Below are 115343 nucleotides of genomic sequence, written 5' to 3' on the forward strand. Positions count from 1 at the left end.
TTACCCCGTTACTTAACTCGTAGGTTTCAGCAAATAGATTCATTACTTTTTCCCCATTTCTCAATTCGGTTGCTTTAAACCTCTTGACCAGTTGGCCGAATAACCATTTCATTGACTGCCATATTAGCTGGTGTATTGATCACAAACGCGACTGCCCGGGCAATCTCATCAGCCTCTAAGACCAGCATATTCGCACCAGGCTGTTGCATTGCCGCTTCTAAACCAGTGCGTACTTCAGCATTATTGATTGAATTGAACAACTCTGTTTTGACAGAACCCGGAGCAATAACCGTCGTTTTAATATTATTTTGCCGCTCCTCTTGCCGCAATCCTTCCATGATCGCCCGCACAGCGTATTTGGTGCCAGAATAAGCCGCATAACCAGGTAAAACTTCATAGCCTAATACAGAGGATGTGGTGATAATGTGCCCACTTTTTTGTTTGCGCATTATTGGTAATACCGCATTAATGCCGTTTAAAACGCCATTAACATTGATATCTAGCATCTGTTGCCATTCTTGCTGGGCACCTTGATTCAGATTGTTGACCGGCATGATGCCAGCGTTATTGAAAAGAACATCGATACGCCCATATTCTGCCAATGTACCAGTGATTACTGCTTGAACGTCCGCTGCCTTAGTTACATCAGCTGTAAATACTTTGATCGTAGCCGTCGGATTTTGTGCTTGAATTGCCGTCAAACGATCTAAACGACGAGCAGCTAGGCTAAGTTTGGCGCCTTGACTAGCTAATAAATTGGCAGTGGCTGCACCAATGCCACTAGAAGCACCCATGATCACAACCACTTTACCTTTCATACTCATATTAATCTTGCTCCTTATCTTTAATTATTTTAATCATTCTAGCCGGCACACCTGCAACAACCCTATTAGCCGCAACATTACGTGTAACGACAGCACCGGCAGCAACGATCGCATTGACACCGATCGTCACTCCTGGCGTCACCGTGACGTTGGCACCTAACCAAGCATTGTCGTGAATATAAACTGGTTGTAACTCTAGATTACGCCGCTCGGCTGGTTCTATACGATGATTGACCGATGCAATTGTGACGTTAGGGCCAATCAGCACGTGATCACCAATATAAATACCACCGAGATCGGTAAACATTGAACCACTATTGATAAACACTTGTTTACCAATGTGTAAGTTGCGTCCAAAATCAGTCCAAAATGGCAAACGAATCTCCGTTGTGGGATCGATCCGTTCATTGGTGATTTGACTGACTAAAGCGTTAATTTCACTTTGACTATGTGCCCCAGTATTTAATGCTTGTACTAGCTGTTGATTTCGTGCATTAACAGCTTCAACTTAATCATAAGCAGCTGTGCCCAGATCCATTTTCATTTCATCATCACCTCTATAAAAATGGTACTGTCAAACGTACCTCGTTTTTGTTATTAATTTCCGAATATTAAAAAACACCCGAACGTCTTTTTCTGGTATTCTTGGTGTGCGAACAACAAGAAAATCCAGAAAGAAGGATTCGAGTGCATACACCATTAATAGCCTATTTAGTTCTAATAATCAAGCTCCAAAGACAAATTATTTTGATCCTTTTAGCTCAGTTGGCTGAGATCTTTGATCATTCACGGCTGCCAAGCGCTGATAAACCGGTATTCAAGCGTTTTAACCAATTTCAGGTCGATGAGAAAGTCCCACTACTTCAAGCTGATATCGGTTCTGAAGCCCTCGACTACCAGCAGTTGATCGCTGAGTCGCTTGAAAAGAACGGTAAGCCGATACTGCCAGTCAGGCGGCGTAAACCAATCAGCTTTGCGGCGCAAGACTGTCCGCGGTGCTCGGCACCACAGGACTATCTTTACGCCAATAACGGTGCTGGCGGTCAGCTACGGTGCAAGGTCTGTCAGTTCAAGTTTCAAGATGGTCACGCCGAGAAGAATAAGACGGTCGCTTTACGTTGTCCTTATTGCCAGAATCGCCTGAGTATTCACAACCGTCGGACCAAGTTCGACGTCTGGTGTTGTTACAACGATAAGTGCGCTTTTCGCCTTGGTGCGATCGCCGCAATGTCACCGGCTGAAGTCGCTGACTTCAACGTCCATCCAACTGCCCACAAGGTGCGCTACACTTGGCGAACCTACAACTTTGAACTTAAAGGCATTGCGCCAGAATCGCCGATCCAAGCACCGGTAGACCTCGATCGGATTCAAGCCAGCCCTGAAGTGCTGGGCTTGGTGCTGACCTATCACATCAACTATGGTCTGTCAGCGCGGCGAACCGCGGCGATCATGTACGATATCCATGGCGTTAAAATCTCACACCAGACAATCCATAACTACGAAATGGCGGTAGCCGCTGTTGTCCGGCCTTTCTGGGCGAATTATCCTTACGCACTGTCCGATCAGATTGTTGGTGACGAGACTTACGTGCGCGTGAAAGACAAGTGGCACTATATCTTCTACTTCTACGACGCCAAGTGTAAGCTCATTCTCGCCGACTACGTGACCCCTAATCGCACAACCGAATCAGCGGTCATTGCGATCAACCAAGTCCTCCAAAAGATGCCTCAGATCCCTGAGAAGCTTAACTTCGTCGTTGACGCGAATCCGATCTACCAAGTTGCCCAGATCTATTTTGCACAACAGGGCATCAAGTTTGGCATTCACCAGGTTGTTGGTCTTGAAAACAAAGATGAGATCAGTCGTGAGTACCGCTTCTTAAAGCAAACCATTGAGCGCTTGAATCGTTCCTACAAAGAAAATTATCGTTCCAGTACCGGCTTTGGCTCTGCCACAGGTTCAGCGAGTTACACGGCACTTTATTCAGCGGCCTATAACTTCTTGCGGCCTCATGAAGCACTGCATTACCGCATTCCTGTTGAGTTACCACAACTCAAACCGTTTGAACGAATGCCGGACAAATGGCTGGCGCTAATTGAACTAGCGCAGTCTCAATTACCAACAGCAGCCTAGATATTCTGAAAAATCAGACTAACTAAGGCTTAATTTGTGTACCCTAGAACACATAAAATAGGCAAGATCCAGTGAGAAGCAACACCTGAATTAAGTTCGATTCATCCGTGAACGGTGATTCCATATATTAATCGTCATCCCCCTTGAACATCCGGTTTTGAACTTGGGTTTCATGGAACTTTAGACGTTACCATAAAAATTAGTAATTAAGTCGCACTTAACAATTGACTCTAGTATAAAGACTCACTATTATAATGTTAAATACTTATTAAACACCATTATCGATAACTTTTAATTATAGTTAAATATTATTGGAGGTTTGCTATGGATATTCGCGTTTTACATTATTTTGTTGCTGTTGCACAAGAACAGAATTTTTCTCGGGCAGCACAAATAGTCCACGTCTCACAACCCGCATTATCACGCCAAATTACCGATCTAGAAACTGAATTGGGCGTACATTTATTCAACCGACGCCACCGCCAAGTTAGTCTAACTCAGGAAGGGCACTACTTGCTTGAACGCGCACAAGAGATTATCGGTCTAGTCGATAAAACAACTTATAACTTACAAAAACAAGCGGTAGTCAGTGGGACATTAGATATTGGTGCTGGCGAAAGTATTGCCATCAAAACGGTCATGCAAACCACTCAACAGATCATTCATCAATACCCTGAAATTCATGTTAATTTGCATAGTGGTGATGCTGATACGATTCAAAACAAATTAGATAGTGGCATTTTAGAATTTGGCGTCATCATGGGCCGCCGTCAACTAGATAATTACAATACACTACGTTTACCCGTTGATAATCGATGGGGCGTGATCATGCGCGCCGATGAACAGTTAGCGCTTAAGGAAACGATTCAACCTAGTGATTTAATTGGTCGCCCCTTACTCAGTTCTAAACAAGCGATCCAACGCGGTATTTTTCAAGAATGGGCAGCAGGTCTGTTTGATCAACTTAATTTCATCGGTACTTATAACCTGATTTTCAATGCCAGTTTGTTAGTTAAAACTGGTGCTTGCATTGCCTTAACTTATGAAAATATAGTCAATGTTTCTCCTGATAGCGGCTTAGTTTTCCGACCATTAACACCACAATTAATTGACCCTAATATTCTAATTTGGTCTAAAAATCGGCAATTGCCTAATGTCAGCCAGCTATTTTTAACTACCTTACAGCAAGCAATAAAATAAGCGCTGCACCTATTTTTAGCAATGTCATTAAGTTAGTGACTTGACAATTATTAGTCCCTGAGGAAATCGCTCGGCTAATTTTAAAACCACCTGATTAGTCATTTCATGATTGCTAATTGGGTGGTTTTTATAATTTAAAGCTAATTTAAAGCGCACTAAAATAAGGGCGACGCAAGATTAGGTTGTCAGTTTACGCGACTCGATAAATAAAACTAACCGCACGCTTAGGTTTTAGTCGCCGCTTATTTTTACGCCCGGGGCGAATCGGGACTAAGTAGGTGCCAAGCTGAATCAATAACGCTTGAAACTTTGCCTGCTGGTTATTGCGGTAATAATACCGCACGATCCTAGTGGCCAGTTTAAAATTAATGGTGTCCCAATGATGGTGATCGGTCTGCGCGACGTAAGCTTGATTAACGGCTGCACTAACCACATTGTACATGATTAAGTTGGCGTAAAGTTCCATTTCAATAAACTGGTCTTTTTTGGAATGAAATTGAATGGCGCCAAGATCATATTTTAGCTTAGAAAAAGCGGTTTCGATGCCCCAGCGCAAATGATATAACCGTTTCATTCGTGGTAATGGAAACTGCTTTGCCGGAAGATTAGTGATCAAGACTTCCCACGCTGGCTTACCGTCAGCTGTTGTCCCAATTTGAAATTTACAAGCCCGGAATTTAACGGTACAAAAGACGCCAAAATCCCACCGCCGATCTTTGGTATTTTTGGAACGAAATGGTTGGTACTGGTGCCAATAATGTTGAATACAATGAATGTTTTCACTACTTTTATGCGTAACGTAATAATGATTAGAAGTGGTCACGCGGCACGCGATTGCTTGATCACACTCACCATCTGGCAAATTTTGAATTTCTTTGATACTGCCGCCTAACTTGGCTCGAATAAGATAATGCAACCCCTGGTGCCGGTTTAGATTTTCAATTAGATTAAAGCTTGGGTAGCCACGGTCCATCATCACGATCGAATCGTCTGGTAGGTGATCAAGCATGGCTAAAACACTGCCGCGTTCGTCCATTGCCGTTTTGGGTTGGCTAATACAGTCTTGATAGCTTTTATTTAACAAGTCGTATAAAGTATTAACATGCATTTGACAATAAGGCTTATTTTTTGAAAAATCACAAACGTACTTTGAAGTAGGATTCCAAGGCAGATCAAAGTCCGAGCCATCGATCGCTAATACATGGTAATGGTGATCCAACAGTTGCGCGTTAGCTATTTGCTGGCTGAATTGATGAAAAATATGTTTGAAGCAGTCGGGTTTTAGCTTACCTTTTTGTTGTTCAAAGGCAGAAGCTGAAACTTGTTCATCAATACCAGGAAAAGCATTGAATAACTCAATGTTAAGGCTGTTACCCTGCATATTAAGCATCGTTTTAATCATCGTACCAGCAGTTAATTTCCGTTTACGCGTAAAATCCTGTGGTGAATGAGTGTAATCATGAATATGGCTAACTGTTTCATTGATAATTTGGTCCAGAACGCTTAAACTATTAGTTGGGTTTAACATTAGTGACACACTCCTTATCGGTATTGGATTGTTACAATTAGACCTGTGGAGGAGAAGGTTTAGTGCCTTCCCCTTTTAGTTTACCAAGTTTAAAGTAAAAAATAAGGCTTCAGCTACATAAATGATGTAGCTGAAGCCCTATTCTTTTTTGTCAATAGCTTAACTTAATGACATTGGACAAATCTCTGTTATCATTGATGTTCCAACACAAAAATGAAAGAGGTTATTGTCTTGATGCAAGAACAGAATACCACAGTCCGAGAAAAAGGTCACCACCTAACTTCATTTGAGCGCGGCAGAATCGCCACGCTACACAGCCAAGGATACTCTAACCGCGCAATTGCTAGAGTTATCGGCGTTTGTCATCAAACAATCAGTAATGAACTACGCCGTGGTGAGATCGACCAAGTTAAAAAAGTGAACGGTCAACGGCAATATCACCGCGAGTACTCGCCAGAAGCGGCACAGGCCAAATACGAAGCTAACCGAATGTCCTGTCATCGACCTTTGAAACTCGCTGGTGTCGCTGACTTTATCCACTACTTTACGGCCCATTTGCACCAAGACGGTTGGTCGCCTGATGCCGCGGTGGGCCGTGCTAAACTTGAAGGCTTATATCAACCTGAGGAGATGGTTTCGACCAAGACGTTATACCACTATATCGATGCGCAACTACTTGAAGTCCGTAATCTTGATCTGCTCGAAAAAAACCGGCGCCGCACCAAACACCACCATTCACCCAAGCATAAGCGTCTGGCCGGACGAAGTATCGAAGAGCGACCTAAAAGTATTGATCAGCGCCAAGAGTTCGGTCACTTTGAGTTGGATACCGTAGTCGGTAAACGTAACGGCCAAGAAAGTGTCATTCTAACGCTGATCGAGCGCCAATCTCGCTGTCAGATCCTGCGTTTGATTGATGGCCGTGACGCCGATTCAGTCAACTACGAACTGGCTAAGATCTGCCAAGAATATGGACACATCATGAAGTCCGTTACCGCTGACAACGGGGCAGAATTCGCAGCGGCGGGGACGGTGCTTGACGGGGTTGCCGACCTTTATTATGCCCACCCTTACCGCTCTTCAGAACGAGGCACAAATGAGGCGCATAATCGAATGATCCGTCGTGATGTGCCTAAGGGCCTGTCCATGGATACTTTAGGCCCTAGTGATATCCAAGCAGTGGAAGCCAAGCTAAACAACTTACCACGCCGGCAGTCAGGTTACCAAACCCCAAAAGAGCTTTTCTCCGCTGCCGCTGGCTAAAGATTGAATCTTTAAAATATGAATATCAATGAAAATACTGTCTTACCGGGATTTATTGCGTGGCTAATTTGTTCTTGCAATTTGGGGAAATTTAGTTACATGCTTTACAATTCAACTTTATGATTGCCAAAACAAATAGCACCAGTAAAATTAGCTTTCGCTATTTTACTGGTGCTATATTAATGAAATAGAATTAACTTGTTGCCACTTGTTTTTAAAAAACTTTTTATTACGAACCATACTTATCAATTGGAGTAAATAAACGCACAGCAAAGCTAAGTCAGGTGCTTTGTGACACTGATTTAGCCATAATCTTTACTTTTACCAAGCTATTTAAATCGCAACAAAGTTAGATATTTTATCTACCTAAATTAGTCCAATGTTAATACCGTCACTGATTCAATGTGCTGCGTTAATGGGAACATATCAACTGGCTGCGTTTTTTCAGCATGATAACCAAATTCTTGCAATAAGGCGATATCGCGGCCAAGCGTTGCTGGATTGCAGCTAACGTAGACGATCCGCTTGGGTTTCATCACGCCAACGGCTTCAACAAAGGTACTAGCTAAGCCTTTGCGTGGTGGATCAACCACCAATACATCGGCTTCGAGACCTTCTTCACGCCATTCTTGCATCACTTTTTCGGCTAGGCCTAATTGGAATTTCACATTGTGAATGCCATTGTGCTTAGCATTACGCTTAGCATCAGCGACGGCAGCTTCGGTAACTTCAACGCCATAGACGTACTTGGCATGTTTAGCTAACGACAACGAAATCGTACCAATACCAGAATAAGCATCGATCACGGTTTCTTTACCGGTTAAATGAGCAGCATCAATGGCAGTTTGATAAAGTCTTTCCGTCTGCAAAGGGTTCACTTGATAAAAAGATAACGCCGAAACATCAAACGTGTGACCTAAAATTTGGTCGTGAATATATGTTTTACCGTATAACTTTTTAACGGTGCGGCCCAGCACGACGTTAGTTGGCTTAGGCACCACACTTTGCATGATACTGACAACTTTAGGTAATTTAGTAACGATGCCGCTAATAATGTTCTGTAATTGGGGAATATCTTTGGTCCGCGTGATCAAGACGATCATCATTTCGTGAGTAAAATGACCACGGCGCACCATGATATTCCGCATGATACCGCGATTGCGCGCTTCATCGTAAGCGGGCACGTGATATTGCCGCAAAAGATCACGAACGACCACGATGGCACGATCGATTTCAGGATCTTGGATATAGAAATCTTCCAGCGGAATCAATTGGTGGCTACGTTTACGGTAAAATCCAGTTTCTAGTTGACCGTTGACTTGGCGCACTGGGATCTGCGCCTTATTACGGTAACCTTTTGGATCAGCCATACCAATGGTTGGTAAAACTTCGATATCGAGATGATTTTTTTGATAGACGTTGCGTAATTGTTGTTGTTTAAACTTCAATTGTGCAGCATAACTTAAATGACCCAACGGTGCGATACCGGACTGCATATAAGTCTTGTTAGGTAATTCCACACGGTCAGGACTGTCATTATGCCGTTTCAATACGCGCGCGTAGCCATAATTTTTGCCAACCTTAGTGACAACCAATTCTACTTCTTCACCAGGTAAGGCATCTTCGATAAACAATGGATAGTCGGATACTTTAGCAACACCCATGCCCTCATAAGTCAGGTCAATAATTGTTGCAGTGATCTCTTCATTTTTTGTTACTGGTGCGATAAATTTCATTTTGGTCTCCTCAATTAGGTGCTTTAGTGTTCCAACTGTATCTTGGGAACACAGTTACCGAACATAAAAAAATACTGCTCTCTATTCTAACGGAGAACAGTATTTTTAGCAAGTCTACACATTTAATGCTCCGCCTCAGTTTTTGGCTTTACCGGTGTTTCCGGCAAGCCAGCAGCATCTTCTGCCGCCAATGCCGTTTGCGGCATCGCATCAACATCAGCAAAAATTTCTAAATGTTGCTTGAGATTGGTGAACGTCATTGGCGCCGTACCACCAAACTCGCCATCTAAATTAATTTTCATTTCTGTGCCGTTAGTGGTTTTAGCCACTAGCTTGTGTGTTTTAACATAAATAACTCGTGGATCATTTAAATGTTTGCCATTGATAGCCAATGCGATCAAGCGTACCAACTCAGCCAAATTAGCCGTTTTGACAATGATCAATGAGAAACGACCATCGCCGAGGGTAATGTCTGGGGCTACTTTTTCAAAGCCACCGATCGAGTTAGTCAAACCGAGTAAGAACATGGAGGCATCGCCGCGGAATTCACCGTCATCATAAACCAGGTGCATTGGCACCGGCTTGATTTGCGGTAACATTTTGGCGCCTTCAAGTAAATATGCAAGGTAGCCAAAAATTGACTTCGTTTCCGACGGTACTCCGTAAGTGAGTTCAGTCAAAAAACCACCGCCGGCGATATTCATGAAGTATTCCTTATCGGCACGGCCAATATCCATCTTGATCGTTTTCCGTTTCAAAACAATTTTAGCTGCTTCAACTGGATCTTCACGAGGAATTTTTAGTGCGCGTGCATAGTCGTTAGTGGTACCAGCAGGAATGATCGCCATTTTCGGCCGATGCTTTAAACCAGCCAAACCGTTGACGACCTGGTTGATCGTGCCATCACCACCGGCGGCAACGACTAAATTAAAGCCAGCCTGTGCTGCCCGCGTAGCCTCATTCTGTGCTGAAAGTGGTTCTGGCGTGGTGGCATAGGCGCTAGTCTCATAACCAGCCTGTTCAAAAATTGCTAAAATATCGACGAGGCTTTGTTTCAGGCCCTCATGACCAGCCTTAGGATTATAAATAATACGTGCCCGCTGCTGCATGGGAACCCTCCTTTACCGTTGCTTTAATTCCTGGATCAATAATTGGTTAACGACTTTTGGATTAGCCTGGCCGCGGGTTTGCTTCATGATCTGCCCAACTAAGAAACCAATCGCACGGTCCTTACCATTTTTGAAGTCATCGATCGATTGTTGATTATTGTCCAAAATCTCAGTGATGATCGGCAATAATTTAGCTGGATCAGATAATTGAACTAATCCTTTCGCTTCGACCCATTGTTTAGGTTCAGTGCCATTAGTGATAATTTCTTTGAAGACTTTCTTGGCGATCTTCGAGGAGATCGTGCCATCAGTGATCAAGTTGATCATCGTCGCTAAATTGACGGCAGTTAATTTAGTCGCCGTTAATTCAAGCTTTTCAGCATTCAAATAAGCACTAACTTCACCTTGTAACCAGTTAGCGGCTAATTTAGCGTCAGCGCCGGCCGCAACCGTTGCTTCAAAGAAATCAGCCATTTCCAAGCTCTGCGTCAAAACAGTAGCATCAGCTGCACTCAAACCTAAGTCATTGATATAACGTTGGCGCCGTGCTGCTGGCATTTCTGGAATTGAACGCCGTACTTCTGCGATCCACTCATCGCTGATATGGATCGGTGGAATATCTGGTTCTGGGAAGTAACGATAATCATCGGAGCCTTCCTTGACCCGTTGCAAAACAGTTTCGCCTGTATTTTCATTGTAACCACGTGTTTCCTGACGAATCGTGCCACCAGATAATAGAATCTGTGCTTGGCGTTTTTCTTCGTATTCAAGACCTTTACGTAAGTAGTTAAATGAGTTGATGTTCTTCAATTCGGTTTTAACGCCGTATTCCTTTTGCCCAACTGGCCGAATTGAAATATTGGCGTCAACCCGCAAAGAACCTTCTTCCATTTTAACGTCAGATACACCGCTAAACTGGATCACTTGGCGCAAAGTTTCCAAATACTTGTAAGCTTCTTCAGGTGAAGCCATATCTGGCTTTGAGACAATTTCAATCAATGGCGTCCCTTGCCGGTTTAGATCGACGTAAGAATTTTGGCCACGGTGGGTATTTTTACCAGCATCTTCTTCCAAATGTAATTCTTCGATCCCAATTTTCTTGGTATCGCCATTGTTTAATTCAACTTCAACCCAGCCATCATGGCCGATTGGTTGTTCAAACTGTGTGATCTGATAAGCTTTTGGATTATCAGGATAGAAATAGTTTTTCCGATCAAAGTGATTTTCTGTAGCAATCGTCGCATTTAATGCCAAAGCCGCACGCATACCATACTCCAAAGCACCTTTATTAACGCTTGGCAATACACCTGGATAACCCCAGTCGATCACATTAGTGTTCATGTTAGGGGTATCACCAAATTCGTTAGCCGATGGACTAAACATTTTTGATTTTGTTTTTAATTCAACATGGACTTCAAGCCCGATAGTCGTTTCAAAGTTCACTAGTCGTTACCCCCTAACGTTGGAACTTGTTTGTGGAAATCAGTTGCCTGTTCAAATGCATATCCAGCTTGATACAAGGTAGCTTCAGCAAATGATGGGCCGATCAACTGCATGCCAATCGGTAAACCGTTAGCAAAACCAGCAGGCAGTGATAAGCCTGGAAGACCAGCAAGGTTCACTGGCACACTCAAAACGTCGCCAGCATACATGGTCAATGGATCAGTGACATCTTCGCCGATACCATAAGCAGTCGTTGGTGCAACTGGCCCTAAGATCAAATCATGATCCTTGAAAATATCAGCGAAATCTTGCCGCATCAATGTCCGTACTTGGGCAGCTTTTTTGAAGTAAGCATCGTAATAACCAGCAGATAGTGAGTACATGCCTAACATGATCCGCCGCTTAACTTCAGGACCGAAGCCTTGCGTCCGTGAGTTCACGTAAACCTCATTCAAATCCTTAGCGTCTTGCGCACGGACACCATAGCGGATACCGTCAAAACGTTGTAAATTAGATGAAGCTTCAGAACTAGAAATAATGTAGTAAGCAGCTACGCCATATTTAGAATGTGGCAAAGAAACTTCGTCCACCGTAGCACCCAATTCACGGTACTTATCAGCTGCAGCCAAAATTGCTTCCTTAACTTCCGCCTGAACGCCTTCACCTAAATATTCCTTTGGTAAGCCAATACGCAAGCCTTTGACGCCAGCATCGATTTTAGCCGTGAAATCAGCTTCGTGGCCGCTAACGGAAGTGGCATCCCGTTTGTCTTCACCAACTAAAATATTCAGCAAGGCAGCATTATCTTTAACGCCACGAGAGAATGGGCCAATTTGATCCAAACTAGAACCAAAAGCAATCAAGCCCCAGCGGGAAATACGACCGTAAGTTGGTTTCATCCCCACGACCCCAGTAAATGAAGCTGGTTGGCGAATTGAGCCACCCGTATCAGAACCTAAGGCAAAGGGTACCATACCAGCGGAAACAGCAGCTGCAGAGCCACCAGATGAGCCACCAGGAACTTTAGTTGTGTCCCATGGGTTTTTAGTGATCTTAAAGGCAGAATTTTCAGTTGAGCCACCCATGGCGAATTCGTCAAGGTTAGTTTTCCCGATCACGACCATGTCATTAGCGTGGATTTTTTCCATGACTGTTGCGTCATAAATCGGCGTAAAGTTTTCAAGAATCTTGCTGGCAGCAGTTGTCCGCAAGCCTTTCGTCATGATGTTATCCTTGATAGCGATTGGAATACCGGCTAACAGGTTAGCGGCATCAATGCCTTTTTCATCGATTGCTTTAGCTGTTGCTAAGGCATTTTCTTCATCTAACGCCAAAAAAGCATCGATTTTTTGATCGGTTGCTTTTAAAGCATCAATTGTTTGTTTAGTTAATTCATAACTGGTTAATTCTTTGTTCACTAACTGGTTATGGATCGTGGTCAAATCATTGTCAAAGAAGTTCATTCAGCCGAATCCTCCCCACGGTTAAAAATTGCTGGAACTTTGATATAGCCGTCCTCAGTATCAGGTGCGTTATTTAATAACGCCGTCCGTTCTCCTGGATCAGCGGCTGCTGGCACATCATCGCGCACAACGTTAACCAGATCAACCACGTGTGTCATTGGTTCAACACCAGTGGTATCAACTTCCTGTAACTGGTTAAACATGTCGGTGATTTTGCTCATTTGATCAGTAAATTGGCTTAATTCTTCATCATTAAAAGATAACCGGGCGAGGTTTGCAACATGGTTGACTTGCTCTTTACTAATTGCCAATTCTCTGGCCTCTCTTTCATTTTTTATTACATTATTATTTTAACGTTAACGACTTAGTGTGAAAAGTCTAAGTTTGACCGCGCACGCGGCCACAATGACATTATTATAGCACGTACCGTGATAGATAGCGATTTGTGATATGAAAAAAGCAGCACATAGGCTGCAAATTTCTGAAAAAATTAATTAACTTTCTCTGCGGTAACTTTTTTAACGTCCGCTAAATAATTTTGCTGCTTCTCTTCATCAAATTCATGCTCGGTTTTGGCAATGATCAAAGCGGCCAACGAATTACCGACCACATTGACAGCCGTGCGGCCCATATCAACTAAACGATCGATACCGGCAATAAAAGCTAAACCAGATGCCGGCACACCAATCGTGGTGATCGTCGCTAACAACACGACGAAGGACGCACCAGGCACACCTGCCATCCCTTTAGACGTGATCATCAACACAACCAATAACGTGATCTGCTGACCTAAGCTTAAATGAATATGGTAAGCCTGCGCTAAAAATAACGCGGCCAACGACTGATAAATCGCCGAACCATCCAGGTTGAACGTATAGCCAGTAGGAATAACAAAAGAGGCAATTCCCTGACTAACGCCATAACGCGGCATTTTTTCCATAATTCGTGGCAAGGCTGCTTCGGAACTGGCCGTAGAAAAAGCCAACACAAGCTCATCCTTGATCACCAACAATAGATCAAAAATATTCAGGTGGAAGAATCGTGCAACTAAGCCCATCACAACAACCACAAAAATGATCATCGTCATATAGGCGATCAATAGGAACAACGCCAACGGTTTCAGCGCACTTAAGCCGAACTGTGCAATAGTCACACCAATCAAAGCAAACACCCCAATTGGCGCTAGCTGCATGATCCAGTTAGTCATTTTGAACATCACTTCAGAGGTTGCATCAAAGAAATCAATCAAAACATGACCACGTTTACCAATGGCCGCAATTCCTAGACCAAACATAACGGTAAAGAAAATAACTGGAATCATATCGCCTTTACCTAACGCTTCAAAAAAGTTAGTCGGTACGATATTCATGATGATATCGCCTAATCCGTTATTGCCGGCAGTTTTAGCGGTTGCCGTGTATTGACTAATTGAAACTTTGCTCAGCGTTTGAATATTGATCGAATCACCCGGTTTAGTCAGATTCCCGACCAGCAACCCCAACGCAATCGCAATCGTTGTCATCAGTTCAAAGTAGATCAACGTTTTGCCACCGACACGCCCTAACTTTTTGATATCGCCCATTTTGGCAATACCAACGACTAGACAGGAAACCACGATCGGTAAAACGATCATTTTAATTAAATTAATGAAGATCGTCCCGATTGGATTCAGGATGGCGATCGCCATTTTATTTTGATAAAAAAGCGCACCAACAACTAACCCTAAGATCAGGCCAAGCACAATGCGCCAGCCTAAACTCAGGCGTAAAAAGCGTTTCTGTTGCACGTTATATCCCTCCAAAATTTTTCTTAATTAAATCTCATATTCTCAGGTTGAAAAATCAACCATTTTTCAGTTTAGCACAATTAGCTGTTGATAACGAGTTTTCATTTACTTTTCCATGAGCAAACAATGTGAATATTAATAATCTCTCTAATATAATCATAAAAAAACGTCCTCATAATTGAGGACGTTTAATGCGATTATTAGTAACTACCAAAGACATGGCTGTAGAAACTCTTTTCACCTGCTTTGCGCGCAACAAAAGCTTGTGTACCGTCAGTTGACTGCACGGTGATCTCAATTGCGGCTTCACTTGGTAGATATTTATTAGCTGCAGTCACCAAGTATTGCGTGAAACTCTTGATTTCAGTTTCACTATAAAATTGCGTATTGATCGTAATGTTCATCCCAGATAAATTACCATCTTTGTAATGGGTTTGCGCTGTGACACCAGACAAATTAGGGAAGAACGATTGCACATTATTTTTGAAGTTAGTAAACGAATCAGCATCGCTGGAATTACCTGACTTAGCACTACCAACTACCGGTAAAACGTAATTAGCTTCGTTAACATCATGCCACTCACTAATTGTTTTACCGCCGTCTTTACTGATCCCATAAGCAAAGAAAGTCCCGCCAACTAAGCTATCATTAGTGGCCTGTTCGTACAACGCAATCACGATTGGCACATTACCAACGCCTTCGGTTTTACGCATTCGTGAAACGACTTGATCAGCCATCGACTTACCTTCACTGACCATTTTATCGTGAGAAATTTTGGTCTCGTAAGTTGCACCGTATTCTTCTTTTTGATAGTAATCGACTTGATTCATTGCCAAACCGATCGTCATACCACCAAGCTTGAGATTATTACCATCTTGGGTCATATAATCTTGTTCTTCAATTGCCTGTAAATAGTCTGGATTCCGCTTATCAGCATCCGTTTGACCATTGTCTTCTGGATTCAATCCACTGGCATTACTTTTAGACTTACGATCCAACCAATTCTGTGCCGTTGCTTTCTTTAAGTATTGGCCTTCTTGGAAGATATAATCATCAGTGGCAAACTGCTTCTGTGAAATCGTCTGTAATCCATTTTCAAAGCTTTTCAGATTAGCCCCATTAGTATTCTGATCTTTCGTGAGTCCCCGTGCCTTACTGGTTTTATAACGACCATTCTGGATCACGCCTTGATACTCATCGTCAGAAGTTTGGCCGGTTGTCTGAATCGAGGTTTTAGTTTTGGTACTACTAGTCGTGCCGACACCGGACGAACCTAAGCGGCCACACGCGGTCAACAGTACGACACTAACTGCTAAAGCTAATATTGCGCTAATTCGTTTCACGATTTTTCTCCTCTATCTCACTATTAATGATAATTTATTAGCGCAGTTCGCCAATAAATTCCTGATGTTCGTGGCGATGACCATTCTTGTGGCAAAATTCACGCCGCAAGAAACATGGCTCTATCTCACTATTAATGATAATTTATTAGCACAGTTCGCCAATAAATTCCTGATGTTCGTGGCGATGACCATTCTTGTGGCAAAATTCACGCCGCAAGAAACATGGCTCTATCTCACTATTAATGATAATTTATTAGCACAGTTCGCCAATAAATTCCTGATGTTCGTGGCGATGACCATTCTTGTGGCAAAATTCGTGCCGCAAGAAACATGGCTCCATCATAGAAATCATGATACCGCTAGTCAGCCAGATCTTGCAAGTTTTGCTCCAAGGTGGCTTCGTCCCAGATCGTAATACCTAATTTTTGTGCCTTAGTATATTTACTGCCAGGATCAGTACCAGCAACCACAATATCGGTTTTCTTCGATACGCTGCCAGTCACCTTAGCGCCCAGATCAGTTAGTGTATTGGTGAGATCTGCCCGCTTATGCCGTTCTAGTGTTCCAGTTAACACGATTGTTTTACCAGTAAATGGCGTCTCATTTACACTAGCTGGCGCTGGTCCTAAATAACGCATATTTACACCGGCAGCCGCTAATTGTTCGATCAACTTAGGAACTTCCGGTGCATCAAAATAAGTCCGTACACTGTTAGCAATGATCGTCCCGGAAGTCGCAATTGCTTCAATTGCTTCAGCACTGCTAGCTTGTAAACTAGCCATGTCACCAAAATGCTCAGCCAATGAGCGAGCCATTTTAGCGCCGACATGGCGAATACCTAAGCCGGTTAACAAACGCTCTAAAGAATTAGCTTTACTACGTTCAATTGCCTGTAATAAATTATTGGCTGATTTTTCTTTAAATTTATCTAACGTTAGCAGCTGCTCCAGGGTCAACTGATACAGATCAGCAACATCAGCAACCAGTTCACGCTCAAATAATTGTTGCACGATCTGCGGACCAAGTCCATCGATATTCATCGCATTACGTGACGCAAAATGGGTCAGCTGTTCCTTGATCTGAGCCGGACACTTCGGATTGATACAGCGTAACGCGACTTCATCTTCTAAATGAACCAACGGCGAATCACAGGAAGGACAATGGGTCGGAATCACATAGGGCTGACTATCGGCTCCCCGTTTGTCAGTTAAGACGGCGGAAACTTCGGGAATAATATCGCCAGCTTTGTGAATCAAAACCGTATCGTGCAGTCGAATATCCTTTTCTTGGATCATATCACCATTATGCAGCGTTGCCCGTGCTACGGTCGTACCCGCTAATTGAACGGGATCCATTACCGCAGTTGGTGTAACTACACCCGTACGACCAACTGTCCATTCAATCTCATTGATCACGGTTTGTGCTTCTTCTGGTGGAAATTTATAAGCAATTTCCCAACGTGGTACCTTAACTGTATTACCTAGTTCAGCCTGCAGCGCTAAGGAATTAACTTTTAAAACCACACCATCGATATCATAGTCGAGTTGATTGCGTTGTGCCTGATATTCAGCAATAAAAGCCTCAATTTCGGGCAACGTTTGGCAAGTTTTTGTGGTCGGATTAACGGCAAAGCCTAATTCACTTAAACGAGCAAGTGCTTCGGCTTGTGTGGTCACATTCAATGCAGCATAATCGGTCAATGTATAGATCCACGTTGACAAATTACGTGCCGCCGTTACTCGTGAATCAAGTTGGCGCAAACTACCAGCTGCTGCATTACGCGGGTTAGCAAAAGTCGCTAAACCGTCTGCTTCACGGCGTTCATTTAATTTAGCAAATGACACCCGCGGCATATAACATTCACCGCGAACTTCGATCGACAGCGGTTCAGTCAGCTTGCGGGGAATCGATTTGATCGTTTTTAAATTTTGCGTAATATCTTCACCGATCGTCCCATTACCACGAGTGGCACCACGCACAAATACACCATCTTCGTAAACTAATGAGATCGCTAAACCATCAATTTTCAATTCAACACTATAATCAAAATCAGTCGTGACATTTTTACGCAGGCGTTGATCAAAATTAGCCAACTCAGCCAATGAGAATACATCCCCCATGGAGAGCATCGGCTGCTCATGCGTAACCTTTGTAAAACCAGGTAGCACCTGACCGCCAACTTGTTGTGTCGGTGAATCGCTGGTAACGATGGCCGGAAAAGCCTTTTCCAACGTTTCCAGATCACGATAATTTTCGTCATAAACATTATCTTCGACTAACGGTTGATCTGCTGTATAATAAGCCTGACTCCACTGGTCTAAAAGATTGCGTAACGCTAATGCAGCCGCACTAGCTTCCTGTTCTGAATACTGTTCGATTGGTTTTTCTAAAGCCATTGATTGCCTACCGGAAACTTCCAGCAGGTGTCACCTTCTTTCTATGATTAAGTGTCAAAAACGCTTTTTGTCTATTCTGTTACCTTAGTGATTGGCGCAAAGGCCGCCAATAAGCGCTTGATACCTTGTGATTTGAACGCAATATCCAATTCAGCGTCAGTGCCACTACCGCTGACCTTGACCACAGTGCCTTCGCCCCACTTTTTATGCTGCACCTTATCACCGGCCTGCCATGACTTGCTTTCGGCACCGGTACTATGTGTATTGGAAACCGACTTAGCCGCCGTTCCGCGCCGTGTGTGGTAGGTCGTCGCCGTTGCTCGTGTATAAGCGTTTTGCTGCCGGGAGTCACTGAATGGAATATTCCGTTCCGATAAACTAGCGGCCGTTTTATTTTCAAATAAAATCAAATCTTCATCAATTTCACCGACAAAGCGTGAAGCGGGATTACTCTGTGTTCGGCCGTATAACATTCGCGAGTAGGCGTTAGTCAGGTACAGCTTCTTTTTTGCTCGCGTAATACCGACGTAAGCTAAGCGTCGCTCTTCTTCTAGTTCATCGTTTTCCATCATTGCCCGTGATAATGGGAAGATTCCTTCTTCCATCCCCATCATGAAAACAACTGGGAACTCTAACCCTTTCGCAGCATGTAGTGTCATTAAAGTCACTTCACTGCTTTCTTCCTCGATATCGTCTTGGTCAGAAACCAAAGCCAAATCAGTTAAAAAGTCAACGAAACGATCGCTATCAGCATCTGCTTCATCGTCGTAACCATCATCAAATTCTTTAGTTACCGACAAAAATTCTTGAATATTTTCGATTCGCGTCTGCGCTTCTAGTGTTTTTTCCTGTTTTAAAGCGTCTAAGTAACCGGTCTGTTCTAGCATTTGGGTCGTCAATTCCGTAACGTCCCACTCAGCTCGCTTGTCACGTAAAGCCGTCATAGTCGTTGCAAAACTGCCTAATGTATGGCGTGCTCGAGTGGCAATACCGTTAGCTAGATCCACATTGCGGGCAGCTTCTAGCAAGGACCAATTATTGTAGTTAGCAAAGTCACGTAATTTATCGATCGTCCCGTTACCGATACCGCGCTTCGGGCTGTTGACGATTCGTTCAAAGTCGATCGAATCATCAGGGTTAACGATCACCCGCAAATAGGCCAGTACGTCCTTAATTTCTTTACGATCATAGAACTTATGCCCACCAACCATTTTGTAAGGAATATTAGCCTTGACTAAATTTTCTTCAATCGTCCGTGATTGTGCGTTGGTTCGGTACAAGACGGCAAAGTCGCCATAACGGAAATCATTATCAGCCATCTCTTCTTGAATTTTAGCAACGACAAAGCGAGCTTCATCATGTTCGTTTTGACCACGATAGTAAGAAATCTTAGCACCAGCATCATTTTCCGTCCATAACTTCTTCGGCTTACGGTAAACGTTGTTGTTGATCACATCATTAGCCGCCTGTAAAATCGTCTGCGTTGAGCGATAGTTTTGCTCCAACATAACGGTTTTAGCTTCTGGATAATCCTTCTCGAAGTTCATGATATTACTCATATCAGCACCCCGCCAACCATAAATACTCTGATCGGCATCACCCACGACACACAAATTATGATAACGCTGTGCCAACATATTAACTAAAGTATACTGCGCTTGGTTAGTATCCTGATATTCATCGACATGAATATAGCGAAACTTTTCTTGATAGTAATCTAGTGTTTCCGGTGATTTACGGAAGAGCTCGATCGTCAGCATGATCAAATCATCAAAATCAAGAGCTTGATTGGCTTCTAATTCATTTTGATAAGGTTCATAACATTTAGCGACGATCTCTTCAAATGGCGTACTTGCTGCAGCCGCATAATCTTTTGGCGTTTGTAATTGGTTTTTGGCGTTAGAGATCTCACCTAAAATTGAACGTGGCGTATATTTTTTGGGATCGATATTCTGTTGGGTCAGGATCCGGCGCATTAAGGTATTTTGCTCACCTGGATCAGCAATTGTAAATGACCGACTGTAACCGGTCATTTTATCAATATCGCGACGCAAAATACGCACGCACAACGCATGGAAAGTTGAGACCCAAACGGATTCAGCTCGTTCATTCAATAAACTAGCCACACGTTCACGCATTTCGCGCGCGGCTTTGTTAGTAAATGTAATTGCCAAGATCCGCCATGGCGCAACGTCTAATTCTTCAATCAAGTAGGCGATGCGGTGCGTCACGACCCGTGTTTTCCCGGAACCGGCACCGGCCATGATCAATAATGGTCCCTCTGTCTGCTTTACCGCCTCTTGCTGCTTGTCGTTCATGCCCGTTAACAAATCCGTTGTGGCCATAACTTAGTCAGTCCCCCGTTTTTAATTATTTACTGGTGCGTACTTGTAATTGCTATCTTTTTATTCGCACTAAATTGGTTAGCCAGCGGCAAAAATAATTTTGTAACGCGGCCTAACTGGAAAACGCCAAGTTAATCTAACTCGGCGTCACATCGTTCAACTCAACATTATAACAAAAATTCACTTAAACTTCTCTAAAGAATTCTAAAAATACGAATATAAGTTCGCACACTACTTACAAAAAAGCTGCGACAATAATTATGCCCCAGCTTCTTTAAATATTTTTATTCAGCTAAACCAACACGTTCAAAAATTTCATCCACGTGCCGTAAATGCCAGTGATAATCGAATGCATCGTCTAAATCTTTACTGCTAAGTGCATTGGTCACCTTAGGATCAGCTTCCAATAATGGTCGGAAAGGCTTCTTTTCATCCCAAGCCACTGCCGTTTTCGGTTGCACTAAATCATAAGCAGCCTCACGACTCATGCCGCTTTCAATTAATTTCAACATCACTCGTTGGCTATAGATCAAGCCGTAAGTGACATCCATGTTGCTGCGCATCTTTTCTGGGAAAATCGTCAACGTATCTAGAATCTTCGTGAAACGATGCAAGATATAATCCAATAACCCAGTGGTATCAGGAATAATGATCCGTTCTGCTGAACTATGTGAAATATCGCGATCATGCCACAATGGCACATCTTCGTAAGCCGTGATCATATGACCGCGGATCACACGGGCCAAGCCGGTAACATTTTCCGAACCGATCGGATTGCGTTTATGTGGCATTGCCGAGGAACCCTTTTGACCCGCAGCGAAAAATTCTTCAACTTCATGAATTTCAGTCCGTTGTAATGAACGTACTTCCGTCGCAAAACGTTCGATCGAAGTGGCAATCAATGCCATCGTTGCCACGTACTCAGCGTGAAGATCACGTGGCAAAATTTGCGTTGAAATATCTTGGGCACGAATGCCTAAATGCTCAGTCACGTACTGCTCAACAAATGGCGGGATATTAGCAAATGTTCCTACAGCACCACTAATTTTACCGGCTTCAACACCCTTAGCTGCATGTTCGAAACGTTCTTGATTGCGTTTCATTTCCGCGTACCATTGTGCCATCCGCAAACCAAAAGTCGTTGGTTCAGCATGAACACCATGGGTACGGCCCATCATAACAGTGTACTTATAAGTTTTAGCTTGCTTTGCAAGAACGTCGATCAAGTTTTGAATATCTTGGCGGATCAAATCATTGGCTTGCTTCATCAAGTAACCAAAGGCAGTATCAACCACATCGGTTGACGTCAGCCCGTAATGAACCCATTTTTTCTCAGGGCCAAGGCTTTCTGAAACATCACGAGTAAATGCCACAACGTCATGTTTCGTTTGCTTCTCTAATTCAGCGATCCGCGCAACATCAAAAGTCGCTTTCTGGCGAATTTTAACCGCATCTTCCTTAGGTACTTCGCCAATTTCAGCCCAAGCTTCATCCGCTAAAGTTTCAACTTCTAACCATGCCTGATAGCGATTCTGATCAGTCCAAATCTGTCCCATCTCTGGGCGCGTATAGCGTTCTAACATAGTAAGCCTCGCTTTTCCATAGAATTTAGAATACCAAGAAAACATCATTGATATTTTCTTGGTACATTTTCACAAATCAAGTTTAACCCTTTTCAGGTGGTTGATTCCAAATCTCTGTGTCGTAAATTTGTTCCAAAGTATGCCGCGTGTCCGCGGTCAAGATCGTAACGTGGCCAGCGCGGTCATTATCATCCTGTGCATTATCTAAATAGTAATAAAAATGCCAATCTGGTTTGATCAACACCTGAGTAAAGGTGTCAGTGATCAAGCGCTTAGGAATCGTCACCGATACTGCAGGGCTGATCAATTTAATTTTTGGTAGTGGCCAATGACAAAGTGTCCGCAAGTGTAATTCATATTGCGAAACATTAGTTGCTTCATTAAAAATGTTGCCCGAAGTATGCGGTCCTGGTACTAGCCGCTTCACGTAAAGTGTATCAGAAGCAGTTAAGAAAAACTCAATTCCGAACACACCGACATAATCCAACGCGTTACCAACTAATTCGGCAATGCGTTGGACCTCAGCCATCACAGCCGGTTTGATCCGCGCCGGTACGATGGTTTCAAATAATTCTTGATCAACAAAAACATTCTCCACCACTGGCATATAAGCTAAGTTCTTATCAGCATCTTTCGCAACCATGATCGTGAGCTCACTTTCATAGGGAACCCACGATTCCAAAATATAGGTGCCTGAAGTTAAGTATTTCTCGCTACCCGCAATATCTGCCTCACCGTAAATAATGTGTTGAAATTGCTTGCCGTAGCCCTTTTGGATCGGCTTTAAAACACAAGGGTAACCAATCGACGCTACCGCATCATATACATCATTGATATCAACGATCGTTGCGTAAGGTGCAATATTCAAATTATGACTTTCAAAGAAAACTTTCTCCAATTGCCGATCTTGAGTGATCGCCAAAATATCGGTTCCTTGAGGCAAATTGACCGCGTTTAATTGGTCCAACACGCTGGTATCGATATTTTCATACTGATAGGTCATTGCATCGCAAAACTGTGCTAATTTCTGTAAATTAGTTACTGAATTCAAAGCGCCCATTTCAGTCACATCGGCTACACCAGCCGCAGGGCTATCTAAAGTATCGGTTAAAATACCGACGCGAAAGCCTAAACGTTTAGCCGCTAAGGCCAGTAATTTACTGTTTGCATCACCACCAATGATACCGATCATACTGTCTGGATAAATAACTGCAGTCACATTTCTCACAACCTTCATTTGCTAACGTTTAAAGTTGCTTTAATCGTAGCATAGCAGTCTTTACCCGTCAAAATCTGTAACGTGTGTTGAAAAATGGCCAGATCATTGCGTAGCTATCGTCATAATCTGCCTTTTAGCACATTTCTAAAAACCGGTTATTCTTCCTCGTTCAAACCATCGTCTTCTTCTAATTCAGCTTCTGGTTGCCGTGGCCGTAAAATTAAATTCAGCAGAACGGCTGATAAACTAGCCATCACGATCCCATTGCCTAGCAATAGTTGTAAAGTCGTTGGTAGGGACTGAAAAATAGTTGGTTCAACACTGACCCCAAGTCCAAGTCCAATCGACAAGGCGGCGATCAAAACGTTTTTATCATTATGAAAATCAACATGCCGTAACATCCGAATTCCTTGGATCGCCACCATGCCAAACATCACAAGCATGGCGCCACCTAAAACAGGCGTTGGAATGATCGTTGCCACCGCACCAACTTTAGGCAATAAACCGAGCAAAATCAGAAAACCAGCAGAATAGAAAATCGGTTTCCGCGTTTTGATACCAGATAATTGCACTAAACCAACATTTTGCGAAAATGTCGTGTAGGGGAAAGTATTAAAAATACCGCCAAGCATTACGGCTAAAGCCTCAGCGCGGTAACCCTTTTTCAGATCGCTGCTTTCAATTTTACGGTTGGTAATATCACCTAACGCAAAGAAAACGCCGGTGGATTCTACCATTGAAACTAAGGAAACTAAAATCATCGTTAAGATCGACGACCACTCAAAATGTGGTGCGCCAAAATAAAATGGTTGGGGAAAATGTAGCCAGCTAGCTTCTGCTACCGGCTGCAAAGAGACCATGCCCATAAAGGCCGCCACAATCGTTCCGACCAATAAGCCGATCAAGACAGCGATTTGCCGAATGAAGCCAACGCCCCATACGTTAACCGCCAAAATCACTAGCACAGTCAAAAAACCAACGGCCAGGGAATCTGGTGAGCCAAAGTTTTTTGCTGAGGCATCACCACCACCTAAGTTGGTAAAGGCAACTGGAATCAACGTCAAACCAATGACAGTGATCAACGTCCCTGTAACCAACGGCGGAAATAACCGTTTGATTTTAGAAAATGCACCGGCGATCAGGAAAACAAAGGCCCCGGCAGCAATAATTGCCCCATACATTGTTCCAATTGTAAAACGCTCACCAATCATCTTCAATGGTTCAACCGCCTGTACTGCACAACCAAGTACAACGGGTAAACCGATACCGACGAAACGATTCGTCCAGATCTGCAGCAACGTTGCCAAGCCACACATGAAGATGTCAATGGAAACTAGATATGTCATTTGACTGGCCGAAAAATGCAGTGCTCCGCCAATTAATAGCGGTACTAAAACAGAACCGGAATACATTGCCAAGAGGTGTTGCAAGCCCAGCGCAGCCGCTTTTGGATGTGAAACGCTGACGACTTGCTTATTCTGCATGTTCTGACTCCTTATCACCAACAAAAACAACATGACCATTTTCAAAGGCAGCAATTTGTGCCAATGATTCTAGGCGAATATTCTTTTCCTTGATCAATTCGTGACCACGTTGGAAAGTTTTTTCGATTGCGATGCCGACCCCTTTGATCTCAGCGTGAGCTTGTTCACACACCTCGATCAGGCCAGCAACGGCTTGACCGTTAGCCAAGAAATCATCGATGATCAATACTTTATCGTCCGCGCCGAGAAACTTTTTGGAGATTGAAATTTCATTGCTGACTTTTTTCGTATAAGAATAGACCGTTGCCGTGTACAAATCATTGACCAACGTTAAACTTTTATGTTTGCGGGCAAAAATGACTGGTACATGTAACTGTAACCCAGTTAATAAAGCAGGCGCGATGCCAGAGGACTCCACCGTTAAGACTTTGGTGATCCCTTCACCACGGAATAACTGCGCAAATTCTTCACCCATTGCGAACATCAAGTCCGGATCCACCTGATGGTTCAGGAAGTTATCCACCTTCAACACATTACCATCTAATACTTGACCATCACGTCGAATTCGCTCCTCGAGCAACTTCATAAATATAACCTCCAAAATTAAAATATTATTGCGCTGAAGACACGCTGCCTACAAAAAAACTTCTTTTACACGGTTCGGCAAAAGAAGCGGTACGACCACTTTTTTGCTTATAGTCCCGAATTTACGGTTCAGGGTAGAAACTCGCCAACCAGATTATGGCATTATATAAGCAGAGTGATAGAAAAAGCAGTAATCTACTTTTTCAACCACGTTTAAACTCATTCAGTTGGCACAATGCCACTAAACATCAGTTAAATACACATGAAATTATTATAACTTTAGCACAGTTAATTCCGAATGACAATACAAGTTAGGAAGATTTCATTTGGTTTTAAGCCAGTACGCTAATTGTGGCTTAAATTGAAAAACCAGCGGTAAACTATCAATAATCAACTTAGATCAGCTGGATTGATCATGCCGAGTCATTAAGGCGTGAGTGACACAAAATACGAACGTTCACTGGTCATATTGGTTTAATTTATAGGTTTCGATCACATTGATCAGTTTTTGCGCGTACGTTGGATCAGTTGCGTAGCCATCTTGCTGTAGTGCAGCAGCAGCGGTTTTATAGTTAGTTGCCGCAACCACATGCTGATATTGCTGGGGATTCCACGTGGTTCCCTGTGCTAATAACTTGGCGTGTGCTTCTAAGGCTGCCGTGTCACTGCTATAAACTTGAAAACGCGCATGGATCTCGATCCACTTGCCGTTTTGGTATTCCTTGGTCGTTAAAATTTGCGATGTATTCGGGTCTGTCCCCTTAACGCCGAACAAATTATGGTAGCGCGTTGCCAGTTGACTAGTTCCCCAATTCGACTCTAGAATTGCCTGGGCAATCGTAACACTGGGCAAAACATGGTACGTTAACTGCAGTCGTTGTGCAACTGGCGCTAACTTAGTGATAAATGCGCGATGTTCACGCTGAATACTCTCTTGCGTCACCGCCGCACTATCATCAACGGCGACTCGCGGCTGCTCGCCCAAGAGCCGTACTAGTAATAACCCGACAAACGCAATGATGATCCCAGCTAAAATTAATTGCGGCAGACCTAGCTGTTTAAATAAATTACCTTTTTTACGTTTTTTGGCCACGCAAACACCTACCTTTTTTTGTGGCTGCTTTTTGCATCAACGGAAGTTTTCCTACTATATGACTTGTTTTGGTTCCATTGTACACAAATTTACCCGTACTGACTGTTATTTTTCATTTAAAATCACTTTATCGTAGAAATCACCAGCCAACGTGAGCACGGTCTCAAAGTCGAGTAAGAATAAGTATAGGTGTGCACGGCTTTCAAACTCAGCGCGATTAGTAGGTAGCGGCGCTTGATCGAATTTGTCTTGCAGCCGGGCCACACGACGCTGTAAATGTTGAACTTTCTGCGGTTGCGCCAAACTAGCCGCCGTTTCAGCCAGTAATTCACGAATCGCCGTACTTTCCTTTAAAGACAACGTGATCTGATCTAAGTTAGCTTGCATTTGGCGCAACATCTCATATTGATTGCGGCGCATCTCAAAATAGGAGCGATAAAAATCATTTTCAACCAACAATTGATTATCTTGCTGGCGGCTGGCCCACTCACGTCCTTTGCGGATCACGGTTAAAAGTGCACCTAAATGCTGCCACGTAGGTACTTTTTCGATGCCACTCAATTGTTGCGCCATTTGTAGTAAAATTTGCCGCAATTGATCTTCGACTTCTTGCTGGAAGCCTTTGATCTGGGCCATCAGTGACGGCATAAATAGGTTAAACAGCAAGGCGACACCCACCCCGATCAACATCAGCGCAAATTCATTGCCTAACCAATACCAGCTATAGCTTTTCTCAATCAAAAAATGGCTGACCAACACGGCACTGACCACAATGCCTTCTTGTAGGCGCAATTGCATTGCTAACGGAATAAATAACAATAAAAACAAGCCAAATGCCCACGGATTAAAACCTAGTAGCCAAAAACTAAAAATAGCCAGCATAAACGCTAAAATTGTGGCACCGATCCGTAAACCAGCAACATTAAATGAATAACGAGTCGTATTTTGTACACTTAAGATCGTAATAATGCCTGCAGTCGACCAATAATCAAGTCGTAATTCATACGCTAGCACCATTGCGATCACCGCCCCTAAGGCAGTTTTAACGGTTCGTAAACCGATTTTCATCTTATCTCACCCCACTGGCCAAATCATAACTGAAAAACGGGACGAAAGGCAACTGGTGCGCTTCCGTCCCGCTAAATTATAATTGATTAAACCTGTTCTACTAGATAATTTTTGTGCACGCGCAACTATTTTGGTTGTTCGATCACGCGAACACGAACTACGTTTTCGATTTGCGCCATTTTATTGGCAATTCGCTGTAGCCGCTTAGCTTCCAGAGCATCCAAATCAATCATCGTATAAGCATAGTCGCCGTTGCTACGGTTAACCATGTTGACAATATTCAAATCATAGTTAGCCAGCACCTCAGTCATACGGCCGACCATATTAGGCACATTCCGATGAATCAGCGTCAACCGTAGTGGTGCTTGAAAATCCATTACCGTATCCGGAAAAGTGACCGAATTCCGAATATTCCCAGTTTCCAAATAGTTCTTCATTGTTTGTACAACCATTTTAGCACTATTCGTTTCTGCAGCATCAGTCGAACCACCGATATGTGGGAAGCACAATACCTTCGGATGATGGATCAATTTTGGTGTCGCAAAGTCGGTAATATATTGCCGTAAATGACCGCGGTCTAAGGCAGCAATGATTGCTGCCTCATCCACCACATCGTCACGTGCAAAGTTCAGAAGCACACTACCAGGCTTCATTTGAGCAATTGCTTCTGCGTTCAACATTTCTGCCGTTTCGTCGGTCAGTGGTACGTGAATCGTAACATAATCGCTGTCGTGCAACACTTGACTCACGTTTTTGGCGTGATGAATATGATGTGATAAATTCCAAGCGGTATCGACTTGAATATAGGGATCGTAGCCAACAACATGCATTCCAAACGCAGTGGACGACGCGCTGTTGGCAACCAAACCACCGACATGACCTAAACCGATCACACCAAGCTGTTTGCCTAGCAATTCAGTCCCAACGTAAGCTTTTTTTCCTTTTTCAACTTGAACATCAATATCGTTGCCTTTCAAGCCATGTACCCAATCAGAAGCGGGTAACATCGGGCGCGCACCAATAGCCAAAGCAGCAAGAACTAACTCTTTGACCCCATTTGCATTAGCACCAGGCGCATTAAAAACAACTATCCCCTGCTGTACAGCCTTATCCAACGGAATATTATTGACACCAACACCGGCACGACCAATAGTTAAAAGTCGTTCCGGTAGCGCAGTTTGATGTAAATCCACACTGCGGATCAGTAAGCCAGCCGCATCAGTTGTTGGACTTTCGCCATAATCCACTTTGTAATTTTCTTGATCAAATAACGCCACCCCAGCTGGCGCTACCGTAGTCGAAGCTGTGATCTGAAACATTATTTACCCGCTCCTTTTTCAAATTTTTCCATAGAGTCAACTAGCGCTGCTACTGCATCGATCGGTAAAGCGTTATACAAACTTGCCCGCATCCCTCCGACTAAGCGATGACCTTTTAAGTTTTTAAAGCCAGCGGCATCAGCAGCGGCCACAAATTCAGCATCTAATTCAGGATCACCCGTCATAAATGGTACGTTAGTCAGTGAACGTGCAGCCACTGCGACCGGTGAACTGAATAATTTAGACTGCGCTAAATAGTCGTATAAAATACCAGCTTTAGCCCGATTGATTTTTTCAATGCCGGCAATACCACCACGATCCTGTAACCAATGGAAAACTAAACCAGCGGTGTAAATATCAAAAACAGGCGGTGTATTATAAGCTGATTCTTTTTGTGCCTGCAACGTATAATCCAACATCGTTGGTAAACCAGTCACTTGACCGAGTAGATCATCACGAACGATCACTACCGTCAAGCCAGCAGGAGCAATATTCTTTTGGGCACCAGCGTAAATAACGCCAAATTTTTCGAACGGATAATTCTGCGCTAAAATATTAGACGACATATCGGCGACCAATGGCGCAGCAACATCCGGCAGCTGCGTAAACGCAGTGCCTTCGATCGTATTATTCGTCGTGATGTGCACATAATCATAATCTTTAGTCAAAGTCGGCACAACAGGGATCGTGGTGTAACTGCTAGCCTTTGAGCTAGCCACGATATCGACTTGCATACCATTAATTTTTTCTGCTTCAATAACTGCTTTTTGTGACCAATGGCCAGTGTCAACGTATGCTGCACGGCGTTTCGTCGCAATATTTAATGGCAGCATATAGAACTGTAAACTAGCTCCACCTTGCAAAAATAGGATCCGGTAATTGTCTGGTAACCCCATTAATTGGCGCAAGGTCTGCTCAGCATCGTGATAAATGTCTTGAAACAAGGAGGAACGATGACTGATCTCAGTAACGCTCATTCCACTACCGTGATAGGACAAAAACTCGGCCTGAACTTGTTTCAATACCGGCTGTGGCAATACTGCTGGCCCAGCCGCAAAATTATACACTTGCTGCATGTTTATGGTTCCTCCTCTATCTTACTTCTAATGATTTTTTCTTAATAAAATCTACTGAGAAACTTCTGCTATTCGTAGTGACGGCTATTCAACTAGGAGAAAGACCGCCAAATTGAAGCAGAGAACAGTTTCTCATTTGATCTTAATAAAATAATGTAATTCTCATTGTAGCATGTTCAGTCATGAAAAAATAGGTCAATAAAAAAATTGACGCCAATTTTGACGTCAATTTTTTGTTACCATTGAATTAATAACCCTAGTCCAAAGAAAATAACTTGGGCCAACGTGATCAAAAATAAATTTTTAATTGCTAACGGGAAGGTTTCCTTTTTGATTTGCTTAGCCAAGAAGCCGCGGGTGTTACGCCAAACGATTGGCACTGTCAAAAAGGTCAGCAGGGTTAATTTTGGTAAATAACCTAACCAAACTGACGCTAATAAACAGACAAAACCGACAACATATAATATGACAAACATTTTAAGTGCTGCTGGTTTACCTAGATAGTAAACGATCGTAGTGCGGCCAAGTTCACGGTCTTCTTGTTCATCAGCAATATTATTCGCCAACAATAAATTGGCAATACTGCATACGGCTAGACCAGATGACAACAATACTGGCCAAACAAAAGCCCAATTAAACGTGATCACATCATACGTATTAATGTACACACTGATCAAAAAAATAACGAAGCCCATGGTAATTCCCGAAAAAAATTCACCAAACGGTGTACTGGAAATTGGCCGCGGTCCCCCAGCATAAAAATAACCCACCGCGTAACTGAATAAGCCTAACCAAAATAATGGCCAACCAGTCCGACTAACGATAAACAAACCTAAAGCTGCTGAAACAGCGATCAGCCAGAAAATCAACCAGCCAATATGACTAGGATTTAATTTGTGCACACCGATAATATTGGTTTTCTCACGAAAAGCCAGCGCCTGATTATGTGTTGCGCGATGGTAATCCTGATAATTATCATTAGCATCCACCGCCATGTTAAACATCAACATCGCCACGAAAAATAAAAGTAAATAAACTGGATGTAACTGATGATAATGATACCAAGCAAAAAAAGTACCTAATAAAAATGGAAAAACACTAGCCGTTTTGGCTTTGATCTCCACTAATTCTAAAAAGACTGACAAAGACACACCATTGCACCTACCCTTATAAAAGCGCACTAAAAGTATTTCAATCTAGCGTGTGTTGGGAAAAGCGTTCAGGTTATACGCAATTAATCTGCTTTTACAACCACACTTAGGCTAAATTAGTGATATTTTCCAAACACGGTCCAACCCAACTCTATAGGTAGAGGAGATTAGACTAGTAAAGTCACCGCTTTTAGTGCGTTTATACTCTCTAAATCACTTCTATGTTACCACAGCTAGGCCAACGCTGAAACTAGCTATACTACTCTGTACCTTGATCTAATTGATAAAGGTTGCGGAAGCGTTGATTATTTTGATACAGCTCATGCGGCGTTCCTTGCATCGCAATCTGCCCGTGCTCCAAGAAAATAACGCGATCAGCGTGCTCGATACCTTGCAAATGATGAGTCACCCAGATCACCGTTTTATCTGCTAATACTTTAAAAATCGTGTTCAGTAGCGCTTTTTCGGTGATTGGATCTAGTCCCACTGTAGGTTCGTCCAGTAAAATAATGGGTGCATCTTGAATCAATACCCGTGCTAGGGCCAAGCGTTGCTGCTCGCCACCAGAAAAACGTGCACCAGCCTCTTCCACAACAGTATCAGCACCTGCTGGTAGTCGTTGCATCAGCGGTCCTAACTCTACTGCTTGCAACGCCGCCATAATCGCCTCATCACTAGCTTGTAAATTACCTAAACGAATATTATTCAGCACCGTTGTGTTAAATAAAAATGGTTTCTGATCTAACATCCCAATCAATTGCGCTCGTTGCGTTTGTAGTGCCGCTACAGGTACTTGGTTCAACGTCACTTGTCCAACTTGCGGGGTTAATTCACCAAGCAATAAATTCAATAATGTGGTTTTCCCGGTACCACTAGGACCAAGAATGGCAATTTTTTCACCAGCTGCAATCTGCAAATTAAATTGCTGTAAAATCGGCGTTTGTGCCATTGTATATTTAAAATCGATTTGCTGAAAAGCAATTGTTTTGATGGGTGCAGTCAAGGTTTGTTGCTGCGGTAACTCACGCACAGTTGGCTGCAAATGATTCAATCGCGCTACTGACGACATATACAGTGGCCATTCTTCGACCCCCTGACTCACTGGTGCGAACGCATCTACTAATGGAAATAAACACAGCACGAAGGCCGCGATCCAGTTGGCGAGGCTTTGATTAGCAGTAAATTGCTGATTCGTCCATACCATCAGTACTACGATCACTACGCCAAAAATTAATTGGATCAGAAAATCGCGCCGCCATTCAAATCGGCGCGTCTGCAGTGTATTTTGCCGTGCGGCTTTCAAAGTTGGGTGCGGGCGTTTTAGAAAATCATTTTGGCGTCCAGAAATCACCCAATCTGATAAGCCAAGCACATCGTCGGTCATGTCAGTGTAAAGTTCATGTTGCAGCTGCTTGTGGCGTTCAACCCGCGCACCCAAAACCGCAACAGAAACTAGCGGCAGCAGAAAAATAATCACTGCCAGTAGCAGTGCGATCGCCAAGGCAAAGAACCAATTAAAAAAACCTAGCGCGATCACGATCAGGACATATAACAGCCAACTGATCAACGTTGGAAAAATTGTCCGTAAATAAAGATTTTGTAAATGACCGAGATCATCGGCTAAGATACCTAAAATATCACCAGTTTTAAAATGTTGCTGAAAAAAGGCAGCGTCCTTAGCTAACGTCTGATACAGTCGCTTACGCAGATCTGAAGTAACCTTAAATACCCAATTATGGCTAGTCAAACGTTCAAGATAGCGAAAAGCTGGTCGGCCAATACCAAACGCACGTACCAAAACAACGGGAACATAGATCAGTAAAATATTTTCTGGCTTCGTCGCTGCTTTACTGATCAAATATCCTGAAGTAAACATTAACGCCCCGCCGCAAATAAATGTTGCTAAACCAAGCACTAAAATCAGCGTCAGCAGGCCCTTATATTTAGTCATGTAGGGTTTTACCCAAGTATCATGCTTCAATTGTTTCATAGTGCTTCACCTCGCATCTGCGCCATTAAACTGACATAGGCGCCATTTTGGGCTTGTAATTGTGTTGGCGTTCCTTGTTCAACTAAACGACCTTGCTGGATCACAAAAACGTAGTCCATTTGTTGCATCCAATGTAAGCGATGTGTGGCAAAAAAGACTAAATGATCAGCAAATAATGGCATCATCGTTTCTTTCAGTGCCGCCTCGGTTTCAATGTCCAAATGTGCAGTCGGTTCATCCAACAATAAAATTCGCCGCTGTGGGTCAAGAAAGGCGCGGGCTAAAGCAATCCGTTGCCCTTGACCACCACTGACACCACGCGCACCTTCACCGATCACCGTCGCCAAGCCTGCGGGCAGTGTGGTCAGCCAATCGCTTAAGCCAGCTCGAGCCGCTGCCTGTTCGATTGCTGCTGTTGACGCTGTTGGTTGATAAAAAGCAATGTTTTCACCAATCGTAGCGTGAAAGAGATACGGCTTCTGTGGTAAATAAACAAAGTTTTGTTGCCACTGTTCTTGGCTTAAATGTGGTACTACTTGGCCATTAATTTTGATCTCACCCTTTTCTGGCTGCAAAAAGCCTCCTAGTGTATTGATCAAAGTTGATTTACCGGAACCAGATTCGCCGATCACACCAATTTTATGATAGCCGTGCACACTAAAGGAAACCGCAGCTAAATCTGCTTCGTTGCTCCCTGGATAACTGACATCAACCTTGTTGAAAGCCAAAGTACTATCAGCCGTCCAAGCTGGTGCAGCCGTTAATAATTGCCGTTGTTGCGGCTGGGGTAATTCCAAGATCGCAAAAACGGCCTGCATTGCATTTTTACCGTCTAAAGTGGCGTGGTAATCGCTGGAAAAATCACGTAAAGGCAGAAAGAACTCTGGTGCCAAAATCAGGGTCGCTAATGCTGGAAACAGTGGAATTTGCCCATTCAACAGTGCTAAGCCAAGGAAAACCGCTACGATTGCAATCGATAATGTAGTGAAAAAATCTAATGCAAACGTTGAAAGTACTGCGATTCGCAACACATTCATTGTCCTTTTTCGATACGATTCGCTGACTTGATAAACATTATCGGCATATTGCTCACTAATACCTAACAGTTTTAACGTTGCCAACCCGCGCAAAGCATCCACAAAATGGTTAGCTAACTGTTGATAACCCGCATATTGTTTATCGGCTTTATCACGAGCGGCAAATCCAAGAATGATCATAAATAAAATCACGATCGGCACGACAACTAATAAAATCCAACCAGAACGCGCATCTAGGGTAAAAATATAAATTAATAAGATCCATGGAATCAGCATCATGTTCAGCATTTTATTCAAAATCAAAGTCATGTAATTTTCGACTTGATCAATGCCTTCTAACGCCATGGTCACCATATTCCCAGTACCTTGTTTTGCCACTAAACTTGGTCCTAAATGAAATAGTTTAGTTAACAAACGCTGTTGCAGATCAGCACTAGCCTGACTAGCATAACGATCAAGTACATGGCTTTTAAGCCAATTCAATAAATGGCGCCCCAGTAACGCCAGAAAAAAGAAAAGCATCGGCTGATAAAGCCAAACCAATGCTTTTAATCGCCATGAATTGACGATTGCCTGGGCCAAAAACTTACCTTGGAACAATATCATAAATGCTTGCAGAACAGTTAGTCCCGCAAGCATTAATAAGACTTTTTTAGTTCCAGATAAGCGTAATAAACGCTTATCGATCATTTATCACTCACCACTTTTTTTGTACGAACACGTTGATTAAATACAAAATAACTCCAAATCGTATAGGCTAGGACGATCGGCACTAAAATTGCTGCAACGATCGTCATCACGCCTAAAGTATATTCCGTTGATGCCGCATTTTCGATCAAAATACTGTGTAATGGATTATTGCCGACCATGACTCGGGGAAATAAACCATTAAATAACAATGCGACCACACCGATCAAAGTCGCTCCGCTAGCGATAAACGACAGTACTTCTTTATCTCGGTACGCTCCAAAGGTTGCAATTACGCTCAGTAGCACGATCAACACTAAAAGAATCCAGCTAGACACTGGCCGTGCGGTGAAGAAATCAGTCTGCCACATCAACAAACCAGCAAAAACAACTAAACCGACAAACAGAACTGGATACAATACTTTAGTAACTGTTTGAGCACGCTGACGTAAGTCGCCGGTTAGTTTTAAGCGAATAAAATTTAACCCGTGTAAGAGGCAAAGTAACGTCACCGCCACGCCACCAACGATCGAGAACAAATTAACATAATCACCAAAGCCGCCACGAATATTTCCTGCAGCATCCAGTGGCATCCCTTTGACTAAATCGGTGAACATCATCCCTAATAAGAATGGTGCGCATAAACTACCGATCGTCAGCGTCCAACCCCACAGCTTTTTACCAACAGCTGAAAGGGCATGGGCACGAAACTCAAAAGAAACACCCCGCAAGATCAATGCAAATAACGTTAAGAACAAGATAATGTAAAATCCGGAAAATAGGCTGGCATACCAATAAGGAAATGAGGCAAACATCGCCCCACCAGCGGTAATCAACCACACTTCATTACCATCCCAATGTGGGCCGATGGCTTGCATCAGTTCACCACGTTCACGTTCATTACGCGCGATCACCCGTAGTGACATACCTACACCGTAATCGAATCCTTCTAAGAAAAAGAACACGGAAAACAATAACCCGATCAAGAAGAACCACAATAACTGTAAGCTACTCATGACTGAAGGCCCCCTTTGTCATTGGATCGACATTCGTATCATAACCAGCGCCATCGTCTAACGCATCTGGCCCGGCGACCAATGTCCGGTGAGAGAAGTAGATCATTGTTCCACCGAGCAGCGTGAAGATCAGGAAGTACATCGTATTGGAGAACCAAAGATCTCCTGCCGTCACACTTGGTGATACCGCATCAGCGATCGTGTACAAACCATAAACGATCCACGGGAACCGTCCTAGTTCAGTGATCAACCACCCACAAGTATTAGCAATAAATGGCAACCAAAGACTAATGCCGAGCACGTACAACAGCCAACGTTTATTTTGTAAAGTATTCCGCTTAGCTCGACTAAACCATAAGCCTAAAACTGCAATCAGGATGAAGAACATCCCGCTACCAGCCATGATTCGGAAACTCCAGAATAAAGTTTTCGGTGGAACATAGTAGCTAATATCTGAACCAAATTTACCATCATACTTAGCGTGTAGTTCTTTATTGATGGTGTCCATCCCTTTAACCGACCCGGATGCCTTATGATATGTCAATAAACTCAACATCTTCGGCACCTCAATACTCCAAGTAACTTTTTTATTCTTGGTGTCAAAGCCTTGGACCACCGACCATGATGCCGGGTCACCAGTGTCCTTATAAATCCCTTCTGTTGCGGCAAATTTCATTGGTTGATCCTTGACCACTTGCTGAGTCTGCAGATCACCAACAGCAACCGTTAAAATGGCTGCTACTAAACCGACCCATAGCCCGACACGCAATGATTTGCGATAGAAGTCTTTATTTTCTTTTTTAAGCAGACGCCAAGCCGCCATGCCAGCCAAAGCAAATGCCGCCGTAGTAAATGCACCGAAAATAACGTGGGGAAATTCGACCCACAACTGTGGATTCTTTAATAAGCCAGTAAAACTAGCCATTTCCGCCCGGCCATTAGCGATCCGGTAAGCCACAGGATTTTGCATAAAACTATTCGCCGTTAAAATCCATAATGCCGAGATGCTAGAACCTAACATAACTAGCCAGATGAACAACGCATGAATTGCTGGCTTGAACCGATCCCAAGTAAACATCCACATACCGATAAAAACTGATTCCATAAAAAAGGCCAATAACGCTTCGATTGCCAGTGGCGCACCAAAAATATCACCCATGAACCGCGAGTAATCTGACCAATTCATCCCAAATTGAAATTCTTGAATGATACCAGTAACGACCCCGACCGCAAAACTTAGCAGAAAAATCTTACCCCAAAATTTCGCCATCTTTTTGTAATCTTCGTCGCGCTTGAACACATAAATTGTTTCCATAATAGCAGTAAGTAACGCCATTCCAATTGAAAAAGGAACGAAGAAGAAATGAAAGATCGTTGTCATTGCAAATTGGAACCGCGCCAACGACAGTAGACTGACCCCGAGTACAAACATTGTCCTAACCACCTTTCTGTAAAATGCCCATTGAGCGTAAGTTGTATCCACTTACATTATAAGCTACATCGCATTTGGCTTCAAATCAATATTGCACTAGAATTTTTTCAAAATTTGCCACTTAGATAGATGAATTTAACAGATCATTCTAAACAGATATTTAGTTCACTATCTTTAAACTACAAAAAAAAACATCTTCCATTTAAAAATATGTAATTAAGCCTTTTAAGCGTTATCGTTTGGTCACGCTGCTTCCTTAACGTAGCCACTTAAATTTAGCGATAAAATAACTGTGCATCTATTCCACGCACATTTCTTGCATGTCTCGCGTCAGCGCTTTATGGTGGGATTAAGTAGGATAACCTAAACTCGCCTGACTGGAGGGATTTTATCGTGACTGATCAGCAATTAGGCCAGCCAGAAAACATTATCACTGGGCAGTACTATCGCTTTACCGTTTTGACATCACGCATGGTGCGCTTGGAATATAGTGTCAATGAACATTTTGAGGATCACTTAACTCAGATCGTACAAAATCGCAATCTTGGTGAACCTGAATTTGAAGTTTTCCGTCATCGCAATCAACACGAACTAGAAATCGTCACTGACTATTTCCACCTCTACTATGAAGGTGGCCCACTAACGCCAGATTCACTTTATATCGATACTAAATATGGTTACTCTTCCTATAATAATCGTTGGAATTTTGGTCAACCTGTTGAAACCCTTAAAGGGACTGTACGGACATTAGATAAAGCCGATGGTGCGGTACCATTAGAAGAAGGCTTAATGAGTCGAAATGGTTATTCAGTAATCAACGACAGTCACTCCTTTATCATTGAAAACGACCTGCTCCGGCCGCGAACCGCCGCGGGTGACGATTGGTACTACCTCGCATACGGCCATGATTTTTTCTCCTGTCTGCAAGACTATTACCGTCTAACTGGCTTTCCGCCATTATTGCCCCGCTATGCCTTAGGTAACTGGTGGAGTCGCTACCACGCCTATACTCAGGCCGAATATCAAGAATTATTCGAGAACTTCAATCGTGCTGGCGTACCATTTTCAATTGCCGTCTTGGATATTGACTGGCATTTAACCCGCGTTCCGCACCGCTTTGGTAGCGGCTGGACTGGTTACACGTGGAATCGGAAACTTTTCCCTCAACCGGAAAAACTACTGACCTGGTTGCACGAACATGGTAAAAAAGTCACGCTCAACCTGCATCCCGCTGATGGGATTCGTGCATTTGAAGAATGGTACCCCACCGTGGCTAAACGGCTGCAGCTAGATACCGCAGCCGAAGAACCAGCACTATTTAATTTACGCGATGAAACCTTCCGTAAAAGTTACTTTGAAGATGTCCACCATCCGCTAGAAAAAATGGGCGTTGATTTTTGGTGGATCGACTGGCAGCAAGGTACCAATTTTACCGAACAACAAGTCGATCCACTGTGGCTACTAAACCATTATCACTTTAAAGATAGTCGCGAACGTCATGGTGAAGGCCTCATTCTTTCACGTTACGCTGGTCTAGGTAGTCATCGTTATCCGGTTGGCTTTTCCGGTGATACCATCGTAACGTGGAACTCGCTGGCCTTTCAGCCACATTTTACCGCTACGGCAACTAACATCGGCTATACTTGGTGGAGTCACGATATCGGCGGCCATATGCACGGTATTCGTGACGATGAATTGGCGCTACGTTGGCTGCAATTCGGTGTCTTCAGTCCGATCATGCGCCTACATTCCAGCGGCAACTTATTCGGCGGTAAAGAACCGCAGAACTATAATCAAGAAATTGCCGAGATCATGCGGCGTTTCCTACGTTTACGCCATGAACTGATCCCGTACCTGGACTCAGCTAACTTTGCGACCCACACATTCGGTATTCCGTTAGTCCGACCAATGTATTATCACCATGATGAACCGACCGCCTATGAATTACGTAATCAAGCAATGTTCGGCTCAGAACTATTGGTGGCACCGATCGTGAAACCCAAAATTGAACGTCTCGATCAATCAAAAGTCACGATGTGGTTTCCTGAAGGACAGTGGTTCGACTTTTTCACCGGACTACGCTATGAGGGTAATGTGACGCTCAATGTGTTCCGTGATAATCACCGTTACCCAGTATTCGTTCGTGCCGGTGGTATTGTTCCCATGAATCCACATCCACTCGATGACGTGATGCGGTTGCCGCAAACATTAGCTGTAAAAATTTATCCTGGTGCGGACAACAAATATCGGATGTACGAGCACCAAGATGAGCATACTGCGGTTACTACTTTCGTCTGGAGTTGGCAGCACCGGCGTTTCACGATCAAAGTCGATGACCCCGGTAATATTTTGCCAAGTAAACGAGTTTTCCAATTAAACTTCATCGGTGTCACTCCGTTTAAAACCCACGTTGATGCCGCTGCCAAAAAATGCGTCACTACTCACAGTAATCGTATTATTTTCGTACAAAATAATTGCGCTGAATTTGGTGCTACTTTTAGCCAAATGGAATTAGTCGCACAACGCGATCAAATCGTCGAACGACTGTTTGATAAATTACGGCGCGCACAGATTGATTTTGATACCAAAGAATTAATTTGGGAAAAATTTCTCGCCGCTGAAACTAAAATTCAGTTCATCAGTTTCCTGAATACACTGACTGATCAAGAATTAGCAACACTACTCTACGAGATCGTTTATCTACTATAAAAAACAGGTTGGCACCCAGAAAATGGGTCCAACCTGTTTTATTTTTGGTGCTTGATTTTAGTCAACGCCCACGAAATGATCAGGACAAAAATAATGGCACCAGCAATGGCTGGTAATAGTGCTAAATCTGCGATCTGCGGACCCCAATCGCCAAATAATGTTTCACCGAGCCAAGCACCGATCAGTCCCGCAATAATATTGCCGAGCCAGCCTAACGGTAGATCGCGGCTAGTAATCGCACCTGCTAACGCACCGATCACTGCGCCAACGATCAATAGCCAAATTAAATGAAACACAGACACACCTCCTCAATTAGTCTTGCCGTTACCGCGATGATCATGCTTATGGTAAAAGCTGGCCAATATTCTAATTTCAGCATACGGGGTTCAACAGTTGACCCGCAATAAATATGCATACATTTCATAATTAGAAACGTATGCATATTATTTGTTTTTACATATAGCTGCTGGAATAATTAAAGTAATCATCCTACATGAAGGGAGGTCACACCCATGCCGGAATTGATTAAAATTGCTTCCACCGCCAATCATACGTTTGTGACACCTCTGATGACCTTATACGTCTCTATTTTAGAACATAATCCAGCGGTCGATTTCGAGTTTTTCATCATCGATGATGCACTACAACCAATCGATTATCGCTATTTAAATACCCTGTGCCAATACTATCCTAATTGCCGACGCATCAACTTTTTACGTGTTGATCCAGCTGGTTACGCCAGGGCCGCTACCAGTCACCGCATCATTCAATCCGCCTATTATCGTATTGACTTACCAGAAACTTTACGTAATCATGAACGACTGCTTTACCTTGATTGTGATATGATCTGTCGCGGTAAATTATTGCCATTATGGCACCAAAACCTGCACGGCCGCATTCTTGGTGCCGTAGAAGATGCCGGTTACGTTGAAGCGCGCTTAGATAAAATGCAGATCCCCCATCACGAAAAATGCTACTTCAATTCTGGTTTGATGTTGATTGATGTAGCACAATGGCGCCGGCATAAAGTTTCGCAACGAGTCAAAGCATTTATCGCTGCCCACGCCGATCAATTACGCTACCACGATCAAGATGCGTTAAATGCTATTTTAGCCGATCACTGGCTACGATTGCACCCGAAATATAATGCTCAATCACGCTTACTTTGGCGTGAGCAGCAACATCGTGAACCTGCTGAAGAACAACGCAACGAAGCCGCTCGCCAAGCACCAGTATTGCTCCATTATTCGGGTTACCGTAAACCCTGGAATGCTACTGACCATCATCCGGCAGCGGCGGCTTTCAACGCGTATCAGCCATTGGTCCAGCAATTAAAACTTAAAACTAGTGAACCAACACCATTTAAAATGAATAGCAGAACACAAAAATAAAGACTGCGATAACCGCAGTCTTTATTTTAGTTTAACGCTAATTTTTCAATTGCCTGTGCCACACCGTCATGATCATTATCCGTTGTAATATGCTGAGCTGCCGTCTTAATGCTGTCAATCGCATTCCCCATAGCCACACCGGTGCCAGCGTATTCGATCATGCTTAGATCGTTGCCCTGATCACCGATCGCCATCACATTAGCTGCCGTTAACCCCAATTGCTCAGCCAACTTAGCCAGCGCATTCCCTTTATTCACGTTCTTGCGCGTCACTTCTAGGAAAAATGGTGCGCTACGCATAAAGTTGAATCGTTGCGTAAACGGCGCAAACAACGTCTTTTGCGCTAAAGCTGCGGTGATCAACTCTGGCTGATCAATAAACATCCCTTTCGGCATCGGCACATCACGCATTTCCTCTGGCGTCCGGTAAGAGACAGGAATACCAACCAAACTAGATTCATAAATCGTATATTCGCCAATATCCCGATTAGCCGTATAAAGCCGCTCATTATTTTCAATTTGAAAATGTAGTTCTAAACGTCGTGCTAAGGCTTCTAATTCAATATAATCAGCGTAGTCCAACGCCTCTTCGGTCAACACATTGCCCGCCGTTGTCGCGACCGAAGCGCCATTGAAGGTGAGCACATACTCCGTTGCTTGATTATCCAAACCTAGCTGTTGCAAATAAGCTGTGACGCCGATCAACGGTCGACCAGTGCTTAAGACAACTTTGATTCCTTGCGCAGTTGCTGCCTTGATGGCTTTGATCGTTGCCGGTGCCAATTCGTTTTGTGAAGTCAGTAAAGTTTTATCAATATCGATGGCAATAATTTTTATCACGATTATGCTCCTATTCCGCATTTAAGGCCGAGGTTGTGACATAAGTCGTTTATGCCCAACTCTTTTTTTGCACTTCCGAACAATATAGTTAAAACGTGTTCACGGTCTACAGAAAGCTGGTCTCATTCCACATTTCCTTGGTAAAATGGCTACCGTCATTGCTACTTAACTGGGTCACACTAGTATTGTCCAGCACCCCGTGGCGCCGAATCTCACTTAGCGGCACACCCAACACACGTTGCAATAACGTCATCAGCAAAACCCCATGACTAGCGATCAGCACATTACCTTGAGGATTTTCCTGAAAAATTTGCAGTAACGCCCGCCGCCCGCGCTGCTCTAAGTCGGTATAACTTTCCGCATGCACAACCGTTGCATCAAAAAGCTCCGGCTGTTTGAAATAGTACTGGCATTGCTGCTCCTGCTGATGATCCGCTAAAACATCACCATCCCAATCACCTAAATTGATCTCGCGTAAGTCAGCTAAAATCGTTGTCGGTACCTGTGGCGCTTGGTTGACCGCCAAGACATTTTCTAGAGTTGCCTGCGCCCGCTGTAGCGGCGACGTATAAGCGTGGGTAAACTTAATATTCTGTAAAAAACGCCCGGCTCGCCGCGCACCAGCAATTCCGACCGTCGCCAATGGTGTATCAATACCGCTGCCGCAAAAACGGTGCTGCTGATTTAACGGCGTTACACCATGGCGGATGAAATAAAATTCAGTCACTCAGTCCACCTCCACAATAGTTATCATTGCTTAAATAGTATCATTGGGACTGCTAGGCTGCAAATACAAAAAAAGCCGTCATAGCGACGGCTTTTACAATATCGGCGACAACAACCGCGAAAAACGTTGTTTGATCGTCAGCCAATAAGATTGTTGCTCAATTTCTTTTTGCGTTAATAACCGACAATCAGCCATATCAGTGGTGAAGATCCGCGCAAGTTGCTTAGCCACTTTAATATCGTACATGAAAGCATTGACTTCAAAATTCAATTTATAGCTGCGGAAATCTTGATTGGCTGAACCAACACTGGAAATCTTACCGTCCATGACTGCCGTTTTGGCGTGCAGAAAGCCTTTTTCGTAAATGTAAATCTTCACACCGGCAGCAAATAAGATCTGGGCATAGTACTGGGTTGCCCGATAAATAAATGGATGATCTGGCATGTGCGGAATCATGATGCGCACATCGATTCCTGATTGCGCTGCGATTGTCAGTGCTGACAGCACACTTTCATCTGGTACCAGGTATGGTGACTGTAGCCAAATACTCTTCTTGGCCATTGAGATCATTTTAATGTAACCAGCCTTGATTTGTTCACGGTCCGAAGTTGGCCCCGAAGTGACGATCTGCAAGGCTGTGCTGGCATTTTTCGGTTGCAGCGGCTTAGGAAAATAATCCAATTGATAGCGCACATGTCGGTCAGCTTGGACCGAAACATTCCAATCCATGATGAAGCGCGTTTGTAGTGCTAAAACTGCGTTACCGATGATCCGTAAATGGGTATCGCGCCAGTAACCAAATTTAGGCATCCGCCCAAGATATTGATCACCGACGTTAAAGCCACCGGTATAGCCGATCTTACCATCGATCACCACAATTTTACGGTGACAGTGATAATTCAAGCGCGTTTTGGTGATTGAACTATGCGAAGTGATAAACGTCGCTGCTTGACCACCTAATTGTTCCAAACGACGGAACCATTTCTTGGTCGTACCGTGGGAACCGAACGCATCATACAACACGCGCACTTCTACACCTTGTGCAGCCTTTTCTTCCAATATACCTAACAGTTGCTGGCCAATCTGATCGCTGTAGATCGTGTAGTATTCAATATGTACACTGTGTTTAGCTCGGCGAATATCCTCAAATAATGCGGCAAACTTTTTATCGCCATCAGTAAAAATTTCGACCTGATTACGCTTAGTCAGCGGTGCATTATCAGTTTTCTCAAACAAGCGCACCATACTACTGGCATTGGCAGTCACTTTTTCCGACAATGGTGTTTTAAATTCAACATCGTCATGCTGCTGCATGGCGATCATTTCTTCCAAACCAGTTCGATCTTGATGTTCGATCGTGAATAATTTTTCACGACCCATTCCGCGACCTAAGAAAATATACAGTAAGAAGCCGACGATCGGTAATAACACCAAAACCAGTAGCCATGCCCAAGTTGAAGAAATATCACGATGTTGGCGAAAAACCGTTACGATCGCCAAAAACGCATTCAAAGTGACGACGACGTCCACAATGATTTGTACCCAACTCATCTAATCCATCCCTTCGTCGTTGTGTTTCGCTGTTCTTCATTATACGCTTCTTACGCTGAAAACCGAATCATTTACCCCAGGCTTAGCTTCACTCCCGGCAGCGCGCTTGCCCTAAAGTGCTATAATTAATAGTTATTAGATCGATTATTAAGATGAAAGGAAATCAAATATGGCACAGCAAAACTCCAGCCAACAAGTGGTGGATGCCAACGGTCAACCGTATAATCGGTTATTGTTAGTGGCAACCCTACTCGTTGGTACTTTTTCGACTTTTATTATGCAAACGATCCTCACCACTGCATTTCCAACTTTGATGCGGCATTTCAATATCACTGCCGACACCGTACAGTGGCTGACCACTGGCTTCATGTTGGTCATGGGGATCATGATCCCTGTCTCCGCGTGGTTACTTAGCCGCTTCAATTCTAAATATCTTTATTTAACCGCAATTGGTTTGTTTTGGATCGGTACTTTCGTTTGTTACATGGCCAATAGCTTCGGCGTCTTACTTGCCGGCCGTCTGATCGAAGCCATGGGTGTCGGTATTTCGGCACCAGTTTTTCAAACGATCATGTTATCGATTTTTCCACCGCAAAAACGCGGCACGGCCATGGGTTTAGCCGGTATTGTTATTGGTTTAGCCCCTGCTATCGGGCCGACATTATCTGGGTGGATCTTACTTAATTATTCATGGCGGATGTTATTTTTAGTTATCTTGCCGGTCAACGGCGCCGTTTTTATTCTGGCCTTATTCACCATGCACAAAGTTTTACCAACTGCAAAAACTGCCATTGATGTTTTGTCCGTCATTGTCTCAACGATTGGTTTTGGTAGTTTACTTTATGCCTTTTCTTCAGTTGGGTCTTCCAGCTGGGGTAACCCGAAAGTCTTGATTCCACTAGTTATCGGCTTGGTGTTCGTCGCCTTATTTGTTCAGCGACAACTACACATGGACAAACCATTACTGGAATTACGGGTCTTCGGTGTCAAAGCTTTCTCGCTATCCGCAATTTTAACCGCCGTCGCTTACATGGCAATGATGGGCGCTGAAATGGTTTTACCCTTATATATTCAGACGATCCGTGGCGAATCGGCTTTTCATTCTGGCTTGATTTTACTGCCGGGAGCGGTGATGATGGGGATCATGAGCCCGATCACTGGGCGGATTTTTGACCGTATTGGTGCCAAGCGCTTGTCGATCACCGGTATGATCCTATTAACAGTCGGTACCGCCTTTTTTGTGACGATGACCGCTAAAACACCAATTATCTACATTACCGTTTTATATACGATGCGGATGTTCGGGATCACCATGGTTACCATGCCGGTAACAACTACCGGGATGAATGCATTACCGTTAAATTTAATTGGTCATGGGACTGCCGTTAACAACACTACTCGCCAAGTCGCTGCTTCAATGGGGACAGCGATTCTGATCAGTGTTTTGACTAACGTCACTAACGCTCAATCACCAGCTAAATCCTTGTTAAAACAAGCGCCGTTAGCTTATCAGCAACATATGATCAATGCAACTTTGTCCGGCTATCATGCAGCTTTTGTCGTCTCCTTGCTTTTCTGTGCAGTCGGTTTAGTGCTCACCTTCATGTTACCCAATGCTAATCATCAAAAGGAGGCGCGCTAATGATCATTGTCATTTTGACGCTCGCTATTTTTGTTTTCAGCGGTAGTATGATTTTTATGCATCGTGGCTTGCGGCGCCAGCTAGTCAACGTCTTTAGTTTACTCGTGATCGTCGCCAGCATCGGCCTGATCATTGCCAACGACAATCACCACTTTGGCATGGAGAAAGTCAGCCATACACAAACGTACACGTTGCAAAGTAGTGTGGCGACCCCTGGTGTTCAGTTATTGCTTTACCACAAGCTAGGTACTGGCAACGAGCGAATCTATCTTTACCGAACGACGCATAGTACTAAGTTACTAAAAACTGCGACTCATAACAGTCAGGTAACTGTAAAACAGAATGCGCAACGCGCGCAACTCCAGCTACGTACAACGCGCTGGGTTTACCAGAATAAACTGATGACGGCACTTTTTGGTATTACCAACGAAAATCACCAATTAGCTAATCGTCACTATCAATTTAATTTATCGGCAACTTGGCACGTGATCAGTACGAACGCTGCACAAAACAAATAATAAAAATGGAGTTGAACATAAGTCATTTATGTCCAACTCCATTTTTTATACTCTCTTCTAAAGGTTGAAAGTATCAAATAGACCGTAACCATTGATGTCAAACGGTTATGGCACGATATATTACTAGTTTCCACTTCATTGAGCATTACCGAGTAGCCTGGCCAGGCTATTCGGTAATGCTTTTATAAATTCGTCAAAAATAATAGTTAATGTTTCAACCGCCATGTCGAGTTTTTCACCTAGACCAGTAATTGTTTGTATCAGCCAATTCAACGCACTTACTAACTTAATATCAGGCAACGGTCGTCCATAATCGAAGAATAAGTCACCCAGCGTCCTGTCGTCCGTATTTTCACGTTGCGCCAATGCAAGGACGTCATAGCTTAACATGACCATTGCTAGGTGACCGCAAAGTCCATCATAGCTTTGGACTTGAGTCTGATCAAATTGCAGGTATTGTTTAGCGACTTTAAAATAACATTCGATCTGCCAACGCCGACCGTACATCTGAATGATTGCTTCTGGTCTTAGGTCAGTCATTGTGGTCGCCAACACAAGATATTGATCAGCCTGGCCACGTTTGGTTACGAAGACTAACTTCATTGGGATTTTTTCGCCATCAACTTCAAATGTGACGATTGGACTGTATAGATAGCTATCCTTAATTGGCCATTTACTGCGCCGTAAGTTAGTGTATAAAGTCTTAATATCCATTTCTCGGCCACGATAACGAAAATAGACTTTTTTAGTTTTTTTCAACATACCAATCCCATGACAATGACGTTTTAGCAATGCCGCAAACATACGCGGTGATGCATACCAGCTATCGAATAAGACGTACTTGGCCTTGATGCCGGATTTGATTGCATCATCTACTAATTCTAAAGCGACATCGGTCATTTTACGGGTTGCCTGTGTACGTCGTTTCGCGGCCAGTGATCGTTGATCACTGGACTTAAGGTGCCCAAACCGATTTTTGGCGTGGCTTGATGACATCAAGGCAAAGTTCAGCGGTAAAAAAGTATTGCCGTCACTCCAGCCTAAAGTTAGTGTCCTAAAGCCTTTAAAATACTGCTGTTTGTCGTGGTCAAAAACACGAGCTAATAATTCAGTTTTGCGTGAAAATTCACGTTTAAACAATGAATCATCAATGATCAAGGCTTGTCGCCGTCTTGGATCGGTAAAATGTTGCACGTATTGGATCAAATGGATCGCTAATAGCTGAACCAGCCGTTGCCAATTAATATGTGGATCATTTAGACAATTGCGAACAGTTCGTTTTGAAAAATCGTTAGCCTTTTCTGCTCTAAAAATGGAGTAGCGATTAAAGATGGTGGTCAATAACCATTCAAATAAGCGTTCAGTTTTAATACCGCGCGATTTATGGATATTGACACGACGCAAAATAGCGGAGAGATGGACCAATTTTGAAAAATGAGCAAAAGAATGATGAATATCAGTGTCATTGTATTGTATAGTAGACATAGGCATGAAACTCCTCTGTATGGTTTTTGTTTAGACGCTTTAAGTATACAGATGTGAATGGTTTCATGTCTATTTTTGTAGCAAAAAAGTCCTAACAGATCAGGGCTTAAGTGGAAATATTAACTTTCAACCTTTAGCTCTCTTTTAATTATTCAATTTAAAATGATTTTAAGCCGAGCACTTCGCCCAACTTTTGCCCAGCGGCAACCCGGGTCTTTAATTGATCCATATCAAAAATAATGCCGGTGATCTCGTGATCCAAGAAATCAAAGCGTTCATAATAAATATATGGGGCTTCGTCGGCAGCGTGGAAAGCGTCACTGATTTGCGTAGTAAACTGCTTAGCCCAGTCATCATCCTGCAACTTAGCAAAATCCTTACGCGTAACGTACCCTTTTTCTTTGATCAACTTAACTGCCTGATCAACTAACGCCGAATCAATTTTTGCTACCTTTTCTGCTACATTTGCTGCTGCCATAATTTATCGCTTCCTATTTTATTACATTATACCCAGAATTGGGTGGCAAGCCCATTACTGTATACCTTTAGTATAGTTCTTTTTGCGGAGGATGTGGCTATCGTTGCTCGATTAATTATGGCATAATGAAGTCAATAACGATGAAACGCAAAGTAGGTGGCCTCATGCAAATACCCGGGAAAAAGCGGCGCGTGCCATTACCGCGAATTTTAACGCTTGGCTTTTTAGTCCTCATCTTAATTGGTGGACTATTATTAATGCTGCCGCTGGCAACTCGGTCTGGGCACACAACACCGTTTATCGACGCTATTTTTACGGCCACATCTGCGACTTGTATTACCGGTCTAACTACCGTTAACACCGCAGTGCATTGGTCTTTATTTGGTCAAAGTGTGATTTTAGCGCTGATCGAAATCGGTGGCTTGGGGTTCATGACATTCAGCGTTCTGCCTTTTGTCTTATTAAAACGACGGGTTGATCTGACCACGCGCTTATTGATCAAGGAATCATTGAATTTTGAAAAATTAGCCGACGTTAGTAGCGTGATGAAATACGTTATTGGCTTGTCGTTGGCGATTCAAAGCCTGGGTGCAGCCCTATTATTTATTGATTTTTATCCGCATTATGGTTTCAGTCGCGGATTATTCATGAGTATTTTCCATTCAGTATCAGCTTTTTGTAACGCTGGCTTTGATTTATTCGGCAATAGCTTAGAAAGCCGGCCTAACGATGTTTATCTGCTCTTAGTGATCAGTGCTTTAGTGATTGCCGGGGGACTGGGCTTTTTGGTTTGGCGCGATCTGCTGTTATTCAATCGACGGAAACGTTTGTCGCTGCACACTAAACTAGCGCTAAGTACCACTGGCGTTTTATTAGCCGGCGGCTTCGTCTTTTTCCTATTGACTGAAGATAACTTGGCCGTGCTAGCACCCCACGTTTCTACCGGCAATCGTTTGATCAATACTTTCTTTCTTGCGGTCACACCCCGCACCGCTGGGCTGACAACCATTCCTTACAGTGAAATCTCGATCGCTGGTATTTTGTTGACGATCGTCTTAATGTTCATCGGCGGAACACCTGGTTCTACGGCCGGTGGGATCAAAACCACCACGCTAGGATTACTGACCTTACAAACTTGGGCGGTGCTGTGCGGTAATCGCGATGTAGAATTTGGTCATCGCCGTTTTAGCGACCAAAATATTCTCCGTGCTTTAATGTTAGTTTTCATCAGTTTAACTTTAGTAATCGTAGCGGGGGTCATATTGACTGCTACAGAAACGATTCCCACGCGTTACGGCCTAGAATACGTGATCTTTGAGGTGATCTCAGCCTTTAGCACTGCCGGCATGACCATGGGCTTAACGCCGCATTTGACCGTGATCGGCAAATTGATCATTATGCTGTTAATGTTCCTCGGCCGGGTCGGTATTTACACCGTGATGTTTACCGTCCTCAACGCCAGTCATCCCCGAAAAGGGTATCGTTACCCAGCTGAAAATGTGATGCTCGGTTAATTTGCACGCAAAGGAGACCATGTAATAATGAAACAAAATTTTGCAGTGATCGGTTTGGGCCGTTTTGGTACTAGTATCTGTCGGGTGTTAGCCGCGGAACAACAAGAAGTCTTAGCTATCGATATTAATGAAGACCGCGTTAACGACTTAGCCGACGTCGCAACGGAAGCCATCGTTGCCGATGCCCAAGATGAAGAGACATTACGCTCACTGGAGATCGGTAAATTTGATCACGTGATCGTAGCAATCGGTAAAAACATTCAGGCTAATATTTTAGTTACACTGATCGTCAAAGAACTAGGCGTCCCCGATATCACCGCTAAAGCCGAAAACGATACTCATGCACGCGTTTTGGCACGAATCGGTGCTGACCAAGTGGTCCATCCTGAACGCGATATGGGCGCGCGCGTGGCCCACCATTTATTATCGCCAAACATCCTCAATTACTTAGCAATCAATGACGATGTCACCATGGCCGAAGTTAAGATCACCAGTTCCGCTTTTGTGGGCAAAAGTCTGACCGAACTGAATTTTCATCAGCGCTTCGGCTTAACCGTGATCGCCATTCAACACGGTGACAACGTGACTGTTTCACCAGCCGGTACTGACGTTGTGCAGTTGAACGATGAGATTTCTGTGGTCGGTCCGACCCGGGCCGTTGAAGACTTAAATGATCGGATGAGTTCCCGTTAAACGACACAATTAAGACACAACTTTTTCATTAAATTTTTCGTTAACTACTATATTAACTAGATTCTATAATGCTACAATAGGGCTCTAAAAAAGATCGAGGCGTGAATAATGTGCAGATAACGAAAAAATTAAAATTGATCTGGTTACTGCTACTGTTAGTTGCAGTCGTTGCCATACAACCGCAACACACCACGTCGGCGGTCCAACATTATCACCGACCGACCTTGTTGATTCATGGTCTCGCTGCTAGCAGCGCCACCTATGACCATTTTGTCGCCCGCGCTGAACGAACTGATCGTGGTCAATACGCGCTGACCGCCAGAATCACACCAAAAAATAAAGTTCATCTTTTAGGTCATTGGGATCCCAACGACCCTCATCCTTTGATCAAAGTCGTTTTTATCGACAATATGGCCTCGTGGCAGCGTAATGCAATGTGGCTGAATCACTTATTACACGTACTCAAAAACAAATATAACATTCGTTCTTTTGATGCGGTGGCTCATTCTCGGGGCAACTTAGACTTGTTAATGGCTTACGGCCAGCAGCATCTCTTGGAATTAAAACGCGCGGTACTTGTCTCAGTGCCGGCAAACGGTGCGCTGGGCCGCGGCGATGAACTAGGTGCTAATCGTATTTTAAAGGATGGTCAACCTAAATTAGAGCGTCCAGCTTACCATGATCTTGTCCAACTGCGACCCACCTTTCCACCTGGCGTTCATGTATTGAACATCATGGGTAATGATGGCAATGGCACGCACAGCGATGGCCGCGTCACCAACGTTTCTAGTCGTTCATTAAAACCTGCATTAGGCATGCGGCTAGCTTCCTACCATAACCTTGTCGTTCATGGTCGTTTTGCTACTCACCATACGATCATTCGTCGCAACGCCAAAGTACAGCGTGCTGCCATGAATTTCTTATGGCATTAGTTAAAGCACACCACACTAACCAAAAAAGAGCGGCACAACCATTGACTGGCTGTGCCGCTCTTTTTAACGTTTATTTAGCACTGACTAACTTCATTTTACCAAAGCTAATCACAGCTTTGTTCTGTAAGTCTTGGATATTCATGCTATCAGTTTTGGCATCGTAATCGGTAATATTAACTAACGCTGAATTTTCGTAAACTTTCTCGATCACACCGGAGAAGTCCGCTTCCATATTGCCGTTAGCCTTGCAACGTACAGTATTGCCTACTTGAATGTCCATCTCGATTCCTCCATCTCATGCAGCTGATAATATAGCGCATATATTACCGCGTCTATAGAAGGAATGCAAGCAAAATATATAGCAAATCACCAAGTTTTTACTTAAACAGCACTTTACAGCTTTTCACTGACCCCCGACCAACAAGAAGCCAACCACTGAATCACCACTTTGGCCGGTGTTGTTTTTAACCGCCTTTGCACTTGCCGCGCTAAACTAGCCAAAAACAGCGCCGCTTGAATTTGCCGACTTAACCAGAGTTTGCGTTCGCGCAAACTTTTGGTTGCCAAAAAAGCTAGTCTAGGCTGGGTCAATGGTAAAACGATCATCAAGGTGTACGCCGTATTCAATAAATGATGATCGGCTTCGATCTTGGCTACTGAACGCACGGCGTAATCACCGAAGTGCCAGAATGTTTTCATTTCATAAAAATAGGTCTCGATCGCCCAACGTTTTTGATAGTAGGCCAACGCTCGTAGCGCTGGCGCAGGGGCGCTGGTCTCCGGCGTCCGATAGGTGAGCTGGGTCGGATCAACGGCTAGGGTTTCGGTTGTGATCGCCGCTAATTCTTCGGGCGCGCTCGTCGCCATGAACAGACGACAAGTCGTCTTGCGTTGTACGCGGATCATGTAAACTGGCTGGGGCATCAAGCGTGTCAGACACCGCACTATACCGATCTGATCTCCGGCCGAACAAAGATTTAATGCAATATTTCCCAAATGGATCTGGTCACCATATTTCCGCGGCCGACCGCGCTTACCGGTGCGTTTGGGTAAGCCAAACATGGCGGTATCTTTACGCACATTGGCGATCATAGCTAGATTAGGTTGCGTCATGACCAGTTGGTTGATCTCAGCTTTGGGATACCAACTGTCACACAGTAGGAACACTTGTTGGTCGCTGGCGATCGATTTCAAAGTCGTCTTGATCATTTGCGCCGCTTGCTGGTATTTGGTCGCCTGTTCCGCCTGATAAAGGTGCGTGGCTAACGGCAAGAACGTATAAACTGGCTGGTCATCTTGGTCCCGCTGTGTTGGGATCATCAGACCTAAAGTAACGAAATCATGGGCATTGACGAGCCGCTTACCCGTATGTGCGGCGTGATCGAATAGATATTTGACGCCGGTAAATTTGTGGCCGAACTTGGGTTGGACCGTGTCATCCAGAACCAATAATAAGGGCAAGTCCTGACAAGTAGTGGGAATCAAGGTCAGTAAATACGTCAAGTTGCGCACTTCTAACTGTGGCAAGTGGTCACCGATCACTGCCAAAGCCCGATAAAACGTGTTCAAAGAATGCTTCGTCACCCGGCCCAGAAATTGTTCAAATAAGTGGCGGATCGAGTGGCGGTCACCGATCACTAACAACGCTAGACACAACCAAAAATAGTTAAGGCCCATTGGCTTAGACAAGCCAGCCGCTTTTAAATCAAAAAAATAGGCGTGGAGGGTGGTTAAAAGTGATGATTTTTGATAAAATGAGTTCAACACGAATCCTTCTTTCTGAGTGGTTTTTAGACGAACTCATTTTAGCAAAGAATAGGCATTCGTGCCTTTTTATATCCAAATTTTTTTAAAAAGCTGTAAAGTGCTGACTTAAAATTAAATACCGATTAAAACCGGCTGATTATTTAGCGACATAGGCCCACTTATAGTCATATGGCGCACCAGTTTGGTGGTAAACTACACCTTTGAAATTCTGGTTACGTAAATGTGTATCCGAAGCTTGGAATAATGGGGAAACGGCTTGATCGTTCATCAATTGTTTCTCGGCCGTAACAAAATCGTTATACCGTGCTTGTGGATCGTTAGCGTCGGTTGTATTGGCTTTATTGACCGCGTCAGCATAGGTCTTGTTATTATATTGACCGTAGTTATAAGCCGTTCCTGGTGTCTTCAATTGCATGAAGGTTGCTGGGTCCGGATAATCACCGATCCACCGTGCCAAAACGATATCATTACTGCCATCTTCCATTCGTGTCTGATAAGTTTTGTATGGCAAGCTGCTGACAGTGACTTTAGCACCTGGCAATTCCTGTTCGATCGCGCTTTGTACATAAGCGCCGACTTTCTTCATTGAATCAACGTCACTAGTTAATAACGTCAATTTAACGTGCTTTTTACCTAACTGCTTCAAACCTTGTTTCCATAATTGCTTAGCTTGCGTTTTATCAGTGGTAACGGCAGCTTTAGTGTACGTATCTTTTGTAAAGTCGACGTTAGTTTGTGGATTAGTGGCAAACTTAGCTGGTACGAAGCCTTCTGCTGCCACTGAACCATCACTTAAGACATTTTTAGTCAATTGTTTACGATTCATGACCAGAGAAATTGCTTTACGCACATTCGCATTCGCCGTGACCTTATGCTTAAAGTTAAAGTCTAAGTAACCGATCTGTGCTTGTTTATTGGCAACATAGGTTGGTTTTTTAGCTTCTTGCTTAGCCATTTCACCAGAAAGAATGGCATCATCCAAGTTATGATTCTGGAATAAATTCAAGGCAGTACTTGGTTCTTTAACGACTTGTACCGTTAATTTATTCAAATGTACATTGCTAGCGTCCCAATAATCTTTCGACTTAGCCAGCGTCCATTTGTTATTAGTACCGTTCCAACCTTTTAACTGGAATGGCCCATTATAAACGGCTTTGGCGGCTGTTGTCCCGTAACTGCTACCGTACTTCTTAACTGCTTTTTCATTTTCTGGGAAATAGGTCCCGAAGGCTAACAAATACTTAAAGTATGGTGTAGCCCGTGTTAAATTAACCGTAAGTTGATAGTCATTATCTGCTTTAACCCCTAATGTGTCGGGTGACTTTTTACCGTCCATGATCTCTTGTGCATTGACCACGTTATCAAAAATGTAGGAGTACCCCGCTTTGGTCTTCGGGTTGACCGTCCGCCGCCAAGAATAAACGAAATCTTTAGCAGTGACTGGGGTACCATCACTCCATTTAGCATCTTTACGCAACGTAAAGGTGTACGTTTTACCATCATTAGTTGGTGTCACCACGCTGGTTGCCAATCCCGGTACCACTTTCTGATCCTTACCAACTCGGTATAAGCCTTCCATACTGTTAGTCAAGGCATCAAAGCTGGCCAGATCCTGCGCCTTCGAAGGATCCAATGTGACTAGATCAGATGATTCCATGACATTGACATGCTGCTTACTATCTGCCGCCAACGTTGCCGCCTTAGTTGCACCAGCAAAACCAGTTAAACTACTACCTAGTGTCAAAGCTGTTGCTGCTACTGTAAATAATTTTAAGCGAAACTTCATACTATTTCCCCATTTCCTTATAACGATGAAAAAAAGCGCCCCGTAATTAGACTCTAGAAATCTAATTACGGGACGCTAAAAACGTGTTACCACCCTAATTTACCTATTTATCACTAAATAGACCTTATCACCTGCGGGCCAAAAGCCGACAGGTTAGCAAGATAATGGTTGCGCCCATTGCTGTTTTACTTCACAGCACCGCTCAGAAGGGATGTTCTGACTGTTAGTTGGGATCCCTCACACCAAATGGACCTCGCTGAACCAACTAAGCAGGCATACTGTCTTCGTCATCGCTTTAATTTATTTATCATCGTTATTTAATTTTTATTACGATAGTCTCATTTTTTAAAACTGTCAAGGGTAGGTTTATCTTTTTTATCGCAGTAATAAATTAATTTCTTTACTAGACTTCTACCTTATCCCACGCTAGCAATTCAACTGCCTCGCCTTTTTCCTGGCGGCGTTCGACGTTTTCTTCACCCCAAACACAAAGCTGATGAAGAATGCCTTCCAAGCTCTCACCATAATCGGTCAGACTATATTCCACTTTGGGCGGTACTTGCTGGTAAACTGTTCGGCAAACAATATTAGCTGTTTCTAGTTCACGCAATTGCTGAGTCAGCATTTTTTGCGTGATCTTTGGGATCGCCCGGCGTAATTCGCCCGTGCGCATTACGCCTTTACGTAAATGACACAAGATAATCGGTTTCCATTTACCACCAATGACTTCCATAGTTGCTTCAACGCCAATATTATAAGTTTTCGGCATAATGTACTCCTCTCGCTTTTGTGGTCCATAGGTACTTTTTAGTCCCTATGATACAAAACAGTGCGTAATTATTTTTTTAACCACTACACGTATAATGGCAAATTGTAGCACAAATTAAGATTGGAGTGTAGCAATAAATGAGAAAACAAATTGCCCCCACTTGGACTTTATTAGCCTTAGCCATCAGTGCTTTTGCCATTGGTTCCACTGAATTCATCAGCGTCGGTTTGATGCCCTTACTAGTAAAAAGTTTTGGCATCACCGTTAGCCAAGCCGGCTGGACCGTATCGATCTATGCATTAGGGATCACGATCGGCGCACCATTATTGACGTTATTGACTGGCCGTTTTGACCGCAAAACATTGATGCTGGGTATTATGACTTTATTCGTTGTTAGTAGTTTACTAGCCGCACTGGCGCCCACATTTGCGATTTTATTGGTGGCCCGCGTACTGGCCGCATTCGCTCACGGCTTGTTCATGTCAGTTGCTTCCGTCATTGCCGCTGACGTGGTCGCACCGGCTAAACGTGCTTCGGCCATCGCAGTGATGTTTACCAGCCTAACGGTTGCCACCGTTACTGGTGTTCCTTTGGGCACTTTTATTGGTCAAATTGCTTCGTGGCACATGTCATTTCTATTTATCAGCGCAATCGGGGTCATTGGTTTGATTGCTAACAGCTTATTGATCCCGCGCAATTTGCCGCGGCCTGGTAAAACTGATCCTCGTGGCTTACTGCGGATCTTGCTTAACCCGCAATTATTCGTAGCATTGCTGATCACCGCCTTAGGTTACGGCGGTACCTTTACCGTTTACACTTTCTTATCACCACTCCTGGAAGAAAAAATGGGTTGGTCAGCTGCAGCCGTCGTTGTCATTTTAGTCGTTTACGGTTTAATGGTCGCTGTGGGTAACACGTTGGGCGGCCGCTGGGCCAATTTGCAACCATTACAAGCACTACGTAAAATGTTTATCGGTTTGGCACTCACTTTAGTGGCTTTGTTAGCCACTAGTTCGATGCATTATTTAGGCTTGATCAACGTTTTAGTCATGGGCCTCTTCGCCTTCATGAACGTTCCCGGGCTCCAGCTATATATCGTCAAATTAGCCGAAACGTACACGCCGAATGACATCACTTTGGCTTCTTCACTAAATATTTCGGCGTTTAATATCGGCATCGCCCTCGGTTCATTAATTGGCGGCCAGGTCACCGCTAAGCTTGATCTGGGCATCACACCACTATTTGGCGCCGTTATGGTCGGTGTTAGCATTATCTTAGTCGGTTGGTTACTACGGCAAGCTGCATCAGTCGCCGATTGCACTAAATAGAGTATATTAGCACTGCGATGATACAACATTTTGTGATATGATAGGATGTACGTTAAAAAACGACTCGCATGGCTAGGTTTAAATTAATTAGACTAGCAACTCATTTAAGCCTCAGTTACCCTATCACGTTGCAAAAGGAGTGGCCCCGATGCCCGAACCAATCAGAATTTTGTACATTTCGATCTCCGGCAACACCCGCGCGTTTGTGGAAGATCTGCAAGAATACGCCGAACAGCAGCACAAAACCGCGACGGATCAGCCCTTGATCACGTTGAAAGAAATCTCGGAAGCCAGTCCGCTGGCAGATGAAACGGCACCCTATTTCGCCTTTGTCCCTACTTACTTGGATGGCGGCAACGGTATTGACAACGGCGTTAAAGAGCTGCTGACCAATGTACTCGGTGAGTATATTGGTTACAACGCTAATCGCCAATTTTGTCTTGGCGTTGTCGGTTCTGGTAACCGTAATTTCAACGAGCAATATTGTCTAACTGCAAAACGTTACGCTCGTGACTTCGGTTTTCCCGTGATCGGTGATTACGAATTACGCGGCACACCGACTGACGTTAAGCGCATTTACGCCACCTTGCAGCAGATTGCGACGCAACAAGAATATCATTTAAAGTAAACTATGGAGCTGTGGCATAAGTAATTATGTTACAGCTCTTTTTTATTTTTCCAAACGACATAGTCGAAAACTGTTCAAACCTAACCCCCTTATACCACACCCATAGTTGTCTTTTATCCTATTAGGCCTATAATGACGTTGAAAGTAGCTATTTCAAAAAAGCGTTTTATTATCGAAACAATACGTTAAGGGAGTGATGTGCTGATGGGGCAACAAAAAATTAAAGCAGCTGGCGAATACGCTAACGTACCAATAGAACAAGTTTATCAACAGTTCAAAACAAGTGCTGCCGGATTAAGTAATCAAGAAGCAGCAAAGCGATTGACCACTTATGGGCAGAATACGATTCAACGAGGCCAACGCCAATCGCAATTTAAGTTGTTCATCAAAAATTTCACCAGCTTAATGGCAATTCTTTTATGGGTCAGTGGGATCATTGCTTTATTTGCCGGTATGTTGGAATTAGCGATCGCTATTTGGGCGGTCAATTTGATCAATGGTATTTTCAGTTTTTGGCAGGAGCACGCGGCTCAAAAAGCCACTGATTCCTTACGGCAAATGTTGCCCGCGTACACACAAGTCTTACGCGATGGCCAGCAACAGCGGCTGGATGCGGTAGATCTAGTACCAGGCGATATTTTCACGATTCAAGCGGGCAATAGCGTCTGCGCCGATGCTCGCTTGATCTCCGCCACTGGCTTACAAGTCGATGAATCAGCATTGACTGGCGAATCTGTACCGGAGTCAAAAACAGTAGCTTACCATCCCGGCGATGGTAAATTTGCCGAAACCAATATTGTTTATGCCGGTACAATGGCTGCTAGTGGTAACGCCCAGGCGATTGCGCTAAATACCGGTATGACCACTGAATTTGGTCAAATCGCTCAGTTAACCCAAAACCAGCGTGATAACGTTAGTCCTTTGCAAAAAGAACTGAATCATTTGACCCAGCAGATTTCGTTGCTAGCTATTTTGATCGGTGTGTTATTCTTTCTTTTAGCGATCTTCTTCGTTCACTACCCGATCGCGAAGTCGTTTATCTTTGCTTTAGGTATGATCGTTGCCTTTATTCCTGAAGGGTTATTGCCAACCGTGACGTTGTCACTGGCGCAAGGGGTTCAACGGATGGCTAAAAAGCACGCCTTAGTCAAGGATTTGTCCAGTGTAGAAACTTTAGGTGAAACTACGGTGATCTGTTCCGATAAAACTGGGACACTGACCCAAAATCAAATGACCGTTAACCATATTTGGTTGCTAAGTGGCGAATATGAGGTTACCGGACAAGGTTACGTCAACAACGGTCAAATCAATATTGGCCAACAAGCTTACACATTTGGCCAGCTGCACGATCTCGATCTATTGTTGCAAATTAGTGTACTGAACAACAACACCACCGTTAAAGCACCGGAAAATAGTGGTCAACAGGCTAAAATTCTGGGTACACCAACCGAAGCAGCACTCATTATTTTAGCTGAAAAGGCACAGCTTGATCGACCAGCTTTACAAGCTAAACTACCGCGGCAACAGGAATTCCCATTTGATTCTGAACGGAAACGGATGACCACGATTCAAACTGTCGATCAACAACCAGTGGCTTACGTTAAAGGTGCTTTAGATGGTTTATTGGCGATCAGCACTACGATTTTAGACAACGGTCAAGTACGGCCGCTCACTGATCAAGATCGCCAGCAAATTTTAGCGGCTGATAAGCGTTATGCGGCCGCCGGTTTACGCTCTTTAGCGATGGCTTATCGGCAGCTGCAGCCACAAACAACGTGGGTTCAGGCTGATGTTGAACAGCAGTTGACTTTTGTTGGCTTGACGATCATGGCTGATCCACCGCGGCCGGAAATCTATGCCGCCGTCGCTAAATGTCACGCCGCCAATATTCGAATCATTATGGTCACTGGCGATAGTGCCTTGACCGCCAAAAGCATTGCCTGCAAAATCGGTATTACTAGCGATCAGGCCCGTGTAGTCACTGGTGATGAACTAACCAATATGACTGACGCTGACTTAAAAGCAGCTTTAAGTGATGAGCTGATTTTTGCCCGTGTCGCCCCAGAACAAAAGTATCGCGTTGTCACCATGCTGCAAAGTATGGGCGAGATCGTTGCTTCCACCGGTGATGGTGTCAATGACGCGCCTGCCCTGAAAAAAGCGGATATCGGCGTGGCCATGGGGATGACTGGCACCGACGTCGCCAAAGACGCTGCTGACATGATTTTAACCGATGATAATTTTGCCTCGATCGTCGCGGCAATCGAAGAAGGCCGAACTGTTTACAGCAATATCCAGAAATTTTTGCTGTACATCCTTAACAGTAACCTACCGGAGGCTGCCCCTTCAGTCGTTTTCCTATTTAGCCGCGGTTTAGTACCGCTACCGTTAACCGTTATGCAGATCTTGACCGTTGACCTCGGTACTGACATGTTGCCCGCATTAGGTTTAGGAGCAGAAAAAAGTGAACCCGGAATTATGGCACAACCGCCACGGTCCCATAACGCGCATCTGCTTAATCGGCGGATTCTTTTAAAAGCATTTGGTTGGTATGGGTTGATTGCGGCTATCCTCTCAACGATTGGTTACTTCTTGACGAACCGCGTCAACGGTTGGACAATGGCTAATTTAGCCACTGGTGGATTTGATTATCGTCAAGCCACCACAATGACACTGGCAACGATCATCTTTTGCCAAATCGCTGCAGCATTAAATTGCCGGACCCAGCGCTCATCCATTTTCCGCATTGGGATCTTCAGTAACCGTAAAATTATCGGAGGGATCATTGTCGAAGTACTACTATTACTGGCGCTAATGTACCTACCCGAACTGCAGATCATCTTCAATACCGCCCCATTACGCGGTGGCGAGTGGCTATATCTATTAGCCATTCCGATTCCACTATTGTTGATCGAAGAAGCACGGAAGTATTGGTTGCGGCGGCGTAGCACACATTAATTAGACATTAAGAAGCGAGAGCAAAATTACTGCTGCTCTCGCTTTTTTTGTCCGTAAATTTAAAAAGTAAACGTACAAGTGCCGTTCAAGCGTTATGTCTTCTTACATTGAATTACTATTTTTACAAAAAAATTTAAGTATTTCAACCTTGGTTTACCGGCTATTTTATATATTTAAACAAATAATAGTAGCTAACATTCTCATGAAAAAGCTTTATTATCAGTGAACTTAGTGATAAAGTAACTTCATGTTATAAAAAGTAACACATATTTCATAAACGGGGTGTGCTTATGCAATTGAATACCAAACTCAATCAAAAAGTTTATCAGTTTACTTCAGTCAAGGAAGTACTCGCCAAAGCAAATGAAGAAAAATCCGGTGATCAGTTAGCTGGCCTTGCTGCTAGTAGCCAGCAAGAACGAATTGCAGCCAAATTTGTATTAAGCAATCTGACGCTAAATGATTTGTTCAATTATCCAGTGATCGATTACGCAGAAGATGAAGTCACCCGTACGATCATCGACCAAGTTGATTTAACCATTTTCGACAAAATTAAATATTGGACAGTTGCGGAGCTGCGCGAATGGTTATTAGCCAGCCAAACAACTGGGGCAGCTATTCAAAAATTAACTCCAGGACTGACCGCAGAAATGATTGCCGCTGTGTGTAAACTAATGTCCAACTTAGATCTGATCACCGCCGCCAAGAAAATAACCATTGAAAAAACCGCCAACACAACGATCGGCCGCTCAGGAACTTTTTCTGCTCGACTACAACCCAATCATCCCATTGACGATTGGTCGGGTATTTTGGCTAGTACAATGGAGGGCTTGAGTATGGGAAATGGTGATGCAGTGATTGGTATCAATCCGGTGATCGATGAACCAACTCACGTGGCAAGCTTGATCAGAAAACTAGAACAGTTTCGTCTGTGCTACCAAATTCCAACGCAAATTTGTGTGTTAGCTCACATCACCACCCAAATGGCCGCCATCAAACAAGGCGCCAACGCTGGCTTATTATTTCAATCGATTGCCGGCTCAGAAAAAGCCAATACTGCCTTTGGCATCAATCGGCAGTTATTGCTAGATGCCAAAACACTAGCTATCAGCGAAAATTGTGTCAGCGGTCCCAACGTGATGTACTTCGAAACCGGTCAAGGCTCAGAATTATCTGCCGAAGCTAACTTTGGTGCTGATCAAGTGACCATGGAGGCTCGCTGTTACGGCTTTGCTAAAGGCTTTGATTCTTTTCTAGTCAACACAGTTGTTGGTTTTATCGGCCCTGAATACTTATACGACGGAAAACAAGTGATCCGCGCCGGTTTGGAAGACCATTTTATGGGTAAGCTCACTGGATTATCGATGGGCTGCGATGCTTGCTACACCAACCATATGCAAGCTGATCAAAATGACATCGAGAACTTGACCATGTTGCTGGCCACCGCTGGCTGCAACTACATCATGGGTGTGCCCCAAGCCGATGACATTATGCTGAATTATCAAAGCACTGGGTTCCAGGAAACAGCGACGATCCGCGACCTGCTTAATTTGACACCTACCGCTGAATTTACCCAGTGGCTAGAAAAAATGGGCTTCTGGCAAGATGGTCATTTGACATCACTAGCCGGCGATGCTAGTGCTTTTACCGCTATTTCACGAAAGGAAGTTTTACTATGATGCAATTTGATGAAGAAGCCGATCTACAAATCATGTCTCCAGCGCAATTTAAGCGCAACCCCCATTGTCGCCGTGTTAGTCCAATTGATCCAATCCCCTTGGTCGATTCTTACCAACAAAAACAGCACCAACAAATTTTACTCACGCCAATCAATCGTCAAAAGTTATTAGAAATGAAAATAGCTACACCGGCTAGAATTGGTCTTGGTCGTTGCGGCACGCGCTATTTAACCCAACCACGATTGAAATTTTTAGCCGATCACGCCGCTGCACGCGATGCAGTTTTAACCGAGGTCACGCCTAAATTTATTCAACAACTTGGCTTGATCACCGCAAAAACGACTTGTCAAAACAAACAAGACTATCTTAAAAATCCGCCTAAAGGGCGCCAATTCACTGCGACTGCATTACAACAGTTAACCAGCCAATTACCTCAATACGCTACTATTCAGCTTATTATCGGCGATGGCCTGAGTTCTGCCGCAATCACAAGCAATCTTGGTCAACTATTGCCGCTGTTACAACACACGTTTAAAAAGGCTGGCACCCCAATCGATCGTGACCACATTCCTTTCATCAAATACGCTCGGGTAGCCGCAATGGATGCCATTGGCGCCACCACCAAAGCCGATGTAGTTTGTATGTTGATCGGTGAGCGCCCTGGTTTAGTTAGCGCTAATTCTTTGAGTGCATATATCGCCTATCGCCCAGAAGTCGGCATGCCCGAAGCCCGCCGCACCGTCATTTCTAACATTCACGCTGGTGGTACCACCGTTCAAAAAGCTGCCCAGCAAATCAACGCTGCTTGCCAAGCTATGCTGCGGTACCACTTATCTGGCGTTGCGTTGAAACAAAAGTTAGCCTCTAGCACAAAGACATCACAAAGAATAGCCAATTAAAATCACATTACCAAATGCGTTTGGACTAAATCTATTACAGAACAAATACTTTAAAATAATAGCATTCACATAAGAGACAACACGAAGGAGTAGTGATTTCAATGGTATTAGGTTTCAGTCTGATTTTACTCGTTATTATTTTGATCGGCGGTATCATTTGGCAAGCTAGTCGTAGTGTCCAATCGGCTCGTGCTGCTGGTCATTCACAAACACAATTACATTCCTTCGGTTACAAACAAGAATTGTTACGCGATATGGGTGGTTTTTCCAACTTTGCCGTTTCCTTTTCGATTATTTCGATTCTGACCGGTGCCGTCACCTTATATGGCTACGGTTTTAACCAAGGTGGCCCTGGCGTTATGGGTCTTGGTTGGCCGATTGTTACCTTTTTCGTTTTATTCGTAGCCGCCGCTATGGCTGAACTGACCTCGTCGATCTCCACCAGTGGTGCGATCTATCACTGGGCTGCGATCCTAGGCGGACCAACGTGGGGTTGGCTCACCGCTTGGTTAAACCTTGTTGGCCAAGTGACGATCGTTGCCGGGATCGACTTTGGTTGTGCCAGCTTTACTGCTGCATTGCTATTTGCACAGCCGACCAAGCCGCAAACTTTGATTGTTTTCGCAATTATTCTATTATCCCACGCCGTTTTAAACCATGTTGGTATCCGTATCATTGATAAACTCAATTCTATTTCGGCTTTTTATCATTTGATCGGCGTATTGCTGATCATCGGCGTATTAGTCTACTTTGGCCCGAAACATTCAGTCGGCTATATTTTCACCACTAACTTTTCTACCGTCACTTCCGGCAGTACTCCTTACTGGTTTGCCTTTCTACTGGGTTTGTTACAAGCGCAGTGGACGCTGACTGGCTATGATGCTTCCGCCCACACCAGTGAAGAAACTTTGGATCCACAAGTTAGGGCTCCATGGGGTGTTTTCCTTTCCGTCGCGATCTCCGGTATTTTTGGTTATATTTTGTTAGCCTTGGTCACTATGTCAATCAAAAATCCGCTGGCTGTAGCCCAAAGTGGAGATAACGCCTTTATGACCGTAATCCAACAAGCAGTTGGCGGCACCATCGGTCAAGCAATCTTATGGCTAGTCACGATTGCCATGTGGTTCTGTGGCCTATCAGCAATCACCTCCGCATCACGCATCGTGTTCGCCTTTAGTCGGGACAATGGCCTGCCATTTTCCAAGTTGTGGGCCAAAGTTTCACCTCGTTACCATACGCCGGCCGCTGCAATTTGGTTAGTCAGTGGCATCGCTTTTTTGTCCAGCCTGTCCGATAACGTTTATGCAATCGTTACTTCATTAAGTGTAATCGGCTTATACAGTTCCTACTTCATTCCCATCGCCTTAAAGATCCGCGCACGGCTACGCGGGGCTTGGACCGCCGCTGACGATGGCCCTTGGAATTTGCGTAAATGGAGTATGCCAGTAAACTTGATTGCTTGTTTGTGGATCATCTTCTTGGTCAGTTTGATGATCATTTCGCCAAGTACGATCACCCTGACCAAACACCTGACCTTGCATTACGCGACTGGCGAAATCTTCATTGCCGTGATCGTCCTGTTGTGTCTCGACTACTACTTCAGTGCTCGCAAAAAATTTGCTGGTCCCCATCTCGGTAGTTACGAAGGCATCAGTGTTCGTTTACAACACAAATCAAAAACACGGCTAGCTAAATTAGGTTTAGATCCTAAATAACACAAAACTGGCGCGACAACATTAGTTGCCACGCCAGTTTTGCTTTTCAGTGAAATTAGATGAGGTTAGTTAGGGGTTTGGGGTATGTTTATAATATACGGTCATTAGCTTAAACTAACCTTAAATACACCAAAGTTTTTTAATTTTAGCGTTATTTTTAAAACGCACCGCCACCGGAACCACCGCCAAAACCGCCAGAGTTCCCGCCGGAGAAACCACCAGAGCCGCCGCCCACATTAGAGCTGGCACTATGACTGGCCGCTAAACTACTACCGAAACCGCTGGTGAACGCTTCACCAAAGTCGGCTTGGCCACCAAAACCACCATAACCGTAAATAAATAGTGGATAGTTGATCGGCATGCTGGTCGCCAATTGTTCCTCACTAAAGTTCATCTTCAATGCGGCGACAACCTTATCCGCAGAGCCAAATGCCACTGCATAAGGTAAAATGCGATCCCAGAGAATTAAATCACCGACTTGTGCCATATCAAAATGACCAACATCTTCCAACATTTGCTTAAAACCGCGGACTTCGTTAATTTTCTGCGCGCCAAGTTGAGTATAACGTGGCAACGCGTGCGTTTTAACTAAAAGTAATATCCAGCCGGCTAATACTAACAACACCGACAGGCCCCACAATGGTACCCGGACACTAGGGAAAGTGAACAGCGCGGCCACACTTGCACCGGCTGCAAAGACTGTGCTAGCCACCGCGATCACCCAAGCGCGATTACGAATTTGCCCATTAATCGTATTTTCATAATGCAATTCATCAACCGCACCACGAACACGCATTTCCCAATCTTCGTACGCTTTGCTTAAACGCCCGCTTTTATCGGTTCGCCCGTAGTTTTTAATATCCACCAATGTGACTCCTTCATCACGATTGCGGCGAGGCACGGTTTCAAATAATAATTTGAAAACACGCTCCGGATTGGTAAATTTATCGGTCGGTGCCAACGCAAAAGTATCTTTATTGCCAACTTTAGTCGCCGTGATCGTGATTTTCTTTGCCACCGCCAAATCCATCAATGTGGCCGTAAAGGCTTTTTTGTTCGGGCCAAAAGCGTTCACCAAACGTTGGGCAACCGCAGGCGGATATTCGGGAATATCGTACCAATGCTTGATTGGTGCTGGTTCTGGGTAACGTTCGGCTGGATGCTTGCGTAACCAGAATAGCTGCGTTACTAATACAATACCACCTAAAATCAGACTGGCAAAAGCAATCAAACTCGGGATCAATTGTGCCCGCCGCCGTACCGCGTTGGCTTCCTTAGCAAAATCAGCCTCCTGCTGCTGAACCGCTTTTTTACGATTTTTATCACTAGTCTTCGCGTTGTCCGCGGTCACCGCCGTTGGAAACAACATATGACTCTCAACAAAAGTGTTGGCTGGATTTTTATCCAAAGTGATCACTACACGACCAGCCTTACGTTCAACCTTGGTATTACCAGATAACGGTCCGTGCGTCCACGCTTGCAGCTGACGCACATTTTTCTGCGGCAATTGAATTGTCACTTTTACATTATTTAGTGGTACGTCCCAGCCGGTACCGATCACTTTCCAGTTCAATTCAGCGGTGTCGCGATAATTGGTCACCACACCATTCAAGCGGTAGCGATATAAAAAGGTCACTGTATCATCACTAACCGGATAGAATACCTTTATCTGGCGCCGGTTATTACTATCAGTCGTTGTGTAGGTCCCAGGTGCTTCCGTATTACTAGCCGTCAAGGCCTTGACTCCTGAGCTAGATTGCACCGCTACACTAAGCGCAGTCATCCCATCGATCCCCGCCGTATCCTGATTATAGTAAACTCCATTAAAGTCACCATCAAAATCGTACCGTACCTTCTGCGTTACCGCCGCACTACCATCTTTCGCGACATCAATTGCCATATCATAATCAGTAATATCATAACTTCTAGCCTGCACCGCTGCAGACCAGCCAAATATCAACAAACCACCTATCAGCACTAACAGCCACTTTAGCCGTTGCCGCATGCTCTAACCCCCTTTATATAAAACACTATTAAGCTTTATTTTATAGCTTCAAATAATTGTTTTTAAACGTATCTTGTTATCCTTTATTCTACCATGCGCCGTGGATGGCCACAAAAAAATGCGTTAAGTAACTAACTTACTATTTTTCAGTTGTTTTATTTAATTAAGTTTTAGCTGTATTTATTTAATGAATTACACATAAATCATTGCATATATTTTATTTTTCATCATAAAAGGGGTTGACATCACTCTAATACGGCTCTAAAATAAGCATCACAAATTAAAATTAAATGATAAACAGATGAGCCAGTATTGCAATGCTGACACAAAAATTTATCCACTATTAATGAGGAGTGATTAGATGCGTAAATACGGAATTATTGGTGTGGGGCCATGTTGGTGCCACAACTGCTTATACTTTGGTGACCAAAGGAATTGCCGATGAACTCATCCTCCTCGATGATCATAACGAAGCAAAAGCAATGGCCGAAAAGTTAGACCTTGAAGACGCTCAAGCACGTCTGGACACTCGCACACGAATCAAAGTCGGTGATTACGCTGAATTAGCCGATGCCGATATTTTATTTGTGACTGCTGGTAACATCCACGCGTTGGACAACGCCAGCGGCAATCGCTGGGCTGAATTTAGTTACACTCGCGAAATCGTGCAAGATATTGCACCTAAAATCAAAGCTTCTGGCTTTAAAGGCGTATTGATCGATGTCATGAATCCTTGTGACTGTATCACTTATTACTTACAACAAACGACTGGCTTACCACAAAGCCACGTCCTTGGTACCGGTACTTTCTTAGATACCGCGCGAATGCAAAAAGTCGTTAGTGACCAATTTGACGTTGATCCTAAAAACGTCACTGGCTACGTTTATGGTGAACATGGTGAATCACAATTTTCCGCTTGGTCGACGGTTCGAGTCAACGGCTTGCCAATCAAAGAATTAGCAGCTGATAAAGATATCGATCTAAATGAGTTGGAAGATGCTGCCCGCCGTGGCGGCTGGGCCGTTCATTCCGGTAAAGGTTATACTAGCTATGCCATCGCTACTTGTGCCGTTAAATTAAGTCAGGCCGTTTTAGCCGATGCTAACCTTGCTTGTCCATGCTCCGCCTTCAGCGAAAAGTATCAAACCTATGTTGGTCAACCAGCTATCATTGGTAAAGACGGTGTCGTTAGTGTCACCGAATTACCATTGACTGCCGCAGAAGAAGCTAAATTCAAGCGCTCCGCCGGCTTGATTCGCGAAAAATTTGAAACTTTACCTGGAATGGCTAAGAAAGCTGTTAAAACTGCATAAAACAAATGCCAGCAAGGACATTATTTGCCCTCGCTGGCATTTTTAGTTTAGTCAAAGATCGTTTGCTGCCGCTCAACTGCCAAACCGACGATCAACATCATTACATCTAAAACAAGCAAAATTAACAACAATAGCGTCCATGAATGAAGCGCACCGTAAACCAAGCCAAACGACACAGGTCCCACGGCTGCCAATAAATAGCCAGCTGATTGTGCCATCCCCGAAATTGCCGCTGTTTCTGCCGCCGTGGTGGTTTTTAAGCTAAACAGAGTCATGCATAAACCAAATGCACCGGTACTGGCTAAACCAAGCAATACGCACAACACACCTAAGTACCACAATGAATGACTTGGTACTAACAGCCCAGCTAAACCGAGTACGAACATCCCACAAATCGCCCAGATCAAGTCACTCCGCTGTTTGGCTTTGGCCGCCAAGGTTGGAATAAAATAAGCTGCCGGTAGCGCTGCTAATTGAAATAGTCCCAGCATTAAACCCGAAGTTGTTGCTGGAACACCGCGGCTAGTCATAATTTTCGGCAGCCACGTTAAAACCGTGTAAAACAGCAACGACTGAATCCCCATCATTACGGTCATCAACCAAGCCCCGCGTACCCGCCAAACCGAGCGTACTTTTGGTTGATTGTTCGCTGGTACTAGACGATGATTTAATCGTAAATTCGGCAACCACAGCAGCGCAATCATACCAGCAATTAACGCCAAAATCTGTAAAACCGGCTGCCAGCCGAATTGTTTGGCTAACGGCGCACTGGCACCAGCGCCAACCGCACTGAATAACGTCATTGAAAAAGTATATAGACTCGTAACGCTGCCCAACCGCTGCAGAAAATGATCCGCGATCACCGCTGGTACTAACACGTTCATTACCGCGATCCCGACGCCTAACAATAACGTGCCGACCAATAACCAAATCGCGCTAAAGCCACGTAAAAAGTCACCAAGCGTCAAAAACACTAGCGCGATAAAAATCGTCAGCTCATTGCCCCAGCGACGCGCTAACTGTGGCGCAAACGGCGATAATAACGCAAAACACAACAACGGAATTGTTGTCAAACTTCCTAATAAACTAGCCGGCAACTGTAAACTACGCTGGATCGTACCCAACAACGCCGGAATCGCTGTGATCGGCATCCGCAAACAAGTCCCTACCAGAATAATTCCCAATAATAACCAACGATAGCGCTTCTGCATACCCCAACACCCGCTTTCTGAAAACATTTTAATTTAAGCCTACCATTTTTCATGAAAAAGACAATCCAGCAAAAAAGAGTTGTCACATAAGTAAGTTATGTCGCAACTCTTTCGTTGTACTTCCAAATATAATATAGGCAAAACGTGCTTCACAAGGCAACGTTTTCTACCTTGATATTCATTCGACCTATGCCCATTTTGCCGCATCGATACCAAATGGCGTTACTCGATCAAACGAATTGATCGGTGTATCATCGACTTGATAGAAATGAGCTTTGATCGCGGTAAAATCAGTATTTTGCTTAAATGCAGGTAGTCGATACAATCGTTTGGCGTACGACCATAATGCTGGATAATCGGTTAACTTTTTATAACTTAATTTATTCTGGTAGTAATAAACTAAATCAAACCGCACCAACGTAACGAATAAGCGAATATCCGGTTGTGTCAGCTGATCGCCTAATAAGTAGGGCTGAGTTGACAATATTTGATCAAAACTAGCTAAACGCGTAAAGAAAGTCTGAGCCAGTTGTTCGTACTCTACTTGCGATTTAGCCTGTAAAATTTTGCCAGGGACTTCATTAATTTCGTGCAGTATGGTCTGGCTTGTCTGACGAACTGCCTCTTTTTGTTCTGCAGGATAAAGTTCTGGTGCAGCAGTGCTAAAATAAGGTCGCCAGGCTGTCGCTAAATTATCCAACAAGAAATTAGCATCATTGTTGACCACAGCACCTGTCGTCGTATCGACTAATGCTGGTACCGTCGCACGACCACTAAATGTCGGTAGTGCCTGCCGATAGTTTTCTGATAATCGTGCTGTCTGTAACACTGGATCTTTAACTTGATTGGTGGCCCCAAACACCCAATCTGTGTCTAAGTCACGACGACGCAATGATTGAATCTCACCTTTAGATATAACTTGATCTAAACCTAATAAATCAATTTCGATCGCAATTTGCGTCGCCCAAGGACAAAACTTACCCCAAATCAGTCGATAGCGTCCAGCTTGAATTGCAATTGGTGTTTGTATTTTTTGACTTTTTGTAGCTACCTTAGCCTGTCCTGGGTGCCATTCACATGCTGCTGCCATACTGTTTTCCTCCTATATATAGTCTTTATTATGGGTTGTTGTCATTCCTGCGGCAAAACAAATGCCTGCCTAATCGCTTGGTCAAGGTCGGCAATCAAATCCCGAACATCTTCTAGGCCAATCGAAAGCCGCAGCACTTGTTGATTTAATTGATGCTTTAACCGAATTGCTTGCGGCATTTCTCGATGGGTGACCTTAACCGGATTAACGATCAAAGAACGGACATCACCAACGTTAGGTAAATAAGTAAAGACATGTACATTATCCAATACTTTTGCGACTTGTTCCTCATCACCAGCAAGTTCAAACGATAAGATAGCCCCAATACCATGTGGAAAATACTTCTTAACCAACTGATTATCCTTTTCAATCCCCGAATAGTAAACGTGCTTAACATGTGGATTAGTCGTCAAATATTGTGCGATTGCTGTAGCACTTTGTACTTCCTTACTTAAACGCTCAGAAATTGTTTCTAATCCAAGTAGCGCTAAGTAGGCATCGAATGGACTCATTACGGCACCAAGCAAGCGCAAATACTTCATGCGGATCCGATTAATAAACGCATTAGCGCCAAATTTACTATAGAAACTAGCAGTTTTGTGCTGCGCTTCGTCACCTAAAATAAACTCTGGTTCAGTCATCTGCGGGAATTTACCGTTGTTCCAATCAAATTGACCATGATCAATGACCACACCAGAAACAACATTTCCATGACCGTTAATTCCTTTAGTTGAGGAATAAACATCAATATCAGCACCAAATTCAAAGGGACGACATAAATATGGTGTAGGAAAGGTATTATCAACGATCAAGGGTATCCCAGCCGCATGCGCGATCTGTGCAAGTGCCGCAATATCCGCAACTTCTGTGCTCGGATTAGCGACACTTTCAATATAAATTGCTTTTGTCTCCGGTCGCAATAATGATTTGATCGTTGTTAGATCATTAATATCATCGAAAAAATCAAATTGGATTCCAAATTTAGGTAACAAAGTTCTGAATTCATCCAAACTAGCACCATAAATATTGGTTGGTGCTAGGATACGGCCACCACCTTCGGCCACATTTAAAAGCGCATAAGAAATTGCGGCCATTCCTGAACCAACTGCTACTGCATCAGTACCACCATCCAAAGCAGCTAGCCTTTTTTCAAAAGCCCGCACTGTCGGATTACCAACTCGTGAATAAGTGTAGGCGTCGGCCTTAGTTCCCGCAGTAATTGCGGCAGCCGTTTCAGTGTCACCTAAACCAAATGCCGCGGTCTGATAAATCGGCACTAGTGGCGATTGTAAATGAGCAGCCGGATCGTATCCAGCATGTAAGCGTGCTGTATCAAAATGTTCAGGTTTCAAAATTTATCCCTCCACTTTTTCCATTCCTTTGGGAGATTTATCTTCCATAGTACTAATCAGCAAGTTCAGCTAACCAACGTCGGGCATTTTTTTCAAAGAACTGTGCCCCGACAATGATCAGTTTATCGTCCGCAATAAAATGTGGATTATGGGCACTAACACTACCACCATTGCCAATGTTGGCATAAACGCCAGGAATCAAAGCTTGATAACAAGCAAAATCATCGCTACCTAATTTAGGTTGCTGTACATAAGTGGGCGCAAACTTTTCCGTCTCATCTTGCACTAATGCAGTTAATTTAGCATCATTATCTACTGAGGGATCACCATCATACCAGTCGATATCAGCCTGAATTTGTTGTGCCTTAGCGGTGTATTTAACTGTTTCAAAAAAGCGCTGCTTGATTTGCTTACGCACTTCTTTATCCGCAGTCCGCACTGTCCCTTCAAAAAATGCCTTTTCCGGTAATACATTCCAGGTATTTCCAGCATTCACATGGGTAATACTGACGACACCTGCCTTAAAAGGATCTAGATTACGACTAACGATTGTTTGTAATGCACTGATCGTCGCTCCCAGTGCCGGAATCGGATCCTTACCATTTTGCGGTGCTGAGGCATGCGTGCCAACGCCGCTTAAAGTGACTTTAAATTTATCAATGGCTCCACTAGTAATGCCCGCTTTTAAACCAATTGCACCAACTGGCTGTTGCGGCGTATTATGAAACCCTAAAATTGCCTGTACATCAGTCAATTGACCATCATCGATCACCTGCAAGGCACCTTCTTGATCTTCTTCAGATAGTTGGAAAATCAATCGTATCTTACCTGGCAGAGCAGCTTCTTCTTGCTTCAACAAATAAGCTGCTCCAAGCAAAGCCGCAATATGTGTATCATGACCACAAGCATGCATGATTCCCGGTACTTTTGAACTAAAAGACACACCCGAAGCTTCAGTGATCGGCAACGCATCAATATCAGCTCGCAAAGCAATCAGCGGTTTAGTTTTAAGCCCAATTTCAGCAAAAACACCCGTTTTAAGCTTTGTTGGTAAAATTTTAATGTGCCACGCTTCTAGAATTGCTTTAATTTTCGCAGTTGTTTTAAATTCATGATTGGCTAACTCTGGATATTCATGAAAGTCATGCCGATACGTGATTAATTGTTTTTCTAGTTCTGCTAGACTTAAATGACTCATATGATTAGCCTCCTAATTATTCCCTTAAAACTTTAGGTGAAAAATCACTACCTAAATATTTATTACTAATTTTAGTCAATGTCCCATCCTTAGCTAACTTAACTAACTCCTCATTAACTGCTTGTTGGAACTTCTTGTCCTTAGCTGTTTTGCCAAAAACAAAATAAGTATACGGATGATCAAAATTATTGCCATCTTTATTACGTTGTAATTTCACAGCTTTAACGTTTTTAATGTTGTATTCTTTCTGTTCAGCGTTATACATTGATAGATCGGTATAAGCAAAATCATATTTACCGGAACTAACATCTTGTAAATCGTGATAATCTTTAACGTAGGAAATCTTGATTTTATTTTTCGGATTATCTTTATTGTATTGTTCCAAATTAAGCGAAAAACCAGTTCCAACTTGTGCTGGCGTAGTTTTGCCAGCAGCAGTGTTGAAGCTCTTAATTGTATTATTTGATTTTTTCACAATGAAGACAGGTTTATCTTCAAAAATTGGTTTAGAGAATAAGTATTTTTCCTTACGCTCAGCCGTCTTACCAAAGTGATTAACCCCTATATCTGCGCGTCCAGCATCAATATTACCTAATAAAGCATCGAAGTTAGCCAACTTCCACTTTAATTTATATTGCGGCAGTCTTTTCACAACTGCTTTTAAAACATCAGCATCATATCCTGTGATTTCTCCAGATTTACTTTTAACCGCGAATGGTGCCACATTACCATCAGTAATCGCAGTGATTGTTGTAGTTTTAGTGGCTGCTTTAACCGTATTATTTGGTAAATTAATTGTACCTGCTATCGTAGCTGTAATGGCCAAGGTTAGTAAAACGACTTTTTGTTTTAATTTCATGAAAAAATTCCTCCAACTCTTTTATTGTGCAATAGCTTGCTGTGTAAAGCGGCTTAAAAAACGCTGTGTCCGTGCTTGTTGCGGATTATTCAACACTTCTTCTGGTGTACCTGATTCAATGATTTGCCCACTTTCAAAAAAAATCACTTTAGTGGCTACTTCTTTCACAAATTCCAGTTCATGTGACACTAAAATAACCGTATAATCAGGATGGTTTTCAACGACCGCCCTTAATGTAGTCAAAACTTCACCAACTAATTCTGAGTCTAACGCCGACGTTGGTTCATCCAACAATAAAATCTTAGAATCTGTGGCCAAAGACCGAGCAATTGCTACTCGTTGTTTTTGTCCACCAGATAGTTGTCCTGGGTAAAAGTTGGCATAGGCACCTAAGCCAACTTTATCCAACTCTTCAAGCGCCCGTTGCTTGGCTGCCACTTTGTTCACTTTTTTAACGGTAATTAAATTTTCAGCAACATTCTGCCAAGCTGTTTTTTGTCTAAACAGATTGAATTGTTGAAAAACCATCGTGGATTCCTGGCGAATTCCCACTGCCTGTTTTTTAGAAATATTAGGTGCGGTGAAATGCGAATCACCAATAGTCACTTCACCTTCATCTGGTTTTTCAAGTAAATTTAGGCAACGTAATAATGTTGATTTTCCTGAGCCAGAAGGACCAATGATTGCTAAAATCTCTCCCATGTTAACTTTTAAATTAATATCATTAAAAATCTCATGATTACTAAAAGTTTTCGCTAAATGCTTAATTTCAATCATTTTATCGCCCTCCTATTTTGTTTCAGTTTCTAAAACTTGTAACGAGCGTTTAATTGGTAATGCATTGTCTTCAAGTGTGTCATTAATTTCAACTACTTTTTGGACCGTTCTAAACTTATTGAGCCGCTTTTCAACAAAACGAATAATAACCTCGGTAATTACCGTTAATGCCCAATAAATTATTGCCAAGGAAAGATAGACTTCAAAATATCTAAAATTGCGACCAGCAATAATCTGACCCTCAGCAGTCATTTCAATTACACCGGCAACAAAAGCTAGCGAGGTTCCCTTGATCAAACTGATAAACTGATTTCCTAAAGTCGGCAACGCGACTACCAACGCTTCTGGAATTGTAATTCGCCGTAAAATCTGGCCGCCAGTCATGCCCAGCGATTGTGCTGCCTCAATTTCACCACGGTCCACCGAAAGTAAAGCACCACGAATGTTTTCAGAATTATAAGCTGCTTCATTAATTGCAAACGCGACAAAAACAAACAGGAATGCCGGTAAATTATTGATGTTATAATTCGTATGATTATAATAATTCCAGTATTTCAATGCGATTGGCACTCCATAATAAGATAAATACAACTGTACTAATAGCGGCGTCCCACGTACAAATGAAACTAATAACGTAAATAACTGAGTCAAAACCGGTATTTTATTCAACCGCACTAATGCGATAATCAGCGCAAAGACTAGCCCAACAATCATCGATAAAATAACAATTGCTAAAGTGATCGGTAGATACTGCAACAATTGTGGTATATTCGTCAAAATCATTTTAAAATCAATTAACTTAGGCATTTATTCTTCCTCCTCAAATTTTAGGGTACTGTCAAACGTACCTCGTTTTTGTTATTAATTTCCGAATATTAAAAAACACCCGAACGTCTTTTTCTGGTATTCTTGGTGTGCGAACAACAAGAAAATCCAGAAAGAAGGATTCGAGTGCATACACCATTAATAGCCTATTTAGTTCTAATAATCAAGCTCCAAAGACAAATTATTTTGATCCTTTTAGCTCAGTTGGCTGAGATCTTTGCTCATTCACGGCTGCCAAGCGCTGATAAACCGGTATTCAAGCGTTTTAACCAATTTCAGGTCGATGAGAAAGTCCCACTACTTCAAGCTGATATCGGTTCTAAAGCCCTCGACTACCAGCAGTTGATCGCTGAGTCGCTTGAAAAGAACGGTAAGCCGATACTGCCAGTCAGGCGGCGTAAACCAATCATCTTTGCGGCGCAAGACTGTCCGCGGTGCTCGGCACCACAGGACTATCTTTACGCCAATAACGGTGCTGGCGGTCAGCTACGGTGCAAGGTCTGTCAGTTCAAGTTTCAAGATGGTCACGCCGAGAAGAATAAGACGGTCGCTTTACGTTGTCCTTATTGCCAGAATCGCCTGAGTATTCACAACCGTCGGACCAGGTTCGACGTCTGGTGTTGTTATAACGATAAGTGCGCTTTTCGCCTTGGTGCGATCGCCTCAATGTCACCCGCTGAAGTCGCTGACTTCAACGTCCATCCAACTGCCCACAAGGTGCGCTACACTTGGCGAACCTACAACTTTGAACTTAAAGGCATTGCGCCAGAATCGCCGATCCAAGCACCGGTAGACCTCGATCGGATTCAAGCCAGCCCTGAAGTGCTGGGCTTGGTGCTGACCTATCACATCAACTATGGTCTGTCAGCGCGGCGAACCGCGGCGATCATGTACGATATTCATGGCGTTAAAATCTCACACCAGACCATCCATAACTACGAAATGGCGGTAGCCGCTGTTGTCCGGCCTTTCTGGGCGAATTATCCTTACGCACTGTCCGATCAGATTGTTGGTGACGAGACTTACGTGCGCGTGAAAGGCAAGTGGCACTATATCTTCTACTTCTACGACGCCAAGTGTAAGCTCATTCTCGCCGACTACGTGACCCCTAATCGCACAACCGAATCAGCGGTCATTGCGATCAACCAAGTCCTCCAAAAGATGCCTCAGATCCCTGAGAAGCTTAACTTCGTCGTTGACGCGAATCCGATCTACCAAGTTGCCCAGATCTATTTTGCACAACAGGGCATCAAGTTTGGCATTCACCAGGTTGTTGGTCTTGAAAACAAAGATGAGATCAGTCGTGAGTACCGCTTCTTAAAGCAAACCATTGAGCGCTTGAATCGTTCCTACAAAGAAAATTATCGTTCCAGTACCGGCTTTGGCTCTGCCACAGGTTCAGCGAGTTACACGGCACTTTATTCAGCGGCCTATAACTTCTTGCGGCCTCATGAAGCACTGCATTACCGCATTCCTGTTGAGTTACCACAACTCAAACCGTTTGAACGAATGCCGGACAAATGGCTGGCGCTAATTGAACTAGCGCAATCTCAATTACCAACTGCAGCCTAGTATTCTGCAAAAAAATCAGACTATCTAAGGCTTAATTTGTGTACCCTAGAACACATAAAATAGGCAAGGTCCAGTGAGAAGTAACGCTTGAATTAAGTTCTTTTCATCCGTGGACAGTGATGCCGTACAATAAACATCATCCCCTCCCTGAACATCCGGTTTTGAACTTGGGTTTCATGGAACTTTAGACGTTACCAATTTTAGCAACGAAAAAAGCACTTTCGCCCCAGTATATTGCTATACAAGGGCGAAAGTGCTTTTCCGCGTTACCACCTTAATTTAAATAATCCTTACGAATCATTCCTCTTCAAGTGCACCGATCTAAAATCGGTATACTCTAACTCGTTAACGGGAGTGCCCGTTACAACTTTGCCTATGCTCAGCTGTAATTCAAATCCAAGACCATCTTCAACTGCCTGCTAATGTCACTTTGCACCAATTAGTGACTCTCTTCAAATAGCAAATCAATTTACTCATCTTTTCATTTTGATTTAATGCTTTATTCGATTGTTTCAAATTATAATGAGCTACTTTCTAATTGTCAATGACTTTTTTACAAAAAAAACAGGCTAGCACTTAGAATTCGACATCTAAGTAACTAGTCTGTTAGTTTATTGTTTATTCATCTACTCGCACGAAAATTCCTAACGGATCAACAATAATCTGGCTAGTATCAGCAGTTTGATAATACAAAGCAGCACTTTCGCCAGCCGAATTAAGCATATTTACTTGTGGGAGATTTAGCGCCGAATCACTTAGTGACGTTAAGTGGACTTTTTTGTATGACTTAATATTTTGCTTATAAATCGGATGACTGGTAGTTTGATTCATACCTTCAAATTGATATAACAGCGGTGAAGTCGTGAATTGTAATGATTTTTTGTCGGGATTGATGATTGGCTGGGCGTGAGTCGCCGCATAGATCGTTTTGGCTAAATAATCGCCACTGCGCTGATTATAGGCGGACATGAAGTCTTTCAATTCATACAAACTGGCAAAATAGCGTAATTGTCCGGTAAAACGATAAAATTTCTGCTCGCTGGTGCCCGTACCGATATAGCTCACCACCATGACGTGGCCTTTATGATCATTACTGACCGTTAGCAGTGCCAGTTGTTTGTTTTGATATTGCAAATAGGCTGCTGGAATCTGATAAGTACGATTACGATACCGATAATTCTCAATTTTACCGGCAAAGGGCGCTTGCTGAGTTGTGACTTTATTTGCAGCATGAATCGGTGTTGGTAATAGCAGTAAGACAACTAGCGCGCTAAATAACCAAGTTAGACGTTTTAATTGCATGATAAATTCCTTTATTTTTAAATTAGCGCACCGCTAAAAAGCAGTGCTGCGGTCTGCATTCATTTTAGCATAATTTTGCTAATGAGAGGCGTGTAAGCCAAGATTCTGGTTAACATCGATTATGTAACTCACTTTATAATTAACCATTTTTATAGCACTACTTTCACTTTAAATTAAATTTAAATGTGAAAATCTTTATTTTCTAACTATTTTATAATTTCGTTTGACTTCTATTTTGCAAACCCTTTAAATTAAAGATAACTAATTAATAACTCATTTATTTTTAATCTTTTGTGGGCGATTTCTAGGAGGTTTAGCGATGACGACTTATCAAGCAACTTTTAAATCAAGTGGAACAACTTATCATTATTACGCGATCAATGACTGGGCACAAGCGCACAACTTTGATGTGGCGCGCTTACCCTACTCATTACGGGTTTTATTAGAAATGACGCTGCGCCAGCAAAAGACTGACCCAGCGCCGTTTCTAAGCTGGCCACAGGCAGATCAAGATATTGCTTTCAAGCCAGAGCGGGTGATCCTACAAGATTTTACGGGTGTTCCTGCTTTAGTCGATCTCGCCGCAATGCGCAGCCAATTAGTCACTGATGGTGGCGATCCTGATACCATTAATCCCGATGTACCCGTTGATCTGATCATTGATCACTCGGTTCAAGTTGACCGTGCTGGTGATGCAGCAGCTTTCCAGACCAACATCAAAAAAGAATTTGCTCGCAACCATGAGCGCTATCAGTTTTTAAAATGGGCACAACAAGCTTTCAAAAATCTGCGGATCGTACCGCCGGATACCGGCATTATTCATCAGATTAATCTTGAATATTTGGCCAGTGTTGTTCGTAGTACAACCCAAAATGGTGAGCACTGGGCCTTTCCTGACACCGTTGTCGGCACTGACTCGCATACAACAATGGTCAATGCCTTAGGCGTTCTTGGCTGGGGCGTTGGTGGTATCGAAGCCGAAGCCAGTATGCTAGGCGAACCTTCATACATGCAGATTCCGCAAGTCGTTGGTGTCCGCCTTAGCAATCAATTGCCGGAAGGTGCCACTGCCACTGATTTAGCGTTAACCGTAACTAAATTATTGCGCGCTCATAACGTCGTAGGTAAATTTGTCGAGTTCTACGGTCCTGGCTTAGCAGCGTTATCGATCGCTGATCGAGCAACGATCGCCAATATGGCGCCTGAATATGGTGCAACGGCTAGCTTTTTCCCAATTGATCAGCAAACGCTAAACTATCTCAAACTAACTAACCGCAGCACTGAACAAATTCAATTGATCAGCGATTATGCACACGAAAATCACCTATTCCACGACTCTACTGAACAATGCCACTACTCAGAAACTGAAAGTTTGGATCTGGCCACGATTGTACCTAGTTTGGCTGGTCCCAGCCGGCCGCAAGATCTTGTACTATTGACCGCATTGAAACAACAATTTACAGATAACCAAAAATTAGCCGTCACCGTAGCTGATCATGAGTACCAATTACAACGTGGCGACTTAGCAATCGCCGCAATCACCAGTTGTACCAATACATCAAATCCTAGCTTGCTATTGACTGCTGGTTTGATCGCACAAAAAGCTTTCGCCGCTGGTTTACAAGTGCCAGCATACGTTAAAACATCCTTTGCCCCAGGTTCAAAAGTCGTAACTGCCTATCTCGCTGCGGCAGGTTTACAATCGGCGTTGGACCAGCTTGGCTTTAATTTAGTCGGCTATGGTTGCACCACTTGTATCGGTAATTCCGGCCAACTAAAACCAGAAATGCAACAAGCAGTAGCTGCCGCTAATTTCCCGATTGCTGCCATTGAATCTGGTAACCGTAACTTTTCTGGTCGGGTTAATCCGCTAGTCAAAGATACTTACCTTGCTTCGCCGCCATTGATCGTTGCCTACGCTCTAGCCGGTACTTTACGCATTGATCTAGCCACCGAACCGCTAGGCCATGATCGTGCTGGTGATCCGATTTTTCTAAAAGATCTATGGCCGGCAGCTAGTGAAGTGGATGCCTTGATCCAGCAAACAGTCACCGCTGATACGTTTAAGCGCGAGTACGCTTCATTATTGACCGCTAACAAGACTTGGAATGCGTTAGCCGCACCGACTGGTAGTAGCTATGCTTGGCAAGACGACTCAACTTACATTGCGCTACCGCCGTTCTTCCAAAAACTAACCCGACACACTGGATTGCCGTATTTAACCAACTTACGAACACTGGCTAAATTTGGTGATTCGATCACGACTGATCATATTTCGCCGGCTGGCTTTATTGGTCAAAACACCCCTGCAGGGCAATATTTGCAAGCTCAAAATGTTGCCCCGACAGACTTTAATTCCTACGGTTCGCGTCGCGGCAACCATCACGTGATGATGCGCGGCACACTAGCCAACATCCGAATCCAAAATCAGCTCACACCAGAAAAAGAAGGCGGTTATACGCGCTACTGGCCAACTGACGAAATCTTACCAATTTTTGATGCTGCCACTAAATATCAGGCCGACGGTACTGGCTTAGTGATTCTAGCCGGTAAGGATTACGGCATGGGGTCATCCCGCGATTGGGCCGCTAAAGGGGTCAAACTCCTAGGTGTCAAAGTAGTGATTGCTGAAAGTTTTGAACGAATCCACCGGGCCAATTTGGTCATGATGGGCGTTTTACCTTTACAGTTTGTAGCCGGCGAAAACGCCACTAGTCTTGGTCTTAGCGGTGCTGAATCATTTGCCATCAGTTTCACCGACCACACGGCCCACGTTACTGCAACCGCTGCGACCGGCAAACAAACCAAATTTACCGCTAAATTACGTTTCGATACCCCCACTGATATGACTTACTACGAAAATGATGGTATTTTACCACTAGTTTTGCGGCGAAAAGCAGATTTGGCTTAAAATCTGTTCTACAAAATTCAACGTAGCAATAATTTCTAAACACGACCTAAGCAATGTAAAAGGAGGTTCCACATGGATTTACCTAAAGGTTTAGCTGGCGTCGTCATCGCTGACACCGCTATTAGTTCCACGAAAAACGATATGTTGACTTATGCTGGGTACCCGATCACCGAACTGATCGCCAACAACGTCCCCTATGAGGCAGTTGTTTTCTTACTCTGGCATCAGCGCTTACCGACCAACGCTGAATTAAAGAATTTTCGGGCCGCTCTTTTCGCCGAAATGGAGTTGGCCCCTGACTTCCTAGACACATTGAAAAAAATTAGCAAGATTCAGCGACATCCGATGAGTTTGTTGCGCACCAGCGTTTCTTTCCTCGGTTCAACTGAATCTAAGGCAGAAAGTAACGCCACCGCGATCCAAGCTAAAATGTTGATGATCGTCGCCATGATCGTGCGGCTGCGTGCCGGAAAAAAGCCCTTAAAAGCGCGGCGCAAACTAGACTTTGCTGGTAACTTCGTTTACTTGCTTACCGGCAAAGTACCTAGTGCAGCAGAAAACGATCTGTTTAACAAAGTGTTGCTCCTGCACGCTGATCATGAATTCAACGCCTCTACCTTTACCGCGCGGGTTGCCGCGTCAACTAATGCTGATGAATATTCCTGCCTAACTGCCGCAATCTGTGCGTTAAAAGGGCCGCTGCACGGTGGTGCTAATGAACAAGTTTACTTATTACTGGACGGTATTCGTTCTAGCGGGCAAACAGTCGCGGAATACTTGGGTAGCCGATTAGCCAATCACGAGAAAATCATGGGCTTCGGTCATCGTATTTACAAGCATGGTGATCCGCGAGCTTTTTACTTACACGACTATGCCAAAATAATGGCACAACATTACGATCAAATGGCGCTATTCAATTTAGCTGAAGCAGTAGCTGCCTACATGTGGCAAACCAAGCAGTTGAAACCCAACGTTGATTTCTATGCGGCGATCATCTACCATTGCCTCGGTGTGCCCCACGATATTTTCACACCGATTTTTGCGGTCAGCCGTACCGCTGGTTGGCTGGCACACATTCGTGAGCAAAAAGCCGCTAGTTACCTGATTCGGCCTAGCTCACATTACACCGGTGTTTATGATAAAAAAGTGCCTAGCGAGCTGCAATTAAGTGATTTAACACCGCGGCCATTTAAACAAGAAGGAGGTGCCGCACTATGAGCGTAATTACCAAGAAAAATGGCAAGTTGCATGTTCCAGCGCAACCAACGATTCCATTTATCGCTGGTGACGGTATCGGCCCAGAAATTTGGGCGGCGGCGCAACCCTTATTTGATGCTGCCGTCACTGCGGTTTATGGTGATACCAAAGCAGTGCAGTGGCTGCCACTACTAGCCGGCGAAGCAGCCTTTAAAGCAACTGGCGAATGGCTACCACAAGCAACATTAGATGCCTTAAAAACTAATTTAGTCGCGATCAAAGGACCACTGACTACGCCAATTGGTGGCGGTCACCGCTCCTTAAATGTGACCCTACGCCAAAAATTTGACCTATATGCTTGTTTCCGGCCGATTCATTATTTTGCTGGGACGCCTTCCCCACTAAAACAACCAGAAAAAACTGAAATGGTGGTTTTTCGTGAAAACACGGAAGATATTTATGCTGGGATCGAGTACGCTCCTGGTGCAGCTAGCGCCCCCTTACGGCAGTTATTAGCTACGGACCAACAACTTAACAAGGTGCGTTTTCCTGAAGAAAGTGCCTTTGCCCTTAAGCCAATCTCAAAAAGTGGCAGTCAACGGCTGGTCAAAAGCGCCATCGATTATGCCTTAGCCAATCATTTACCGTCTGTCACCTTAGTACACAAAGGTAACATCATGAAACTGACTGAAGGTGGCTTCAAGAAATGGGGCTACGAAATTGCTGCCCAAGATTATGCCGACCAAATTTTTACTTGGGAAACCTATCGCCAATTGGCTAAAACTGATCAGTCCGCTGCTGATGCCGCTTATCAGGCTGCGCAGCAAGCCGGTAAATTGATCATTAAAGACGTGATCACGGATAACTTTTTCCAACAGGCGTTGTTGGCACCGGAACAATTTTCCGTCATCGCTACACCAAATCTTAACGGCGATTATATTTCCGACGCACTAGCAGCCCAAGTTGGTGGCATCGGGATCGCACCAGGTGCGAACATTAATTACGTCACCGGCGCCGCAATTTTTGAAGCCACCCATGGCACCGCGCCACAGTTTGCCGGCCAAAATAAATTGAATCCCACTTCGATCATTTTATCTGGTGCTTTGTTATTTGATTACATCGGCTGGCCAGAAGTTGCCGCCAAAATTCGTCAAGCCGTTGCCACCGCCATTCAAAACAAACAAGTGACTTGGGATTTTGCTACCAAAATTCCTGGCGCAACACAACTTAGCACCAGCGACTTTGGCCAATATTTGATCGCGCAACTATAATTTGTGCATAACTTCAGCCACCAAACGAAAAGGTGAACCTCGACATTAACGAGGTTCACCTTTTTTAGCGTAATATTTGGCTAATTTGTTCAATATCGCCAGGTGTTGTCCGACAACAGCCGCCAATCAATTGGGCACCAGTTGCTTGCCATTTAGGTACTAGTTCACTAAATTGAGGCGTGTTTTTCTGCATATGCCACGTTTTATCACTGGGGTCGTACTCCTCACCAGAATTAGGATAAACTAATAATGGCTTATCCGTCAGTGGCTGTAGAGTCTGTAACGCAGCCGTTACGTTGGTCAACGCTGTACAATTCACGCCTAGGGCGACAACTTGCGGCTGCTGGTTCAGGTAAGTCACCACTTCAGCCAATGGTGTGCCATCACAAAGTGTTTGCGCATCCTTAATACTCAACGATACCCACGCTGTCTGCTGTGGAAATTCTTCCTGTAAAAGTGCAACGACAGCTTGGATCTCAGCAAAATTGGGCTGCGTTTCGATAGCTAAAACGTCCACGCCACTGGCTACCAACTGAGCAATGCGCGGGTAATGAAAAACTTGGTAAGCTTTACGATCTAGCTGATAAGCACCAGTATATTCACTCCCATCCGCTAAATAAGCCCCATATGGACCAACGCTACCGGCAACATAGAGGTCACGAGCATTATCACTAGCTACCAAATAATCGGTGCGTGCTTGTTGCGCCACTTGGACAGCTTTAGCGATCAAGGCCTTACTAGCCGCAGCGGTCAAGCCAATTTTTTCAAAAGCAGGGACGTTGGCTTGATAGGTATTAGTGATCGCGACATCGGCGCCGGCCGCAAAATAACTATAATGCACGGCATAAACTGCGTTAGGATCAGTCAACAACGCTCGTGCTGACCATAACTCACTATTCGTGTCGACACCACGTTTTTCTAATTCAGTTGCCATTGCGCCATCTAAAATCAGTGGTTGTTTGACTGCTTGGCGAAAATTCATTACGTCCACTTCCTCCATAATTAGGTCGTTTATTCAGCGCTAATTCCGCAAGAAATATAGCTTTTTAGTTAAAAAAATGCTATGTTAAATCTATTAAACTTTTCTCATCATATTCTAATTGCATTTAAATATCAATCCTTGGAGGCTTTTTTTATGGCAAACGCAACGCTGAAACGTAAAATGGAAGCGCGCCATTTACTAATGATTTCACTAGGCGGTGTTATTGGCACTGGCTTATTTCTTAGCTCTGGCTACACGATTCATCAAGCAGGTCCAATCGGGACGATTCTCGCCTATGCATTAGGCGCCGTTTTAGTTTATCTCGTCATGTTATGTTTAGGTGAATTAGCCGTCGCCATGCCATTTACCGGCTCATTTCATGTTTACGCGACTAAATATATCGGTCCCGGAACTGGCTTTACCGTTGCCCTACTTTATTGGTTGACCTGGACCGTTGCCCTAGGCTCGGAATTCACCGCCGCTGGCTTGATCATGCAAAAATGGTTCCCGCACACGCCAACTTGGTTGTGGAGCGCCTTATTTATGATCGCTATTTTTATTGCCAACGCATTATCAGTCCGTTTCTTTGCTGAAACCGAGTTTTGGTTTTCTAGCATTAAAGTGATCGCCATCATTGCTTTTATTGTTCTCGGCGGCGCAGCAATCATTGGTCTACTCCCTATTTCCGGTTATCACCATGCACCCGGTCTACATAATTTAGTTGCTGGCGGTATTTTTCCTAACGGGATCAAGGCTGTGTTCACCACAATGCTGACGGTTAATTTTGCTTTTTCTGGCACCGAATTGATTGGCGTGACCGCGGGCGAAACTAAAGATCCCGGCAAAAATATTCCTAAGGCGATCCACACCACCTTATTGCGTTTGTGTTTATTTTTCATTGGTAGTATCGTCGTGATGGCCGCGTTGATTCCTTACCAAAAAGCTGGCGTCAGCCAAAGCCCGTTTGTCCTGGTTTTCCGTCAAATCGGTTTACCTTTTGCAGGTGACTTAATGAATTTTGTTGTGCTGACGGCAATCTTGTCCGCCGCCAATTCCGGCCTATATGCTTCGACGCGGATGCTGTGGTCGCTGGCTAATGAAAAAATGATTCCCGCTCGTGTCGCCAAAACAACTAAAAGTGGTATCCCGCTGCTGGCTTTAAGCTTAAGTATGCTCGGCGGTATTTTGGCGTTACTATCTAGTGTTGTCGCCGCTGAAACGGTCTACTTAGTGTTGGTTTCAATCTCCGGCTTGGCTGTAGTAATTGTCTGGATGGCGATTGCACTATCCCAATTAAATTTCCGCAAACAATTTCTGGCGGAAGGCCACCAACTTAGTGAATTGACCTTCCGTACTCCAGGCTATCCTTGGATACCGCTAGCCGCTTTTATTCTAAGCTTTTTGTCGTGTGTACTGATCATTTTTGACCCGACCCAACGGCCAGCATTATTTTATATGGTACCCTTTATCATCGCCTGCTACGTGATATATTACGTCAAAGAAGCAATCAAAAAGCGGCGCACCCAAACTAATCCTGCGCCAACGCAGAAAAGTTAGTGTATGATAACAGTATTAAGAACATGGAGGTGCGGTATATGCAACAATTACAATTTGCCGCTGGTACAACCAGCGAATCAAGTGACCATTCACGCTTACAAGATGATTTTTATAACGCGATCAACGCGGATTGGTTGAAAACGGCCAAGATTCCAGCCGACCGTCCCGCTACTGGTGGCTTTCAAGATCTAGTTGAAAATATTGAAAAAACCTTAATGGCAGACTTTGCAGCAATGCAAAAGCAATCGCCTAGCAGCCCACTGATCGGTGAATTTCTAAAGTATTATGCGTTAGCCGCTGATTTTGAACAGCGTGATGCCCAAGCCGCTGCACCATTACAACCTTATTTACGGCGGATCGCTAAATATGATAATCTAGCCGACTGGCAAGCTGATCTCAAAGATTGGCTTTTAGACGGTTTACCAGTTCCATTTGATTTAGACGTGGACGCTGACATGAAGAACACCAAAATCAACGCCTTATTTGCCAGTGCACCGAGCCTATTTTTACCCGATAAAACTTACTACGCAGCTGATAATCCTAGTGGCCCACAATTATTACAAGTTTTTCAACAAATGATGCAACAATTGCTGGAAATGGCTGGCTACAGCACCGCCGATACGCAATTGATCTTAGAACAAGCCATCGCGTTCGATAAAAGCTTAGCCCCACATGTGAAAAGCGCTGAAGAGTCAGCCGACTACAGTAAAATGTATAACCCGCAGACTTTCACTGAATTCACAGCCCACAGCAGCAATATCGACTTTAGCCGTCTAATTCCAGAATTAATTGGTGCGCAACCGGAAAAAATCATCGTCACTCAACCTAAATTTTTTACGGCCTTTGACGAGATCGTCACAACAGAGAACTTTAGCCTACTGAAAAGCTGGTTGATCGTCAACACAGTACGCAGTATGAGTGGCTATTTAAGTAATGATTTCCGTGAAATCGGCGGTATTTACGGGCGGGCACTTTCCGGTAGTAAAGAAGCGATGAAACCGCAAAAGAGTGCCTATTATTTGGCCGCCGGACAATTTGACCAAGTCGTTGGTGATTACTATGGTCGCAAGTACTTCGGTGAAGCCGCCAAGGCCGACGTTCATAAAATGGTCGTTAAAATGATCGGCGTTTATAAAAAACGGCTGGAAAATAATGATTGGTTATCCGCCAGCACGCGGCAAAAAGCGATCGTTAAGCTGGATAATTTAGGCATTCAAGTCGGTTATCCCGATACGATCAAGCCGTTATTCAAACAATTCACCGTCAATACTGGGGCTAGCTTATTAAGCAACGCCATGCGTTTTGCTCATATCACCATTGCGGATCGTTTCAGTAAATGGAATCAGCCAGTCGAACGAACTGAATGGGAAATGAGCGCTAATACGGTTAACGCTTATTACCATCCTTTCCGCAATATTATCGTTTTTCCAGCAGCAATTTTGCAGGCGCCATTTTATAGTTTAACGCAACCATCAAGTGCTAATTATGGTGGGATCGGTGCGGTGATCGCCCATGAAATTTCCCATGCCTTCGATAATAACGGTGCGCTTTTTGATGAATTTGGTAATTTACACAATTGGTGGACTGACGCTGACTCCGCGCACTTTAAGGAATTAGCCCAAGCAATGATCGGCGAATTCAACGGTATTCCATTTGCCGGCAGCCAAGTCAACGGCAAACTGACAGTGTCAGAAAACATTGCCGATGCTGGTGGCTTGAGTTGTGCCTTAGAAGCCGCCAAAGGTGAAACCGATGTTAATTTAACGACCTTCTTCACCAATTGGGCGACGATTTGGCGGACCAAAGCCCAGCCAGAATATCAACAATTACTGTTATCGATCGATGTTCACGCCCCTGCTAAATTACGCGCCAATGTTCAGGTGCAAAACTTCGCTGATTTTTACCGTACATTTAATGTACAGCCAGGCGATGGTATGTATTTGGCACCAGAAAAACGTGTCAGTATCTGGTAAGTATGTTATAATCGCAGATAAGGTGCCAGACCTTACAGACCCTCGAGTCTGTGCGCGCATTTATAAGTCGCGCCGCGTTCTTTATTGAACGCCCAGCAGCCACTACCAACTACATTGGTGGCTGCTTTTTTGTTGCTCAAAAATAGCGTGTGCGCTCAGGTCCAGTAAGCGACCTAACCGCACACGCTATTTGCTTACGCCATCGAATCCCATGGCGCTAATTCAGTTGGTTTATTTTGTAACACTTGTTGTAATTCTGGGCTGAGCAAATCGCGCTTGATCACCACATGGTAAACGTAATCGTCAAACCATTGATCGCTCATCACGAAGTAACCATCTGCCCCAACTTTTTCGCCCCAACTATTTTCGACTTTCCATTTTGTTGGTTCGCCGTCTACTAAATCGACGCCGGTCAGCGTCATTGCATGCGAAACAACCGCATCCCGATATTGCAGCCGTTCTTTTTTACTTAGTTGCAAATCAGTTGCAAAAAGGGCGTCATAATTAAATAGCCGACTATCCAGCAAGCCATCGGGCCGGCTCATTTGTTGCAAAACATCATTCCCGAACCAAATCGTTTCCCCTGCCTGCAGTTGCGCAATCGTTAATGCTTTAAAAGTTGCTAGATCAACGTTCAAAAACGTCACGTGTTGTCCGCCGACCACATTATCTTCAATCGGCAAGGTATAAAGCTGATTGAAAGGCTTGTCTGGTGAATTGATCACGGTCACATAGTCGTCTAGATCACGGCTTAAATATTTAGCTGCAAAACTTTGCGGCGTCAAGTCAGTATCGCGGTGATACTTGTTAGCGTCATCGCGGTAGCTGAAATCAAAGTGTTCTACTGGCGTACCGAAGGCATAGGCGCACATCCGATAGATCACGGTCAACATTTCGGTTTTCGCGGCCGCAACATCGGCCCCAGCAGCCACTAATTGGCGTAATTTAACCGCGTCCTTGCGTAACCGTAAATTGAGTACTTGGTTGAATTCAGTCGTATTTTCGCTGGCCTGGGTTTCGGGCATAACCGATTTAGGCACGACGCCGTACTTTTTGATCAGGGCTGCGGCGTTATCCCACTGGCCACCATCACCATTGGGCGAATCTAGCAACCAAGTTACGATTCGACTATCAGCCGCTTGATCAGCGGTGGCGATAATATTTTCATAAAAGGCGTTGGCTTTCTCAAACCGATCCCAGAAAGATAAATAATTCTGCGAAAATTCGAAATCCTTCAAGTTATACTTCACTGCGACTTCGTGACGCAATGTATTCAATGTTGAAAATAGCCAACAGCGGCCACTATGTTTCTGATTAGACACTTTTCCTGTTGGTAATTCCAATGAGAAAGTACGATCTAATTGCGTTTGCACCGTAATATCTTCACTAGCAGCGTTGATACCAGTATTCATAACTGCACGCTGCACCACTTTTGCTTGTGGCTGGGCCGCTAATGTTTTTTTAAACTTAGCCTGTGCGGCTGGGGTAATTGCTTGACTCATTTGACCAACTCCTTAGATTAGTTTCCATTTTAGTCCAGATCCAAGCAAAAAGCATTGCATTTTTGCCGTAACCTGATACGATTTAGTTAAAAAACTGGGGGAATTTTTATGCCGACACATCAACAAACATTAGCTGAATTAGTCTCTGGACAAATCTACGTCGCCATCGTTGATTTTCAAATCGAACCGCAATTCGACACCGACCAATATAGTGCGCGTCAGGGTGATCGTATTGAGATCCGCGGTATTTTTCCCAACGGCGCCATGGTTTACAATTTAAATGCCGCGGCTGGTTTTTTTGTACCGCGGCGGCGGACCGGTGAACTCTTTGTGGCCGAAGCGTTACAAGCAACAATCGAGTAGGAGGTAATTGTAAGTTACCGTCCTCTCACACCACCGTACGTACGGTTCCGTATACGGCGGTTCAATAATTTAAGCACTCTGAATTTGCTGGAGCGTCTGACTCAAGTTAATGAGTCCACGACGTTCCAGCTCTTTGTTAGTTAGGGTACGGCACAGCGTTTTACTATGCGCTGTCCGCCAGTACCCTTTACGCGTGTTAGCGGATAGCTTAGCTTCATCTTTCGTAAATCCTAATCCGCTCAAGTTGTTCTCTCTAGTTTTGGCTTTCTTCCATTGTTTCCAAATGTACTGGCGAATACGTGACCGCAGCCACGCATCTAATTCCGTGATGAACCGCTTCATTCTACCCAAGCTGTAATACTGCAACCAACCGCGCATCTTTTGACGAATCTCTGCCATTATTTGGTCTTCGGATACACCACGATTACGCTTAGTCAGCCGCCTCAATGCTTGTTTAACTCGCTGCTTCGCTGACCACACCGGATAGGGAAAAGCCCTGCCTTTAGTGTGGCCCAACGTAAACCCTAAGAACTTCATTCTGTTGGTGGCGACCACTTGTGTTTTTTCCTGATTGAGCGTGAGTTTTAACTCATGCTCGAGAAAACGAGTCACACTAGCGAGGACTCGTTGGCCCGCGCGTGGACTTTTAACAAAGATATTGCAGTCATCGGCGTAACGGTCAAATTCATGACCGCGCCTAGCTAGTTCTTGGTCGAATTCGTTGAGATAAATATTCGCTAACAGTGGCGAGATCGGCCCGCCTTGCGGTGTGCCTTTCTCACTGCGTTCAAACAATTGCCCATTCATGGTGCCACTAGTCAGAAAACGGCGAATGAGCCGTAGTATCCAGCGGTCACTAATTCGCTGCTTGAGAAACTTCATAAGCATGTCATGATTAACCGTATCGAAGTAGGCCTTCAAATCCAGATCAACCACATAGTGATAACCCGCATTATCTAGCTGAACGACCTGTTGAACTGCGTCATGTGCACTGCGTTGGGGTCGAAAACCAAAACTATTATTGGCGAAGATCTGTTCATATATCGGCGAAAGGACCTGGGCCACGGCCTGCTGGACTAGCCGGTCGATCACGGTCGGAATGCCAAGCTTACGCGTTCCACCGTTGGGCTTTGGAATTGAGACTTGCTTGACTGGTGCCGGTTTATAAGTCCCATTGGCCAATTCTGCGAGTAATTCTTCGCGATGTACTTTCAGGTACGGTTTCAATTCATCAACGGTCATACCGTCAACTCCGGCCGCCCCTTTGTTCCTGACCACACGTTGATAAGCCAAATTCAGGTTGTTGCGGGCCAAAACTAATGCTTGAAACTGAGTGCCACTCATCTTTTCTCCTTCACCGGAGGCGATACTACGCGCCCCAGTTTGTCTTTGGTCTTCCAGACCTATCATCCGCTGGCGGTCAGCTTGTTCTGTTTTCTGCGATTTTCGCATCGTCTTCACTTCCAGTCGCAATATGAGTTATTATTGTTTGGTCCTTCATGGTTACCCACTACTATGACCTCGGCTGACTCCTGTACACTTAACCAGCCATTTCTGACTTGCTTTGAACTCATATTTCCTTGTCATTTGGGTATTCCCTAAGAAAATCAGGATTGTGTGTACAGGTCTCCCCGGGTAAGAACGTCAACTTTCGTACCATGTCACCGTCAGCTTTACTGTCGTAACTTCGGGTAGTATCGGACTTCAGTGTGTTTGGCCACCTTATCCAGTTACTTCCGGCCTTATAGCTGCTTCTTGTTCATCGGTGCAGTACTTTGCTCATCAGGCTGCCTTCAGTCTTCACCTCACGATAAAGGCCTTGCCTTTGGCTAGCGGTTCCGACTACTACGGCCCGCAGTGGACTTTCACCACCTAGTTGACGCCCATGCCGGGCGCACCAAAAAAAGTCGTAACCCAAATAGGTACGACTTTTTGACGTCCTATTTTAGCGACTGACAACCGTGAAACGTTGTTGCTTATGTTGCGGCTTTTCGATTTCGTCAACCAGCGCAATGGCAAAATCCGCGTAACTGATCTCACTTTTACCAGCCAAATTCGTCAGTAGCCGGTCTTGACCAATGTCGTAACTGCCGGTGCGCGGTGCGTCCGCTAAAAAGGCCGCTGACGGACTAAGGTAAGTCCACTGCACATCGGTCACCTTTTGTAAATTGATCAGTGCCTTGCCCATGTTGACTGAAGTGGGTTTCCATTCGTCTTTGAAATTAGGGGTTTCGTATAAACGCATGGTCTGTGCGTCATCGACGAATAGCGAACCAGCGCCGCCCACCACCAATAAACGTACAGCGGTACTGTGCAAAATATCAACTAAATGCTGCAGTGAGGTTTGATGTTGGTCTTCGTGCGCATTGGCTGGCCGAAAAGCATCGACTATCACATCAAAATCAGTTAGATCAGCCGTCGTTAACGCAAATAGATCCTTTGCCAGTACCGGTAACTTAAGGCGCAGCTTCTCTGGATGACGGACGATTGCTGTGACTTGATGTCCGCGTTGCACTGCTTCTTCAGCGATCAATGAACCTGCTTGGCCAGTGGCACCAATAATACCAATTTTCATAGAAAAACCTCCCATAAGCTTATTTTAATTTTTCACCACCTCTAATGTACCATGTAATCCGCAAAATCACCTGTGACTTGCTTTTAATTTACTAGCGCAACTTATTGACTAGTATTTTCAGCATAATTAGCCTATAATATAACCAAATTATCGGAGTAGGACCCAAAGCGTTAAGTGCCGCCGGAACGGAATGTGAACGATGGACGAAAAGTTGTCGTGTGGCTGACAAGGTACTCAGTTGCCTTATTTGTCGAAACACTGATCAACTTGCGGTTTTGGGTCTGCATTCGCCGCATGTCCGCGTGGCTTTTGTCCGACAATCAGTTGCAGCCAGTGGTCGTGCGGCTTTTTTTGCGTTGGCGACAGGCTTGGTTGCAATGACTATTATTTTATTGGGGGTAATTGTCATGCAACAACAGTCAAAAGCACGCCAGATCACGTTATTAGGTGTTTTGATCGCCTTACAAACAATTCTGGGCAGTATGTTTTCGCTACAATTTTTACTGACTAAGATCTCGTTTAGCTTTATCATTACCGCGATCATGGCTAGCTTATTCTCACCGTGGGTCACTGCTAGTAGTAGTGCTTTAGCTAATATATTAGGGATGCTACTTTTCCCTAGATTTACTTTCTTCCCTGGTTTTGTGCTGACCGCCTTCTTAGTGGGCTTAGTATTTGGCCTAGCTTTTCATAAGCAAAAATTAGGCTGGCGCAATATTCTAATTGCCAACTTGATCGTGACGATGGGCCTTTATCTAGGTTTGAACAGTTTATGGTTACATTTAATGTACCAAATACCGTGGCTGCCATTGTTAACTGGACGCTTGGTTCAAGAATTGATCACCTTTCCAGTGTACAGCGTGCTAGTGGTATTATTGTTTAAAGTCAGTATCGTCCGTACAACACTGCAGAAATACGCTTAAAAAATGGCGCCCGGAGATTGTCCGTGGCGCCATTTTATTATTCCAGTTTCAGTTGCTGGCCAGCAAGATCGATCGTCAGTGGTGCACCAGTCTGCAGTGTGATCGTCGTCCCCGCTTTTGTGACTTCGATATGCAGCAAGCGGCCACGGAAATTGATCTGAAATTCGTAGCCTTGCCATTGTTGCGGCACAAACGGCGCAAAATGGAGTTGACCATTACGGACCCGCATTCCGGCAAAACCTTGGACAATCGCCAGCCAACTGCCGGTCATTGAGGTAATATGCAGGCCGTCAGCGGTGTCGTTATTATAATTGTCTAAGTCAAGCCGCGCGGTGCGGGCGTACATCTCCACCGCTTTCGCTTCATAATGGAGGTCGGCAGCTAAAATTGCATGAACCGACGGCGACAAGCTGGATTCATGAACCGTGAGCGGCTCGTAAAAATCAAAATTACGCTTCTTTACTGCTGGCGAAAAATCGTCAATAAAATACCAAATTCCTTGTAAAACGTCAGCCTGTTTAATGTAAGGCGAGCGTAAGATTTTATCCCATGACCAATGCTGATTGATCGGGCGTTGCGCCGCTGGAATCGCCGTTACCGGCTGAATATCTTTGTCCAAGAAGGTATCCTGTTGGACAAAAATACCTAACTTTTTATCCTCGGGTAAGTACATACGGTCAATAATATCCTGCCAGTGCGTTTTTTCGGCAGTGGTTATCTTTAAGGTCGTGTTTTTTGCTGAACTGATTTTGGACAAACTGGCTAAGGTATATTGTAGGGTCCAACGTGCCAGCAAATTCGTATACCAGTTGTTGTTAACATTATTTTCGTATTCATTTGGTCCGGTAACGCCATGGATCATATACTGTTGCTGCCGTTGGGAAAAATGCACCCGATCCGCCCAGAAACGGGCGATACCAACAAGGACATCGATACCCTTTTCGCGTAAGTAGGTGTCATCGCCGGTGTAGCGGGTGTAATTATAAATGGCGTAGGCAATCGTGCCGTTGCGGTGGATCTCTTCGAAGGTGATCTCCCACTCGTTGTGGCTTTCAATACCATTAAAGGTCACCATCGGATACAGCGCCCCCTTGAGTCCTTGAGCTTGGGCGTTGTGGACAGCGCCTGGTAGCTGATCATAGCGGTATTCCAATAAATGTGTACTGACCTGTGGTGGGGTGATCGCCAAATATAGCGGTAAGGCAAACGCCTCGGTATCCCAGTAGGTCGCACCGCCATATTTTTCACCGGTAAATCCTTTGGGGCCAATGTTAAGCCGTTTGTCTTCGCCATAATAAGTTGAAAACAACTGAAACAAATTAAAGCGAATTCCTTGTTGCGCGGCAGGATCACCAGAGATTTTAACATCCGCCTGTTGCCAACGTGTTGCCCAAGCTTGTTGCTGTGCCGCTGCCAATTCAGCGTACGAGTATTGGGCTACTTTTCGGCTTAATTGCTGCGCGGCTGTCACTACGGCCGCTTGATCTGGGTAATCCCGCGAAGTCGTGACGATCACCCTTTTTTCAAAATCAGTGCTAGCCCCAGTTGCTAATTCACCACTAAACCGATTAACGACTTGTTTGGCCGCCGCAGTAGCTGACTGTGCGGTTAGGTGTGTCTGATTCATCATTTGCATGGCGGTGGTGTAGCGTGGTGTTGCAAAGGGATTCGGTTTCGTTTTGGCGACTAATAAGCCAGTAGTTTCGGTTTGTTGCCGCATTTTGACCTGCCAGAATTGTTCGTGGTAATTGGCATCTTGATTATAAACATCACCATTGATTGCTGAATCAATTTGTAGATCGACCTTAGTTGTACCGAGATTACGAAACTCATAGCGGAGTACAAATAATTCTTTTTGCGCGATACTGACAAAGCGGGTCACACTAACTTGTACCTGCGCCTCCCCCTTAGTCACTGTAAATTGCCGTGTTAACTGACCACGCTGCATGTCTAAATCTAACGTGAAGTCACTAATTTGATCCTGCGCCAGATCCACCTTTTCCCCATTCAACCAAAAATTCACTTGGGCAAAGTTGACGGCATTGATCACCTTACCAAAATACTCCGGATAACCATTTTTCCACCAGCCGACCACCGTCCGATCGGGAAACCACACGCCGCCGATGTAGATACCAGCGTGGGTCGTACCAGAATAATCCTCGGCAAACATCCCACGCATTCCCATGTATCCGTTGCCGATACTGGTCAAACTTTCTTGAAGTAATTTAGTTTTATCATCTAACTGATGACTGATCAGGTGCCACGGATCAATCTCAAAAATACGTTGCATTTTGCACCTCCTATGCCACTTTTAAGGAAGTTATTAGCCAAAAACGCTAATAACCTCTGATGTTCCAGACGGTGCGACTTGGACTTGCCGGACTTCGGCTCAGTCCAATCGACATCGGCAGGTTCGTACTGTTTGGCCAATATGTTCCTTAAATAATATTTACCAAAAGCGTTGATAAGAATGAGCGCCAGTAACCATTCTTGTGGCCAAATCTTAATGAGCGTAGTTGCACAGTCCGCAACTACGTTTCCTCAACTCAACCCGTTGCGGGCACCACAAGCAACATGGCCCTATGCCACAATTAAGGCATCCATGCTTATAACAACAGCCTATTTTAATTCAGCAATCAATGCTTCATACGGTTGTAGTGGGGCCGCCAGTGTCTGTCGCGCTGGATAATTTTGCACCAATAATTGACCACATTGTTGTTTTCCCAACGCCTGTTGCAGTGCGGTCGTGGCTGCGTTGGCACTACTTAAATTGGCCACGATCAGCCAGCTATGGTCGTGATAGGTGCGGGTGTAAGCAAACAGTTGCGGGTCCGTAGCTAGCAACAATTGATATTTACCGGCGGTGACCCATTCAGCGTTATGCCGTAATTGGATCAGTTGCTGATAATAAGCAAAAATTGATTGCGTTTGCTGCCGGTCTGTAGCCACATTGATTGTGGCGTAGTTAGCGTTCATTTTCAGCCACGGTTGGCCACTGGTAAAACCGGCATTAGCGGTTGCATCCCATTGCATTGGCGTTCGTGCGTTATCGCGACTGATTTTATGTGCTGCCGCCAACAATTCGGTGGCGGACAAGCCGGTGACTGCTGTGCCCAGCATTTTGGCAGTGTTCGTGACTTCGATATCATTGTAATCGGCCAATTCAAAATTATAGGCATTGGTCATGCCGATCTCTTCACCTTCAAAAACGTATGGTGTCCCCTGCAGTCCATGCAGCACGGTGGCAAAGGCGGTGGCACTTTGGTAGCGGTACTGCTGGTCATCACCCCAACGTGAGATCACCCGGGGCTGATCGTGATTTTCAAAATAAAGCGTGTTCCAACCGTGCTCAAATAAAATATTTTGCCACTCACTAAGCGAGTGCTTTAATTTCACCAAATCAAAAGGTAGTGGATGGAATTTTTCGGGAAATGGTGCGTTATGATCATGATCGATGTCCATGTGGTCAAACGTGAACACCATGTTCAATTCACGGCGCGTGTGATCGACAAATTGACGCGCGTTATGTGCCGTACTCCCTGGTGCTTCACCAACACTCATCATGGCAAATGGCGTCAATACTTCTTGATTCATTTCTTGCAAAAATTCATGCAGCCGGGGACCATTCGCGTGTAATGCGCCAACTACGAATGATTCGTTATTCGGTGTCGGGTAGTCGGGAAAATCAGTAAATTTGGAGATTCCCGAAATCACATCCATTCGCCAACCGTCGACACCGTGCGCCTTCCAAAAACGCATTAGGTCATAAACTGCCTCACGCACCAAGGGGTTTTCCCAGTTTAGGTCGGGTTGTTCCTTGGCGAAATAGTGTAAATAATATTGTTTACGCATTGGTTCGTATTCCCAAGCTGAACCACCAAAATACGAGCCCCAATTGCTGGGTGCACTGCCGTCAGGACGGGGATCACGCCAAATATAAAAGTCGCTGAAATAATTATTCCGTGATTGGCGGCTTTGTTGGAACCACACGTGTTGGTCCGAGGTGTGATTGGCAACCAAATCCATGATCACTTTAATGTTGCGGGTATGGGCTTCGGTGATCAAACGATAGAGGTCTTCATTGGTGCCAAACCGCGGATCGATCACGCGATAATTGCTGATATCATAACCGCTATCGACTTGCGGTGAAGCATAGATCGGACAGATCCACAGCGCATCCACACCCAATGCTTTCAGGTAATCTAGCTTGGCAGTGATGCCCGGTAGATCGCCGATACCATCACCATTGCTGTCATTGAAACTTTTCGGATAAATTTGATAAATAACTGCTTTTTGCCACCATTCTGAGGTTGCCACAATTTTGCCTCCTTTGAAAAAGCGTTTTTCAATATAATACGAGCTTAAACGTGCAAAAAAGGCAGATTATTCCACGTAACAACGCTTCCATAATCTGAGCGCCTTTTTTTGACACGCTTATAAAATCGTTAAGTCAGTGTCGTTATCGAAATAGTGTGCTTTGCTCATTTCAAAGGCTAACTTAATGTCATCACCAGGTTTGTGGTAATCGCGGGCATCGACTTGAGCAATAAAATCGATATTGCCAGTCCGTAAATACAGCATTGAATCCGCACCTAGTAATTCAGAAACTTGTACGTTAGCATCGATCACAGCCTCAGGAAACGTGTCCAAGGCGACTTGCTCGGCGTGAATGTCTTCCGGCCGAATACCCAGTGTCAGTGCCTTATCGTTATACCCTTTGTCGTTTAAGACTTTTAGTTGCCCTTCCGGAATGACAACAGCCAGGCCACTATCGTTAACAAATTGATTGCCACTGATTTTGCCGTCAAAAAAGTTCATCGCTGGTGAGCCGATAAAGCCAGCCACAAATTTGTTTTTGGGTTCATTGTACAATTCAAATGGCGTCCCGATTTGTTGAACTTTACCAGTGTCCATGATCACGATTCGATCGGCCATGGTCATCGCCTCGATCTGATCATGGGTCACATAGATCATGTTGGTACCCAACCGCTGATGTAATTTAGCGATCTCGGTCCGCATGTTGACCCGTAATTTGGCGTCTAAATTGGACAACGGTTCGTCCAAGAGGAACAAATTGGCATCGCGAACGATCGCCCGCCCTAACGCGACTCGCTGCCGCTGGCCACCAGATAAAGCAGCTGGTTTCCGTTGTAGAAAATCAGATAAGCCAAGAATCGCCGCCGCTTCATCCACGCGCCGTTTGGTATCGGCTTTATCATTTTTACGAATATTCAAGCCAAACGCCATATTATCGAACACCGTCATGTGCGGATATAAGGCATAGTTTTGGAAGACCATCGCAATATCGCGATCCTTCGGTGCCACGTCGTTCATGACTTTATCGTTCATTTTGAAGTCGCCTTTAGTGATCTCTTCCAAACCCGCGATCATGCGTAGAATGGTTGATTTGCCACAGCCTGATGGCCCAACGAAGAAAATGAACTCGCCATCTTTAGCTTGTAAATTAAAATCACTGACCGAGTAATTATCGTTACCGGCGTATTTTTTATATATGTGTTCCAGATTAACTTCGACCATTAAAAACACCCTTTCTACTTCACAATTAAGGACAAGTTGGTTAGCAAAGTCCGCTAACCAACTTTTTTGATGTTACGGGCGATAACCATTCTTGTGGCTTGAATCGTGCCGCAAGAAACATGGTTCTACTTCACAATTAAGGACAAGTTGGTTAGCAAAGTCCGCTAACCAACTTTTTTGATGTTACGGGCGATAACCATTCTTGTGGCTTGAATCGTGCCGCAAGAAACATGGTTCTACTTCACAATTAAGATTGATCAGCGTGCGTTAAAATTTCATTATTTTGATCACTGCCCACGCACTTAAACTTACGCTCAGTAGGACAATGCAAAATAGTAGCGGCAACGCCAGATTGACCAGCAGTAAAGCTAACGTTAATAGCGTTGCGGCTAGTAATTTGAGCGGCTGTTGTAGTGCTTGCGCTACCGCTTGAGAACCGAGGCCGCGCAGCATGCCTAAAATGACCGCTGCGATTAAGGCAACGCCTAATATCAACAAGCTACTTTGCCAGAAAACCTGCCGTCCGCCAATTTGTTCAGCGATCAGCCACAAGCCAATCAAACCGGCAAAAACGCTATTTTGGCGCCATTGTTTCAAGCCGGCAATATAACCGTGGAGCGTTTGGCGCCAATAGTGACTGCCCCGATCATGGGCCCACTGAGCGGCGGCTTGAAAAACGCCATAAGTCGCCGGCAATACGAGCATGGCTAGCATTAAAACTAGTAATAACCAAGTGGCCAAATACACCCCGTTTAACGGCAGACTCTGTAGCAGCACCAGCATCAATAAGGCCGGCATGCTGAAGACAAACCAGACAAAATTGATACTGACCAAACTCAACAACCAATTGCCGACTAATGTTGCTTTTTGCCCGAATTTTGTTTGTAGATTAAGCACAGCGTTGTCCTCCAATCAGTTAGCTATTTGACAGCCCCATCGGTCACCCCTTTGATAATGTAACGTTGCGCAAAGAGATAGAAAATGATCACTGGTAAAATCGACAGTGCTAAGCCGGCTAATGCTAAATGCCACTGCTTGGTATATTCACCAAAGAAATTAAACATTTGTAGCGGGATCGTGTACTGGCTTTGTGGTAAAACCAGTGATGGCAACAGATAATCGTTCCAGATCGCGATAATATTTAAAATGGCGACGGTCACTGTGATCGGACTCAACATCGGAAAAATAACTTTGAAGAAGGTCTGCCATTTGCTTGCGCCTTCAATTTCGGCCGCTTCGTCCATCGCGACTGGAATTGAATTTAGCGTCCCTTGATACAGAAAGATCGACAGGCTGCATTGGAAGCCGAGGTACATGATCACCAAACCGACCATATTAAGCATGTGTACTTTACCAAACATGGCGGTCAACGGAATCATAACCGACTGAAACGGAATCAGCATTGCTGAAATAAACAACATCAGGATAAAGCCGCTTAGCTTGCTGTGATTACGTTGTAGTGCGTAAGCCCCCATCGAGGAAGCCAAAATGATCAACAAAACGCCCGCGACGGTAATAATGAACGAATTAGTCAAGGAACCGAGAAAATTAAGTGCCCGGAACGAATCACCATAATTAGCGGTGGTCAGCGGCGCCGGTAATTTCAAAACCGATGCGAAGATGCCTTTTGGCGTTTTAAACGAATTAACAATGATCAGGTAGAAGGGGAATAACCAAATTAAACCAATCAATAGACCGAATATCCCGAGCAACCATTTGCTTGTTTTATGCATTAGAGTTTCACCTCGCGTTTCCGGTTATAATACACTTGCAATAACGAAATCGCCGCGACGATCAGGAAGAAAATGATCGATTTGGCCTCTGCTAACGCGAAATTACCTGCGTTATAAGCGGTATTAACAATATCCAGCGCCAACATTTGCGTGGATTTATACGGGCCACCATTGGTCAAGGACAAGTTTTGATCGTAAATTTTAAAGCCATTGGAAAGCGTCAAAAACATACAGACGGTGAACGCCGGTGCGATCATTGGAAAGGTGATCTTGGTAAATCGCTGCCACGCCGAAGCACCATCCATTTCCGCAGCTTCGATCACTTCCTGTGGAATGTTTTGCAAATAAGCGATGTAAATGATCATGATGTAGCCACTCATTTGCCAAACGGTGACGATAACTAAGCCCCAAAAGCCGGTGGTCTCGTTGGTCAACCAATTTTGTAACCACGATAAATGGAGCGCGTTGCCTAAGGCGGTGAAGGCTTGAGTGAAAATGAATTGCCAGATAAATCCTAAAATCAAGCCACCGATCATATTGGGCATAAAGAAGATCGTCCGTAGAAAATTACTGGTTTTAAGTTTTTGGGTAACTAGCAACGCCAAACTCAAGCCAATCGCATTTAATAAAATGACTGTAGTGATCACGAATTTGACCGTGAACCAAAAAGCGTTAATAAAATCATGGTCTTGAAACAATGATAGGTAGTTTTTAAACCCAACCATTTCGGTAAACGCGATCCCATCCCAATTCGTAAATGAATAAAATAGGCCCATGATCACCGGAATGATCACAACTAAGCTTAGCGCGACCAACGTTGGTGTTAGAAACAGCCAAAATGAGAGACTGCGATTTTTCATATTTAACGATCCCCCTTAACTTGCTGAAATAAAAAGTGTCGGTAAATGCCGTTTGCTGCTCACACAAACGTGAGGTGCTCGCCATTGACCGACACTTATACATAATTTCAAAAATTAGATACGCACATTGCTTTACTGATCAGCTTGCTGTTTCTTCCAGCCAGCTGTTGAATTTTTAACGGTTGTATCCCAACTTTGCTTGCCGGATAAGTACTTCGCTAAGTTTGGTTGGAAGACATCTGGATCCCATGACGTCCCAGTGTAAGCGTTGAAGGCCCAACCGAAAGTCTTGTTGGCTTTCTTGTAGTCAAAAGCAGCTTGTGACAACGGATCAGCCATTTTAGCATCGGCAAAACCTTTATATGCCGGGATAAATTGCAACTTGTTCACCACGTCTTTTTTACCGGCTTTAGACGTATATAACCAGTTCAAGAAATCTTTAGCTGCTTTTTGTTCTGCTTTATCGGACTTGCTATTGATCGCCCAATAATTTGGTACCCCAACTGGCATTTTGCCTTCTTGGCCCTTAACTGGGATCGGGAACATGCCAACATTATTCTTCAAGAAATCACTATCGATCTGTTTGATCGTTGGCGCGATCCAGTCACCTTGTTGGATCATGGCCACTTTACCTTGTGAGAATAATTGATTGACTTGGGTTGAGTAATCCATTTGCAAAACAGGTTGTGCAGAATATTGCTTTTGCAGGTCGATCATTTGCTTCATTTCTTGATTGGCGGTGAATTTCATCGTCTTGGAATTGTACATCTTTTTGGCGCTATAGTTGTATTCTTGACCTAAGTAAAGGTTGGCTAAATGATCAGATAACGTCCAAGTTTCCTTGCCTGGCAAGGCAAAAACACCCTTCAAACCAAGTTCGTCCTTCATACCATTGATTTTTTCGACGGCGGCGTTCAACTTGTCATAGGTGGTCAATGTTGTCGGGTCAATACCAGCTTTAGCGAAGACTTCCTTGTTATAAACAAAGCCATAACCTTCCAAGTTAAATGGTAAGCCCACGACTTTACTGCCAGATTTAACCGTATCTAACGTGCCCGGTAAGGCATTTTTAACAGCTTTCATATCGGATAAGTCAAGTTCATGTGCTTTAAACATTTCCACATCCGCTGGTCCCGCTAAACTAAAAATCGTTGGCGCGTTACCCGAAGAGATCCGCGTCTTCAAAACAGGATCATATTGCGTACCCCCACCAATTGAAGTCACTGAAATGGTGACGTTCGGATGCGTCTTATGGTATTGCTTAGCAATTTGCTTAAATTCTTTGTTCGCTTCGACTTTCCCTTGCAAAATTGAGATCTTCACGTTTTTGTCTTGCGCACTACTATTCCCGCATGCACCTAGAGTTAACGCTAGACCTGCTGCCATTGTCGCAATTCCGATCCGTTTCCACAGTTTACTGTGCATTAGAAATTACCTCCCAAAATTAATTACCAGCTGCGTCCCAAATCTATGCAACCGGTTGCGGTTAAACTTAAAAAAATAAGCGTTAAACGACATGATCCCCCCTTTGACCTACAAGTTGGTTCGTGCAAATAAAATCACTGTGGCTAAGCCAAATAACTAATAAATAATAACTGGACTACCTAGATAAAATTGAAATTAAATAATAATTCCATACCCCAATCATAAATGCAACCGGTTGCAAAATCAAGCATTATTCCTGATTTTTATTTTTTTCTTCTGTTTGCGCGGTTAAATCACGGACCGAATGACGGACCACAATTTGATGTGGCACGATGATCGGCTGCAGTTTGGCTGTTGGTTGATCTAACTGTAGCGCTAGTTCAGCAGCCCCTTCACCTAGTTGAACAGGAAAAACATCGATCGAAGTCAGTGACGGATGGGCCACCTGCGACGTGAACGAATTATTAAACGAAATGATCGACATTTTTTTACTCACGATCTGTTGTAGTCGCAACCCTAATAGATCATCACTGGTGACAAACGCCGTTATTTGCGGATGCTGCTGTAAAAAGGCGGTCACGTGCTGATGACTTTGTGTATAATCAATAAAATCCTCACGCAAACTTAATGACGGTAACTGCTGCTGCGCCATCACCTGTTTAAAGCCAGCCAGCCGTTCCTGTTGCACAATTTTAGTTAAATCAGTGTACAAAAATGCGATCTGCCGATGTCCATGAGCCAATAAAAATTGCGTGGCATCACGGCCGGCAGCTAAATTATCGGTATCAATGTACGGTGGTAATGGTCCAGCGGTCGCCGTTGGCTTACCAATGACCACGTACCCGACTTGATTTTGTTGTAACAGCGTCACCACCGGATCATGCAACTGCGAATATAGCAAAATAAACCGATTGATCCGCCCCCGCGCCAACATAAATTCCACATTGGCCAGTAACTGCTGCTGCGAGATCCCGGTTGCAATCGCTACCATAAAGTTGCGCTCTGTACTTTTGGCATTAATACCCTGCAATGCCTGCAGAAAGAACGGATTGGTAAATATTTCATGGTGATCCACTGGCAAAATAACACCAATCGTATTATTTTCATTATTGGCTAAATTTTGCGCCGAAAAATTCGGTACATAATTCAACTGCCGCATCGCCGTCTCCACCCGTTGCCGCGTCTTGGCACTGATCACCGGATTACCCCGCAAAGCCCGCGATGCCGTTGATGGTGACACCCCAGCCAAACGGGCCACATCACGAATCGTTGCCATGCACTCACCTCCAACTTGATTTTCTTTTTATCTTACGGCAGTGCGTGGTAGTTTGTAAAGTGTTGCATTAGAAAAAATGAAGCACCTGGTACTCACCACCACTAAATTTAAAACAACGTAAAAAAGAACCGTTCTCTAGCCTACCAGCGGAAACGGTTCAAGCACAAAAAAACCAACTGTTGATCTTGCTAACTTGCCACACCACCTGAGCCGCTGGTATGGCATTTTTTACACCGTTGGCTTACCACAAACTCATTTAATTGGCAAAAATAGCCGCTAAAATTAGCGACTATCGCAACTCTATTTTCCCGCAACATACCGGTACCGGATCGCGGTACGCATGGTGACCCCTGCCGGTAGCACAATACTACCGAACGCAGCGTGGTGTACGGCATCCGGCAGTACCTGTGCTTCGGTGGCTAGCGCGTCATAAGCGCCACCGTTGCCCGCTAAATTAGCGGTGTAAATGACTAGACCGTTGCGCTCGGAAAAGATTTCAACGTGGCGCTTACCGGCAATATCCCCAACCTGTGCGATCGGGGTCGTGGCGCTAGGCTTGACTAGATAGGCATCGTCAAACTCGGTGCCACCATTTTCTTGGGCAAGTTGTTGCAGCGCTTGGCCCATTGGTTTCGCACTCGTGAAATCGTAGGCGCTACCTTTAACATCTAGTAATTGCCCAGTCGGTATCTTATCAGCGCGTAGTTCAGCGCGCTTGACACCGTTAATTTGCAGCCACTGCTGATTGATCGAGCTCTTTTGGCCGTCAGTTACGTTCCAATAAACGTGGTTCGTCGGGTTAAACAGTGTATCTGCCGTGCTGTGTGCGGTGAACTCGATGGTCACTTCATCGTCAGCCGTTAAGGTGTATTTAACCGTCAACGTTAAGTCGCCTGGATACTGATCAAGCGCGCTTGAAATCTGCCGAGTAAAAATAACCCCGCTGCTGGTGGCAGTGTCAAACGACGTCCCCACAAAATTCAGCGTGCTGAATCCATGCGTACCACCATGGATCGCATTGCCTTTTTCAGTGGTTTCCAACTGATAAGATTGGCCATTTAATTCGACTTGACCATCCTTGATCCGACCGGCAACGCGGCCGATCACCTTGCCTAATTGTGAATCAGTGGCGACGTACGCCGCCAAATTATCGTAATGATAAATCAATTGTTGCCGTTGTGCGCCCTCGATCACAGAAAATTCTTGCCAAGTCGCACCTAAACTCAAAACAGCTAAGCGGGTCCCATTTTGGTTGGTGGCAACAAAGCGCTGGATCGTTTTCCCTTCGTGTTGCCCAAAATCTTCAACTGTAACTGCCATTAAAACACCTCCGTAAATTAAAAAAAACGTGTTGCCTCAGTACTCAGTTGCTGCGCCGAGCGATCTGGTACAACACGTCAAAATCCTATGCTGTTTGTGTGCTGGCACGGAAAACAAGTTCAGTGCCGAGCTCGACGCGTTGTGGTACCCGGGGTCGTTGCGCGCGTTGCAACAATAGATCGACTGCAGTTGTGCCCATTAAGCGGGTGGCCACATGCACCGAGCTTAATTTGGGGTAAACATATTTAGCCAGCGCAGTATCATTGAAGCTAAATAAACTAACCCGCGCTGGCACGGCGATTTTTGCCTCTTGCAACGCCTTTAACGCGCCTGTCGCCATTGGATCATTGGCCACGAAAAACGCATGCGGTAATTGCGCCCCTAGGTCGGCAATCGCTTGTTTCATTGTCTGGTAACCGCCTTGGTTGGTAAAATCACTGGCAAAGCACAATTCAGATTGGTAAGCGTGATGGGCGGTCATTGCGGCACTAAACGCTTGGTAGCGTGGATCAGCAATTTTCCGCTGACCGTCGGTGGTCGTCTCGATGCCATAGATCAGACCGATATCAGACTGCGACTGTTGCCAAAAAAAATCAACAACTTGACGCACTGACTGGTCAAAATCGGTCAAGACACTATCAAAGCCGGCGGCAAATTGGTCATCGTCAACAAAGACTAAATTATCGGTCAAAGTCGCCAACTCATTGACCTGAGCGGCACTAAATTTACCCACGGCGATCACGCCGTCGATCTCTTCGGTCAGCTGATCGATATTATTTTGAAAAATACGCGTCACTGCTAGTTGGTGCTGTTGACTGCGTTGTTCGATGCCGAGGCGGATCGCCATGTAGTACAGATCGTCTTGTTCGTGCGCTTCCGAGTACCACTGTACGATCGCGATTTTGCGCATTTTCGTTGTACTAGGCGCTTTGGGGTGACGTATTTTCGTGTAATTCAGTTCTTCCGCGACCGCAAAGATTCGCTTACGGGTGGCCGCCCCGACGGACAGCGACTGATCATAATTGAGCACGCGCGAGACCGTTGTCAGCGAGACGCCAGCCGCGTGGGCAATATCTTTCAATGTGGTTGCCATGAAAATTCCTCCCAAAGGTACACCGTTTTTGTTACGTCCTATTATACCACCTAAAACGAATTAGCCTAGTTGGTCAACAAAGCGCTTAAATGCAGCTTGTCCAGCTGTTGTTTGTTTAAAAACACCAGCATCTTCTAAGACGCGGGCGAAAACTAAGCCGAGCTCGCGGTCCAAGATTTCGTGTACATTTTCAGCGGTAAAGGTGTAACGTTGCTGCAAATCAGCGACCCACGGCTGGTGGTACGCGGCGATTTCAACCGGTTGGCCGACTAAATAATCAGCGACTGCCTGCATTTCCGTCTTCAAGCGCGCTGGTAAAATAGCACGACCCATAACTTCGATCAAACCAATATTTTCCTTTTTGATGTGTTGAACATCAGGATGGGGATGAAAAATGCCATCAGGATATTGTGTGGAAGTTTGATTATCACGCAATACTAAGTCCAGCACATACTGCTGATCGTGGCGGTACGCGATCGGCGTAATTGTGTGATGGCGTGTTTGCCCTGTATAAGCACGAACATCGACACTTTCATCAGAATAGTCGCACCAAGTTTGCTGGATCGCTGTTGCTGCATTGACTAATTTTTCCGGTGTATCACTGGTTAAGCGAATTGTTGCTAGCGGCCATTTAACGATGCCGGCTTGTACGCCAGCCACAGTGAATTCATGAATGATCGGTGCTTTCATCATTGGGAAAACATGGCGACCCCCTTGATAGTGATCATGCGTCAACATTGAGCCACCAACGATCGGCAAATCGGCGTTGCTACCGACAAAGTAATGCGGCAACATCCGCACGATCTCTAATAAATTAGTGAATGTGTGCTGATTGATCACCATTGGTCGGTGTTCTTGATTGAGAAAAATAGCGTGCTCGTTAAAATAAGCGTACGGCGAGTATTGAAAACCCCAAGTCTCGCCGCCAAGGGTAAACCGAATGATCCGGTGATTACTGCGCGCTGGGTAACCTAGCCGACCAAGATAGCCTTCATTTTCCATGCATAACTGGCATTTGGGATAATCAGTTTGTGCCTGATGTTGTGCCGCTGCAATTGCTTTAGGATCCTTTTCCGGTTTCGATAAATTGATCGTGATCTCTAAGTCACCATAATTTGTCGTCACTGGGAAAACAACATTTTTGGCAATCGCACGAGTTTTGATGTAATCATTTTGTTGACTCAATTGATAGAAGTAATCGGTTGCTGCCATTGGGCTGACTTGATAATGATTCCAAAAAGCACCGTTGACTGTTGATGGCCGTGGTGTAACCAGATCCATTAGTTCAGCATCCAAGATTTCTCGAGCTGTCGGTGTATCATCAATTTTCTGATTAGCGACTGCCGCATCAAGTAACGCAGCCTCTAAGTCTAACAAATCTGGCGTGTCGTCTGTTGGTAGCTGCTCACCAACTAAAGCATAAACCCGGTTAGTTAAATAAAGCCGATCTAGCGGTTGATACTCCTGATTTAATTTTAAAATATGCGTTACAAATTGAACTGCTAAGTCTGCCATACTATTTGGCCTCCCCATAGCCGTGCGGATGGCTTTGTTTCCAGTTCCATGCCGTGCGAATAATTTCTTGAATATTGTCATACTGTGGTTGCCAGCCTAAAGTAGCACGAGCTTTGTCGCTAGCTGCAATCAATGTTGCGGGATCACCAGGCCGCCGTGGAGCTTCGGTTGCTGGAATTGGTTGCCCCGTCACTTTACGGGCAGCTTCCAAGATTTCCTGATTAGAAAAACCAGTAGCTGAGCCCAAATTAAACGCATCACTAGCGCCACCTTTAGCTAAATACGCTAACGCTAAAATATGCGCGTCCGCTAAATCAACCACATGGACGTAATCGCGGACATTGGTGCCATCCTTAGTTGGATAATCTGAACCAAAAATCTTCAATTCGTCGCGTTCGCCAGCTGCAACTTGCAAAATAATCGGAACCAAATGTGTTTCTGGATGGTGATCTTCACCGATAGTTCCATCAGCTTTAGCACCAGCAACATTGAAGTAGCGCAAGGCCACAAATTTGATGCCATAAGCTAAATCAGCCCAGTGCATGATTTTTTCCATGGCTAATTTACTTTCACCATAAGGATTAGTTGGTACTTGCGGATCAGTCTCTTTAATTGGAATCTGTTTTGGTTCGCCATACGTTGCGGCTGTTGATGAAAAGACGATTTGCTTGACGTTATGCCGTTCCATGACTTCCAACAAATTGATCATCCCGGCAGTATTATTATCGAAATATTTCAGCGGTACCCGCATCGATTCTGGCACTACTGAAAATGCGGCAAAATGAACCACGCTATCAATTTTTTCCGTGGTAAAAACTTGTTCCAAGAAATTCGTATCCCGCACATCACCATAATAAAAACGAGCTTGTGTATTTACCGCTGCACGATGGCCGGTTACCAAATTATCTACAACCGCCACATCAAAGCCCTTTTCCACCAATCGATCAACTGTATGCGAGCCAATATAGCCAGCACCACCTAAAACTAAAACTGTCATTTGAAGAATCCTCCCATAGTTTTCATTTAGCGTAAACGTGGGCTGAAAAGCCCGATGTTCGGTGTCTAGCAAGTATCTAATTTATTACACGTTTGTTAAACAGACCTTGCTTCCCGATATAGATTAGCGCAACCAGGCTCAGTCGCACTGCACATTTTTATCGCCTGGCTAGGCTATTCCGAACACTCTTTCAGCACACTTTCTAATCTTCGATTTCACGAGGTCCGTCAGCAATTTCAGCCACATAAAACGTTGGTGCATAGCCGATTACTTGCTCATAAGTGGTGCCAACATTTTTCTGGAATGCAGCTACTTGGTCTTTAGCGACGATGGCGATGGCACAGCCACCAAATCCCGCACCAGTCATCCGGGCGCCAAGGACACCAGGTTGTTCCCAAGCAGTTTCAACCAAGGTATCCAGTTCTTTACCGGTTACTTCATAATCATAATGCAACGAAACGTGGGAAGCATTGACCAATTGGCCGAATGTAGCTAAATCATTTTTGCTTAATGCAGTCGTTGCTTGCAGGGCACGTTGATTTTCAAAAACAGCATGGCGAGCCCGGCGTAATAGCGTATCATCATTAATCAAATAGGCAGCACAATCAAAACTATCCTTATCCAAATCACCTAATGACTTGATTGGCAGTTTTTCCTGTAACTTCGCCAATGCTGCTTCACATTCACCACGGCGTTCATTGTACTTAGAATCTTGTAATTCACGCCGTTTGTTCGTGTTCATAATCACAATCACACGATCGCCTAATTCTACTGGGCTGTATTCATACTTCATCGTATTAGTATCTAGTAAAATTGCTTGGTTGGCTTTACCCATCCCAATGGCAAACTGGTCCATGATGCCTGAATTTACACCGATATAGTCATTCTCTACTTTTTTACCAGTGCTGACTAAGTCCAACTGCGAAATATCTAAATTGAAAACAGTTCGAGCAATCGTTCCCATCAATAATTCGATCGAAGCGGATGAAGAAAGCCCAGCACCATCAGGTAAATTGCCATGAACGTATAAATCAAAACCATGATCCATTTTGAAGCCAGCCTGACTGAGCTCGTAAAGCATCCCTTTTGGATAATTAGTCCAACCAGCTGTCTTTTGATAAGCTAAATCAGTAATATCAAACGTTACTGTGCCCTGATCAGGGACGTTGGCAGAATACATCCGTACCGTAGTATCTTGTCGGCTGGCATAGACTCCGTATGTGCCTAAGCTAATGGCACAAGGAAAAACATGGCCACCATTGTAATCCGTATGTTCACCGATCAAGTTGATTCGCCCAGGTGAAAAGAAAACGCGTTCCGGTTCAGTTTTAAAATAAGCTTTAAATTCATTACGAAGATCTGCTGTGTTCATGGTAGTACCTCCTGATTTTACTAAACTTTACTATCTTATGCTGTCAGTATAGTCTAAAGCGGTTTCAAATTCAAGGCCAACACCGAAAAAGGTATGCTACTTAACCTGAATTTGCTCGCTATGACTAGTTTTGTTCACTTTGTGCTGCTTTTAATTTAGTTTCCAATTCAGTAACGATTGCTTGATGCTTAGCTTCTGATAACTTCACTTTAAATAAGTAGACCAAAGCTGCAATTACGATCAATACAATTGGTGCGAAAAACATATAACTTCTAAAATTCAATAGTTGGCCAGCGCTAATACTGCTTGGTTTGGCATTGCCGATCATACCAGAATGAACTGCCGCTAAACCCACAACACTATTAGCGATCGCACCGGCAACTTTATCCAACAATGGTCGTACGGATAAAGTGACCGATTCATTTCGTGTGCCATTTTTCAATTGGCCGTATTCAACACTATCGGTGATCGTCATTAAAGCAGCTAAGAAAATCATTGGGTATGGGAAGAAGAAAATACCGACGGCAATCAGAACCGCAATTACATTGTGGCCCGCCAACAAGAAGATAGCGTATCCAATTAACATCATCACAATGCCACCGACATAAATAGCTCGGCGTTTGATCAAAGCAACTAATGCTGGGAATAAAGAGACGGATATAATGCCTAATACCGCTGTGATCACCCCGACTAACCAATAATAATTAGCGTGTCCGAGTACGTATTGGAAATAATAAGCTAAAAGTGAGTTAGTAACGACATAACTTAACGCGAACAAGAAGTAAGAAAGTGATAACCACATTAATTGATCGTTTTTGGCTAACACCTTGAAAACATCGCGGAAACGGACTTTTTCGCTATTTGCACGAATCAAGCTCTTCTTCTCTTTAGTGCCCATTGCTGTCGCAAGCGCCCCCAAGAAAGAGATCAAAGCAATAACTACCGCAAAGCCGATCCAGCCAGCATGAGTTTTGGTGTCGCCATGGGTCCCTGAGAATAGCTGGGAGAAAAAGACGATCAGCGGGAAGATAATGATCGGTACCCCTTGGGCTCCTAGCGTAGAACCTAAGCGACCAATCGTCCCAAATGTTGCCCGCACTTTAGAATCTACACTTAAAGCCGGTAACATGGACCAAAATGAAATGTCTTTGAACGAGTAGAAAATATCTAGGATCACAAAAGATAAACCGAATAAAACCAGATACAATACCGGATTTTTGGTGGTTAACCCACCAAAGTCAGTAAAAACGATAACCAACATCACCGAACTGATCGCTGCACCTAGCAGCAGCCAAGGTTTGAATTTCCCCCAGCGCGTTTCAGTATTATCGACTGCACCACCGATCAACGGATCAAACATAATTTCAACTAACCGAATTCCTGTCATCAACACCGTCACATAACCAATCATTCGCGCATTAAACGCCTTATCAGCCGTATCGAATAACTGACTAGTTATGAACAACATCAAGTAAGTACTTAACGTTTGGTAAAATGCATCATGCCCGAATGCGCCTAAAGCATATGAAGTATATTGTTTTACATGTTTCATATTCTTAATCTCCCTTAAATCCTATTTTGGATATTGTTAAGTTAACGTGGTTGAAAAAGCCAATTGCTGCGCCTAGTTAGGCTAGCACTCAAAAGCCGAACACTTTTTCACCACACGCTATTTTTGCTCAATACCGCCGCTCGATAATTTTTTGTAGAATTGCATCACGTTGGGTTTGCTTAGCCACATCAAATTGTGTTTTTTCTAGATCATTGAAATCTTGCGCTAACATAAGCGCTTCCAAATATAACCGTAATTGGCGCTTGATATAGACTAAATCGTCCTCGTCATCCTTTTTGGGACTTCCTGGTAATACCATTTGGGCAAACTCTTTCGGATCAATGATGATCTTTTCATCCTTTTTAGCCATCTAAATCGCTCCATTCTATACTTAGCAGTAAATTTACTGTTAAACTTCTATATTATTTTCGGTAACGATAGGTAGTGCAATAGATTCTATGCGCTTTATCTGTAACCGATTTCTAAAGTATAGACCAGTTTTAGTGAAACTTCAACCTGATTTTACTGAAATATTACTGTAATAAAAAAGCTTAGACAACTTGGATTGTCTAAGCTTCGCTGTAACGTTAAACTAGATATAATAAAACAGAAAGGTCGCGCGCACTATGAAATTGATCCACCAACCCATTCAATACCAAAATGAACCCGCTGCCAAATTAACTGGCTACCTCAGCGATAATTCACCTGAGATCGAGCCGCTGCGTGTTCGCCCTGCTGTTGTGATCTGCCCCGGCGGCGGTTATGAAATGACTTCTGATCGCGAGGCCGAACCAGTGGCTTTACAAGTTATCGCTAGTGGTTGCCAAGCTTTTGTCTTACGTTATAGCGTTAGCCCGACCCGCTATCCAATGGCGTTACATCAATTAGCCTACAGTGTCGCCTTGATTCGGCAGCATGCCGCCGAATGGCACGTCGACCCACAAAAGATCATTGTTGCTGGTTTTTCTGCTGGCGGCCATCTTGCTGCTTGTCTAGGCGTATTCTGGCATACTGCTGAACTAGCTAATATTGGTCTATCACCGGCGCAGATGCAACCTAATGGCCTTTTACTCAGCTATCCCGTAATCACTAGTGGTGAATACCGCCATCAAGGCTCCTTTAACAATTTACTTGGCACTGACCAAGCAGCTTTAGCTAAGTTATCTGTAGATCAGCAAGTGACTAACATGACGCCACCCACCTTTATCTGGCACACCGTTGCGGATGGCTCAGTACCAGTAGAAAATAGTTTACTATTTGCTCAAGCCCTACGTCGTGCGGGCGTCCCCTTTGAGTTACATCTATTTCCTGATGGCCGCCATGGCTTAAGCCTAGCCACTCCTGAAGTCAATCCTGATCAACAATTTGATCATCCCGAAGTTGCGGTTTGGTTTGACCTATTTATCACTTGGTTGCGGCGTAATATCTAAATATTGATCAATCGGACTTTGACAATATCCGCTTGCAATGAAATGTCTTCCACAATTGCGTATACGCAAGCTGCCGGGGGACTTTTATTTTATAGATATTAGTATAAACCGTCCCCTGTGCGGACTGCTCACTGCTAAAACTAACATCCGTGATCTTAATGCGTTGCGTTTTAAAGTATTGTCGCAAGTAACGCTTAGTGGCTAGCTTATCCCGATACTTGATCTCGATTTTCTGCAACGTATCAATATGAATGATTTTCTGCAAAAAGGCTAGGACGCCGATCACCACAAGCGCGCTGATAATGGCAATCTCATAATAACCCATCCCTACCGCGATTCCCAGTCCAGCAACTGCCCATAGACTTGCGGCAGTGGTCAATCCTAAAATTGAGTAGCGGGTCACAATGATCGTACCTGCACCAAGAAAGCCGATACCACTGACCACTTGCGCGATCAAGCGCGCTTCGTCTGCGCGTACAACCCCGGCATAGCGCGGAAAGGAACGCGCAAACTCAATCGCCTGAAAGCCGATTTTTTGCTGGATCATGGCGATCACACAAGCGCCGACGCAAACTAAAATATGTGTCCGAATACCTGCCGGTCGATTCTTGTACTCCCGATCATAACCAATCACTCCCGCAATGATCACCGCTAGTAGCAATCGGGCCACAATTTCATCCGTGGTAACTCTAAGCGCCATCTAATCCCTCCAATTATTTTGTAAAAATATGCTTGATCATACTCTTTAAACTAGGTGCACGAACTAACTTCTCCGCTCCAATATGATCACGCATTGTCCGCAAGACTTCTTTGGCATCCTTAGACGCAAATACGTAACGCACATTGCGCGTTGTCTGAATCGTATAGCGCTTCACTTTTTTACCCGCAACTTCAGTGATTACTTGTTCAATATCAGTCCATGGTATCTGGACTGAGTTGCGTTGCGCCCGTTTATTAATAAATTCAAACCCTTGCTCACCGAGCTGAATCTTACCGTATTGTTGCGTCCCTAAAAATAAAGTCGCCGTCACTGTTAATTCAAGCTGCGTATTGATCGATTCAACCATTATCCTACCCCACTTTTTCAACTGTTATTATGGATAATTATAGCATTTACACTACCAATTTAACGGTTACACACTAAGATATTTCAAAGT

Annotated in this window: 90 protein-coding genes, 3 pseudogenes, 2 riboswitches and 2 other annotated features (1 of these 97 running past the window's edge); of the genes and pseudogenes, 27 read left to right on the forward strand and 66 right to left on the reverse strand. The window is 44.2% G+C overall.

The annotated features are described in order from the left end of the window. The 3 genes and pseudogenes from LC20001_RS12390 to LC20001_RS12400 form a co-directional block, all read right to left on the reverse strand. A protein-coding gene (locus tag LC20001_RS12390) for an aldo/keto reductase (protein ID WP_010009637.1) crosses the window boundary here: on the reverse strand, positions 1-43 show its start. It extends 824 nt beyond the left edge of the window; 43 of the gene's 867 nt are visible here — the first part of the coding sequence; it begins with the start codon at positions 41-43; its stop codon lies beyond the left edge, outside the window. A gap of 31 nt (positions 44-74) precedes the next feature. Further along, positions 75-824, reverse strand: a complete 750-nt coding sequence (locus LC20001_RS12395; protein WP_010009638.1) for an SDR family oxidoreductase — start codon at positions 822-824, stop codon at positions 75-77. A 1-nt stretch (position 825) separates the two neighbouring features. Then, a pseudogene (locus LC20001_RS12400) lies at positions 826-1368 on the reverse strand (DapH/DapD/GlmU-related protein). A 143-nt stretch (positions 1369-1511) separates the two neighbouring features. Here LC20001_RS12400 and LC20001_RS12405 point away from each other — a divergent pair. Together LC20001_RS12405 and LC20001_RS12410 are read left to right on the forward strand one after the other, a co-directional pair. Then, positions 1512-2957 carry a DDE-type integrase/transposase/recombinase gene (locus LC20001_RS12405; protein ID WP_169925066.1) on the forward strand — a complete coding sequence of 482 codons (1446 nt, stop codon included), beginning with the start codon at positions 1512-1514 and terminating at the stop codon, positions 2955-2957. A 324-nt stretch (positions 2958-3281) separates the two neighbouring features. Continuing rightward, entirely contained in the window at positions 3282-4157 is an 876-nt protein-coding gene (locus LC20001_RS12410) for a LysR family transcriptional regulator (RefSeq protein WP_003678974.1), read from the forward strand. A gap of 190 nt (positions 4158-4347) precedes the next feature. Here LC20001_RS12410 and LC20001_RS12415 read toward each other — a convergent pair whose 3' ends face one another. After that, on the reverse strand, positions 4348-5685 hold the full coding sequence (locus LC20001_RS12415) for an IS4 family transposase (RefSeq protein WP_099267168.1): 1338 nt from the start codon (positions 5683-5685) through the stop codon (positions 4348-4350). Between the two features lie 234 nt (positions 5686-5919). Between LC20001_RS12415 and LC20001_RS12420 the strand changes: the two genes are divergently transcribed. Next, a complete protein-coding gene (locus LC20001_RS12420; protein WP_164512712.1) occupies positions 5920-6948 on the forward strand; it encodes an IS30 family transposase in 1029 nt (342 codons plus the stop codon). Between the two features lie 371 nt (positions 6949-7319). Here the strand turns inward: LC20001_RS12420 and rlmD are convergent, their stop codons facing one another. From rlmD to LC20001_RS12455, 7 genes are all read right to left on the reverse strand, one after another. Then, entirely contained in the window at positions 7320-8684 is a 1365-nt protein-coding gene (gene rlmD / locus LC20001_RS12425; protein ID WP_003680217.1) for a 23S rRNA (uracil(1939)-C(5))-methyltransferase RlmD, read from the reverse strand. A 122-nt stretch (positions 8685-8806) separates the two neighbouring features. Continuing rightward, the gene (locus tag LC20001_RS12430; RefSeq protein ID WP_003680215.1) at positions 8807-9793 is read right to left on the reverse strand and encodes a diacylglycerol kinase; all 987 of its coding nucleotides are present in this window, start codon (positions 9791-9793) and stop codon (positions 8807-8809) included. A 12-nt stretch (positions 9794-9805) separates the two neighbouring features. Next, positions 9806-11236: an Asp-tRNA(Asn)/Glu-tRNA(Gln) amidotransferase subunit GatB gene (gene gatB / locus LC20001_RS12435; protein WP_010010820.1), complete on the reverse strand. Its 1431-nt coding sequence runs from the start codon at positions 11234-11236 to the stop codon at positions 9806-9808. Further along, positions 11236-12699, reverse strand: coding sequence for an Asp-tRNA(Asn)/Glu-tRNA(Gln) amidotransferase subunit GatA (gene gatA / locus LC20001_RS12440; protein WP_010010821.1), 1464 nt, complete (start codon positions 12697-12699; stop codon positions 11236-11238). Before gatA ends, gatB begins: the two co-directional genes overlap by 1 nt. Further along, entirely contained in the window at positions 12696-13010 is a 315-nt protein-coding gene (gene gatC / locus LC20001_RS12445) for an Asp-tRNA(Asn)/Glu-tRNA(Gln) amidotransferase subunit GatC (protein WP_010010822.1), read from the reverse strand. The genes gatA and gatC overlap by 4 nt, the downstream gene beginning before the upstream one ends. A gap of 179 nt (positions 13011-13189) precedes the next feature. Further along, positions 13190-14485 (reverse strand): dicarboxylate/amino acid:cation symporter, encoded by a 1296-nt coding sequence (locus LC20001_RS12450; RefSeq protein ID WP_010010823.1) that lies wholly within the window; start codon positions 14483-14485, stop codon positions 13190-13192. Positions 14486-14685: 200 nt separating this feature from the next. After that, positions 14686-15828, reverse strand: coding sequence for a CamS family sex pheromone protein (locus LC20001_RS12455; protein ID WP_010010825.1), 1143 nt, complete (start codon positions 15826-15828; stop codon positions 14686-14688). 76 nt (positions 15829-15904) lie between these two features. Here LC20001_RS12455 and LC20001_RS12460 point away from each other — a divergent pair, with 76 nt between their 5' ends. Further along, on the forward strand, positions 15905-16243 hold the full coding sequence (locus tag LC20001_RS12460; protein ID WP_099267169.1) for a hypothetical protein: 339 nt from the start codon (positions 15905-15907) through the stop codon (positions 16241-16243). Here LC20001_RS12460 and ligA read toward each other — a convergent pair. The 15 genes from ligA to LC20001_RS12535 all read right to left on the reverse strand — a co-directional run bounded on the left by ligA (position 16188) and on the right by LC20001_RS12535 (position 37309). Next, positions 16188-18224 carry an NAD-dependent DNA ligase LigA gene (ligA, locus tag LC20001_RS12465; RefSeq protein WP_010010827.1) on the reverse strand — a complete coding sequence of 679 codons (2037 nt, stop codon included), beginning with the start codon at positions 18222-18224 and terminating at the stop codon, positions 16188-16190. The two genes, LC20001_RS12460 and ligA, sit on opposite strands and share 56 nt — an antisense overlap. A gap of 71 nt (positions 18225-18295) precedes the next feature. Then, positions 18296-20569, reverse strand: a complete 2274-nt coding sequence (gene pcrA, locus LC20001_RS12470; protein WP_010010828.1) for a DNA helicase PcrA — start codon at positions 20567-20569, stop codon at positions 18296-18298. 284 nt (positions 20570-20853) lie between these two features. Further along, complete coding sequence (gene purB, locus LC20001_RS12475; protein WP_010010829.1) at positions 20854-22152, reverse strand: adenylosuccinate lyase; 1299 nt, start codon at positions 22150-22152, stop codon at positions 20854-20856. Between the two features lie 82 nt (positions 22153-22234). After that, entirely contained in the window at positions 22235-23371 is a 1137-nt protein-coding gene (locus LC20001_RS12480) for a 5-(carboxyamino)imidazole ribonucleotide synthase (protein ID WP_003678537.1), read from the reverse strand. Positions 23372-23526: 155 nt separating this feature from the next. Continuing rightward, positions 23527-24855 (reverse strand): nucleobase:cation symporter-2 family protein, encoded by a 1329-nt coding sequence (locus LC20001_RS12485; RefSeq protein WP_010010831.1) that lies wholly within the window; start codon positions 24853-24855, stop codon positions 23527-23529. Continuing rightward, a complete protein-coding gene (locus tag LC20001_RS12490) occupies positions 24845-25441 on the reverse strand; it encodes a xanthine phosphoribosyltransferase (protein WP_010010833.1) in 597 nt (198 codons plus the stop codon). The genes LC20001_RS12485 and LC20001_RS12490 overlap by 11 nt, the downstream gene beginning before the upstream one ends. 90 nt (positions 25442-25531) lie before the next feature. Beyond that, positions 25532-25630: riboswitch (purine riboswitch) on the reverse strand. Positions 25631-25897: 267 nt separating this feature from the next. Next, entirely contained in the window at positions 25898-26533 is a 636-nt protein-coding gene (locus tag LC20001_RS12495; protein ID WP_010010834.1) for a glycoside hydrolase family 73 protein, read from the reverse strand. 105 nt (positions 26534-26638) lie between these two features. After that, positions 26639-27601, reverse strand: a complete 963-nt coding sequence (locus LC20001_RS12500) for an aromatic acid exporter family protein (RefSeq protein WP_010010835.1) — start codon at positions 27599-27601, stop codon at positions 26639-26641. Between the two features lie 125 nt (positions 27602-27726). Then, positions 27727-28920 carry a phosphoglycerate dehydrogenase gene (locus LC20001_RS12505; protein ID WP_010010836.1) on the reverse strand — a complete coding sequence of 398 codons (1194 nt, stop codon included), beginning with the start codon at positions 28918-28920 and terminating at the stop codon, positions 27727-27729. Then, on the reverse strand, positions 28920-29996 hold the full coding sequence (serC, locus tag LC20001_RS12510; RefSeq protein ID WP_010010837.1) for a 3-phosphoserine/phosphohydroxythreonine transaminase: 1077 nt from the start codon (positions 29994-29996) through the stop codon (positions 28920-28922). The genes LC20001_RS12505 and serC overlap by 1 nt, the downstream gene beginning before the upstream one ends. Positions 29997-30232: 236 nt before the next feature. After that, positions 30233-31147 carry a prenyltransferase gene (locus tag LC20001_RS12515; protein ID WP_010010838.1) on the reverse strand — a complete coding sequence of 305 codons (915 nt, stop codon included), beginning with the start codon at positions 31145-31147 and terminating at the stop codon, positions 30233-30235. Between the two features lie 259 nt (positions 31148-31406). Continuing rightward, positions 31407-33137, reverse strand: coding sequence for a thiol reductant ABC exporter subunit CydC (gene cydC, locus LC20001_RS12520; RefSeq protein WP_010010841.1), 1731 nt, complete (start codon positions 33135-33137; stop codon positions 31407-31409). Continuing rightward, positions 33134-34864, reverse strand: a complete 1731-nt coding sequence (gene cydD / locus LC20001_RS12525; RefSeq protein WP_010010842.1) for a thiol reductant ABC exporter subunit CydD — start codon at positions 34862-34864, stop codon at positions 33134-33136. Before cydD ends, cydC begins: the two co-directional genes overlap by 4 nt. Then, a complete protein-coding gene (gene cydB, locus LC20001_RS12530; protein WP_010010843.1) occupies positions 34861-35877 on the reverse strand; it encodes a cytochrome d ubiquinol oxidase subunit II in 1017 nt (338 codons plus the stop codon). Before cydB ends, cydD begins: the two co-directional genes overlap by 4 nt. After that, positions 35870-37309: a cytochrome ubiquinol oxidase subunit I gene (locus LC20001_RS12535; protein WP_010010844.1), complete on the reverse strand. Its 1440-nt coding sequence runs from the start codon at positions 37307-37309 to the stop codon at positions 35870-35872. Before LC20001_RS12535 ends, cydB begins: the two co-directional genes overlap by 8 nt. A gap of 393 nt (positions 37310-37702) precedes the next feature. On the opposite strand from LC20001_RS12535, the gene LC20001_RS12540 reads away from it, so the two are divergent. After that, on the forward strand, positions 37703-40018 hold the full coding sequence (locus LC20001_RS12540) for a glycoside hydrolase family 31 protein (RefSeq protein ID WP_010010845.1): 2316 nt from the start codon (positions 37703-37705) through the stop codon (positions 40016-40018). A gap of 38 nt (positions 40019-40056) precedes the next feature. On the opposite strand, the gene LC20001_RS12545 is transcribed toward LC20001_RS12540, so the two are convergent. Next, positions 40057-40314 (reverse strand): GlsB/YeaQ/YmgE family stress response membrane protein, encoded by a 258-nt coding sequence (locus LC20001_RS12545; protein ID WP_010010846.1) that lies wholly within the window; start codon positions 40312-40314, stop codon positions 40057-40059. A gap of 216 nt (positions 40315-40530) precedes the next feature. Between LC20001_RS12545 and LC20001_RS12550 the strand changes: the two genes are divergently transcribed. Continuing rightward, positions 40531-41409, forward strand: a complete 879-nt coding sequence (locus LC20001_RS12550) for a glycosyltransferase family 8 protein (protein ID WP_010010848.1) — start codon at positions 40531-40533, stop codon at positions 41407-41409. A gap of 26 nt (positions 41410-41435) precedes the next feature. Here the strand turns inward: LC20001_RS12550 and yidA are convergent, their stop codons facing one another. The 3 genes from yidA to cls form a co-directional block, all read right to left on the reverse strand. Continuing rightward, a complete protein-coding gene (gene yidA / locus LC20001_RS12555; RefSeq protein ID WP_010010850.1) occupies positions 41436-42248 on the reverse strand; it encodes a sugar-phosphatase in 813 nt (270 codons plus the stop codon). Positions 42249-42354: 106 nt separating this feature from the next. Further along, complete coding sequence (locus LC20001_RS12560; protein WP_056943261.1) at positions 42355-42975, reverse strand: histidine phosphatase family protein; 621 nt, start codon at positions 42973-42975, stop codon at positions 42355-42357. Positions 42976-43068: 93 nt separating this feature from the next. Next, entirely contained in the window at positions 43069-44526 is a 1458-nt protein-coding gene (gene cls, locus LC20001_RS12565) for a cardiolipin synthase (RefSeq protein ID WP_010010852.1), read from the reverse strand. A 169-nt stretch (positions 44527-44695) separates the two neighbouring features. Here cls and LC20001_RS12570 point away from each other — a divergent pair, with 169 nt between their 5' ends. Beyond that, positions 44696-46168: an MDR family MFS transporter gene (locus LC20001_RS12570; protein WP_010010854.1), complete on the forward strand. Its 1473-nt coding sequence runs from the start codon at positions 44696-44698 to the stop codon at positions 46166-46168. After that, positions 46168-46686 (forward strand): DUF4811 domain-containing protein, encoded by a 519-nt coding sequence (locus LC20001_RS12575; protein WP_010010856.1) that lies wholly within the window; start codon positions 46168-46170, stop codon positions 46684-46686. Before LC20001_RS12570 ends, LC20001_RS12575 begins: the two co-directional genes overlap by 1 nt. A gap of 135 nt (positions 46687-46821) precedes the next feature. Here the strand turns inward: LC20001_RS12575 and LC20001_RS12580 are convergent, their stop codons facing one another. After that, positions 46822-48171 (reverse strand): IS4 family transposase, encoded by a 1350-nt coding sequence (locus LC20001_RS12580; RefSeq protein ID WP_099267136.1) that lies wholly within the window; start codon positions 48169-48171, stop codon positions 46822-46824. Positions 48172-48328: 157 nt separating this feature from the next. Then, positions 48329-48649 (reverse strand): hypothetical protein, encoded by a 321-nt coding sequence (locus LC20001_RS12585; RefSeq protein WP_010010857.1) that lies wholly within the window; start codon positions 48647-48649, stop codon positions 48329-48331. Between the two features lie 164 nt (positions 48650-48813). On the opposite strand from LC20001_RS12585, the gene LC20001_RS12590 reads away from it, so the two are divergent. From LC20001_RS12590 to LC20001_RS12600, 3 genes are all read left to right on the forward strand, one after another. Beyond that, positions 48814-50163, forward strand: coding sequence for a TrkH family potassium uptake protein (locus LC20001_RS12590; RefSeq protein ID WP_029508013.1), 1350 nt, complete (start codon positions 48814-48816; stop codon positions 50161-50163). Positions 50164-50190: 27 nt separating this feature from the next. Beyond that, positions 50191-50856, forward strand: coding sequence for a potassium channel family protein (locus LC20001_RS12595; RefSeq protein WP_010010859.1), 666 nt, complete (start codon positions 50191-50193; stop codon positions 50854-50856). Between the two features lie 110 nt (positions 50857-50966). Next, positions 50967-51788, forward strand: coding sequence for an alpha/beta hydrolase (locus LC20001_RS12600; RefSeq protein ID WP_162253083.1), 822 nt, complete (start codon positions 50967-50969; stop codon positions 51786-51788). A gap of 70 nt (positions 51789-51858) precedes the next feature. On the opposite strand, the gene LC20001_RS12605 is transcribed toward LC20001_RS12600, so the two are convergent. The 4 genes from LC20001_RS12605 to LC20001_RS12620 all read right to left on the reverse strand — a co-directional run bounded on the left by LC20001_RS12605 (position 51859) and on the right by LC20001_RS12620 (position 56110). Further along, positions 51859-52068 carry a DUF2187 family protein gene (locus tag LC20001_RS12605; RefSeq protein ID WP_010010862.1) on the reverse strand — a complete coding sequence of 70 codons (210 nt, stop codon included), beginning with the start codon at positions 52066-52068 and terminating at the stop codon, positions 51859-51861. A gap of 113 nt (positions 52069-52181) precedes the next feature. Beyond that, positions 52182-53555, reverse strand: coding sequence for an IS701 family transposase (locus tag LC20001_RS12610; RefSeq protein WP_145955958.1), 1374 nt, complete (start codon positions 53553-53555; stop codon positions 52182-52184). A gap of 136 nt (positions 53556-53691) precedes the next feature. Beyond that, positions 53692-55341 (reverse strand): peptide ABC transporter substrate-binding protein, encoded by a 1650-nt coding sequence (locus LC20001_RS12615; RefSeq protein ID WP_056943295.1) that lies wholly within the window; start codon positions 55339-55341, stop codon positions 53692-53694. A 65-nt stretch (positions 55342-55406) separates the two neighbouring features. Next, positions 55407-55641: a binding site (T-box leader), on the reverse strand. A 103-nt stretch (positions 55642-55744) separates the two neighbouring features. After that, entirely contained in the window at positions 55745-56110 is a 366-nt protein-coding gene (locus tag LC20001_RS12620) for a winged helix-turn-helix transcriptional regulator (protein WP_010009140.1), read from the reverse strand. 137 nt (positions 56111-56247) lie between these two features. Between LC20001_RS12620 and LC20001_RS12625 the strand changes: the two genes are divergently transcribed. From LC20001_RS12625 to LC20001_RS12650, 6 genes are all read left to right on the forward strand, one after another. Beyond that, complete coding sequence (locus LC20001_RS12625) at positions 56248-57438, forward strand: MFS transporter (RefSeq protein WP_010009142.1); 1191 nt, start codon at positions 56248-56250, stop codon at positions 57436-57438. A 148-nt stretch (positions 57439-57586) separates the two neighbouring features. Continuing rightward, a complete protein-coding gene (gene nrdI / locus LC20001_RS12630) occupies positions 57587-58066 on the forward strand; it encodes a class Ib ribonucleoside-diphosphate reductase assembly flavoprotein NrdI (RefSeq protein WP_010009144.1) in 480 nt (159 codons plus the stop codon). A gap of 204 nt (positions 58067-58270) precedes the next feature. Further along, the gene (locus LC20001_RS12635) at positions 58271-61024 is read left to right on the forward strand and encodes a cation-translocating P-type ATPase (RefSeq protein WP_010009146.1); all 2754 of its coding nucleotides are present in this window, start codon (positions 58271-58273) and stop codon (positions 61022-61024) included. 290 nt (positions 61025-61314) lie between these two features. After that, complete coding sequence (locus tag LC20001_RS12640; RefSeq protein ID WP_010009148.1) at positions 61315-62703, forward strand: ethanolamine ammonia-lyase subunit EutB; 1389 nt, start codon at positions 61315-61317, stop codon at positions 62701-62703. After that, entirely contained in the window at positions 62700-63602 is a 903-nt protein-coding gene (gene eutC, locus LC20001_RS12645; RefSeq protein WP_010009149.1) for an ethanolamine ammonia-lyase subunit EutC, read from the forward strand. Before LC20001_RS12640 ends, eutC begins: the two co-directional genes overlap by 4 nt. Before the next feature lie 101 nt (positions 63603-63703). Beyond that, positions 63704-65317, forward strand: a complete 1614-nt coding sequence (locus LC20001_RS12650) for an amino acid permease (protein ID WP_010009150.1) — start codon at positions 63704-63706, stop codon at positions 65315-65317. Between the two features lie 157 nt (positions 65318-65474). Here the strand turns inward: LC20001_RS12650 and LC20001_RS12655 are convergent, their stop codons facing one another. After that, positions 65475-67322, reverse strand: a complete 1848-nt coding sequence (locus tag LC20001_RS12655; RefSeq protein ID WP_010009151.1) for a DUF2207 domain-containing protein — start codon at positions 67320-67322, stop codon at positions 65475-65477. A gap of 361 nt (positions 67323-67683) precedes the next feature. Between LC20001_RS12655 and LC20001_RS12660 the strand changes: the two are divergent. Continuing rightward, positions 67684-68635: pseudogene (locus tag LC20001_RS12660) on the forward strand (L-lactate dehydrogenase). A 47-nt stretch (positions 68636-68682) separates the two neighbouring features. On the opposite strand, the gene LC20001_RS12665 reads toward LC20001_RS12660, so the two are convergent. From LC20001_RS12665 to LC20001_RS12695, 7 genes are all read right to left on the reverse strand, one after another. After that, positions 68683-69846 (reverse strand): CynX/NimT family MFS transporter, encoded by a 1164-nt coding sequence (locus tag LC20001_RS12665; RefSeq protein ID WP_010009153.1) that lies wholly within the window; start codon positions 69844-69846, stop codon positions 68683-68685. A 187-nt stretch (positions 69847-70033) separates the two neighbouring features. After that, positions 70034-70936, reverse strand: coding sequence for a glutathione S-transferase C-terminal domain-containing protein (locus LC20001_RS12670; protein ID WP_010009155.1), 903 nt, complete (start codon positions 70934-70936; stop codon positions 70034-70036). A gap of 41 nt (positions 70937-70977) precedes the next feature. Next, on the reverse strand, positions 70978-72288 hold the full coding sequence (locus LC20001_RS12675; RefSeq protein WP_010009158.1) for an O-acetylhomoserine aminocarboxypropyltransferase/cysteine synthase family protein: 1311 nt from the start codon (positions 72286-72288) through the stop codon (positions 70978-70980). Positions 72289-72340: 52 nt separating this feature from the next. After that, positions 72341-73486, reverse strand: a complete 1146-nt coding sequence (locus tag LC20001_RS12680; RefSeq protein ID WP_010009159.1) for an amidohydrolase — start codon at positions 73484-73486, stop codon at positions 72341-72343. Positions 73487-73502: 16 nt separating this feature from the next. Beyond that, the gene (locus LC20001_RS12685) at positions 73503-74345 is read right to left on the reverse strand and encodes a transporter substrate-binding domain-containing protein (protein ID WP_010009160.1); all 843 of its coding nucleotides are present in this window, start codon (positions 74343-74345) and stop codon (positions 73503-73505) included. 21 nt (positions 74346-74366) lie between these two features. Further along, positions 74367-75122 carry an amino acid ABC transporter ATP-binding protein gene (locus LC20001_RS12690; RefSeq protein ID WP_010009162.1) on the reverse strand — a complete coding sequence of 252 codons (756 nt, stop codon included), beginning with the start codon at positions 75120-75122 and terminating at the stop codon, positions 74367-74369. Positions 75123-75134: 12 nt separating this feature from the next. Beyond that, positions 75135-75929 (reverse strand): amino acid ABC transporter permease, encoded by a 795-nt coding sequence (locus tag LC20001_RS12695; protein ID WP_010009164.1) that lies wholly within the window; start codon positions 75927-75929, stop codon positions 75135-75137. Between the two features lie 144 nt (positions 75930-76073). Here LC20001_RS12695 and LC20001_RS12700 point away from each other — a divergent pair, with 144 nt between their 5' ends. Next, positions 76074-77519, forward strand: a complete 1446-nt coding sequence (locus tag LC20001_RS12700; protein ID WP_169925072.1) for a DDE-type integrase/transposase/recombinase — start codon at positions 76074-76076, stop codon at positions 77517-77519. A 240-nt stretch (positions 77520-77759) separates the two neighbouring features. Beyond that, positions 77760-78013: a binding site (T-box leader), on the reverse strand. A gap of 124 nt (positions 78014-78137) precedes the next feature. Here the strand turns inward: LC20001_RS12700 and LC20001_RS12705 are convergent. After that, positions 78138-78821 (reverse strand): hypothetical protein, encoded by a 684-nt coding sequence (locus tag LC20001_RS12705; protein WP_010009166.1) that lies wholly within the window; start codon positions 78819-78821, stop codon positions 78138-78140. Between the two features lie 319 nt (positions 78822-79140). Here LC20001_RS12705 and acnA point away from each other — a divergent pair, with 319 nt between their 5' ends. The 3 genes from acnA (at position 79141) to icd (ending at position 84200) form a co-directional block, all read left to right on the forward strand. Continuing rightward, positions 79141-81732: an aconitate hydratase AcnA gene (gene acnA / locus LC20001_RS12710; protein ID WP_010009167.1), complete on the forward strand. Its 2592-nt coding sequence runs from the start codon at positions 79141-79143 to the stop codon at positions 81730-81732. A 72-nt stretch (positions 81733-81804) separates the two neighbouring features. Next, positions 81805-82950 carry a citrate/2-methylcitrate synthase gene (locus tag LC20001_RS12715; protein WP_010009168.1) on the forward strand — a complete coding sequence of 382 codons (1146 nt, stop codon included), beginning with the start codon at positions 81805-81807 and terminating at the stop codon, positions 82948-82950. Continuing rightward, on the forward strand, positions 82947-84200 hold the full coding sequence (gene icd / locus LC20001_RS12720) for an NADP-dependent isocitrate dehydrogenase (RefSeq protein ID WP_010009174.1): 1254 nt from the start codon (positions 82947-82949) through the stop codon (positions 84198-84200). The genes LC20001_RS12715 and icd overlap by 4 nt, the downstream gene beginning before the upstream one ends. A gap of 64 nt (positions 84201-84264) precedes the next feature. On the opposite strand, the gene mmuM is transcribed toward icd, so the two are convergent. Beyond that, positions 84265-85182, reverse strand: coding sequence for a homocysteine S-methyltransferase (gene mmuM / locus LC20001_RS12725; protein WP_010009175.1), 918 nt, complete (start codon positions 85180-85182; stop codon positions 84265-84267). 153 nt (positions 85183-85335) lie between these two features. On the opposite strand from mmuM, the gene LC20001_RS12730 reads away from it, so the two are divergent. Together LC20001_RS12730 and LC20001_RS12735 are read left to right on the forward strand one after the other, a co-directional pair. Then, the gene (locus LC20001_RS12730) at positions 85336-86739 is read left to right on the forward strand and encodes an amino acid permease (protein ID WP_010009176.1); all 1404 of its coding nucleotides are present in this window, start codon (positions 85336-85338) and stop codon (positions 86737-86739) included. A 38-nt stretch (positions 86740-86777) separates the two neighbouring features. Beyond that, a complete protein-coding gene (locus tag LC20001_RS12735; RefSeq protein ID WP_010009178.1) occupies positions 86778-88712 on the forward strand; it encodes a M13 family metallopeptidase in 1935 nt (644 codons plus the stop codon). Between the two features lie 194 nt (positions 88713-88906). Here the strand turns inward: LC20001_RS12735 and LC20001_RS12740 are convergent, their stop codons facing one another. After that, complete coding sequence (locus LC20001_RS12740; RefSeq protein WP_010009179.1) at positions 88907-90214, reverse strand: C1 family peptidase; 1308 nt, start codon at positions 90212-90214, stop codon at positions 88907-88909. Positions 90215-90322: 108 nt separating this feature from the next. On the opposite strand from LC20001_RS12740, the gene LC20001_RS12745 reads away from it, so the two are divergent. Continuing rightward, on the forward strand, positions 90323-90577 hold the full coding sequence (locus LC20001_RS12745; RefSeq protein ID WP_056943315.1) for a hypothetical protein: 255 nt from the start codon (positions 90323-90325) through the stop codon (positions 90575-90577). Between the two features lie 69 nt (positions 90578-90646). Here the strand turns inward: LC20001_RS12745 and ltrA are convergent, their stop codons facing one another. Both ltrA and LC20001_RS12755 read right to left on the reverse strand, forming a co-directional pair. Further along, complete coding sequence (ltrA, locus tag LC20001_RS12750) at positions 90647-92029, reverse strand: group II intron reverse transcriptase/maturase (protein WP_099267138.1); 1383 nt, start codon at positions 92027-92029, stop codon at positions 90647-90649. Positions 92030-92522: 493 nt separating this feature from the next. Then, positions 92523-93152, reverse strand: a complete 630-nt coding sequence (locus LC20001_RS12755) for an NAD(P)-dependent oxidoreductase (RefSeq protein ID WP_010009182.1) — start codon at positions 93150-93152, stop codon at positions 92523-92525. A 149-nt stretch (positions 93153-93301) separates the two neighbouring features. Further along, positions 93302-93447: riboswitch (THF riboswitch) on the forward strand. A 112-nt stretch (positions 93448-93559) separates the two neighbouring features. On the opposite strand from LC20001_RS12755, the gene LC20001_RS12760 reads away from it, so the two are divergent. Next, complete coding sequence (locus LC20001_RS12760; protein ID WP_029507703.1) at positions 93560-94075, forward strand: folate family ECF transporter S component; 516 nt, start codon at positions 93560-93562, stop codon at positions 94073-94075. 37 nt (positions 94076-94112) lie between these two features. Here the strand turns inward: LC20001_RS12760 and LC20001_RS12765 are convergent, their stop codons facing one another. The 15 genes from LC20001_RS12765 to LC20001_RS12835 form a co-directional block, all read right to left on the reverse strand. Then, on the reverse strand, positions 94113-96365 hold the full coding sequence (locus LC20001_RS12765; RefSeq protein WP_010009185.1) for a glycoside hydrolase family 65 protein: 2253 nt from the start codon (positions 96363-96365) through the stop codon (positions 94113-94115). A gap of 329 nt (positions 96366-96694) precedes the next feature. Continuing rightward, complete coding sequence (locus LC20001_RS12770) at positions 96695-98392, reverse strand: glycoside hydrolase family 13 protein (protein WP_010009190.1); 1698 nt, start codon at positions 98390-98392, stop codon at positions 96695-96697. 117 nt (positions 98393-98509) lie between these two features. Beyond that, a complete protein-coding gene (locus tag LC20001_RS12775) occupies positions 98510-99613 on the reverse strand; it encodes an ABC transporter ATP-binding protein (RefSeq protein ID WP_010009192.1) in 1104 nt (367 codons plus the stop codon). A gap of 267 nt (positions 99614-99880) precedes the next feature. Beyond that, positions 99881-100510 (reverse strand): hypothetical protein, encoded by a 630-nt coding sequence (locus LC20001_RS12780; protein ID WP_010009194.1) that lies wholly within the window; start codon positions 100508-100510, stop codon positions 99881-99883. Positions 100511-100533: 23 nt separating this feature from the next. Continuing rightward, positions 100534-101346 carry a carbohydrate ABC transporter permease gene (locus LC20001_RS12785; RefSeq protein WP_003678689.1) on the reverse strand — a complete coding sequence of 271 codons (813 nt, stop codon included), beginning with the start codon at positions 101344-101346 and terminating at the stop codon, positions 100534-100536. After that, positions 101346-102206 (reverse strand): carbohydrate ABC transporter permease, encoded by an 861-nt coding sequence (locus tag LC20001_RS12790; protein WP_010009197.1) that lies wholly within the window; start codon positions 102204-102206, stop codon positions 101346-101348. Before LC20001_RS12790 ends, LC20001_RS12785 begins: the two co-directional genes overlap by 1 nt. Before the next feature lie 132 nt (positions 102207-102338). Further along, positions 102339-103631 (reverse strand): ABC transporter substrate-binding protein, encoded by a 1293-nt coding sequence (locus tag LC20001_RS12795; RefSeq protein WP_010009199.1) that lies wholly within the window; start codon positions 103629-103631, stop codon positions 102339-102341. Positions 103632-103881: 250 nt separating this feature from the next. Then, positions 103882-104907 carry a LacI family DNA-binding transcriptional regulator gene (locus LC20001_RS12800; protein WP_010009201.1) on the reverse strand — a complete coding sequence of 342 codons (1026 nt, stop codon included), beginning with the start codon at positions 104905-104907 and terminating at the stop codon, positions 103882-103884. A 300-nt stretch (positions 104908-105207) separates the two neighbouring features. Next, the gene (locus tag LC20001_RS12805; protein ID WP_010009202.1) at positions 105208-106227 is read right to left on the reverse strand and encodes an aldose epimerase family protein; all 1020 of its coding nucleotides are present in this window, start codon (positions 106225-106227) and stop codon (positions 105208-105210) included. 85 nt (positions 106228-106312) lie between these two features. After that, entirely contained in the window at positions 106313-107320 is a 1008-nt protein-coding gene (locus tag LC20001_RS12810; RefSeq protein WP_010009203.1) for a LacI family DNA-binding transcriptional regulator, read from the reverse strand. Positions 107321-107380: 60 nt separating this feature from the next. After that, complete coding sequence (locus LC20001_RS12815; protein WP_010009204.1) at positions 107381-108835, reverse strand: UDP-glucose--hexose-1-phosphate uridylyltransferase; 1455 nt, start codon at positions 108833-108835, stop codon at positions 107381-107383. A 1-nt stretch (position 108836) separates the two neighbouring features. Further along, positions 108837-109832 carry a UDP-glucose 4-epimerase GalE gene (gene galE, locus LC20001_RS12820; protein WP_010009205.1) on the reverse strand — a complete coding sequence of 332 codons (996 nt, stop codon included), beginning with the start codon at positions 109830-109832 and terminating at the stop codon, positions 108837-108839. 202 nt (positions 109833-110034) lie between these two features. After that, on the reverse strand, positions 110035-111204 hold the full coding sequence (locus LC20001_RS12825; RefSeq protein WP_010009206.1) for a galactokinase: 1170 nt from the start codon (positions 111202-111204) through the stop codon (positions 110035-110037). A 124-nt stretch (positions 111205-111328) separates the two neighbouring features. Further along, positions 111329-112756 carry a glycoside-pentoside-hexuronide (GPH):cation symporter gene (locus tag LC20001_RS12830; protein WP_010009208.1) on the reverse strand — a complete coding sequence of 476 codons (1428 nt, stop codon included), beginning with the start codon at positions 112754-112756 and terminating at the stop codon, positions 111329-111331. A 127-nt stretch (positions 112757-112883) separates the two neighbouring features. Further along, positions 112884-113126, reverse strand: a complete 243-nt coding sequence (locus LC20001_RS12835) for a hypothetical protein (protein WP_010009209.1) — start codon at positions 113124-113126, stop codon at positions 112884-112886. A gap of 256 nt (positions 113127-113382) precedes the next feature. On the opposite strand from LC20001_RS12835, the gene LC20001_RS12840 reads away from it, so the two are divergent. Beyond that, positions 113383-114186 carry an alpha/beta hydrolase gene (locus LC20001_RS12840; RefSeq protein WP_010009210.1) on the forward strand — a complete coding sequence of 268 codons (804 nt, stop codon included), beginning with the start codon at positions 113383-113385 and terminating at the stop codon, positions 114184-114186. Here LC20001_RS12840 and LC20001_RS12845 read toward each other — a convergent pair. Together LC20001_RS12845 and LC20001_RS12850 are read right to left on the reverse strand one after the other, a co-directional pair. Continuing rightward, a pseudogene (locus LC20001_RS12845) lies at positions 114183-114886 on the reverse strand (MgtC/SapB family protein). The gene LC20001_RS12840 and the pseudogene LC20001_RS12845 sit on opposite strands and share 4 nt — an antisense overlap. Positions 114887-114899: 13 nt before the next feature. After that, on the reverse strand, positions 114900-115253 hold the full coding sequence (locus LC20001_RS12850) for a DUF956 family protein (RefSeq protein WP_010009213.1): 354 nt from the start codon (positions 115251-115253) through the stop codon (positions 114900-114902). Between the last annotated feature and the right edge of the window lie 90 nt (positions 115254-115343).

The organism is Loigolactobacillus coryniformis subsp. coryniformis KCTC 3167 = DSM 20001 (genome assembly GCF_002706425.1).
GTDB lineage: Bacteria > Bacillota > Bacilli > Lactobacillales > Lactobacillaceae > Loigolactobacillus > Loigolactobacillus coryniformis.

Bases quoted from the DNA above. Each gene is read 5' to 3' on its own strand.
- LC20001_RS12810 (WP_010009203.1), bottom strand. From the start codon at position 107,320: ATGGCAACCACATTGAAAGATATTGCCCACGCGGCTGGCGTCTCGCTG.
- LC20001_RS12805 (WP_010009202.1), bottom strand. From the start codon at position 106,227: ATGGCAGTTACAGTTGAAGATTTTGGGCAACACGAAGGGAAAACGATC.
- LC20001_RS12655 (WP_010009151.1), bottom strand. From the start codon at position 67,322: ATGCGGCAACGGCTAAAGTGGCTGTTAGTGCTGATAGGTGGTTTGTTG.
- LC20001_RS12840 (WP_010009210.1), top strand. From the start codon at position 113,383: ATGAAATTGATCCACCAACCCATTCAATACCAAAATGAACCCGCTGCC.
- LC20001_RS12550 (WP_010010848.1), top strand. From the start codon at position 40,531: ATGCCGGAATTGATTAAAATTGCTTCCACCGCCAATCATACGTTTGTG.
- LC20001_RS12800 (WP_010009201.1), bottom strand. From the start codon at position 104,907: ATGGCAACGATTCGTGATGTGGCCCGTTTGGCTGGGGTGTCACCATCA.
- LC20001_RS12640 (WP_010009148.1), top strand. From the start codon at position 61,315: ATGCAATTGAATACCAAACTCAATCAAAAAGTTTATCAGTTTACTTCA.
- LC20001_RS12575 (WP_010010856.1), top strand. From the start codon at position 46,168: ATGATCATTGTCATTTTGACGCTCGCTATTTTTGTTTTCAGCGGTAGT.
- LC20001_RS12395 (WP_010009638.1), bottom strand. From the start codon at position 824: ATGAGTATGAAAGGTAAAGTGGTTGTGATCATGGGTGCTTCTAGTGGC.
- LC20001_RS12690 (WP_010009162.1), bottom strand. From the start codon at position 75,122: ATGATTGAAATTAAGCATTTAGCGAAAACTTTTAGTAATCATGAGATT.
- LC20001_RS12755 (WP_010009182.1), bottom strand. From the start codon at position 93,152: ATGAAAATTGGTATTATTGGTGCCACTGGCCAAGCAGGTTCATTGATC.
- LC20001_RS12685 (WP_010009160.1), bottom strand. From the start codon at position 74,345: ATGAAATTAAAACAAAAAGTCGTTTTACTAACCTTGGCCATTACAGCT.
- LC20001_RS12585 (WP_010010857.1), bottom strand. From the start codon at position 48,649: ATGGCAGCAGCAAATGTAGCAGAAAAGGTAGCAAAAATTGATTCGGCG.
- LC20001_RS12670 (WP_010009155.1), bottom strand. From the start codon at position 70,936: ATGGCAGCAGCATGTGAATGGCACCCAGGACAGGCTAAGGTAGCTACA.
- eutC (WP_010009149.1), top strand. From the start codon at position 62,700: ATGATGCAATTTGATGAAGAAGCCGATCTACAAATCATGTCTCCAGCG.
- LC20001_RS12595 (WP_010010859.1), top strand. From the start codon at position 50,191: ATGAAACAAAATTTTGCAGTGATCGGTTTGGGCCGTTTTGGTACTAGT.
- LC20001_RS12410 (WP_003678974.1), top strand. From the start codon at position 3,282: ATGGATATTCGCGTTTTACATTATTTTGTTGCTGTTGCACAAGAACAG.
- LC20001_RS12775 (WP_010009192.1), bottom strand. From the start codon at position 99,613: ATGGTCGAAGTTAATCTGGAACACATATATAAAAAATACGCCGGTAAC.
- LC20001_RS12790 (WP_010009197.1), bottom strand. From the start codon at position 102,206: ATGAAAAATCGCAGTCTCTCATTTTGGCTGTTTCTAACACCAACGTTG.
- LC20001_RS12835 (WP_010009209.1), bottom strand. From the start codon at position 113,126: ATGGCTAAAAAGGATGAAAAGATCATCATTGATCCGAAAGAGTTTGCC.
- LC20001_RS12420 (WP_164512712.1), top strand. From the start codon at position 5,920: ATGCAAGAACAGAATACCACAGTCCGAGAAAAAGGTCACCACCTAACT.
- LC20001_RS12665 (WP_010009153.1), bottom strand. From the start codon at position 69,846: ATGCAGAAGCGCTATCGTTGGTTATTATTGGGAATTATTCTGGTAGGG.
- LC20001_RS12745 (WP_056943315.1), top strand. From the start codon at position 90,323: ATGCCGACACATCAACAAACATTAGCTGAATTAGTCTCTGGACAAATC.
- LC20001_RS12490 (WP_010010833.1), bottom strand. From the start codon at position 25,441: ATGAAGTTGCTCGAGGAGCGAATTCGACGTGATGGTCAAGTATTAGAT.
- LC20001_RS12580 (WP_099267136.1), bottom strand. From the start codon at position 48,171: ATGTCTACTATACAATACAATGACACTGATATTCATCATTCTTTTGCT.
- LC20001_RS12765 (WP_010009185.1), bottom strand. From the start codon at position 96,365: ATGCAACGTATTTTTGAGATTGATCCGTGGCACCTGATCAGTCATCAG.
- galE (WP_010009205.1), bottom strand. From the start codon at position 109,832: ATGACAGTTTTAGTTTTAGGTGGTGCTGGCTATATTGGCTCGCATACA.
- serC (WP_010010837.1), bottom strand. From the start codon at position 29,996: ATGCAGCAAGTGTATAATTTTGCGGCTGGGCCAGCAGTATTGCCACAG.
- LC20001_RS12850 (WP_010009213.1), bottom strand. From the start codon at position 115,253: ATGGTTGAATCGATCAATACGCAGCTTGAATTAACAGTGACGGCGACT.
- LC20001_RS12415 (WP_099267168.1), bottom strand. From the start codon at position 5,685: ATGTTAAACCCAACTAATAGTTTAAGCGTTCTGGACCAAATTATCAAT.
- LC20001_RS12505 (WP_010010836.1), bottom strand. From the start codon at position 28,920: ATGTTTCAGATCACAGCTTCGACTACGGTAGCGCCAGCTGGGGTGGCG.
- ligA (WP_010010827.1), bottom strand. From the start codon at position 18,224: ATGGCTTTAGAAAAACCAATCGAACAGTATTCAGAACAGGAAGCTAGT.
- gatA (WP_010010821.1), bottom strand. From the start codon at position 12,699: ATGAACTTCTTTGACAATGATTTGACCACGATCCATAACCAGTTAGTG.
- LC20001_RS12500 (WP_010010835.1), bottom strand. From the start codon at position 27,601: ATGAAAATCGGTTTACGAACCGTTAAAACTGCCTTAGGGGCGGTGATC.
- mmuM (WP_010009175.1), bottom strand. From the start codon at position 85,182: ATGAATTTTCGCCAAGCAGTCAAACAACCACTGATTTTAGATGGCGCA.
- LC20001_RS12625 (WP_010009142.1), top strand. From the start codon at position 56,248: ATGAGAAAACAAATTGCCCCCACTTGGACTTTATTAGCCTTAGCCATC.
- LC20001_RS12535 (WP_010010844.1), bottom strand. From the start codon at position 37,309: ATGTTTGTACTCGGGGTCAGTCTACTGTCGTTGGCGCGGTTCCAATTT.
- LC20001_RS12785 (WP_003678689.1), bottom strand. From the start codon at position 101,346: ATGCATAAAACAAGCAAATGGTTGCTCGGGATATTCGGTCTATTGATT.
- LC20001_RS12635 (WP_010009146.1), top strand. From the start codon at position 58,271: ATGGGGCAACAAAAAATTAAAGCAGCTGGCGAATACGCTAACGTACCA.
- LC20001_RS12825 (WP_010009206.1), bottom strand. From the start codon at position 111,204: ATGAACACAGCAGATCTTCGTAATGAATTTAAAGCTTATTTTAAAACT.
- LC20001_RS12460 (WP_099267169.1), top strand. From the start codon at position 15,905: ATGACCATTCTTGTGGCAAAATTCACGCCGCAAGAAACATGGCTCTAT.
- LC20001_RS12730 (WP_010009176.1), top strand. From the start codon at position 85,336: ATGGCAAACGCAACGCTGAAACGTAAAATGGAAGCGCGCCATTTACTA.
- LC20001_RS12570 (WP_010010854.1), top strand. From the start codon at position 44,696: ATGGCACAGCAAAACTCCAGCCAACAAGTGGTGGATGCCAACGGTCAA.
- cydB (WP_010010843.1), bottom strand. From the start codon at position 35,877: ATGAGTAGCTTACAGTTATTGTGGTTCTTCTTGATCGGGTTATTGTTT.
- LC20001_RS12620 (WP_010009140.1), bottom strand. From the start codon at position 56,110: ATGCCGAAAACTTATAATATTGGCGTTGAAGCAACTATGGAAGTCATT.
- cydD (WP_010010842.1), bottom strand. From the start codon at position 34,864: ATGATCGATAAGCGTTTATTACGCTTATCTGGAACTAAAAAAGTCTTA.
- LC20001_RS12815 (WP_010009204.1), bottom strand. From the start codon at position 108,835: ATGGCAGACTTAGCAGTTCAATTTGTAACGCATATTTTAAAATTAAAT.
- LC20001_RS12605 (WP_010010862.1), bottom strand. From the start codon at position 52,068: ATGGACATTCAAGTAGGCAATACTGTACGTTGCAAGGCTAACGGCAAT.
- LC20001_RS12680 (WP_010009159.1), bottom strand. From the start codon at position 73,486: ATGAGTCATTTAAGTCTAGCAGAACTAGAAAAACAATTAATCACGTAT.
- acnA (WP_010009167.1), top strand. From the start codon at position 79,141: ATGACGACTTATCAAGCAACTTTTAAATCAAGTGGAACAACTTATCAT.
- cydC (WP_010010841.1), bottom strand. From the start codon at position 33,137: ATGAAACAATTGAAGCATGATACTTGGGTAAAACCCTACATGACTAAA.
- LC20001_RS12715 (WP_010009168.1), top strand. From the start codon at position 81,805: ATGGATTTACCTAAAGGTTTAGCTGGCGTCGTCATCGCTGACACCGCT.
- ltrA (WP_099267138.1), bottom strand. From the start codon at position 92,029: ATGCGAAAATCGCAGAAAACAGAACAAGCTGACCGCCAGCGGATGATA.
- LC20001_RS12705 (WP_010009166.1), bottom strand. From the start codon at position 78,821: ATGCAATTAAAACGTCTAACTTGGTTATTTAGCGCGCTAGTTGTCTTA.
- LC20001_RS12590 (WP_029508013.1), top strand. From the start codon at position 48,814: ATGCAAATACCCGGGAAAAAGCGGCGCGTGCCATTACCGCGAATTTTA.
- purB (WP_010010829.1), bottom strand. From the start codon at position 22,152: ATGTTAGAACGCTATACGCGCCCAGAGATGGGACAGATTTGGACTGAT.
- LC20001_RS12740 (WP_010009179.1), bottom strand. From the start codon at position 90,214: ATGAGTCAAGCAATTACCCCAGCCGCACAGGCTAAGTTTAAAAAAACA.
- LC20001_RS12735 (WP_010009178.1), top strand. From the start codon at position 86,778: ATGCAACAATTACAATTTGCCGCTGGTACAACCAGCGAATCAAGTGAC.
- pcrA (WP_010010828.1), bottom strand. From the start codon at position 20,569: ATGGCCACAACGGATTTGTTAACGGGCATGAACGACAAGCAGCAAGAG.
- LC20001_RS12430 (WP_003680215.1), bottom strand. From the start codon at position 9,793: ATGCAGCAGCGGGCACGTATTATTTATAATCCTAAGGCTGGTCATGAG.
- nrdI (WP_010009144.1), top strand. From the start codon at position 57,587: ATGCCCGAACCAATCAGAATTTTGTACATTTCGATCTCCGGCAACACC.
- LC20001_RS12830 (WP_010009208.1), bottom strand. From the start codon at position 112,756: ATGAAACATGTAAAACAATATACTTCATATGCTTTAGGCGCATTCGGG.
- rlmD (WP_003680217.1), bottom strand. From the start codon at position 8,684: ATGAAATTTATCGCACCAGTAACAAAAAATGAAGAGATCACTGCAACA.
- LC20001_RS12650 (WP_010009150.1), top strand. From the start codon at position 63,704: ATGGTATTAGGTTTCAGTCTGATTTTACTCGTTATTATTTTGATCGGC.
- LC20001_RS12695 (WP_010009164.1), bottom strand. From the start codon at position 75,929: ATGCCTAAGTTAATTGATTTTAAAATGATTTTGACGAATATACCACAA.
- LC20001_RS12485 (WP_010010831.1), bottom strand. From the start codon at position 24,855: ATGCAGAATAAGCAAGTCGTCAGCGTTTCACATCCAAAAGCGGCTGCG.
- LC20001_RS12795 (WP_010009199.1), bottom strand. From the start codon at position 103,631: ATGCACAGTAAACTGTGGAAACGGATCGGAATTGCGACAATGGCAGCA.
- LC20001_RS12760 (WP_029507703.1), top strand. From the start codon at position 93,560: ATGCAACAACAGTCAAAAGCACGCCAGATCACGTTATTAGGTGTTTTG.
- cls (WP_010010852.1), bottom strand. From the start codon at position 44,526: ATGAGTTGGGTACAAATCATTGTGGACGTCGTCGTCACTTTGAATGCG.
- LC20001_RS12615 (WP_056943295.1), bottom strand. From the start codon at position 55,341: ATGAAGTTTCGCTTAAAATTATTTACAGTAGCAGCAACAGCTTTGACA.
- icd (WP_010009174.1), top strand. From the start codon at position 82,947: ATGAGCGTAATTACCAAGAAAAATGGCAAGTTGCATGTTCCAGCGCAA.